At 41.6% G+C, this 115,343-nt stretch carries 96 protein-coding genes and 3 pseudogenes (2 of these 99 only partly in view); 56 read left to right on the top strand and 43 right to left on the bottom strand.

The window, feature by feature from the left end:
• The 4 genes from NLP_RS09840 to scyA all read right to left on the bottom strand — a co-directional run.
• Positions 1 to 486 carry the 5' end (the start) of a ScyD/ScyE family protein gene (locus NLP_RS09840; protein ID WP_104906247.1) on the bottom strand. It extends 795 nt beyond the left edge of the window, so 486 of the gene's 1,281 nt are visible here — the first part of the coding sequence; its start codon is at positions 484 to 486; its stop codon lies off the left edge, out of view.
• A gap of 88 nt (positions 487 to 574) precedes the next feature.
• Positions 575 to 1,543, bottom strand: a complete 969-nt coding sequence (gene scyC / locus NLP_RS09835) for a scytonemin biosynthesis cyclase/decarboxylase ScyC (protein WP_104906246.1) — start codon at positions 1,541 to 1,543, stop codon at positions 575 to 577.
• A 25-nt stretch (positions 1,544 to 1,568) separates the two neighbouring features.
• Complete coding sequence (gene scyB / locus NLP_RS09830) at positions 1,569 to 2,630, bottom strand: tryptophan dehydrogenase ScyB (RefSeq protein ID WP_104906245.1); 1,062 nt, start codon at positions 2,628 to 2,630, stop codon at positions 1,569 to 1,571.
• Between the two features lie 303 nt (positions 2,631 to 2,933).
• On the bottom strand, positions 2,934 to 4,811 hold the full coding sequence (gene scyA, locus NLP_RS09825; protein ID WP_104906244.1) for a scytonemin biosynthesis protein ScyA: 1,878 nt from the start codon (positions 4,809 to 4,811) through the stop codon (positions 2,934 to 2,936).
• A 1,603-nt stretch (positions 4,812 to 6,414) separates the two neighbouring features.
• On the opposite strand from scyA, the gene NLP_RS09820 reads away from it, so the two are divergent.
• The gene (locus NLP_RS09820) at positions 6,415 to 8,394 is read left to right on the top strand and encodes a scytonemin biosynthesis sensor histidine kinase (RefSeq protein ID WP_104906243.1); all 1,980 of its coding nucleotides are present in this window, start codon (positions 6,415 to 6,417) and stop codon (positions 8,392 to 8,394) included.
• Between the two features lie 140 nt (positions 8,395 to 8,534).
• On the top strand, positions 8,535 to 9,473 hold the full coding sequence (locus NLP_RS09815; RefSeq protein WP_104906242.1) for a response regulator transcription factor: 939 nt from the start codon (positions 8,535 to 8,537) through the stop codon (positions 9,471 to 9,473).
• A 69-nt stretch (positions 9,474 to 9,542) separates the two neighbouring features.
• On the opposite strand, the gene NLP_RS09810 is transcribed toward NLP_RS09815, so the two are convergent.
• Positions 9,543 to 10,745, bottom strand: coding sequence for an AAA family ATPase (locus tag NLP_RS09810; RefSeq protein ID WP_104906241.1), 1,203 nt, complete (start codon positions 10,743 to 10,745; stop codon positions 9,543 to 9,545).
• Between the two features lie 649 nt (positions 10,746 to 11,394).
• Between NLP_RS09810 and NLP_RS09800 the strand changes: the two genes are divergently transcribed.
• From NLP_RS09800 to NLP_RS09775, 6 genes are all read left to right on the top strand, one after another.
• Entirely contained in the window at positions 11,395 to 12,141 is a 747-nt protein-coding gene (locus NLP_RS09800; protein ID WP_199784791.1) for a GDSL-type esterase/lipase family protein, read from the top strand.
• Positions 12,142 to 12,351: 210 nt separating this feature from the next.
• Positions 12,352 to 12,786: a hypothetical protein gene (locus tag NLP_RS09795; RefSeq protein ID WP_104906238.1), complete on the top strand. Its 435-nt coding sequence runs from the start codon at positions 12,352 to 12,354 to the stop codon at positions 12,784 to 12,786.
• A gap of 404 nt (positions 12,787 to 13,190) precedes the next feature.
• Positions 13,191 to 14,480 (top strand): cation:proton antiporter, encoded by a 1,290-nt coding sequence (locus NLP_RS09790; protein WP_104906237.1) that lies wholly within the window; start codon positions 13,191 to 13,193, stop codon positions 14,478 to 14,480.
• Positions 14,481 to 14,919: 439 nt separating this feature from the next.
• Complete coding sequence (locus NLP_RS09785) at positions 14,920 to 17,109, top strand: cation:proton antiporter (protein ID WP_104906236.1); 2,190 nt, start codon at positions 14,920 to 14,922, stop codon at positions 17,107 to 17,109.
• 4 nt (positions 17,110 to 17,113) lie between these two features.
• A complete protein-coding gene (locus tag NLP_RS09780; RefSeq protein ID WP_104906235.1) occupies positions 17,114 to 17,596 on the top strand; it encodes a hypothetical protein in 483 nt (160 codons plus the stop codon).
• 151 nt (positions 17,597 to 17,747) lie between these two features.
• Positions 17,748 to 18,593 (top strand): AMIN domain-containing protein, encoded by an 846-nt coding sequence (locus NLP_RS09775; RefSeq protein ID WP_104906234.1) that lies wholly within the window; start codon positions 17,748 to 17,750, stop codon positions 18,591 to 18,593.
• Positions 18,594 to 18,671: 78 nt separating this feature from the next.
• Here the strand turns inward: NLP_RS09775 and NLP_RS09770 are convergent, their stop codons facing one another.
• Entirely contained in the window at positions 18,672 to 20,591 is a 1,920-nt protein-coding gene (locus NLP_RS09770; protein ID WP_104906233.1) for a transketolase C-terminal domain-containing protein, read from the bottom strand.
• Positions 20,592 to 20,601: 10 nt separating this feature from the next.
• Here NLP_RS09770 and NLP_RS32970 point away from each other — a divergent pair, with 10 nt between their 5' ends.
• Together NLP_RS32970 and NLP_RS09765 are read left to right on the top strand one after the other, a co-directional pair.
• Complete coding sequence (locus NLP_RS32970; protein WP_158680326.1) at positions 20,602 to 20,769, top strand: hypothetical protein; 168 nt, start codon at positions 20,602 to 20,604, stop codon at positions 20,767 to 20,769.
• A 117-nt stretch (positions 20,770 to 20,886) separates the two neighbouring features.
• Complete coding sequence (locus NLP_RS09765; protein WP_104906232.1) at positions 20,887 to 21,651, top strand: DeoR/GlpR family DNA-binding transcription regulator; 765 nt, start codon at positions 20,887 to 20,889, stop codon at positions 21,649 to 21,651.
• Between the two features lie 123 nt (positions 21,652 to 21,774).
• Here NLP_RS09765 and NLP_RS09760 read toward each other — a convergent pair whose 3' ends face one another.
• Positions 21,775 to 22,314, bottom strand: coding sequence for a DUF3172 domain-containing protein (locus NLP_RS09760; RefSeq protein ID WP_104906231.1), 540 nt, complete (start codon positions 22,312 to 22,314; stop codon positions 21,775 to 21,777).
• An 822-nt stretch (positions 22,315 to 23,136) separates the two neighbouring features.
• On the opposite strand from NLP_RS09760, the gene NLP_RS09755 reads away from it, so the two are divergent.
• Positions 23,137 to 23,964 (top strand): ABC transporter permease, encoded by an 828-nt coding sequence (locus NLP_RS09755; protein WP_104906230.1) that lies wholly within the window; start codon positions 23,137 to 23,139, stop codon positions 23,962 to 23,964.
• An 8-nt stretch (positions 23,965 to 23,972) separates the two neighbouring features.
• Here NLP_RS09755 and NLP_RS09750 read toward each other — a convergent pair whose 3' ends face one another.
• Positions 23,973 to 24,569 carry a hypothetical protein gene (locus NLP_RS09750; RefSeq protein ID WP_104906229.1) on the bottom strand — a complete coding sequence of 199 codons (597 nt, stop codon included), beginning with the start codon at positions 24,567 to 24,569 and terminating at the stop codon, positions 23,973 to 23,975.
• 385 nt (positions 24,570 to 24,954) lie between these two features.
• Here NLP_RS09750 and NLP_RS09745 point away from each other — a divergent pair, with 385 nt between their 5' ends.
• Entirely contained in the window at positions 24,955 to 25,611 is a 657-nt protein-coding gene (locus NLP_RS09745; protein WP_104906228.1) for a hypothetical protein, read from the top strand.
• Between the two features lie 157 nt (positions 25,612 to 25,768).
• Here NLP_RS09745 and NLP_RS09740 read toward each other — a convergent pair whose 3' ends face one another.
• Entirely contained in the window at positions 25,769 to 26,827 is a 1,059-nt protein-coding gene (locus tag NLP_RS09740) for a glycosyltransferase family 4 protein (RefSeq protein ID WP_104906227.1), read from the bottom strand.
• 365 nt (positions 26,828 to 27,192) lie between these two features.
• Between NLP_RS09740 and NLP_RS09735 the strand changes: the two genes are divergently transcribed.
• Positions 27,193 to 27,876 (top strand): ATP-dependent Zn protease, encoded by a 684-nt coding sequence (locus NLP_RS09735; protein ID WP_104906226.1) that lies wholly within the window; start codon positions 27,193 to 27,195, stop codon positions 27,874 to 27,876.
• A gap of 111 nt (positions 27,877 to 27,987) precedes the next feature.
• Here NLP_RS09735 and NLP_RS09730 read toward each other — a convergent pair whose 3' ends face one another.
• Positions 27,988 to 29,211, bottom strand: a complete 1,224-nt coding sequence (locus NLP_RS09730) for a glycoside hydrolase family 10 protein (RefSeq protein ID WP_104906225.1) — start codon at positions 29,209 to 29,211, stop codon at positions 27,988 to 27,990.
• Between the two features lie 404 nt (positions 29,212 to 29,615).
• On the opposite strand from NLP_RS09730, the gene bchI reads away from it, so the two are divergent.
• Both bchI and NLP_RS09720 read left to right on the top strand, forming a co-directional pair.
• Positions 29,616 to 30,740, top strand: coding sequence for a magnesium chelatase ATPase subunit I (gene bchI, locus NLP_RS09725; protein ID WP_104906224.1), 1,125 nt, complete (start codon positions 29,616 to 29,618; stop codon positions 30,738 to 30,740).
• A 175-nt stretch (positions 30,741 to 30,915) separates the two neighbouring features.
• Positions 30,916 to 31,215: a hypothetical protein gene (locus NLP_RS09720; RefSeq protein ID WP_104906223.1), complete on the top strand. Its 300-nt coding sequence runs from the start codon at positions 30,916 to 30,918 to the stop codon at positions 31,213 to 31,215.
• A 61-nt stretch (positions 31,216 to 31,276) separates the two neighbouring features.
• On the opposite strand, the gene NLP_RS09715 is transcribed toward NLP_RS09720, so the two are convergent.
• On the bottom strand, positions 31,277 to 32,371 hold the full coding sequence (locus NLP_RS09715) for a nucleotidyltransferase domain-containing protein (RefSeq protein ID WP_104906222.1): 1,095 nt from the start codon (positions 32,369 to 32,371) through the stop codon (positions 31,277 to 31,279).
• Positions 32,372 to 32,612: 241 nt separating this feature from the next.
• Positions 32,613 to 32,846 (bottom strand): Nif11-like leader peptide family natural product precursor, encoded by a 234-nt coding sequence (locus NLP_RS09710; RefSeq protein ID WP_104906221.1) that lies wholly within the window; start codon positions 32,844 to 32,846, stop codon positions 32,613 to 32,615.
• Positions 32,847 to 33,415: 569 nt separating this feature from the next.
• On the opposite strand from NLP_RS09710, the gene rplU reads away from it, so the two are divergent.
• Both rplU and rpmA read left to right on the top strand, forming a co-directional pair.
• Positions 33,416 to 33,823 (top strand): 50S ribosomal protein L21, encoded by a 408-nt coding sequence (gene rplU / locus NLP_RS09705; protein ID WP_104906220.1) that lies wholly within the window; start codon positions 33,416 to 33,418, stop codon positions 33,821 to 33,823.
• Between the two features lie 29 nt (positions 33,824 to 33,852).
• Positions 33,853 to 34,149 (top strand): 50S ribosomal protein L27, encoded by a 297-nt coding sequence (rpmA, locus tag NLP_RS09700; protein ID WP_104906219.1) that lies wholly within the window; start codon positions 33,853 to 33,855, stop codon positions 34,147 to 34,149.
• 107 nt (positions 34,150 to 34,256) lie between these two features.
• Here the strand turns inward: rpmA and NLP_RS09695 are convergent, their stop codons facing one another.
• Complete coding sequence (locus NLP_RS09695) at positions 34,257 to 35,249, bottom strand: NAD-dependent epimerase/dehydratase family protein (protein ID WP_104906218.1); 993 nt, start codon at positions 35,247 to 35,249, stop codon at positions 34,257 to 34,259.
• 516 nt (positions 35,250 to 35,765) lie between these two features.
• Between NLP_RS09695 and NLP_RS09690 the strand changes: the two genes are divergently transcribed.
• From NLP_RS09690 to NLP_RS09665, 6 genes are all read left to right on the top strand, one after another.
• Positions 35,766 to 36,227, top strand: a complete 462-nt coding sequence (locus NLP_RS09690; RefSeq protein ID WP_234017265.1) for a hypothetical protein — start codon at positions 35,766 to 35,768, stop codon at positions 36,225 to 36,227.
• A gap of 118 nt (positions 36,228 to 36,345) precedes the next feature.
• Positions 36,346 to 36,954, top strand: a complete 609-nt coding sequence (locus NLP_RS09685; RefSeq protein WP_104906217.1) for a thioredoxin family protein — start codon at positions 36,346 to 36,348, stop codon at positions 36,952 to 36,954.
• Between the two features lie 5 nt (positions 36,955 to 36,959).
• Positions 36,960 to 37,682 (top strand): cytochrome c biogenesis CcdA family protein, encoded by a 723-nt coding sequence (locus NLP_RS09680; protein ID WP_234017264.1) that lies wholly within the window; start codon positions 36,960 to 36,962, stop codon positions 37,680 to 37,682.
• A gap of 117 nt (positions 37,683 to 37,799) precedes the next feature.
• Positions 37,800 to 38,396: a cytochrome b/b6 domain-containing protein gene (locus tag NLP_RS09675; protein WP_104906216.1), complete on the top strand. Its 597-nt coding sequence runs from the start codon at positions 37,800 to 37,802 to the stop codon at positions 38,394 to 38,396.
• 7 nt (positions 38,397 to 38,403) lie between these two features.
• The gene (locus tag NLP_RS09670) at positions 38,404 to 39,120 is read left to right on the top strand and encodes a molybdopterin-dependent oxidoreductase (RefSeq protein WP_104906215.1); all 717 of its coding nucleotides are present in this window, start codon (positions 38,404 to 38,406) and stop codon (positions 39,118 to 39,120) included.
• Positions 39,121 to 39,367: 247 nt separating this feature from the next.
• On the top strand, positions 39,368 to 40,561 hold the full coding sequence (locus tag NLP_RS09665) for an NADH:flavin oxidoreductase/NADH oxidase (RefSeq protein ID WP_104906214.1): 1,194 nt from the start codon (positions 39,368 to 39,370) through the stop codon (positions 40,559 to 40,561).
• A 421-nt stretch (positions 40,562 to 40,982) separates the two neighbouring features.
• Here NLP_RS09665 and NLP_RS09660 read toward each other — a convergent pair whose 3' ends face one another.
• The 5 genes from NLP_RS09660 to NLP_RS09640 form a co-directional block, all read right to left on the bottom strand.
• Positions 40,983 to 41,627 carry a hypothetical protein gene (locus tag NLP_RS09660; RefSeq protein ID WP_104906213.1) on the bottom strand — a complete coding sequence of 215 codons (645 nt, stop codon included), beginning with the start codon at positions 41,625 to 41,627 and terminating at the stop codon, positions 40,983 to 40,985.
• Between the two features lie 839 nt (positions 41,628 to 42,466).
• Positions 42,467 to 42,868, bottom strand: coding sequence for a fasciclin domain-containing protein (locus NLP_RS09655; RefSeq protein WP_104906212.1), 402 nt, complete (start codon positions 42,866 to 42,868; stop codon positions 42,467 to 42,469).
• 69 nt (positions 42,869 to 42,937) lie between these two features.
• Positions 42,938 to 44,473, bottom strand: a complete 1,536-nt coding sequence (zwf, locus tag NLP_RS09650; RefSeq protein WP_104906211.1) for a glucose-6-phosphate dehydrogenase — start codon at positions 44,471 to 44,473, stop codon at positions 42,938 to 42,940.
• Between the two features lie 131 nt (positions 44,474 to 44,604).
• Positions 44,605 to 44,856 carry a hypothetical protein gene (locus tag NLP_RS09645; protein WP_199784790.1) on the bottom strand — a complete coding sequence of 84 codons (252 nt, stop codon included), beginning with the start codon at positions 44,854 to 44,856 and terminating at the stop codon, positions 44,605 to 44,607.
• A 20-nt stretch (positions 44,857 to 44,876) separates the two neighbouring features.
• On the bottom strand, positions 44,877 to 45,653 hold the full coding sequence (locus tag NLP_RS09640; RefSeq protein ID WP_234017263.1) for a protein rep: 777 nt from the start codon (positions 45,651 to 45,653) through the stop codon (positions 44,877 to 44,879).
• Positions 45,654 to 45,804: 151 nt separating this feature from the next.
• Here NLP_RS09640 and NLP_RS09635 point away from each other — a divergent pair.
• The 5 genes and pseudogenes from NLP_RS09635 to NLP_RS09615 all read left to right on the top strand — a co-directional run.
• A pseudogene (locus tag NLP_RS09635) lies at positions 45,805 to 46,095 on the top strand (nucleoside phosphorylase); the annotation flags it as partial.
• Between the two features lie 393 nt (positions 46,096 to 46,488).
• Positions 46,489 to 47,052 (top strand): retropepsin-like aspartic protease family protein, encoded by a 564-nt coding sequence (locus NLP_RS09630; RefSeq protein WP_104906209.1) that lies wholly within the window; start codon positions 46,489 to 46,491, stop codon positions 47,050 to 47,052.
• A gap of 125 nt (positions 47,053 to 47,177) precedes the next feature.
• Complete coding sequence (locus NLP_RS09625; RefSeq protein ID WP_104906208.1) at positions 47,178 to 48,017, top strand: GH25 family lysozyme; 840 nt, start codon at positions 47,178 to 47,180, stop codon at positions 48,015 to 48,017.
• 575 nt (positions 48,018 to 48,592) lie between these two features.
• Entirely contained in the window at positions 48,593 to 49,957 is a 1,365-nt protein-coding gene (miaB, locus tag NLP_RS09620) for a tRNA (N6-isopentenyl adenosine(37)-C2)-methylthiotransferase MiaB (RefSeq protein ID WP_104906207.1), read from the top strand.
• A 29-nt stretch (positions 49,958 to 49,986) separates the two neighbouring features.
• Entirely contained in the window at positions 49,987 to 50,607 is a 621-nt protein-coding gene (locus tag NLP_RS09615) for a hypothetical protein (RefSeq protein ID WP_234017262.1), read from the top strand.
• A 354-nt stretch (positions 50,608 to 50,961) separates the two neighbouring features.
• On the opposite strand, the gene NLP_RS09610 is transcribed toward NLP_RS09615, so the two are convergent.
• From NLP_RS09610 to mnmG, 3 genes are all read right to left on the bottom strand, one after another.
• A complete protein-coding gene (locus NLP_RS09610; RefSeq protein ID WP_104906205.1) occupies positions 50,962 to 51,939 on the bottom strand; it encodes a bestrophin family protein in 978 nt (325 codons plus the stop codon).
• 665 nt (positions 51,940 to 52,604) lie between these two features.
• A complete protein-coding gene (locus NLP_RS09600) occupies positions 52,605 to 53,966 on the bottom strand; it encodes a hypothetical protein (protein ID WP_104906203.1) in 1,362 nt (453 codons plus the stop codon).
• Between the two features lie 436 nt (positions 53,967 to 54,402).
• Positions 54,403 to 56,325: a tRNA uridine-5-carboxymethylaminomethyl(34) synthesis enzyme MnmG gene (gene mnmG / locus NLP_RS09595; protein WP_104909824.1), complete on the bottom strand. Its 1,923-nt coding sequence runs from the start codon at positions 56,323 to 56,325 to the stop codon at positions 54,403 to 54,405.
• A gap of 305 nt (positions 56,326 to 56,630) precedes the next feature.
• Here mnmG and NLP_RS09590 point away from each other — a divergent pair, with 305 nt between their 5' ends.
• Positions 56,631 to 57,473: a D-alanyl-D-alanine carboxypeptidase family protein gene (locus NLP_RS09590; RefSeq protein ID WP_442946661.1), complete on the top strand. Its 843-nt coding sequence runs from the start codon at positions 56,631 to 56,633 to the stop codon at positions 57,471 to 57,473.
• 63 nt (positions 57,474 to 57,536) lie between these two features.
• A complete protein-coding gene (locus tag NLP_RS09585) occupies positions 57,537 to 59,054 on the top strand; it encodes an NYN domain-containing protein (RefSeq protein ID WP_104906201.1) in 1,518 nt (505 codons plus the stop codon).
• Positions 59,055 to 59,416: 362 nt separating this feature from the next.
• Here NLP_RS09585 and NLP_RS09580 read toward each other — a convergent pair whose 3' ends face one another.
• Together NLP_RS09580 and NLP_RS09575 are read right to left on the bottom strand one after the other, a co-directional pair.
• Positions 59,417 to 60,397, bottom strand: a complete 981-nt coding sequence (locus NLP_RS09580; protein WP_104906200.1) for a water stress protein WSP1 — start codon at positions 60,395 to 60,397, stop codon at positions 59,417 to 59,419.
• Positions 60,398 to 61,508: 1,111 nt separating this feature from the next.
• Positions 61,509 to 61,871 (bottom strand): hypothetical protein, encoded by a 363-nt coding sequence (locus NLP_RS09575; protein WP_104906199.1) that lies wholly within the window; start codon positions 61,869 to 61,871, stop codon positions 61,509 to 61,511.
• Positions 61,872 to 62,127: 256 nt separating this feature from the next.
• On the opposite strand from NLP_RS09575, the gene NLP_RS09570 reads away from it, so the two are divergent.
• Entirely contained in the window at positions 62,128 to 63,174 is a 1,047-nt protein-coding gene (locus NLP_RS09570; RefSeq protein WP_104906198.1) for a DMT family transporter, read from the top strand.
• A gap of 188 nt (positions 63,175 to 63,362) precedes the next feature.
• The gene (locus NLP_RS09565; protein WP_104906197.1) at positions 63,363 to 64,133 is read left to right on the top strand and encodes a DUF2996 domain-containing protein; all 771 of its coding nucleotides are present in this window, start codon (positions 63,363 to 63,365) and stop codon (positions 64,131 to 64,133) included.
• 80 nt (positions 64,134 to 64,213) lie between these two features.
• Here NLP_RS09565 and NLP_RS09560 read toward each other — a convergent pair whose 3' ends face one another.
• Positions 64,214 to 64,711, bottom strand: a complete 498-nt coding sequence (locus tag NLP_RS09560; RefSeq protein WP_104906196.1) for a TM2 domain-containing protein — start codon at positions 64,709 to 64,711, stop codon at positions 64,214 to 64,216.
• A 526-nt stretch (positions 64,712 to 65,237) separates the two neighbouring features.
• Positions 65,238 to 65,408: a hypothetical protein gene (locus NLP_RS32965; protein ID WP_158680325.1), complete on the bottom strand. Its 171-nt coding sequence runs from the start codon at positions 65,406 to 65,408 to the stop codon at positions 65,238 to 65,240.
• A 46-nt stretch (positions 65,409 to 65,454) separates the two neighbouring features.
• Between NLP_RS32965 and acsF the strand changes: the two genes are divergently transcribed.
• Positions 65,455 to 66,531, top strand: coding sequence for a magnesium-protoporphyrin IX monomethyl ester (oxidative) cyclase (acsF, locus tag NLP_RS09555; protein ID WP_104906195.1), 1,077 nt, complete (start codon positions 65,455 to 65,457; stop codon positions 66,529 to 66,531).
• Positions 66,532 to 66,712: 181 nt separating this feature from the next.
• Here the strand turns inward: acsF and NLP_RS09550 are convergent, their stop codons facing one another.
• The gene (locus tag NLP_RS09550) at positions 66,713 to 67,927 is read right to left on the bottom strand and encodes a type I restriction endonuclease (RefSeq protein WP_104906194.1); all 1,215 of its coding nucleotides are present in this window, start codon (positions 67,925 to 67,927) and stop codon (positions 66,713 to 66,715) included.
• 898 nt (positions 67,928 to 68,825) lie between these two features.
• Between NLP_RS09550 and NLP_RS09545 the strand changes: the two genes are divergently transcribed.
• Entirely contained in the window at positions 68,826 to 69,338 is a 513-nt protein-coding gene (locus NLP_RS09545; protein WP_104906193.1) for a hypothetical protein, read from the top strand.
• Between the two features lie 109 nt (positions 69,339 to 69,447).
• Here the strand turns inward: NLP_RS09545 and NLP_RS09540 are convergent, their stop codons facing one another.
• Entirely contained in the window at positions 69,448 to 70,029 is a 582-nt protein-coding gene (locus NLP_RS09540) for a thioredoxin family protein (protein ID WP_104906192.1), read from the bottom strand.
• Between the two features lie 145 nt (positions 70,030 to 70,174).
• Positions 70,175 to 70,390 (bottom strand): chlorophyll a/b-binding protein, encoded by a 216-nt coding sequence (locus NLP_RS09535; RefSeq protein WP_104906191.1) that lies wholly within the window; start codon positions 70,388 to 70,390, stop codon positions 70,175 to 70,177.
• A 192-nt stretch (positions 70,391 to 70,582) separates the two neighbouring features.
• Here NLP_RS09535 and NLP_RS09530 point away from each other — a divergent pair, with 192 nt between their 5' ends.
• The 4 genes from NLP_RS09530 to NLP_RS09515 all read left to right on the top strand — a co-directional run bounded on the left by NLP_RS09530 (position 70,583) and on the right by NLP_RS09515 (position 74,337).
• Positions 70,583 to 72,076, top strand: coding sequence for a thymidylate synthase (locus tag NLP_RS09530; RefSeq protein ID WP_104906190.1), 1,494 nt, complete (start codon positions 70,583 to 70,585; stop codon positions 72,074 to 72,076).
• 243 nt (positions 72,077 to 72,319) lie between these two features.
• The gene (locus NLP_RS09525; RefSeq protein WP_104906189.1) at positions 72,320 to 73,159 is read left to right on the top strand and encodes a hypothetical protein; all 840 of its coding nucleotides are present in this window, start codon (positions 72,320 to 72,322) and stop codon (positions 73,157 to 73,159) included.
• A 137-nt stretch (positions 73,160 to 73,296) separates the two neighbouring features.
• Positions 73,297 to 73,716, top strand: coding sequence for a nucleoside 2-deoxyribosyltransferase (locus tag NLP_RS09520; RefSeq protein ID WP_234017261.1), 420 nt, complete (start codon positions 73,297 to 73,299; stop codon positions 73,714 to 73,716).
• Positions 73,717 to 73,764: 48 nt separating this feature from the next.
• Positions 73,765 to 74,337 carry a deoxycytidylate deaminase gene (locus NLP_RS09515; RefSeq protein ID WP_104906187.1) on the top strand — a complete coding sequence of 191 codons (573 nt, stop codon included), beginning with the start codon at positions 73,765 to 73,767 and terminating at the stop codon, positions 74,335 to 74,337.
• 53 nt (positions 74,338 to 74,390) lie between these two features.
• Here NLP_RS09515 and NLP_RS09510 read toward each other — a convergent pair whose 3' ends face one another.
• Positions 74,391 to 74,927, bottom strand: a complete 537-nt coding sequence (locus tag NLP_RS09510; RefSeq protein WP_104906186.1) for a P-loop NTPase family protein — start codon at positions 74,925 to 74,927, stop codon at positions 74,391 to 74,393.
• A 283-nt stretch (positions 74,928 to 75,210) separates the two neighbouring features.
• On the opposite strand from NLP_RS09510, the gene NLP_RS09505 reads away from it, so the two are divergent.
• The 8 genes from NLP_RS09505 (at position 75,211) to rnhA (ending at position 81,290) form a co-directional block, all read left to right on the top strand.
• Positions 75,211 to 75,834, top strand: a complete 624-nt coding sequence (locus tag NLP_RS09505) for an adenylate kinase family protein (protein WP_104906185.1) — start codon at positions 75,211 to 75,213, stop codon at positions 75,832 to 75,834.
• A 128-nt stretch (positions 75,835 to 75,962) separates the two neighbouring features.
• On the top strand, positions 75,963 to 76,706 hold the full coding sequence (rph, locus tag NLP_RS09500) for a ribonuclease PH (RefSeq protein WP_104906184.1): 744 nt from the start codon (positions 75,963 to 75,965) through the stop codon (positions 76,704 to 76,706).
• 271 nt (positions 76,707 to 76,977) lie between these two features.
• Complete coding sequence (pgl, locus tag NLP_RS09490) at positions 76,978 to 77,700, top strand: 6-phosphogluconolactonase (RefSeq protein WP_104906182.1); 723 nt, start codon at positions 76,978 to 76,980, stop codon at positions 77,698 to 77,700.
• 246 nt (positions 77,701 to 77,946) lie between these two features.
• On the top strand, positions 77,947 to 78,828 hold the full coding sequence (locus tag NLP_RS09485; RefSeq protein WP_104906181.1) for an FHA domain-containing protein: 882 nt from the start codon (positions 77,947 to 77,949) through the stop codon (positions 78,826 to 78,828).
• A 77-nt stretch (positions 78,829 to 78,905) separates the two neighbouring features.
• Positions 78,906 to 79,058, top strand: a complete 153-nt coding sequence (locus NLP_RS32960) for a hypothetical protein (protein WP_158680324.1) — start codon at positions 78,906 to 78,908, stop codon at positions 79,056 to 79,058.
• 7 nt (positions 79,059 to 79,065) lie between these two features.
• Complete coding sequence (locus NLP_RS09480) at positions 79,066 to 79,809, top strand: M50 family metallopeptidase (protein ID WP_104906180.1); 744 nt, start codon at positions 79,066 to 79,068, stop codon at positions 79,807 to 79,809.
• A gap of 188 nt (positions 79,810 to 79,997) precedes the next feature.
• A complete protein-coding gene (locus NLP_RS09470) occupies positions 79,998 to 80,252 on the top strand; it encodes a hypothetical protein (protein WP_104906179.1) in 255 nt (84 codons plus the stop codon).
• A gap of 129 nt (positions 80,253 to 80,381) precedes the next feature.
• Entirely contained in the window at positions 80,382 to 81,290 is a 909-nt protein-coding gene (rnhA, locus tag NLP_RS09465) for a ribonuclease HI (RefSeq protein ID WP_104906178.1), read from the top strand.
• Positions 81,291 to 81,410: 120 nt separating this feature from the next.
• Here rnhA and cruG read toward each other — a convergent pair whose 3' ends face one another.
• Together cruG and cruF are read right to left on the bottom strand one after the other, a co-directional pair.
• The gene (gene cruG / locus NLP_RS09460; RefSeq protein WP_104906177.1) at positions 81,411 to 82,616 is read right to left on the bottom strand and encodes a 2'-O-glycosyltransferase CruG; all 1,206 of its coding nucleotides are present in this window, start codon (positions 82,614 to 82,616) and stop codon (positions 81,411 to 81,413) included.
• An 84-nt stretch (positions 82,617 to 82,700) separates the two neighbouring features.
• Positions 82,701 to 83,609, bottom strand: coding sequence for a gamma-carotene 1'-hydroxylase CruF (gene cruF, locus NLP_RS09455; RefSeq protein ID WP_104906176.1), 909 nt, complete (start codon positions 83,607 to 83,609; stop codon positions 82,701 to 82,703).
• A 385-nt stretch (positions 83,610 to 83,994) separates the two neighbouring features.
• On the opposite strand from cruF, the gene NLP_RS09450 reads away from it, so the two are divergent.
• Positions 83,995 to 84,441 (top strand): hypothetical protein, encoded by a 447-nt coding sequence (locus tag NLP_RS09450; protein ID WP_104906175.1) that lies wholly within the window; start codon positions 83,995 to 83,997, stop codon positions 84,439 to 84,441.
• A 144-nt stretch (positions 84,442 to 84,585) separates the two neighbouring features.
• Here NLP_RS09450 and NLP_RS09445 read toward each other — a convergent pair whose 3' ends face one another.
• Positions 84,586 to 85,359: an MlaE family lipid ABC transporter permease subunit gene (locus NLP_RS09445; RefSeq protein ID WP_104906174.1), complete on the bottom strand. Its 774-nt coding sequence runs from the start codon at positions 85,357 to 85,359 to the stop codon at positions 84,586 to 84,588.
• Between the two features lie 646 nt (positions 85,360 to 86,005).
• Here NLP_RS09445 and NLP_RS09440 point away from each other — a divergent pair.
• The 3 genes and pseudogenes from NLP_RS09440 (at position 86,006) to NLP_RS09430 (ending at position 90,256) form a co-directional block, all read left to right on the top strand.
• On the top strand, positions 86,006 to 86,329 hold the full coding sequence (locus NLP_RS09440) for a hypothetical protein (protein ID WP_104909823.1): 324 nt from the start codon (positions 86,006 to 86,008) through the stop codon (positions 86,327 to 86,329).
• A 940-nt stretch (positions 86,330 to 87,269) separates the two neighbouring features.
• Positions 87,270 to 88,404, top strand: a pseudogene (locus NLP_RS09435) (ISAs1 family transposase).
• A gap of 424 nt (positions 88,405 to 88,828) precedes the next feature.
• A complete protein-coding gene (locus tag NLP_RS09430; RefSeq protein WP_104906173.1) occupies positions 88,829 to 90,256 on the top strand; it encodes a hypothetical protein in 1,428 nt (475 codons plus the stop codon).
• A 998-nt stretch (positions 90,257 to 91,254) separates the two neighbouring features.
• Here NLP_RS09430 and NLP_RS09425 read toward each other — a convergent pair.
• Positions 91,255 to 92,403 carry an alanine--glyoxylate aminotransferase family protein gene (locus tag NLP_RS09425; RefSeq protein WP_104906172.1) on the bottom strand — a complete coding sequence of 383 codons (1,149 nt, stop codon included), beginning with the start codon at positions 92,401 to 92,403 and terminating at the stop codon, positions 91,255 to 91,257.
• A gap of 189 nt (positions 92,404 to 92,592) precedes the next feature.
• On the opposite strand from NLP_RS09425, the gene NLP_RS09420 reads away from it, so the two are divergent.
• The 3 genes and pseudogenes from NLP_RS09420 to NLP_RS36020 form a co-directional block, all read left to right on the top strand.
• A complete protein-coding gene (locus NLP_RS09420; RefSeq protein ID WP_104906171.1) occupies positions 92,593 to 92,982 on the top strand; it encodes a DUF1499 domain-containing protein in 390 nt (129 codons plus the stop codon).
• A gap of 301 nt (positions 92,983 to 93,283) precedes the next feature.
• On the top strand, positions 93,284 to 93,952 hold the full coding sequence (locus tag NLP_RS09415; protein ID WP_199784789.1) for a DUF1345 domain-containing protein: 669 nt from the start codon (positions 93,284 to 93,286) through the stop codon (positions 93,950 to 93,952).
• Positions 93,951 to 94,022 (top strand): annotated as a pseudogene (locus NLP_RS36020) (GNAT family N-acetyltransferase); the annotation flags it as partial. The gene NLP_RS09415 and the pseudogene NLP_RS36020, both read left to right, overlap by 2 nt.
• Before the next feature lie 722 nt (positions 94,023 to 94,744).
• Here the strand turns inward: NLP_RS36020 and NLP_RS09405 are convergent.
• From NLP_RS09405 to NLP_RS09385, 5 genes are all read right to left on the bottom strand, one after another.
• Entirely contained in the window at positions 94,745 to 99,775 is a 5,031-nt protein-coding gene (locus NLP_RS09405; RefSeq protein WP_104906169.1) for a PAS domain S-box protein, read from the bottom strand.
• 551 nt (positions 99,776 to 100,326) lie between these two features.
• Positions 100,327 to 100,578 (bottom strand): hypothetical protein, encoded by a 252-nt coding sequence (locus NLP_RS09400; protein WP_104906168.1) that lies wholly within the window; start codon positions 100,576 to 100,578, stop codon positions 100,327 to 100,329.
• Positions 100,579 to 100,743: 165 nt separating this feature from the next.
• Positions 100,744 to 101,904: an 8-amino-7-oxononanoate synthase gene (bioF, locus tag NLP_RS09395; RefSeq protein ID WP_104909822.1), complete on the bottom strand. Its 1,161-nt coding sequence runs from the start codon at positions 101,902 to 101,904 to the stop codon at positions 100,744 to 100,746.
• Between the two features lie 87 nt (positions 101,905 to 101,991).
• Entirely contained in the window at positions 101,992 to 102,624 is a 633-nt protein-coding gene (gene ruvA / locus NLP_RS09390) for a Holliday junction branch migration protein RuvA (protein WP_099101282.1), read from the bottom strand.
• Entirely contained in the window at positions 102,624 to 103,382 is a 759-nt protein-coding gene (locus NLP_RS09385; RefSeq protein ID WP_104906167.1) for a sucrose-phosphate phosphatase, read from the bottom strand. Before NLP_RS09385 ends, ruvA begins: the two co-directional genes overlap by 1 nt.
• A 1,017-nt stretch (positions 103,383 to 104,399) precedes the next feature.
• On the opposite strand from NLP_RS09385, the gene NLP_RS09380 reads away from it, so the two are divergent.
• Positions 104,400 to 105,410, top strand: coding sequence for a chemotaxis protein CheB (locus NLP_RS09380; RefSeq protein WP_104906166.1), 1,011 nt, complete (start codon positions 104,400 to 104,402; stop codon positions 105,408 to 105,410).
• 9 nt (positions 105,411 to 105,419) lie between these two features.
• Here NLP_RS09380 and NLP_RS09375 read toward each other — a convergent pair whose 3' ends face one another.
• The 5 genes from NLP_RS09375 to xseA all read right to left on the bottom strand — a co-directional run bounded on the left by NLP_RS09375 (position 105,420) and on the right by xseA (position 114,457).
• Complete coding sequence (locus NLP_RS09375; RefSeq protein ID WP_104906165.1) at positions 105,420 to 108,779, bottom strand: response regulator; 3,360 nt, start codon at positions 108,777 to 108,779, stop codon at positions 105,420 to 105,422.
• A 1,004-nt stretch (positions 108,780 to 109,783) separates the two neighbouring features.
• The gene (locus tag NLP_RS09370; RefSeq protein WP_104906164.1) at positions 109,784 to 110,257 is read right to left on the bottom strand and encodes a response regulator; all 474 of its coding nucleotides are present in this window, start codon (positions 110,255 to 110,257) and stop codon (positions 109,784 to 109,786) included.
• Positions 110,254 to 112,509 carry an ATP-binding protein gene (locus tag NLP_RS09365; protein ID WP_104906163.1) on the bottom strand — a complete coding sequence of 752 codons (2,256 nt, stop codon included), beginning with the start codon at positions 112,507 to 112,509 and terminating at the stop codon, positions 110,254 to 110,256. Before NLP_RS09365 ends, NLP_RS09370 begins: the two co-directional genes overlap by 4 nt.
• A gap of 459 nt (positions 112,510 to 112,968) precedes the next feature.
• Entirely contained in the window at positions 112,969 to 113,196 is a 228-nt protein-coding gene (gene xseB, locus NLP_RS09360) for an exodeoxyribonuclease VII small subunit (protein WP_104906162.1), read from the bottom strand.
• Positions 113,189 to 114,457, bottom strand: a complete 1,269-nt coding sequence (gene xseA / locus NLP_RS09355) for an exodeoxyribonuclease VII large subunit (RefSeq protein ID WP_104909821.1) — start codon at positions 114,455 to 114,457, stop codon at positions 113,189 to 113,191. The genes xseB and xseA overlap by 8 nt, the downstream gene beginning before the upstream one ends.
• A 154-nt stretch (positions 114,458 to 114,611) precedes the next feature.
• On the opposite strand from xseA, the gene NLP_RS09350 reads away from it, so the two are divergent.
• On the top strand, positions 114,612 to 114,854 hold the full coding sequence (locus tag NLP_RS09350; protein ID WP_104906161.1) for a helix-turn-helix domain-containing protein: 243 nt from the start codon (positions 114,612 to 114,614) through the stop codon (positions 114,852 to 114,854).
• Positions 114,855 to 114,904: 50 nt separating this feature from the next.
• Positions 114,905 to 115,343, top strand: partial view of a DNA-methyltransferase gene (locus NLP_RS09345; RefSeq protein ID WP_104906160.1) — the start only. It continues 548 nt past the right edge of the window; the window shows 439 of its 987 coding nt (coding positions 1–439); its start codon is at positions 114,905 to 114,907; its stop codon lies off the right edge, out of view.

Raw genomic sequence — 115,343 nt, 5'->3', positions numbered from 1 at the left:
ATCAGCAACACTTGTCCAGGAATTGGTCTTAAAGTCGGGAGCAATGATTTTACCGAGGTCAGTGTTACCCAAATTGCGATCGCGAAACGCTGGATTAGCCCCATACCCAATCAGAACATAAGGTTTACCTTTAGCATCAAATTGGATGTCACGAGCGCCTGTGCCTCCAGTACCATCTGGTAATGCTATAGAAGGAAGTCCTGTAAGTATCCGCTCGGTTTTACCATTCTCAATTTTGGTAACTGCCCCACTTGTGCCGTAGCATAAAGAATCGCCTTGACCGCTTGGTGGTGGAACACAAGCGCCACTTCCCCCGATTCCTGCTTCTGTAACATAGAGATCGCCATCAGGGCCAAAGCTCAGACCACCCGCATTATATAGACCGTCGGCGATTACTGAAAAGGATGCGGCTGACGCAGCTTTCATTCCCGAAAAAGCGGCAACACAAAAAGTGAGGATAGTAATAGTAAGTGGCTTGAGTTTCATGTGTTGCAATACAGGTAATCGTGGGGAATTGAGGGGTGAATTTTAAACGCAGAGAACGCTGAGGGAAGCGCAGAGTAACGCCGAGATTTTAGTTGGTAACTAGTGATTCTGGAGTTTTTGGTAGATAGCTCATTCCTCGGTCAAATGATTTGAGGTTGCCAGCTTTGGCTTCGAGTAAACGTTTAATGTTCATGCTCTCAGCACCAAAGTCTTCAATTTGAAGTTTGCCGTGGCTAACAGTTCCATCTGTTTTCCAGAATGTAATTCGATGCAGGATAAAACCAGAGGCTTCTGGGTCAGCGAAAGCATAAGCGGTTGGAATAAGTAAAGCTACAGAACGCTGATAATATTCGTAGTCTGGATAAAAGTGTTCTTGTTCAAGTAAGTAGTATTTACTCAGACTATGAACTCGCACAGACACTTTTACTTTTTGATCATATTCATCTTTGAATTCACCGGAATCAGAGGTAATCTCACCATTTGGTCGTAGTAAATGCGCCCACTCGTCTACGTTTTTTAAGTCTTTCAAGTATTCAATGCCGATTTCAATTGGGGCATCAACATAGATGGTGTCTGTATCGATAAAGTGGCTTCCTTTTGCTGCTGCGGTTAGACCAGCTTTGCGTTCCAAATTACCTTTGAGAGAACGACACTCGGAAGTGTGTACTGTGTGAATTCCCTGCATAATCATCTGAGTCTGCCGTTTGGGATCGACAAAGCTCAACCAGTGAAAATATACACCTTTTTCATCTGTTCCTGGCTCGATGTAGTCGGTGGGAAACAGCAAAACAGGGTAAACTTGAAAATATTTCTGATACTCTAATCCACAGTGCCACTCAATACCGTAGAAAAGTGGATTTTCTAGTTTTTTAACGTGATAGTAAAGATTTTTATGATAACCTGATGCAGTTCCCAGCCAGGTATCTTCGTCAATTTGCTCTTTCATCCGGCTGTAAAGCGTCCATTCATCTAAATTCTTTAAACTACAAAGGTAGTCAAAGGCGCTCTCTGGTGAAGTTGCAATATAAGCTGATGTAGCAAAGGTATTTTTTTCCACTGTTCACTCCTGAAGATAATAAAAATTAGGCTGCGATCGCTTTAGTCTTGGTTCGCTTACTATTGTTGATTCGGTCTTCTGCTAATCGTCTGGCAGCATCGTTGGTACTAACTCCCTGCTGTTTAGCAATATCAAAAATTGCTAATAGGGTGTCATAAATGTTATGCACTTGCTTGAAAGCTTTTTCTTCGTCATAACCAATCATTTCGTTGTAAACATTGATTAGCCCTCCGGCATTAATTACATAATCAGGGCTGTAAAGAATCCCTTTTTTGGCAAGCATCTGACTATGTAATTGCTCATTGTCCAATTGATTATTAGCTGCACCAGCAATAATTTTTGCTTGCAGGAAAGGAATTGTATGACTATTAAGAATTCCTCCTAACGCGCAAGGAGCAAAGATATCTACATCAAGTGAGTAAATTTCGGTTGGTTCTACAACAGTTGCGCCAAAAAGCCGTTTTACCTCTTCCGCTTTTGCTGGATCTACATCGCTAACAAAAAGCTGGACATCATGCTCATGTAGATGCCGACAGAGATTTTTACCTACATTTCCTAAGCCTTGAACTGCAACTTTCATGCCATCAAGTCTTTTACTCTGCCAGCGAGATTCTACAGCAGCTTTAATTCCCAGAAAGACGCCTAGTGATGTTATCGGAGCAGGTCCACCGGACTTTTCTGATACTCCAACAACATATTTTGTTTCTTGACTAATTGTCCGCACATCGTCAGGAGTAATATTGACATCTTGTCCGGTAATAAAACGTCCATTCAAGCTATTAACAAAACGTCCGTAGGCTCTCAACAGATCGTCTGTTTTATTTTCAGGATTAGCAATAATGACTGCTTTTCCCCCACCAGCCGGAATGTTCGCACAGGCTGCTTTATATGTCATTCCACGACTCAGACGCAGTGCATCTTTTAAAGCAGCTTCTTCGTTGACATAAGGCATAAGTCTTGTAGCTCCCATCGCTGGGCCCAAGGTCGTGTCATGGATAGCAATAATTGCCTTAATTTCGGGATTTTTACCATGACAGAAGAGAACTTGTTCGTGACCCATTTCTCTAACAGTTTCAAATAGCAGCATTTTCACCTCTCGATATTGGTTGGAATTGTTTAGAGAAAGTAATGATCATTACAAAATGTCAAGATATAGACACAAAAACACTCTTGAATATTAAGATAAGATGAAGTTAGAAAAGAGTAATCTTCAAAAATAAAACATTCCAGCTCTGTGGGCGTAGTTGTTGCCTGGAATAAAGTTTTTGCCGCTTCTAAATTCATCCTTTATGTTTTGCTGAATGGACTCATCCAAACTGCGTTGTAAATTCCGCCTTCTTGGAGTGTCTTAGTGTCTATAAGAATTGAATGAGATTGCAAGCTTTTTAAATCAAATCATTGGAAATGAAACTTGCTTAACTGCATTTTTCGCGGGAGTTGATTTAATTCCTTGGGCTGCCAAACTTTTATTACGTCCACCAGAAGGTGCTGGTCGATCGGCGTCAATCACTACATCAATCAGAAAGGGAACAGTTGATGCGATCGCTTGTTCTAATGCGGCTTCAATATCTGACTCTCTAACGACTACGATCGCTTCTGCTCCCATCCCACGAGCAATCATCGCAAAGTTTGTTGGTGGAAGTGTTGCGTCTGCACCCTTTAATCCCAAGATTTTCATCCCTTGATGGCACATGTTGTAACGCGCATCGTTAAGTACAATCCAAATCGCGGGAATTTTGTATTTCACGGCTGTGCTGATTTCGTTATTCATCAGCATTGCCCCATCGCCGACAATCGCTACAGCCTTGCCATTGTTCGCCACTGCTGCACCCAACACTCCAGTGACGGCGTGACCCATTGCGCCGACTCCGGTGCTGACTCGGTAACGATTGGCTTGGGAAAATTGCAGTAGATGTGTTGACCAAGTAAACGAGTTACCACACTCCGCCATGACTACCGCATCGCTACCCTCGACAATTATCTTTTGAATTGCTGCCATCAATACTTCTGGCCGCACTGGATAATCTACGTCTGGAGCAGGTTCAATTTCTTTGTGTTCTGGGCGAGGTAGGGAAATTGTGGAACGAGAAGCATCTGGTAACTGCTGCAACAACTCTTGCACAAAAGCTTTGATGTCAGACCGAACCCCGAAAGTTTCCACGTGTGGATAGGCTACACCTGGCACTTCTGGGTCAATATCGACATGGACAAAGCCTGCTTTTGGAACCAGCGCCGAACTCCAGAAGGAAGTCGGTTCACCAAGGCGGGTTCCTAATACAAGTGTGCGTAATGGAGGTTGTTCTTCCATATATGTCAATACGGAAGCATGACCACCTAAACCTGTAACACCCACAAATTGGGGATGATCTTCGGGGAAGATACCTTTACCACGGGGTGAACACATGACGGCTGCTCCGGTTTTCTCTGCGAGTTCAAGGATTTCCTCTGCTGCGTCACGCGCACCGAAACCAACCCAGATGGCAAAGGGGCCAGATGATAATAACTCTACAGATTTAGCGATCGCTTGTTTTGAAGCAGTCATCCCAAACGGAGAAACATCTAATTGAGGTAAAGCTATATCCTCAACTAAACTTGTCTGCACTGCCGTGGGAATACTCAAATGGGCAACGAATCCGCCTGGTTGCGCCAAAGCTAAAGCAAGTTTGCGGAAAATCTGTGGTAGTTGAGATGCAGATTCAATAGTGATTGCATAGTTGAATAGCGCTCCTGAGGTAAAAATTCCCCCACTGGGCAAGGTATAAGTGCTGGTTTCTTGAATAGCCCAACGTCCACGCTGCGGTGCTGAGGTGCAAGCTGACAGCAAAATTACCTTTGCACCTTCACCACGAGCCGCAAATAACCCGGTCAGGGCGTTAGTGATCCCCGGTCCTGCTGTGGTAAAAACTACAGTAGGGCGATTATTGGCAAAGTATGCTTCGGTGGCGGCAAATGCTGCTCCGGCTTCATGGCGGAAGTTCAACACTTCTATGCTGCTATTTGATAGCGCACCCCAAAGGCTGGCCATTGCACCACCGGCGACACCAAAAGCGTAACCCACTCCCAAATTTTCCAACATCTGAGCGATCGCATCAGCAACTGAGAGCGTTGGGGCTGTTTCATCATTTAAAAAAGCCTGAATTCCCCCATTCTTTTCCGATTCATCAAGCTGACGGGAGTCAGACATAGATTCTACATAGCTGTTTGCTGGAAGTTCCTTGTATGGCTCAGTGGTGATGAGAGGATTTGAACCAGTATAGTTTTGACTCATTGGTTTCACGTAATTACAGAAAGTTACACAAAGGTTTTTTAGTTTACAATCGTAGCGGTGGCAATATCTAACACAAACAACTCTGTTGCTTTTACAGCTATGACCAAGCTTGGTCGGTAGTAGAAACGGTTAATCGCTGCTGATTCATGGTTGTGAGCACACTACCAAAAACTTTTGAAAAGCATACAGCAATCTAGGATGCACTTCTTAATCATCAGAATAAAGGAGATAAAGACCGTTGGGCAATCAAAAATCTTTTGATGGGGGTGTCAAATTTTTCGCTTCTACTGTGATGATTGCAGTGCTTAAGTAGGTTGGCGGGAATAAACCAAATCATCTAAAGGTATGTAAACGAGCAACTAAGCTTGACTCAAGCACTTCTCATAATCTTTACAAAGGTTTACATAGTTACCTTTAATTGCACCCATTTACTTATTTAACCGCCTGGGGAAATTCTTAGCTTAATGATAATTACTATGATAAAAATCTATTTGCAATGAAAAATCTTTTGATGAGGGTGTCAATTCTTTCGCTTTGAGCGTGATTATGACATTTCCAACTTAGTCATTCTGAAAGATTGATATTCTGCGATCGCAGAATCGGCACATTACCAAATTTACAATAGAAAATCTTTTGATCTGGTTGTCAATTATTTTGCTTTAGGACTTACACAACTAACTTTTCATCCGAATTAAAGCATCAGCCAATTTAGCGGTATTTATATTGCTACCAAAAACTCTTTGAGTCAATTATTTGTAACGATAAAGACATTATTTTTTAACTTTTTATATTTCTTTTGAGAGATGACTAAGCATTCAATACGTAATTATTTTATAAAATATGTTTTATATGACATAAAATCCAGCAATATATGCTTAGTATAAGATCCAGTGTTTGTTTTGTTATAAACAAACACAATGCTATACGTAAACTCATACGTGTTTTTGCGATACATTTGTACTTCCCACGACAGATGACTAAGCATGTTTTTCTATAGTTAGATATATGAAAGAGTAAGTTAAGATAAATTAAGTAAATAAGTTGATCGGTGAAATTTGTTCATTTAAGCCAGGACTAGCACTGCACATCGCCTTTATGTTGAAAATCAAACGAATCTACACTAGTACAGCACGGCGTAAATCTAACTACTATCTCAATTAACCAGACAAATAGGGGCAATTCATGAATTGCCTCTACTCAAGCAACTGGTTAATTTTAGGTTGATGAACTATTTAGTTAGTTCTGGTGCAGGACTAATTCAAATTTAAAATATTTTTTCTACTTATAGATTAAGAGTTTTTAACTCTTATCTAATAAGGTTTATTGACTAATCTGGATTTGATTTGTCTAAATTTTGTGTAGCCGTAAAAAGCTGTTTAAGTCAATAGTAAAGTTTTTTAAAAATTTAGTTTTTTTATAAAAATTTGGTTCAATAATTCACATTTTACTGGTATGATAATTTTTGTTAAGATAAATGTTAATTTTTTAACATACTAAGGAATTTTTTTAACAGCCGAAGAGTGCACCAAAGATTTTAGTAAGTTATGATTTTTAACTCATTAATGGCTATGGTGCTGATTGATTACCAGCAGGAAGTAGGAATATGAATTCTGGCGAATATACACTAGCTAGATCAAGCAATCAATGGGCACTACAACCAGAAATAGAGATGAAGTTTGCTCACTTGCTGATAAATCAAGCTGTAGATGCGGCCTTCTGTTTAGGAGTAAACGCACAGTTTCTTTACGTCAACGATGCCACTTGCCTGATGACTGAGTATTCCCGTGAGGAATTACTTTCTATGAGGCTGCATGATATAGATGTAGACTTTTCTCTACATAATTGGTCAGATATTAGCTCACAAGGTTCCCTTACCTTTAAATCTCGCTACCAGACAAAAGGAGGTCGGATATTTTTGGTAGAAATATCCATGAGCTATGTCAAACACCAAGATATGGAATTTGGCTGTGTTTTTGCTCGTGATAAAACTGGTGAAATAGTAGAACTGAGCCTGCAAAAGTGGACTGGTGAATTAAGGAATGCTAAAGACAATTTGCAGCAGGAATTTTCTCAACTCAAGGCAAGAGAAGTAGAACTAGAAACATCCATATCTTTACTTCGTTCTACTCTCGAATCTACTGCCATTGGTGTTGTTGCAGTTAACTTTGAGGGAGATATTCTGAGCTTTAATCAGAAATTTGTGGAGATGTGGCAGATCCCGGAGTCCCTAATATTATCCAAGAAATGTCCTCGATGCAAAGCCTTTTTTGAGAACCAACTTAAAGACCCACAAACCTTTAGTCGGATGATTTGGGAAGTGTCTAGCCAATCTGATTTTGAGAGCTACGACATTCTGGAGTTGAAAGATGGAAGAGTTTTTGCACATTACTCAAAACCTCAGTGGCTTGAGGGCAAAATTATTGGGAGAGTGTGGAGTATTTGGGAAATTACTGAATCGAAACGGACTGAAGAAGCATTACGGCTGAACGCAGCTAGATTTCGGACTTTAGCAGAAACCACAGATGCCAGCACTTTTCTGATTCAAGGCACGCGACTTTGCTACATAAATCCAGCAGTGGAGAAACTCACTGGCTACACAAAAGAGGAACTGCTAACAGACTTTGGACTGCACCGACTGATTAAAAGCAAAAAACGTAGGCAGGTAGGCAACCAGGGTGAAGCAGGTGACTTTGAATATCAGGAGATGAATATTCTGACAAAAAACGGCACGGAGCGCTGGCTAGCTTGTGCGGTTGCCATGCTAGATGGAGTGCTGGATTTTGGGGGAAAACCAGTCGAATTGATTGCAGGTATCGATATTACCGATTACAAATATGCGGAATTAGGTCTTAACCAAGCTTTAGAACAAGCAAAACAACTTAGCGAACTTAGAGCGCGTTTTCTTTCTATGGTCTGCCATCAATTCCGGACTCCGCTGAATATTATTTCATTTTCTAATAGCTTACTAAAGGAAGAAGTAGACAAACACACACAGAAAAAAATACAACCATTACTCGATCACATTCAGAAAGCCACCGAACAACTCAGCCAGATGTTGGATGATATTTTGTTCTTTTCTAAGGCAGAATCAGCAAAAATAAATTTTGAGCCAAAACCGCTTGAGTTAGTTCAGTTTTGTAATGATTTAGTTGCACAAATGCAGATGTGTGTTAGCCCAATTCAGATTAATTTTGTAAGTCAAGATAAGTCCCTAACAGCCTGCATAGATGAAAAACTGTTAGAGCCGATTTTGAATAATTTGCTCGATAATGCAATCAAGTATTCTCCCTCAGAAATTGCAATTGAGTTGAAATTATATTGCCAAAATGAGAAAGTAATTTTCCAGGTTCAAGATATGGGTATCGGTATTCCATTAGCAGATCAACAACGTATATTTGAGCCATTTTACCGTGGTAGTAATATCGATCATATACCTGGTACTGGACTAGGACTATCGATTCTTAAAACCCTTGTAGATTTACATCACGGTCAAGTCTCTGTAGAAAGTCAACTTGATGTGGGCACTACATTTACTGTGATGTTGCCATTAATCAAATCAGAGTTGACCAGTTCCGAGTTATGAGTGTTGAAATGAAATAGTTGTTAATTAACAAATTAACAATCATAACTCTCGGAACGAAGTAATTAATCTCATGCCTATTTACATACTCACTAAAGAGTCTAGTAAGCAGCTTCTGCAAAAACTTATGCTAATAGAAAATTATGTCTGAATCGTCAAAGAAAATTCTCGTCATTGAAGATGATAACGTTACCCGCAATCTTTATTTAAAGGGTCTTGAGGCTAAAGGTTTTGATACGATAGGTGCAGCCAACGGTCTTGCTGGTATCCAACAAGCACAAGAGCATATACCCGACTTAGTGATTTGCGATATCACAATGCCTGATATGGATGGTTATAGCGTTTTAGCTACGCTACGCCAAGCTCCTGTTACAGCAATTATTCCTTTCATTTTTCTGACTGGCAGTAGTACCAGAGCAGATGTTCGCAAAGCTATGGAATTGGGAGCAGACGACCATCTTAGCAAACCCTCTACAATAGACGAATTGCTCAGAGCGATCGCTATTCGCTTGCAAAAGCAAGCTACTCTCCAATACTGGTGCACTATTCAATTCCAGAAAGCTGCAAAATCACTATTTGCAGATAATACTACAGCGATCGCTGGACGTGTTGCCGTTGGTGTTGGCGTTGGCGTTGGTGATAGGGAAGGGGTAGCGACGTTAGGAGCGTCAGCCTCTGGTAGAGAAGCCTCTGGTAGAGAAGCGATGATCCCTCATTTGTCAATCTTTCCCTGCATTCCTCAATTAAAAGAAGTTTTCGACTTTATCGAAGCTCATTACGATCAAGGAATTACTTTGTGTGATGTGGCTGTTGCTGTTGGTTACTCACCTGCTTATTTAACTAACCGAGTAGCAAAGCAGACGGGAGAGACTGTAAACTGCTGGATTGTCAAACGCCGGATGGCGGGAGCTCGTTTTTTACTCCAAAATAACGATCAGACAGTCGAGAAGATAGCAAAAGCATTGGGCTATCAGGATGTGTCTCATTTCTCGCGCCAGTTTCGCCAACATCACGGTTTACCTCCCCAAGCTTGGCGCAAAGAGCATCAGCTTGTATCGCAAAAACAGGCCACACTCTGGTAAAAGTGCTGAAGCAGAAATACAGCATTGCCCATTCTCCCTTATCCTCAAAAGACTACCGAGTTACCCAATTCAAATAAATAGTTGCGTAAACTCATATATTAAATCCACCCTGCCCTTACGTAACATGGCTGGATCTAATCTTTCGGTAGTGTTGCAAGTCATCAAGACAACTAACCGTTGCTGCATCTGAATACCAGAGTCATCAATTACACTCTGATACAAAGTGCCATCTAGCAAACTCAGAATGTGTTCGGTTTTGTTATTGTATTGCGCTACCTCAGAAGCACGATTTTGCGCTAGATTATCAGCTTCGTTAATAACGATACAAATACGCTCTATGTAAGTCGGTGGGACAAAATTAGCGATCGCATCATGATCTAAAATAAAAATTACATACCCTAAAGGTACAAGAATTTCTTTTGCTACTGCCTGTGTCCAGACTGTTTTACCAGTACCCGGTTCCCCATGTACAACAACCGCTAACTGGTTTTGATTCAGAATTGCTTGCTGTACAGAATCAGTAAAGTTTTGGATATCTGCGGGAAATGTCCGAATGTTAAATTGACTATGAACTTTGCCTACACGACTTTGATATCCACTCAGCATCACTGCTAAGTCGTAAGTTGCTTTGTTAATTAGTGGCGCGAGATTTTTCGCCATTAAACTATATTGTCGTCGCCCGCGATCATAGGGATCAATTTGCAACCAAATGTCATACTGAGACCAGTAAGCGTAAACAGTATTAATAACGTCTAAGCGTTCCCAGCTAACAAATCTATCTATGGGAAAATAAAAATCTCTTTCTGAGTAATACTGGGTAATAATATCGGGATTACCCAACACACCTAAAACTCGCAGTACAGTAATTTCTTGTAGTCGATTCAGAACATAATCAATAGGAATACTACTACGACTGACAAATTGAACGATGGGCGTTTCCGTACTCAAAACATCTTTGTAGCGATGATCTGGTGATTGAGGATCTGGTGTAATGTAATTCCAAAATTTTTCAACTTCGTAGCGGGTATTATCAGATACAACACTTAATAAATTCGCCCACCAAGCATAATTATTCCGTCCTAAAACATCAGCAACATTACTCGCTAAATTAAAACTTTTTTGAGTTAATTCGCGGGAGTCACTATACAACAGTTGCCACAAAAACCCCCAGTCTAATTCCCGGTTAAAGGGTCGCCAGCCACAAGCAAGTAAACTTTGCCGAGTATTATTTGTAGGAGTGCCTTCATTGCTTCTAAAATAGTCAAAATCCATATTTATAAGTTATGCAGCGTTAGTTAAGTTATTTTGTATTAAGTAGGAAGTTTTGAAAATTTTTCTCGTAATATCAACTAATTGCGTGCAAATGGTAATTTTATTTCCACTGTACTAGCAAGGAAGTCTTTTTAATTTAACTCGTTATTCTTGTAATATATCATATTACAGTATAACTACTTGTGTCAACTTTTTTGATAAACTAATTGGTAAGTGAGTGTTTACTTTTAGCGATTGATTTATCTACACTACTTATGCGTCTGTAGATGAGGACTTACAGCAGATTTCAAGTTGATGAAGTACACAAGCTAGTCTGAACGTACAAAGCTTGTTTTACTTCTGTTAGTGCAGGGGGCATAGCCCATTCTGACCCTTGAATTCTGCTGTATATCATGTCCGTGGAATTGCCCAGCAGAATTCTTGACATCCCAAAAATAAAATTTTCGCCCATTGCCTCTGCGATTCGATTTTCATGCTGATTGTTAAAGTGCATAGGCATAGCCCATCATACAAAGGCTCAACTGCGGCAATATTAACCTTACAACTGATATCAACAAGTAAAACTCTATAGATGCTTGAACACTAAAGATAGCCATCTATGGTATAGAAATGTATAGAATCTTGTAAAGATATAAAATATAGTCGTTAAATGCACACATTTCTCGCTTCTTCCTCAATGCAGCGGTCTTTACCACCAAATTACTTTCAGCCTATGAAGATTGTCGCACTGGGGGACAGCTTAATTTATGGATTCGGCGACCCGGAAAAAGGAGGCTGGATTGAGCAACTACGGCGATGGTGGATGTTGCCGGATAGTGCCGGTCATATTCTTTATAATTTAGGGGTAAGAGGCGATCGCACGCAACAAGTAGCCCAAAGACTGGAAGTTGAATTTCGCCACCGGGGTGAACTGCGAAATCGTGTTCCCGATTTGATTATTTTATCAGTAGGGGTGAATGACTCAGCACGGTTAGCGCGTCCCGATGGTCGAAGTTACACAGATTTTACCTTATTTGAAAAGGAAATTGCCTCTCTGCTAGATTTAGCACAGCAACTCTGTCCTGTGTTATTTGTGGGCATGGTGCCAGTAGATGAAACCAAAATGCCATTTTTAGATTGTTTTTACTATAATCATGCCGACCAGTACCGCTACAAAGAAGCAACTCGAATTGCTTGCACCAAACGGCAGATTCCCTATTTGGATATTTTTGAGCAATGGATGAAACGCGGTGAAAGTTGGCGGCTAAAACGCTTGAGTGAAGATGGACTTCATCCCAATACACTAGGTTATCAAGCTTTGTTAGAAGATGTAATTAATTGGGATGCCATACCTTCAATGGACTTTGCCAATGCAGCTTACCATTCTAAATTTGATTATCACCTTAAACCATCCTAATAATATAGATGTGTTGGTGCTTTGAGGCTAGCTAATATCATCGTATTTGCAACCCTCGGAAAAAGCACCACAATCTTCCTAAATTTTTAATTAAGCGAGTCAAAATCTATCTATAAAAACTCTAATTTCTCTATATTATTCATTACTCCTAACTCCTGTACAGACGCGATTAATCGCGTCTCTACTCCTAACTCTTAACTCAGCACTCCTATGACACCAACTTTATTTGGTCGCTGGCAAACTCGATTATTATTACTGGCAACTGTCGGCGTACTCGTATCTTTGCCTTTTGCGATAGGTTGGATTGGCCCTGGTGCTAACTCAGTTTATTTTTGGATACTTGCTTATGTCGCCATCTTTGGCATAGGCTGGGATGTACTTTATGACTATTTGCAAAAATCCCGTTGGGATAGGGATTGGCCCGCAGTTTATCAACTCTTGGCTGGTATATGGGAATTGGTGTTTGTTTTCTGTGGAGTCAAACTGTTTGGCTTTTTACCAATACCTTTAGCGAAGGAAGAACTTTCGCCAGGAGCTTTTTTATTGCACTATAGCATCGTTTGGCTAGCAGTTTTTATTAGTTCCCAAAGCCTGATGCGAATTATCTTCCTTCGTTGGCGTTTTCGGGGTGGGGAGTGGTTGTAAAATATCAAATTATCGACACTAATTTAATTAAAAACTACAGTAATTTTCAGATAATTAAACCGTAGGAATGCACAGATATAAGTCCCTACAGTCGATTGTGGTTTAAATAGATAAAAAAGGTTATAAATCGCAAATTAACAAATCATAAAAAATCATGTATGGCGGTTTTAGTTTGGATGCAATATGTTGGATTGACGTACAGTTATGTACGTTCCTAAGAACAAGATGACTTTGGAAACCAAAGCAACGCATTGCCTGTTATATCTCATCAAATTAAGAAAAACTATCTTATGTTTACAAAATTGGCATTTGTGCTGATGTAGTAGTCATATATGAGTAAAACAGGACAAACTTTAGAGTCTAGGGAGATTCTTCAATGCAGAGACGCAAATTAAGGAAGTGCAATGTCAAATTTTGATCTGGTTATTCAGCTATTTCTGCAACTTACAGTTATTTTAACCACTTGTCGCATTGTCACGATTTTAGGACGCCGTTATCTTGGTCAAACCGATGTTGTTTGCGAAATGATTGCAGGTGTATTGTTAGGGCCATCTCTTTTAGGATTGATTGCACCAGATTTTCAGCAATGGCTATTTCCTAAGCTTCCTATTATTACTGCTGTAGGACTGAAGATACCCAACCCATCGATGTCGATTTTATATGCTATCAGCCAGATTGGGTTAGTAATTTATATGTTTTTGATTGGTTTAGAGTTCAATACCAAACTCTTAAAACATCATATCAAAAGTGCAAGTTTGCTATCTGCGGCTGGGATTATCACTCCCTTTATTTTAGGAGCGATCGCGTCTTTTTGGTTTTATCACAATGGCGATTTCTTTCAACCAAAGGTCATGCCTTGGTCAGCCGCTTTGTATCTAGGTGCGTCAATGACAATTACGGCTTTTCCGATGTTAGCTCGTATTCTTTACGAACGCGGTCTTGCACAAACTCGCTTCGGTACTTTGGCTTTAGGTGCAGCATCGGTAGATGATGGAGTTGCTTGGTGTTTGCTGGCGATTGTACTTGCTAGCGTGAAAAATTCTTTGAGTATTGCCATATTAGCAATTGGTGGTGGCATTTGCTATGTGCTATTTGCAATTTTTCTCGGACAACCTCTACTCAAACTATTCACACGCATGACAAAACGCGATGCAGGTGTGAACAGACAAACCCTAACTTTAATGTTGATAATTTTGATGTTTTGTGCATGGTTTACCGATGTTACAGGCATCTATGCAATATTCGGTGCTTTTGTGTTGGGAGCAGTAACACCACGCGGAGAATTCACCCAACAAATTCGCCAATATACGGAGTTTTTAACTACTTCTTTTTTGTTACCAATATTTTTTGTCTTCTCTGGACTAAACACTCAAATTGGCTTGGTAAACACACCTACTTTATGGGGAGTGACGCTGTTAATTATTGCGATCGCAATTCTCGGTAAAGGTGTTGCTTGTATGTTAGCTGCAAAATTAGCTGGGGAAAATTGGCGCGAATCTGCAACTATCGGCGCTTTGATGAATGCTCGTGGTTTGATGGAGTTAATCATCCTCAACATTGGTCTAGAACAAGGTATAATTACCCCAACTTTATTCACTATCATGGTTATTATGGCTGTCATTACTACCCTGATGGCATCACCACTGATTGCCTTTTTCTTGCACGGTACAAGCTATGAAAAATCTCCTAATTAAGTAAATTTAAATATAAAATTAATTACTTAGTAATTGGTTAAAAATCTCTGCTTTAACTCCGGTTATAGCAATTCCAAATAATTTATGAATAAAAATATCCCTGACTTCTTAAAAAAATCGGGGATCTAAGCCACTTAGTGGAAAGCAAATTAAATAGGATTGCCATATAACCGCTAATTTGTTTGTAGTGGTGTTTAAGCACTACTACAAACTGACTACCGATTAACTAGTTTTCTTGCTATTGTTAATTCGGAAGTCATTCGAGATGTAGATCCTAAAATCATCAGAATTGATGTTTCACGGTTGCAGCTGCATCTTAACAATAATTCATATAACAACGAAGCACAAATTACTCTTGGTTATATTTAACAAGCTTGACATTTCCCACTCTTTTAAAGAATTATCTTAGGAAAACCAGATAGTTAATTTTGAGGAAACCATGCACATAGTTATTCTCGTTCTGGTTGAGGTGCTGATTGTTATTGGGCTTTCACGGCTAGTAGGGCTAGCATTCCGTTCCATTAAGCAACCTCTGGTAATTGGTGAGATTGTCGCCGGGATTATGCTCGGCCCATCTTTATTTGGTTTAGTTGCTCCCCATATAGCAGTTACCTTGTTTCCACCAGAAACTTTTCCTTTTCTGAATGTTTTGTCTCAGGTGGGACTAATATTTTTCATGTTTCTGATTGGGCTAGAACTAAATCCCAAATACCTCGGCGGCCAATTAGAAGTAGCAGTTTTAACTTCTCATGTCAGCATTTTGGTGCCGTTTTCTCTAGGAACATTGCTAGCGGTGCTACTTTATCCCCTAGTTTCCAATGCAAGTGTATCATTCACCGCCTTTGCTTTATTTTTAGGGGCGGCGATGTCGATTACTGCCTTTCCAGTGTTGGCGCGAATCATTACTGAAAACAATTTACAAGGAACGCGTTTAGGAACTTTGGCGTTAACTTGTGCAGCAGTGGATGATGTTACAGCTTGGTGTCTCTTGGCTGTAGCGATCGCAGTTGCTCGGACTGGCGACTTTGCTGGTGCTATACCCACAATTATCGCCAGTATCGTCTACATCGGCTTGATATTGACAGCAGGTCGTTGGTTCCTGCAACGCCTTGCCAAACATTACCTGCGGGCGGGACGACTCAGCCAATTACTGCTAGCTGGGATTTATATGGGTGTGGTTGCGTCGGCACTAATCACCGAACTAATTGGGATTCACTTAATTTTTGGAGCATTTTTGCTGGGAGCAGCCATGCCCAAAAATGAAGATTTAGTGCGGGAATTGGCAGTAAAAACGGAAGATTTTGTCCTAATTTTCTTGCTACCCATATTTTTTGCCTACAGTGGCTTAAAAACGCAGATAGGCTTGCTCAACCGTCCAGAATTGTGGCTTTTGTGTGCATTGGTTTTAGGAGTAGCGATCGCAGGTAAATATGTTGGTACTTATGTAGCGGCCCGTGTGAGTGGCATTAGTAAACGGGAAGCCTCGGCACTCGGTTGGTTAATGAATACTCGCGGTTTAACCGAACTGATAGTCCTAAATATTGGTCTAGAGTTAGGGGTAATTTCCCCCTTAATATTTACCATGTTGGTAATTATGGCATTGGTAACTACCTTCATGACCTCGCCACTACTGGAATGGACATATCCGAAAAAGCTGATCAGGTTAGATGTGGTGGAACCTGAGTTAGAAGCACAAACAGCTACAAACGCTACTGATGCCGAAACTTACATTCGTCCCTACCGAATTTTGGTGCCAGTGGCGAATCCGAGTACCCAAAAAGGCTTGTTACAGTTGGCAGCAAGCATCGCTCTCAACTCCCGACATCCCGCCGTTGTTAACCCTCTGAGCTTGATTGAATTTGAAGAAGATTATGCCTTTGAAAGTACGCCAGTTGAAGCAGACCGATTAATTGCCCAGCGTCGGCAGCAGCTAGAAGAATTGATTAATACTCTCGAGCCAGTAGAAATACGCACTCACGTGCGTCCGATCGTTCGCATATCTAGTAATGTGGCACGGGAAACCGCACAGATTGCCGCACTCAAACAAGTTGATTTAATTCTTGTAGGATGGCATCGCCCAGCTTTTAGTAGCAACCGCTTAGGTGGAAGAGTTGGTCAAATGCTCACTACTGCGCCAGTTGATGTTGCAGTGTTTGTGGACAAGGGAAGCGAGCAATTAGAAAGCTTGTTAGTGCCTTATTCGGCAAATATTCATGATGATTTAGCGCTAATAATAGCTCTGAGACTGCTAATTAACCGTGAGACTTGTCTATTACAGGTTTTGCAGGTTGTACCCGAAAATCAGCTCAAGGATGAATTGAGTTACGAATTAAATACGATGATGGAGCAATTACCGAGTAGTGTACGCGATCGCATCGAAATCAAAATGGTCCAAACTCCAGAGGCAATCCAAACTGTAGTCGAAGCCTCAAAAAATGTAGACTTGACAATTGCTGGCACTAGCCGCACTTGGGGTATCGAGCGTCAAACCTTGGGAAGATATACAGATCAACTAGCCATTCAATGTTCTTCCTCCTTGCTGATTACCCGTCGCTACAGCCAAGTCAGCGCTCATCTGGCTTCCGTACTTACTGAGGTTAGTAGTCAAGAGCCAACATTGAGGAGTTAAGAACATGAATCATTTCAACTTCAAATCTTTAGCTTTTTACGGAGTAGCAATAATTTCAGTACTACTGTTGTTTAAAACTGTCAGTGCTTACGGAGAAAACAATCTCAAAGCTCCTCCTCCGATTAGCGGTCGCTATCGTCTAACCCTAGCGGAGAATTTGCCTAATTGTGAAAAATCAGATACTCTGACGTTAAACATTGAGCAGTCAGGTATTTACTTAAATGCCTCTGTATTACCGGCAAACGCTAAAGCCGACACTGATGAAAAGCACTCTCTGGCAGGCATTTTCAGAAATCAACAATTAAATTTATCTGGGAAAGTAGGCAGATCAATCCTTTGTAATATTCCTCGCCCCCAAAACGATCCTCTGAACTCAGTCACAATTCAAATGCAACTTGTGGATAAAGCTAATATGACAGGTCAATTAACCGTAAATGGTATTCCACAAACTCTGAAATTTACGGCTGTGCCCCAAAAAGCTAATTGAATGGGGAGTGGGTAGAGACGCGACGCCAGTCGCTACAACGGGGGAAACCCCCGCAACGCGCTGGCTCATTAATCGCGTCTACGGGATTGTCAGCGCGAAGTAAACAGCAATGTCAGCGCATTGTATGAGTTTTATGGAGCAAATAAACAGAATGGATCGGGGACTAAAGACTAAGCAATTTTATCAATGGGGCAAGCAGTTATTTAGCATCAGTATATTAGGCTTTTATGCAGCGATCGCCCTCGAAAGCACTACTGCTGCTACACCAGGGGCAAAGCTAAATAATTGGCGTTTTTCTCCCAAGACACAGCAACTCGAAATCACTCTCTCAGCAGGCACAACCCCTCATTATTTCTACTTGGCACAACCCTCTCGTCTAGTTGTAGATTTACCGAATACTAAGTTGGGCAAAATTACCACGCAACAAAATTATTCTGGAGCAATCAAAAGCATTCGCATTTCTCAACTGAACGCAAAGGATACACGCATTGTCCTAGATTTAGCAGCAGGGACTGTTTTTAATCCTAAACAGGTACAACTGCAACCCGTTTCCCGAAAAAACTCCACTCGCTGGGTGTTACGTCCGGTTATTTCTGGTAAAACTACTGCCGTTAAAACTACTGCCGTAAAACCAGCAAAGTCCGCACCTTCAGCCAAGAAACAACCTCAAACACTCCAAAAGCCGCCTAGTAACCTACCCGTAACTACTAATCCACAATCGCCCTTACTCACAGCTCCGCCTCCATCCAATGAACTGCCTTCAACTACTACTAACTCAGGGCAGCCTTTTGTCACCGTACCTCCTTTAAATCCAAATACATCCTCTCCCTCTCAACAACCTGCTTCGATTCTTCCCCCTCCTTCTTTCCCAAATCAACTTGATAATTTAAATAACATTCCTCCTTTGGGAATATCGGAATTTCCAGTTCCAACAATCCCCAATGCTCCCGAACCCCAAATCATTGAGTTTGGTCAACCTTTACCCAAAACTAAATAAAAATAGGAAATGGGGCATGGGGCATGGGAAATCGAACCAATGCCCCATTCGCTATGCGCTATGCCCTAATACAATGAATTATTTTTTTCCAACTAACTCCTTTACCTTGTTGATGATGCCGACTGGATCGATACCTTGATATGGGTACTGTTCCCACAAACCGCCGCAACCTTCTTTATAAGTTCCAAGATGGGCATATTTGGGAGTCAACCCCCGCTCTAGCAGCCAAGAGCCGAAACGACTACCTAAGCCAGTGCGACGGTTGAAAGGTTCTACTACAAGCACAAAAGGAGCGTTACCAACTTTGGTCATCATTTCTTCATCAATGGTGTTTAAAGTTGTTTTGTTAATCAAACCAACGTCTAACCCTTCTTGCTTCAGACGCTCTACAGCATCAACGGCACGATAGAGAGCATCGCCAAAACTGATAATGTAGCCTTGCGTCCCTTCTCGTATAACCTCATCTTTACCAGGAACAAATTTGTAGCCACTTCCAAAGAAGTCATTGCCGTTACTGTCCTGAATATTGGGCACTTTGGAACGGGTGGAGAAAATAAACCGCAGTCCCGGCTCAAAGAACACAGCTTCTACACAAGCTGTCATTTGATTAGTATCTGCCGGAAAGTACAACTGTGTTGGGTAGCCATCATCCAAGCCATTGTCGGCAAACATATTGTTCAAACCAAAGTGGCAGCTGTTATCTGCCATGTCATCTATACCCGCATGGGAAAAATGACACAGAACATTGGAATAGTTCAGCCGTGCCATCGTGATTTCTGAGATACACATTTCTAAGAAGGCGCTGAAGGTCGCAAAAATACCTTGCTTGCCCTTGTCCATCCCGAATCCGGCCATAGCAGAGAAGTTGCTCCGTTCCATAATGCCGGAGGAAATAAATATTTCTGGGTATGTTTCATGAATTATCTTCAAACCGCAGGAGCCTTCTAGGTCGCTATCAATGACCTTGACTTTTTCTTTACGCTCCGCTTCACTCATGCGACTGAGGACACCCACCACGGCTTCACCAAACACACTACGGTTAGCGCCCCATTTGTCACTGGAACCCAGAAACGTATATGTTTGTTTGGGTTTCTCAATACTTTTAAGGTATTCGACAGCCGCAGTTTGTCCGCGAGATTCTAGATACTTAACTGCTAAATCTAGAGGAATTACATCATGGCCATGAATGGAACCTTCTAAACCTTCAATACCAGGACACATCGGGCGTTTATTGATCAGAGCGATCGCTCCGGGAGTATTCACAGCTTCGCAAATACGACGGTATAAATCGTCTAAGTCTTCCCCGTCTCCCTGAAGTACTTTCAACCCATGCCCTTCTAAGGTTTTGGCGACACTAAAACCAGGTAAATATTTAGAAGGATGTCCAGCGATCGTTACATCATTGTCATCAATAAGCAGCTTGACGTTGAGATGTTGAGCAACGGCCAAGCGAGCAGCTTCAGCATCATTGCCTTCTTGCTGCGATCCATCAGAACCGAGACAGAAAACAGCCTTGCCTGGATTCGCCATTGCCACACCATTGATGTAAGGCCAAATATGTCCCAAGCGTCCAGAACTAAATTTTACACCAGGAGTTAGTTTTAGTTCGGGGTGTCCCGGTAAATTGGAATGTGCCTGCCGATAACGTAAAAGTTGCTCGGCAGGTAAATCACCATGCAATGTTGCCATCAGATATTGGGTGGCGACTCGATGTCCTGCTTCATCAAAGAAAATCGGCACAAATTGCTCCGATGCTCCCCGGAAAAAGGCATCGAGGATCATTACCTCTGGGACTGTATCGTATGGGCCGCCAGTATGACCGCCGACTCCGCTAGCAGCGCCAGTCGCTGTAAAAAAGACGATCGCATCTCGGCAAAGTTGAATATTCGCTTTGAGAGTATCTCGTTGTTCAGCAGTAAGGCTGGAATTTGCGGGATTGAGCGCTAAAGGTTTGTAAGCACCGAGATCAATTGGAAATTGGGAATTCATAATAGTCATGGTTTCTTGATTGAATAAAAAGCAATTTGAACAGACGGAACGCGCGATCGCACTACAAAAAAAATTGTTAAAACCCCGATGGGCAACAATTATCCAAGCTCAAGTTAACCACTCAGAACCATTGTGGAACCGTGTGATTTCATCAAATGCCAAAATCAATACATTCAATTGTGCATGAATGTGCTTGAATTTAATTGAAGTTACGGATTACCGTACAAAAACTTGCTTATAAATAAGTATAAACTCACAAACGTGCAATTTCAAGCTCAAAAACGCAATTTCAGGAAAATTAATTATGCTAACTGCTGAACGACGACAATTCATCTTAGAAATTCTGCGTCGTGATAAAAAGGTACTTTCAACAGAACTTAGTGCTGTTCTCAAGGTTTCTGAGGATACGATTCGGCGGGACTTGCGAGAACTGGCAGAAACTGGACTATTGCAACGCGTTCATGGGGGAGCGCTCCTTAAATCTCCAGCCACCGCTAGTTATGCCGATCGCCAAAAGCAAGCGCCAAAAGAAAAGGAAGCGATCGCTCGGACAGCAGCAAAATTAGTTTGTACAGGACAGGTGGTGATTTTAGATGGAGGTACAACAACTCTCCAAGTAACCCGTCATTTACCTCTAGATTTGCACGCAACAGTGATCACAAATAGTCCGCCAATCGCTGTTGCCTTAGCAGAACATCCGCATATAGAGGTTGTGATGTTAGGTGGACAACTCTACAAAAAAGCCTTGGTGAACGTCGGTACTGTTACAATTGAGACATTACGGATGATTCGTGCAGATTTGTGCATGTTGGGGGTTTGCAGTTTGCATCCAGAAGTTGGGATTAGTGTACCTAACCTAGACGAAGCGCACGTCAAACGAGCGATGATTGCTGGATCGGCTGAGGTAGTTGGATTAGTGACAGCAGAAAAATTAGATACAGCTGCTCCTTATTTAGTGGAGTCTATTCATGCCCTGACTTATCTAGTAACCGCACCGACAGTATCTAATAATATGCTGAGTGCCTACAAAGCTTTAGGTTTGACCATTATCCGTGATGAGTACGAATGAGCTGATAAAGGCAGATGCGATCGTGGGGGACTGTGGACTGGAGACTGGGATTGGGTATTGGGGATTAAGTAGACAAGGAAAGAATTTCTCCAATGCCCCATGCCCAAATCTAAAATCTAAAATCTAAAATCTATCCGTTTCCTGAGGTGTTCCAACTGCTCCCGGTTGAGCGGTGAAGAAGTTTTGAGCAGCTTCATTCTGATATATACACCTAATATCAGGTTTATCACTGTCCAAATTACCTGTAAAGCCAAAGGTGTTCAGGCGATTTTTGCACTCATTTACCTGCTCAGATGTCACCAGCTTACGTTGCTCTAAAAGCGCCCAGTTATTTTGTCGAATCACACATCCAGGACGCATACTTGGCTGGGCAACATAGACATTAAAGGGGTTGAGAGTGACAAACAGCCTAGCGTCCATCACCATCGCGCTGGCTCCGTACTGCACACAAATTTCAGGGTTTGGTGCTTTGGTGTCAATGAATTCACGAGAAGCCACATTTGATGGGGCTAACGTGGTTGTAGAACTAAAAGCAATGCCAATCCCAATTCCCAAAATCAACACCCCTCCCATAATTGCGATGGTGGTGAAGTTAAATAGAGGGGATTGGAAAATAGAGGGTTTAGAAGTAGTAGCCGATCTACCAGTAGATTTACGTTTCATTGTTGCTTAATCACCTTCACGCCGATTTGGGAGGGAGTGGTCTAAAGTTTTCTCCCTCTTTCAGTATGCCTATTCTTGACTGTAATTGCCTGTGATTTTCTCTGGGATATTCTTGTTAAATGAGAAAAATACTAGTTTATCTAGATATCGGGACAAAAATTTAATATTATATACTGTGGCGAAAGTTTGCCTACATTAGACAAGTTGTCCCAGAACTTGTGCGGCTAATTAAAATAATAGCTGAATTTATGTCAAGCCATACTAATCGCTTATTTTTTCCATTTTGAATAATTAGTGAGTATATTGATTTGAAGATTAATTAATTGTTATTAGTTATAACCTTGGGGTTTTTCTGTGTTGCTTGATTTTATCAATCAATTTAAGTAGGTAGGCACAATTAAACCAAACCACGTAAACTTATGTAAAGTACCATAAACGCTTTGAATATAAGCTTTTAAGGAATTTACATTTCTTAATCTATTTGTATTTTTTAACGCCCACCTAATTATGAATTCAGTTTAATAATTATACCATATTTTTAATTGTTATCATATATAAATTCTTTTTTTTCTCCTTAATCTCCTTCTTCGCGTCCTTTGCGCCTTTGCGGTTCGTTAAAAAAAGTATTTTTCACAACTTAGATAGGATTGCTATAACTAATTTATCTTTCACAATTAATCTAGTTCAGAATGCTTAAACTATCTAACTTTTGTTGTTAATTTTAAATTTTTAGCATGAGATATTTTTGTTACCCCTAGCAATTGATCTGTAAAACAATGTAAATTAACACTTAATGAAATTTTAACAAGTATTTGAAAGCACGTGACATCTCAAAGAGCGCTACTTTCGGGCAAGAGGTTCAAAACTTCGCAACTTCAAATCTTCCTAGCTGATAGTCTGACTATTTTTTGGGGAGATTGGTTAGATTTACGCGTGAGAATCCTACCAGTTGCTGCATCAGGCTTAATATCGCCACTGATATATATTTTAGCTTTTGGCTTGGGTTTGGGTAGTTCCATCAAACCCGGTTCAGGAATTAGTGGTAACTATGACAACTATTTGGAATTTATATTACCGGGAATGGTGGCGCTATCGTCGATGACGGTTAGCTTTGCTGGAACGACATTTTCAATTTGTGGAGACAGACTATTTACCAAAACCTTTGAGGAACTATTGTTAACTCCTATACATCCCTTAGCGTTGTACATCGGTAAAATGCTGGCGGGAGTCGTGCGGGGTTTGATGACTTCTGGTTCTGTAATTTTGGTAGCGCTGCTGTTGACTGGAAACTGGAATTTTCTCAACCCACTGTTTTTACTGTTAGTGGCGCTGAATTGTGCGGTATTTGCTGGATTAGGGGTGATTGTAGGGTTGAGTGTGCGATCGCTCGAATCAGTCGGACTCTACAATAATTTTATCATTATCCCCATGTCGTTCTTAGGAGCGACTTTCTTTGACCCTGCTACATTACCAGCGGCTCTCAAAGTTCTAGTTTACCTGTTGCCACTAACCTACGCCAGCATTGGATTGCGTGCAGTTGCCCATCTACCCTTGTCTCAGTTTCCTTGGTACAGCATACCGATTTTGCTGGTAGTTGCGATCGCTCTTTCTTTATGGGGTGGTTATAAATTTGCTCATCAACAAGATTAAAGCGTTGATTATAATCTGTGCTTTAACTGTTGAATTTTCTGTAAAACTTTTTCCCGATGCTGCGTCAGCTTGATCCATCGCGGTAGGCGAGTGGCAAGGCTGCCATTGTGCCAGCCTAATGATTCGTCTGGCAAGCGTTCTCGCAACCTTGATTGAACATAGCTTTCCAGGAAGTTCAAATGAGCTTCATTATATGCCCATAGCACCTGACCGCAACAAGAGATTTGTAGCCACAGGGGCAAGCCAAAAAAATGGTCTAATATTCCATAGCGAGAATTTCTTTTATTTCTGTAATTGTTCTGCCACAATAACAATGCGGCTTTTCGATTGCCATCCTTTGACTGTTGTTTTGTATAGCTACAGTGCTGACAGGTAATTCTTTTGATGGAATTGAGACTTGATTCCTCAGAGTTTACAGTCAATACCTTGGCAATGCGTAGGCGCAGCCCGCCGTAGGCATCGCATTGGGGACAACGTACTAAAATTTCTTGCTCAAAATCAGCAAGCCGTTTGCCATATAGCGGTTCCCATTCAGATGCGGTACAAGAATTATATCGTGGGGTGTAGGGGCACGGCAGTGCCGTGCCCCTACGGGTGTACCTCACGCAAACAAGAAGCGCTATAGTCTCTAAATCTTATAACCATTTCATTTCAAGCCTGCTATGTAGCGTCCCGTTAAGACAGAAATAAACCACAGTTCTTTAGGAGTCAGGATAATTACTTATGATTCATATATTGTCTAATCTGTCAATGTAGAAGTTCTAATTTGGATTTTTGATAAAGATTGCGTGAAATTACTATTTATTGTGATAAAGCATTACAAGAATTGCTTTATAAATCAACCTATGAGTAAATATCAACTCAGTGAGCAAGCACACATTAACCACTATTTATCTAGCAGGTAGATAGCAGTTGAAAAGCGAGTTTTTGCTGTTTGATTTAAATCATCTGGTATAGCATTCTGTTAATCAATATCCAAAGGACACAAATATGACTAGAATTGCCACAAAAATAGCCTTGTCTGTTCTCGGAGCAGCAGGAATTAGTTTTTTGTCTTGGACACCAGCAAAAGCCGTCATTTTTGTAGAACCCATTGTGACGACTAAAAACCAAGATATACTCGATGCAAAAAAACCAAGAACCCTTACAGATTACCTACCAGGGCAAGTAATAGAATATGGTGTTCCAGATGTAGCTAATAACTTTTTAAATGCCACTGGTCACGATATAAACAGCTTGGTCTTTGATTTAAAAACGCTGTCTTATAGTAATCCGAATTCTACTCCACCATTTGATAATGAACCAGTGCAATGGGGAGATGTTAATGGAGATGGGAAAATTGGTAACTCTACTAACTCCGATTTAAAGGATATTTTTACAGACATTAACATTGCTGGTAGTACTATCACTTTTAGTGGCGGCGTCATCCCAAATGGAACCCTGTTTTACAATCCATTCGCTAGCCTGCCTAATCTAGCGCCAGGTGCTGGAATCATTCCACCAATTCCAGCAGAGCAAACAGATAAAGATGGGCCGATCAGGGTGGCTGCTTATTATACTGCCGTTCCTGAATCAACTAACATTTTGGGTGTACTAGTCTTTGGCGCTTTAGGCGTAGCTTTCAAAGTAAAGCGATCGCTCTGTTAAGGGGACTGGGGACTAGTAAAACATAACTGACAATCACCAATGCCCAATGCCTTTCAGGATTGCTGTTAGCGGTAGCAGGACATTGAGCCTGTGCTGAGTTGCGAATCTCACTTATTGACTCAGCACTCGGAACTCGGAACTGTTTTGCCCCATCCCCTCATTCTGTAATTAACTCCCGATACACTGTCATTGTTTCCTGATGAACGCGGGCAACACTTAGCCTCTGTAGGTTTTTCTTTGCCCGCTGTTTCCACTCGTCCAGCATCTCGGCATTACTCAGTAATTGCACTAAAACCCCAGCTAAAGCATGACTATCTTTTGCTGGCACCAAAAGACCTGCTCGCCCGTTGTCTAAAGCTTCAGGAATCCCGTCTACTTGAGTACCGACGATCGCAGTTCCAGTTTCTCTAGCTTCCGAAAGTACCAAAGGGCAAGGATCGCGGTGGGAAGCTAGTACAAAGATGTCACAAGATATCAGATAGCGTTGAGGTTCCGGTTGGAAGCCTTCAAAATGAATGCGTTCTTTTACAGAAGTTGCTTGTGCCTGTGCCTCAAATAGCTGTTTATCAGGGCCATTTCCTACCAAATAAAGATGGGCTTGAGGAAAATCTGAGGCGATTTGTTCAAAGGCAGCAATTAACTCAGCAATTCCCTTGCGTTGATACATCCCGGCTACAGTAGCGATCGCTGGATGCTGTAATGCTAAAGGTTGATAATCTTGTATCTGTCGGGTGCGGGGACTGCCTAAAGTTCCGTTACACACCACCCGCAACTTGTTTTCTGGAATACCACGCCTAATCATAGAATCACATACAGCCTGACTGACAGCAATTACCCTGTCAGCTAAACCCATCAGCAGGCTGGCACGCTGAAATTCGTTGTGGACTGTAGAAACTAAAGCATATTTGTTTCCTTTAAAAATACGTGCTAGTATTACTCCCGTCATCATGTGGGCATGAACAATATCCGGTTGAAATTCAGCTGCGATCGTTCGATAACGCATAGCCGCTTTGATCGTATTTATCGGTTTTCTGCTTTGGTCTAATTGGTAATGTTTGACACCACAAATATCTAGTAAAGCCTCGTATTCCCCACCAGCAGAAATAACCGCGACTTCATAACCAGATTTTGCCTGTAGACAAGCCAGATCCACAGCCACATTCACAATACCGTTACCTATTTCTTGAACGTCGTTCAAAATATGTATGATTCGCATAAGCTTTAAGATGTGTATAAAAAATAAAGATAAGTAACTGAATAGAAATCAACATAATTATTGGGGTCTTCAGCGACAAATAAAAAGTAGTCAGTAGTGGGTAAAATTTACCACTTTCTACTGATTAATAGCACTTATAACCAGTTACTTAGCTTAAAGACTTATTCAGTAACGGCTCGATAAATCGGGGTAAAACTTCAAAATTCTGAAGACTGATGTTAAGCCAGTAATTTAATTAGGTGTGAGATGAAAAAATTAGGCGATCGCTACAACTAGCTTGATACAAAAGCTGTGCTGCATCTACGCCCGTTGTAAACATTGCCTCATAATAAATAAAGATTAAGCAGATACTCAGAAAACTCTCAATGAGCCAAACTAGCCTCAATTTAGTTGCAATATCTATCTTTCTGATGACCCTATCGGTACTGGTGGGGCCATTCTTAAACTTATCACCGGCAGTCCCAGCAGTTGCTACCTTCACCATATTAGGCATAGCGACATTAGATAGCTTCAGCCTGCAAGGCAAGGGTGGTACTATCTTTTTAGATTGGATTGCTGGTTTTTCAAAAGAACACCGCGATCGCATCGTCCACCACGAAGCAGGGCATTTCTTGGTTGCTTACCTGTTGGGTATTCCCGTTACCGGCTACACACTCAGCGCTTGGGAAGCCTGGAAACAGGGGCAATCAGGGCAAGGCGGCGTTAGCTTTGATGATAACGAATTAGCATCTCAACTAGAAGTAGGTAAAATCAGCGCCCAAATGCTAGACCGCTACTGCACTGTTTGGATGGCGGGTATTGCTGCTGAAACCCTGGTTTTTAATAATGCTGAGGGTGGAACTGATGATAAAAGCAAGCTGATAGGAGTCTTGACAATTTTAGGCTTTTCTGAATCAGTTTATCAGCAAAAACTGCGTTTTCATATCCTCCAGGCAAAAACTCTACTAGAAGAAAATTGGTCTAGCTACGAGGCTTTAGTTAATGCCATGCGACAACGCACTTCGGTAGAAGATTGCCATGCTGAGTTAGGAGTAGGAAGTGGGAAATAGGAAATTATATCAAGCTAGTAATGAAGAGTTTTTAGTAAGCATTTTAGTACTTAGAAAATAATGACTAAAATGCTTACTACGAACTCATTAACATCATCTTAAACAAAAAGCTCATTCAACTCTGGCGCGGAGTGCAGGAGATGGAAAAAGATTTTCAAATCCAGCTTGTCGCTCATTTAAAGATTCTAGAGCATCGTTCCAAAGACTTTCATAATAAAAGAAGGTTACGCCTAGACCTCGTTCTTGGGCGGCCCGCACCTGAGACTTGATTTGCTGCATAGGAACTGGGTTATTTCGTAACCCTGTCATAATGCCAACTCCAGTTGGAATTTTTTGTTGTGCTTCTTGAATTTCTGCGCGGGAAATATTTGCCACAAAACTTTTTAGATCGGGACGATAAATTTGCACAATTAATTCGTCCACAATATTTTGTCGCATCCAACCTAGCCAATCTTGCAAGTGAAACTTGTAAGCCAAATCATAGTAATTAGGAGAAACAGAGAAAATCGCCTGGGGTTTTCTCTGTTTCACAGCTTGATTAAGTTCTATCATGAACGCGGTAATTTTATCTGCCCGCCACTTTACCCATACCGCATCTTGGGGATTTTTTGGGGGAGGATTATTTGTTTCTTTGGTGTACAAAGCAACTGTATATTGGTCGTAGCCAAACTCGTGAGGCAAACTCATGTGATCGTCAAACTGAATACCATCGGCATCATATTGAGTAACAGTTTCCAGCACTAGATTGGTGATAAACTCTTGCACTTGTGGAAGGAACGGATTGAGCCACATCACCTCACCAGCCGCACTGTTTGAAGTTTGGCTACCATCCCGCTTTTGTGTAAACCAATTCGGGTAATTTAGTGCTAATTCTGAGGTTGGGGGAGCCATAAAACCAAACTCAAACCAGGGAATCACTAGCAATCCTTGATGATGGGCTTGGTTAATCAGGTCTGCAAGAATATCATGTCCATCTGAACCTTTGTAGACAAAAGGTTGAATACCTGCACTTTGTGCTAGGGCACTGGGATACATCACATAGCCAGAATTCCACACCACAGGATAGATTGTATTGAAGTTCATCCGCCGCAGTTGACTCACTGCATCCTGTACTTTGTCTCGATTCTTGAGGGTGTCAAAATCATTAGTGGTCATCCAAACCCCGCGAATTTCCTGACGGGGTATCTGTGCGATGGCAGGGGTGAAACTGTCTACCAGTAATACTGTAATAAAGGATATTAAAATGAGAATCGGAAAAAGATACTTGAGCGATGTCTGACGACAAGCTGCTGTGCATCTACGCCGCCAACTTTGAACAATAAAAAGTGATTTCATGGATTTGAATGATGCATTAGCTACCCACACACGCCATTGCTAGTTTTTAAAATTGAATCTACTAACCATATAGTTTACAAGTATTTATGCTTACTACAGGATTGATTAGTTGGTAGTTGTTTGTTCCTTACTTATGGAACTTTTGCACCAAGAAACTAAAACAGACAAATTAAGATAGTTATAGTTGACGCAGCTAGTAGGCATTTGTGCCCAATAGGTATTTGGTATGGGAAATGGGGCATTGGACACAAGAGGCAGAGGTGCAAAGGTGCGCAGGGGTAAAACTTACTGCAACTCCTCCCCTGCTTCCCTGCTCCCCTGCCCCCCGATCTTCACATTCCCCCACACCCCACCTGTGTCACAATAAAGAACTGTAATAAGAAAAATATTGTTAAGGTAATTTAGTGAGTCCAACTGCTCAATCCACGGCAAGTGCGCGTCGCATAGTATTTCCTTTTACGGCAATTGTCGGCCAGGAAGAAATGAAACTGGCGCTGCTATTGAACGTGATTGACCCCAAAATTGGGGGTGTAATGATTATGGGCGATCGCGGCACCGGGAAATCCACAACTATCCGGGCGCTGGCGGATCTGCTACCAGAAATTTCTGTGGTTGCTAATGACCCCTTCAGTAGCGATCCTAGCGACCCCGACTTGATGAGCGATGAAGTCCGCCAACTTTTAGAACAAGGGGCGGAAATTCCCGTAGCTCACAAAAAAGTCCAAATGGTAGACCTGCCGCTAGGAGCTACAGAAGACCGAGTTTGTGGCACAATCGACATCGAGAAAGCTTTATCTGAAGGTGTCAAAGCTTTTGAACCGGGACTGCTAGCAAAGGCTAACCGAGGCATTCTCTATGTGGATGAAGTCAACTTACTAGATGACCACCTTGTAGATGTGTTACTCGACTCTGCTGCCAGTGGATGGAACACTGTAGAACGAGAAGGTATTTCTATCCGTCACCCTGCACGTTTTGTGCTTGTCGGTTCTGGGAACCCCGAAGAAGGCGAACTACGCCCCCAATTACTCGATCGCTTTGGGATGCACGCAGAAATTCACACAGTCAAAGAACCAGCTTTGCGGGTGCAAATAGTGGAACAACGGGCGGATTTTGACCAAAATCCGCCAGTATTTCTCGAAAACTACAAACCCCAGCAAGAAGCATTACAACAGCAAATTGTCAATGCTCAAGAGCTTTTGCCAGAAGTGAAAATTGACTACGATCTGCGGGTGAAAATTTCTGAAGTCTGTTCAGAATTGGATGTGGATGGTTTGCGGGGTGACATTGTTAGTAACCGCGCCGCCAAAGCCTTAACAGCTTATGAAGGACGGGCTGAAGTTACAGTTGATGATATCCATCGTGTAATTACGCTATGCTTGCGTCACAGACTGCGGAAAGACCCTTTAGAATCGATTGATTCTGGCTACAAAGTCGCCAAAGTTTTTAGCCGTGTCTTTGGCGTCGAACTACCAGAAAGTGATACTGCACAAAAAAACGGCACAGGTCAAAAGTTAGGGGCTAGGGGTTAAAAGTTAAGAGCGGAGCCGGAAACGCTCCGCCTCTGGTGAAGAGTTAAGAGTTAAGAGTTTTGAATGAAAAGCTGCTTTATAACTGACAACTTTAATTTCTCACTCAGCACTTAGCACTAAGTATATAACTCACAACTAACAACTTTAATTCCTCACTCAAAATTCAACACTAACTATGAGAATTTGGTCTTTTTGGTTTAACAGCTTTGTTTTATCTAGCCAATACAACCCGCCCAGGTTTGTAGAATTATTGATGCTCTTATTAGCGATCGCTATGTTGGCAATAGCCAGTATTTTACCTGACGACAGACCCTATTTAATCTTAGGCTTGAGCTTAGTTGTTGGGGCATCTATTTCTATCTTAGTGCGGGAAGCGATCGCCCCCTCACCCCAGAGACGAATTACTCAACTAACAGCATCCCTATTACTCATCATCAGCCTCTATGGCTTTGCTGACTTAATGTACACTCTTTAAAATTGGTCATTTTTGATTTGTCCTTTGTCATTTGTCCTTTGTTAGTTGTAAGCACCAATGACTAATGATTCCATTTTTGCATTTCCACCAGTTCCATACACAACTCATTAATTTGTTCCAAATCAGGTTTATGAGGTAGGGCAGATTGTTCGCAAACAATTTCCATTTCGGCGACTAAATCTTCTGCCATTTTCATCACCTGTTCATAAGAATACTCACCCCTTAAAATAGCTTTTAAATCTTCAACATCACCAGCTATTCTCCTATCTACAATCACTTCACCTTGCCGCAATATTTCTACTCCACTGCGTAACAATCTAATGCAGTGCATTCCATGTTTAAGGTCAAAACCCGACTTTCTTTCCATTTCTGCTCTAGCTGGATTTCTATTCTCCTGCCAAGATAAGTAAGCCTTCCATTCTCTTAAAGCTATTTGATAGCTTTGGCTTTTCTGAAGCAGACGGATAAAGTCTTTACGGCTATTGGTTAACTTTTGGGTATATTTCAAAGTTTCATCGGGTAAAGTATATTGTTTTAAGACTCCTTTAAAATCAATATCTGCTGTCAGCAATTGATATAATTGTTCCGCTTCTTCCAAAAATTCAATCCGTCCTCTGATTAAGTTATAAAGATATTCTAGAAAAGCATTTAACTCATCTTTGCTCAGAGGCGCTTCGTCTTCTATGGCGAAGTCAGATGGTATCGGTTTTTTTTGCGGTGGCTTTAACAACCACTTACGATGAGTTTCCATCTTTTTGATTTGGGCAAAGGCATAACCAGTGTAAGTATGTTTTACCTTTTTGCTCAAAAATAACTGTTTACGATCGATTAAATGCTGTCCGACTGCGCTTAAAAAAGGATAGTTATTCAACCAAAGCAATTCTAAAACATTGGGATTTGCGCCAGCTAATAACTGGAGGATTTTTCTTAATTCATATATAACTGTGTCTTTGTTACCATCAATGAATGGAAATATTCCTGGTTCATCCCAACCACTATCTTTTTGTTCTATCCGATCAAATCCCAAATAGTACCTTTTGGGTGCAATAAATACTCCCCGATAATCAAAGTCGGAATCAGGACGATTTAAACCATAGCCGTGGCTACCAGCCAAACCAATTAAAATAGTTCTTTGCTCAACTTCTATTCTTTTCATATCACCTGATTAAAATATAGTCATCCTAACTCATCAGTCAAGTAGGTGGCGAGACGGAGAATAGAGAAAGGAATCATTTGCGAACAATAAAAATAAAATCCCCGACTTCTCAAAGAAATCAGGGATCTGAGCCTTGGTCTAACAGGAATGCCCTTAAAGGATATGATGCAACGGTATCCCCTTGAGTAGCAAAACTTGTCAATTCAGTTGTTCCTATACTTTCGGTTTCCTAGAACAGGAATTATCTAGGATAAATGTGGCGTCTATTCCCCCATCCTGGATTAACAATTGCGGCTAAATCTTCTTCAGATAATTTGCTGATTTCACTGTCCAGTTCTTCGGCGTTGAAATCATAGCCACGCTCTTGAGCAATTTTGATGAAGGCTTCTGGATCGGCTGTTGCTTTGAGTCTTTGCTGTAAAGCTTGATCTTGTTTTACCGCTTGAAAAAGTCGGGCAGCATTTTGCTGTGTCATGACAATCAATCTCCTGTTTGAAATATCAGGTTTGAACGTGATAGTTTAACTTTTGAGGATTCACTAACTTTTGTAAAGAATTTCTAGATGAGACACCTTATATTTGATATTAAAACAAAGAAGAAAAATGTGTTGATTTTGATAACAAAATATAACTTTTAAGCTAATACTAACTAATGTTAATTTTTAGTAGATTCAGCCCTAAGATAGTAGCAATTTTTATCTAAAAAGTATTTGTTCTGACTTCTTGTAAATACAATTTACATTCGTGTGAGTGGGCGATGTCTATGCTCGCTCATGACGACAGTTGCCTAATTCCTCCCCACTCTGGGAAAATGAGCGATCGCACAGAATAATTAGCTGATTTTTCATTTTCAGGCTGACCAGACAGCAATGCCAAACCCAAAAATCCTCTTAGAGCTTGACTTGACGTATGTTAATAAAATATTATGTTAGATTGTCTGTCTAATTCCTGCTCGGATCAGGTAGACATATTACAAAGGCTGGCAAAAGCATCTCTATAGGAGATAAAAACCAGCTACCTGTACGGCAACCTCAAGGACAATTCCATGACCTACGCGATTATTGAAACTGGCGGCAAACAAATACGAGTAGAGCCAGGGCGGTTTTATGATATTGAACTGCTTGCGATCGAACCCGATGAAAAAGTTACGATAGATTCCGTATTACTCGTGCAGCACGATGGCGAAGTCACTATTGGACAGCCACTAGTAACAGGTGCGACTGTAGAAGGGACTGTAATGCGACATTACAGAGGTCGTAAAGTTCTGGTATACAAAATGAAGCCGAAAAAGAAAACCCGCAAAAAGCGGGGGCATCGTCAGGAAATTACCAGACTTATGATTGACTCCATTACCCTTAACGGTGCAGTGTTTGCTGTTCAAGGAGAAGCGGAGAAGGAAACCCCCGTTGTAGATGACACTGCTGCTGAAGAAGTTGAAACCGCTGCTGAATAATAAAAGAAGTAGATACACAAGAGGAAATTATGGCTCATAAGAAAGGAACAGGTAGCACACGCAACGGTCGTGATTCTAATGCCCAACGTCTGGGTGTCAAGCGTTATGGCGGTCAAGTTGTACGTGCAGGAAACATTCTCGTGCGTCAGCGTGGTACTAAATTCCACCCTGGTAACAATGTCGGTATTGGTAGCGATGACACATTGTTTGCCTTAATCGACGGTGTTGTGACGTTTGAGAGAAAGGGCAAAACTCGTAAAAAAGTTAGTGTTTATTCACCTGTAGCCGCTGCTGAGGCAGCCCCTGCTGAGGCAGTAGCAAGTTAGAGTGTGAGGGTGGGTAATCAGTGCCCACCCGAATTGCTAGTTAGCGCTGATGTGATAATCAGATTTGCACAAATATTCACAGCAGTTACTTAACTTTTAACCCTTATTTACTCTAAAAAATAAGTTCCTAACTCTTTTATTCTCTCTACCCAACCTTTCACTTCATCAGCCACTTTATACTTCCATTGAAGTTGAAGTAGTTCTTTAGTATGAGAATCATCAAATATAACTTTGTCTTTGTTTTCAAAGACTGGTGCCAGAAATTCTACCTGAGCAGCCTGGGCAAACATTTTTGACACCTGGCTAATACTAAAATTTTCAGGCGCAGCAAGGTAATATCCTCCTTTGGAGCCAAATCGCGTTACAGCAATGTAGCAATCTGCTAAATCTTCAACATGAATCCACGCCGTCATAAAATCTTGTGGAAATGGCTGATAGCCTTGGTGTGGTTTCCCTGTAATGAACTGCTGAATTGCAAAATCCCAGAAACTGCCACGAGTTGGTGCTGAACCATACACTGATGAAGGATAGACAATCGAGGCGTTACCTCCATTGCTAATATATTCTTCTATTAGCCCATCTTTCAATACATTTACACCTACTAGTAAGTCAAGACATACTAAATATTCAGGCCGTGTATAACCTTTTGGCGGAGGTATTTCTGTTATTTGTCCTCCATTGGCGGTAATCAAAGAGAAATTCCCACTGGTTGTAATTACATGAATATCTGGTGAAACTGCCTTAGCACCGTGTAAAGCGGCTTCTAATGCTATACGGTCTTTGGCAAATTGAGCTTCTTTGGTTGATTCTGGAGGCATGTGCCACGCTACATTAATTACCGTTGTAATATCATGATTGCGAATTGCTTGTGCAACATCATTACTGGAAATTTCTACCTCTTGAGAGCGGATTATTTCCTTGCAGAAAGGCTTGATACCCTCAATATCACTACTCGAACGCACAAGTGCTAATACGGCAAAATCTTGTGTCTGAGAAAACTTACGGCACAGCGCTCCGCCAATATAGCCGGTTGCACCTATAATCAAGACATTTTTAACGGAAGAGCTTTTTTCGGATGAAAATTCTTTGTTGTTTGACATCTTTGAAAGTTGTAGCTAATCAAGCTTTTTTATATTTTTAAAATAGCGGTTAAGACAAATTCAATACCCGTAGTCCACATAAATTAAGTAAAAAATAGTACTAAGATAAAAGAAATACGTGGGAATTTTTATGTATGTAACTAACTTACAATCTTTAGGTTCACGATCGCAAGGCAGATAAATGCGAAATATCAAGTTTTACCTTTGTTTTAATCGTTGAATTAGTCAAACATTTAACTTGCAGCATTAATGAGGTTTAGCTAAGAAAATGCTTAACTTAGGCCGTGGCTTTGATTACCATAAATACCTGAGAAAAAGCTGAGAATTAACTAAATTTTCTCAAGGGATAAATTTATGAAAATTATGGCTTCGTTTCAGATAGGCTTCAGTCCTAACAGAGATACTTTGGATGTTCGGGATAACTCAAACATCAGTAGTGTTAGAACCGAAGGTTTTATTTGATTTCAATGTAGATGCGATGCCTACGGCGGCAAGCTACGCAGTAGCAAGAATCTGATGAGTTCTCTACAAGATAAGCATCTTCTTTACCCCAATAGCCTTTATGAATCTGCTTGTAGCTTAGTTTCCTCCGATCAATCAATACAAAAAGAACTATCCAAAGGACAAAAAAAGACTATGAACTGGAAAACACTTTCTTTAATTGCTGGTTTGATTTTAACTACCAGTCTCACTGCTTGCTCTAGCAGTCCTGCAAGCAAGAATCAAATTGCTCCTGAAGCCTCTCCTGCTATGAGCAAAGACAAAGCTGGTGATGCAATGGGCAAAGATGCGATGGGTAAAGACAAAGCTGGTGATGCAATGGGCAAAGATGCGATGGGTAAAGATAAAGCTGGTGATGCAATGGGCAAAGATGCGATGGGTAAAGATAAAGCTGGCGCTGCAATGGGCAAAGATGCAATGGGTAAAGATAAAGCTGGTGATGCAATGAAGCAATCGCCTGCTTCCACCAAGCCTTAGCCACAACTAGCTTTGCATCTCACTTTTCTTCTACTGGGTACTAGGGACTGGTAAACCAAGAAAATCCTAATTCCAATCCCTATACTTTGGTGCTTTGACATCAACAGGAGAAATTCTGATGAATCACAATCTGCTCCATCGGCGTCAGTTACTTTTTTATCTTGGGTTAGGGGTTGTTGGAATCGGTGCAGCCACAACATTTTCCAACTTCAGAAAAGTGAATGCCCCTTCTATCTCTCCTGCAAAAAGTAATAATACGCAAAACTTGGAAGCTATTGCCGTGAAAACTCCCGCAGGCAAGAGTTTGCCAGAGTTTCAAGGGATAAGTCAGTGGCTTAATTCTACACCTTTGTCAATAGCTGACCTCAAAGGTAGTGTTGTGCTGATACAGTTTTGGACTTTTGCTTGTATTAACTGCCAGCGTACACTGCCCTACATCACTAGATGGCATCGACAGTATGAGTCGCAGGGACTCAAGGTGATTGGCATCCACACACCAGAGTTTGCTTTTGAGCGAGATACGAACAACATTAAAAAGGCCTTACAACAACACCAAATTACCTATCCGGTTCCAGTTGATAACGAATATAAAACTTGGAATGCTTACGAAAATCAGTATTGGCCCCATCTGTTTTTAGCTGACCGTCAGGGTTTGTTGCAATATGACCATATTGGTGAAGGGGCATACGAAAAAATAGAGCAAACTATTCGTCAGCTATTGGGGTAGAAGGAATGATCGCGACTTCTACTTTATCAATCAGTCTGGCTTTATTGGGGGGAGTTTTGAATGTGCTTTCGCCCTGTGTTTTACCAATTTTACCTGTGCTATTGGGGCGATCGCTAACGACAAGTCGCTCTGCGTCTACACTCCGATCGCATACTTACGGTCCAGTAGCACTGATAGCAGGATTAATCGCTGGTTTTGCACTAGCAGGTAGTTTGCTAGGTGTAACAGCAAACTGGTTTACAGGCGTGATTAATTTATTACGCAACGGAGCGATCGCACTGCTTTTATTTTTGGGATTACTGGCAATTTTCCCCACCTGTAGTTACCGAATATTTAGTTATATTCCAGTTGGCAAGTGGGCTAAAAAACCTACACGAATCGGACTCATGGGAGAGTTTTGGTTAGGGACTCAATTGGGGCTTTTGTGGACTCCCTGTGCTGGGCCGATTTTGGGAGGAATTTTAGTACTAGCAGCAGTTAATCATCAAGTCACAAGTGCATTTTGGCTACTGGTTGCTTATGGAATCGGAGCAGGTTTGCCTCTGTTGGCGATCGCCTACGGTGGGCGATTACTCAGCCAACGAATCCTCAATATCCGCTTCCATAGTGCAGCTTTGCAACGGATTGGTGGCGTGGCGATCGTGGCTACAGCAATAGCGATTCTTCTGGGTTGGGATGTCAAGATACAACTTTGGCTGGCTCCGTTCTTTCCCACTCAACCTCTGTGAGACGTGCCAATTTTAGATTTTGGATTAGAAGACCCAATCCAAAAGTCTACCTGGGAATAATATAAAAATCTCAAATCCAAAAGTCTGACTGGGAACAATCTAAAATCCAAAATTGGTATGACCTCATCTAAACGTAAAATCCGCTCAACACCAAATCAGACTTTCTTATCAAAAACCTTTCACTGGATTAATATCATCAGTCTCATCTTGATGATCGGTAGCGGACTGGAAATCTATAATGCTAATCCGGTATTTGGAGGGCGTGAAGGTTGGCATTTTCCTGACTTTCTGTTGCTAGGAGGCTGGCTAGCAGGTGGCAGAAACTGGCATTTTGCTGCTATGTGGCTGTTTTCGCTAAACTTACTTTGGTATGGACTTTATATCTTTATAACTCGTCGTTGGCAACGTCGGTTTGCCGATCGCGGTGACTTAAAAGCATTGCAAGTCAGCCAGAACCCAAAGCGCAAAAACTACGCATGGCATCGGCTAGTTTATACTGCTATCATTCCAGTGCTACTGCTGGCAATTTTGAGCGGTCTGGCGATGTACAAACCTGCCCAACTGCATTGGATTTCCGGGCTGTTTGGTAGTTGGCAAACTCTACGCACTGTTCACTTTATCACTGTTCCCACTGTCATACTGTTTACAATTGCTCATTCCTTACTTGCTCTGAAGGTAGGAAGCATCCGTTTAGTGAAATCTATGTTTCTGTAGAGGTTTTATGAGTCTGATTCTTCCCAAACGTACCTTATCCCGTCGTCGGTTACTGCAACTATCTGGACTTTCAGGGGTAAGCTTCCTTTTAGGTGGCTGTGGGACAAATTTGTTCTCAGATAATCTGCGGCAAATATCTGAGCCACTGAATGAACGTCTTGAAGCACTCCTGCTAAGTCAAAAACCTGTACCGGAATTTCCTGTCAATGCCATAGAAGCAGGTAAATTGTTGATTAATACCTTTGACTTCACCCCGCAAATTGATCCGGCGCAATTTCGCCTGAAGATTGATGGTGAGGTCAATAATGCGATGCAATTGAGCATGGCAGATATTCAAAAACTTCCCTTAACTTCAATGGTAATTCGCCATGTCTGTGTTGAAGGCTGGGCTGCGATCGTTCAATGGGGAGGCGTGCGATTGCGAGACTTAGTAGCGCTGGTACAGCCGAAATCAAACGTCCGCTATGTCTACTTCAAATCTGCTGATGGCTACTATGAAAGCTGGGATATTGCCTCTGCTGTGCATCCGCAAACTCTCATGGCTTATGAAAAGAATGGACAACCTTTATCGGCTGATAATGGTGCGCCCATGCGTCTAGCATCCCCAATTAAACTGGGCTATAAGCAAAGCAAGTGGGTAACTCAAATTACCTTTGTCAGTAATTTGTTACCTATTAAAGGCTATTGGGAAGATCAAGGCTATGAGTGGTTTGCAGGGTTATAAGGGAGGCAAGGAAGGGAGGCAGGGGAGAAAATTTTACCTTGTTCCTCTGCAATAGTATGTTTTTTTATTTGGAAGTTCCTTATATCCCCACCCTATAGAGGGATGGGGAATTATGGCGATTAGTTAAAAATCGTTTGGTAAGCGACAAAACATCAGACACCCAATATCTGAAACTTATCCAGAATCGATTTCGACGAGCTAACTCGGACACTGGGTGTTAGTCCACAAACCACGGAAAAGTAACAGCATGACTACAGAGAACTTAACTACCTTGCCATCATCCCCAGCCCAGACAGAATTAAAATTCATAGATTCCCCTGGCTGTCAATCAACGAGTTTGCACGACTCGGATGTACCAGAAGTGGACTTGTTTAGTCCACTGAAAATTCGAGATATCACCCTGCCCGATCGCATAGCGATGTCACCAATGTGTCAATATTCAGCAGAGAATGGAGTCGCAAATGATTGGCACTTTGTCCATTTGGGGAGTCGGGCTGTTGGAGGTACTGGGCTGATTGTAGTGGAAGCGACAGCCGTAACATCCCAAGGACGAATCACCCCCGGCGATCTCGGTCTTTGGGACGATATGCAAATCGAGCCACTAGCTCGGATTGTGCGCTTCCTTCACCAACAAGGAGCGATCGCAGGGATTCAATTAGCTCATGCTGGCCGGAAGGCGAGTTGCAATGTTCCGTGGCTGGGTGGTACACCGTTAACACCTGAACAAGGGGCTTGGCCGGTAATCGCGGCAAGCCCAATTCCGTTTCAAGAGGGCGGCCCCGTTCCCATACCCCTCGATGAGGCTGGGATTGAAGAGGTGATTCAAGCCTTTGTTGCCACAGCCGGGCGTGCCCTTGAAGCGGGCTTTCAGATTATCGAAATCCACTCGGCTCATGGATACTTACTGCATTCTTTTCTTTCGCCACTAAGTAATCAACGAACAGATCGTTATGGAGGTTCGTTGGAGAACCGAATGCGTTTATTACTGGAGGTGACAAGACGAATCCGAGAGATTCTGCCAAGCAGGATGCCGCTTTTTGTCCGCCTCTCTGCTACCGACTGGGTAGAGGGAGGTTGGGATATCGAGCAGTCAGTTATATTATCCCGTGAACTAAAGGAATTAGGCGTTGATTTGATCGATGTTTCCACAGGAGGCTTAGTCCCTCATGCCAGGATTCCCGTACAGACAGGTTATCAAGTGCCTTTTGCTGCCAAAATCCGAGAAGAGGCTGGGATTAGGACAGGGGCTGTAGGGATGATAAAGGAGGCTGAGTATGCCAACCAAGTAATTACTCGTGGATGTGCAGATTTGGTTCTCGTCGGTCGAGAAATGCTCCGCGATCCATATTGGTCGATTCGTGCCCGTTGCAGCTTGGATGAGGAACCGAACTGGTCTTTGCCCTACGGCTATGCAGTTAAACAGAAGAGACGGGAGAAATAAATCTCAACGGCAGGCATTGCTGAATCAAATCCAGCAAATTACTTGTTACTAACAAAATATTACACAAAGAAATTGGATTGCGTAGCTTGCTGCTGCCAGCTACGCCTATAAAGTCTACTCTATCAATTAGTCCGGCTTTATGAAGGGTGTTCTGAATGTGCTTTCACCCTGAATTTTACCAATTATGCCTGTGCTATTGGAGCGATCGCTGAATTCCTCTTTTTCTGTCTAGTTCCGCAATTAAGGCTAAACCTGGATCTTATATTACTGGCTCACTAATGAAATTAACTATGAATTTCACTGAATTTACTTGTTCAAATTTGAACTGTTCCGTATACAATCTGATGCTATCGGGGTCATGCTTTAAACTGCTGGAACATTTGCGCAATATACATTTTTGCAGTTTTTGACCCCGATTTTTTTAGGCTTTCTGAGAAATCCGGGATCGATGCACAAAAAAACCAATTCCAGCTAAACTTATACCAACCAGTGGCGTCATAGTTGTTGGTTCTGGGACTTCCTGGCCCACCTCGATAGAACCCTTTACTGAAGCCAGACCATTTAAGGTAATAATTGATCCCAGATTAACTGTGTCCTCTTCGGAGAACAATAGTGTGCTTGTAGCGTTTTTGAATATGCCTTCACCGCCAGTGATATTCACAATGCCAGAACCTTTTGCTGTCATATTATCAAAATTAACTTCAGCACTGGCATCACTAGTTCCAAACAACTTGTTAGTACCACTACCAAAAACGATGTAGCCTAATGGAAAACCTTGGACACCAAACACTTGTGGATTGTTATTAAAAGTAAGATTTCCCTTGGCATCAATCACTGAGTATGTCAAACCCTTGTATAGTCCTAAATCATACGGAGCGTCATCACTCACACCTATCTCAGATACCTGTGAAATATTGCCTGAGATGGGCTGAATGTTAACAGTAGTGTGATAGTTGCCATTAAATGGATATATGGTCTGTGCTGTTGCTATCGCTGTATCTAGGCAAATATTAATTGAAGTGAAAACTAGTGGAACCAACCATATGTTGAATGAACGGAATACCATTGAAAACCTCCACCTTCAAAAATTATTTATTTTTACAAAAGCCTAATATTCAATTTTCTTAAATATACTATTCTTCCATAAGTCTCTTAATTGGTGTGAATTTTATAAGTTATTTTATATAAGAGACGATTCAAATATTGTGGAACTAAAAACTTAACGGGAATATTTCCTACGGTTTTAAAATTTACAGGATGTAAACTGGGATTGCAATGAATAATCCTTTGATGAACTTGTCAATTTTTTATTATTACGGGATAATTTACCTCTTTACACTAGTACGTATTTACTGTTTAAAAGATTGAGAGAGTTAATTGGTTGAGCGATCGCACTCCTCACAACATTTATCTAGATTATATTTCGGAGGTTTTTGACCAACCAGGAATTTTGACAGAGTGTTGAGCGCCTTATTCTACCGTTAATTTAGGTTTCAGAAACTTTTGGAAAATCCTGGTGAGAAATCCGGGTTTGAGTATTTGCTCCCAACAGTTCAGCAAAAGGGGCGGTGAATACTGATACCAATTTGCATCCAAAAGTGTAATTTATAAATTTATCTTCCCTACTCCCCACTGCCTACTCCCCACTGCCTACTCCCCCACAGTGAAAGTTATGACTTAGAAAGCAAATTGGTATGAGTGATATAAATATGTTGGTATATCTATTGACGATTCAGTGGAAATATTTCACTATTTAAATCCAATTATCAGCAACAGATATACAACATTAACTACTCAATCTGAATAAGCATTTTAGGTGGTTTTGATTACCAACAAAGGCAAGAAATTAAATACTTGCTTTGATTGGAATTACAAATTTCAATCAAAGCAAGTATTTGAACAAAGTTAATCAGGGAATAACACATTATCAATAACATGGATAACACCATTGTCAGCTTCCACATCCAAAGTCACAATGTAAGCATCATTCACCTTAACATTATTCCCATTACTAACATTGATATCTTTTCCCTGGGTTGTTGTTAGCTTTTGCGACTGATTTAGTTCACTTGCATTAATCTTGCCAGAAACCACATGGTACTCTAAAACCTCTCTTAACTTAATGACATCCTCTAGGAGTTCTTCTACGGCTCCTGATGGGAGCTTGGAAAAGGCTTCGTCTGTTGGGGCAAAGACAGTAAATGGCCCATCTCCTTTAAGTGCAGTATCAAGACCAGCGGTAGTAATAGCTGTTACTAAGGTGTTGAAAGAACCTGCATTAATTGCAGTATCTATAATATCTGGCATCTGATGTCACCTCAATTGTGTGAAAACTTGATGTTAAGAGATTTAGCACATAAGTGTATGTTTAGACTATCAGTCAATCCTGTGCCACTGCCGACCATCGCGCACCAACAAATCATCTGCTGCCAATGGCCCCCACGAGCCTGCTGCATAGTTGGGAAAGTTTTCAGGTGGCGTGGTTGCCCAAGCCTCCAGAATGGGGGTAACGACGCTCCAGCCGAGTTCTACGTTGTCCGATCGCTGAAACAAAGTCGCATCACCGATCATGCAGTCGTATAGCAAGGTTTCATAGCCAGTACTCTGGATCTTGCCAAAGTAGTCAGTGTAGCAAAAGTCCATTTCCACCGCATCCATTGCCATCGCGGGGCCAGGCACCTTTGCACCAAATTGGAGGTGAATTCCTTCCTCTGGTTGAATGCGGATAGTCAAGAAATTAGGCGTGAGACGCTCAATCGAGGTTTGGCGAAATAATAGTGAAGGTACTTGCTTAAACTGAATTGCAATTTCAGTCACACGTTTAGCCAAATGCTTGCCCGTTCGTAGATAAAACGGCACCCCTGCCCAGCGCCAGTTGTCGATGTTCAGCTTTAAGGCAGCATAAGTTTCAGTGGTAGAGTCTGATGCAACTCGTGGCTCTGAGCGATAAGCAGCCACTTGGGTATCCTTCACCGTTGCCGCACCATATTGTCCGCGTACAGTATGAGTTTGCACAGTTTCAGCAGTGAGCGGAACTATGGACTTCAATAGTTTTGACTTTTCATCACGCACCTCATCGGCTGAAAACGAGACTGGCGGTTCCATCGCCGTCATTGCCAGCAGTTGAAACAGATGGTTTTGCACCATGTCCCGCACTGCGCCTGTACCTTCATAGAAGTTGCCTCTGCCTTCGACTCCAACCGTTTCGGCTACGGTAATCTGGACGTGATCGATATGTTCGCGATTCCAAATCGGTTCAAACAAGCCATTACCAAACCGAAACACCAAAATGTTTTGTACAGTCTCTTTGCCCAGGTAGTGATCGATGCGGTAAATCTGTTTTTCCTGAAGGACAGCACCAATGGATTTATTCAGGGCACGAGCCGAGTCCAAGTCATGCCCAAAGGGTTTCTCGATGATAACTCGCCGCCAGCGATCGCTCTCTTCGCGGACTAATCCTGCCGCACCAAGCTGCGTAATGATGTCGCAAAAGAAGTTAGAGCCAGTTGCCAGGTAGAACAAATAGTTTCCCTGAGTGCCACAGTCTCGATCGATTTGAGTGAGTAAGTCTTGCAACTGATGGTAAGTGTCAGCCTCTTGAAACTCACCAGCAAGATAGTAGAGTTGCTGCTCAAGCGGTTGCCAGAGCTTCTCGTCTACGGGAACCGTTGCGAATTCATGAATGTCTTGGGCGAGTTTGCTACGAAAATCGTCCTGACTCATTGAAGTGTGTGCAATTCCAACGATCGCAAATTCTTGCGGTAGTAAATTGCTTTGTTTGAGGTTGTAGAGGGCGGGAAGTAGCAGACGCTTGGTTAAATCTCCTGCTGCTCCAAAGATAACGAGCACACAGGGTTCTGCCGGACGGATTGAGGCTTCAACAGGAACCTGGGACGTGGTGGCAGCCGTCATGATAAAATCTCCGCATGTTCTTCAAGATGTCCACCAAACTATAGCGCATTGCAGACAGCAGTTTATCTGGAAACGTCGCGGTGACTTATGCTAAATAGTTATTATCCATCGCGGCAGGTCGGTTTGATACATCATAAAGCAGTCCTGATGATCAAACTCTCAGTTCTATTATAATTTAATTGTTTTTGATTAACTAAACACCTTGCAGAACGGGGCAGCATAAATTTTTCGCCCTCTGCTGCAAATTTACCGCGAACCATCAGCACAGTTTCATCAAAAGTATGGGTGAATACTTGCACATCTTTGACATCCAGAAGTTCTGGACTAAAGTAAATCACTACTTCTTCAATGGGTTGAGGTATCTTACTAAGAATATTCTTCAAAGGGCATATCTGCGTTGTAACTAAATCGAAAAGATGACAGTAAACACTTCTAGATAAATCTTAAATCTTTGTAACTTGCGCTCCCATCGGAAAAACAAACTTTCCCCATTCACCTCATCTGTCTCTTCACTTTCATTAATGAGGTCTTGGTTTTTTTCCTCTAATTCGCGCATATATTGCCTGAGTATACCCCCAACAGCGATCGCTCTACTTTTATGTAGCTGACGGGTTAACTCTAAAAACCATTCTCTATCACTTACCAAATCTGACACTTTCACCTGATACTTGAGAATTTCTGGGATAAGTAATGACGGGTTATGATGCTTTGCAATCGCGCTAGTATGAATAATTGGCTGGTAATCAATTCGTAAGCACTGCTGCCACAACGCTACCCATTTGGCATGAGAAAGATAGCCATGACTGAAATACGAAGGCGGCACCATTGCCAAAATATGTAAATGCGGATGTGCTGAGACTCCATCTCTACCTTTAGTAACTTCTGTGGACTTCACCCAACCTTTCGCAGGCCATATTTTCAATTCAGTGAATCGCTTAAAAGCTTTATTCATCGAATCCAAGTTTTCTCTAAGTTCCTCAATCTGGCAATTCCTTACAGTCAAAGTAACAAATAGCCAACGGTACTTGGGGTAATCAGTGACAACCTGTGGGAGAATTTTATAAGCTCTTGCTTTCCACATGAGCGATCGCCGCCACTGACAAACCGGACAGTGACGAACCCTACAGAATCGGGCATCTGATAACTTTAACTTGAGAATACCTTCCGATTCGTCTGGCACTAATTGAAACTTCAGCAACTCGGAACATATTCTCACTCGACAAGCATATAGCTGAAAGCAATGTTCATCTGCTTTAGCGTAATAATGGAAAATTTTATCAGTATTAGCTCTGTGCGTGTCCCAGATTTTACCTATAGGCGAAACTTCGGATAAGCTAGGAATTAGGCAAATTATTCGCATTGGAACTTGTGGAGCGATTCAATCTTATATACCAGTCGGTAGTGTTGTTATTAGCAGTGCAGCATTATGTCGCCAAGGTGCAGCTTATGACATTGCACCTGTGGAGTATCCAGCCGCAGCCAATCCTTTTCTGACAGTCGCTTTAGTTAAAGCTGCACGAGAATTAAAAGTTGAACATTACATTGGAATTACGGCATCAGTTGATACTTTTTACGAGGGACAAGAACGCATTGATTCAGCCAATCCAAATTTAATGCGATCGCAACTGCTGTAAATGCAGCAGCAAGCTTTGAGTAAGCTAACAAATCTCTCTTATCAACTTCTTAGTATGTTGGATTGAATTTGCTCTAAGTATTTTTATCGTGTCTTTACCTAATCTTTAATTTATCAATAAGTAATTATCGGTAAGATGTATTGAGTAAAATGCAATTTCATCTTGATTGAGACATATTACATAAAAAAAATTATTAGCTAATTTAAAATTACAATAATTGGTTAAAAGTATCTCGTTTTCAACAGAGAGAATTTGAATGTTTATTTGTTAATTAAGAAAAACTGAGTTTTTATATTAGAAAACTGTGCTTTTAATGTTTTACAGCCGCCATGATGAGTTTAGCTATTAAGAGTAATCACAAAAATTGGAGAGCAGTATAACATGAAGAATGCTTGGAGGCGTTGGATTACGACCGTTAAACTAGCTGCGATTACACTAATGCCGACGCTGATATTTTTAGCATTCTCTCATCAAGCAACAGCAGACGATCCAGGAGCGTGTTACATGATAACTTCCTCTGGTAAAACCGTTGAATTGGGAGGAATTTGTGGCAATATCATAGCCGTACCTTCAGACAACAGAGTTTTTCGAGTCTCAATCAAACGTCGTTTTGGTGGAACTCCTGTGATTGATGTCACCTTCAACGACAAAAAAACTTTTGAAATGATTGTAGATACAGGTGCTAGTGGAACCATTATCACTCAAGATATGGCGAATACACTTAAACTCCAGGCTACAGGTACAATGCAAGCCCAAATTGCTGATGGTAGTGAAGTAGAATTCCCAACCAGTAAGGTAAAATCTATTGCAGTAGGTGGAGTTACAGCCAATAATCTTCAAGTAGCGATCGCACCAAAAGCCAGCATCGGCTTATTAGGGCATGATTTCTTTGGTAACTATGATATTAAGATTCTGGAAACCGAAGTTGAATTTCATCACCGCTAAGTTGTAATACCATTCAGATATTTGCGACTTATAAAGATTTTACTTGCGGCATAGAAGATTTCCGAAAACAGCCGATATGACATTGTAGTTAGCCAAGTACTTTTACATACAAGGACAGACAACCTATGTCAGTTGAAGGTATTGACGTTGCTGAATTCAGTGGGAATATTGATTGGGAAAAAGTGAAAAGTCAAGGTATTTACTTTGCTTTTGCTAGAGTCAACGATGGTATCGCCCATCCAGACAAACTATTTACTAATTACTGGCCTGCGATTAAGAAAGCTGGGATTATCCGAGGTGCATATTTCTTCTTTCGTCCCACCAAAGATATCAATCAACAGGTTAGATTTTTTGCCCAAGGCTTAGAAATAGAACCAGGCGATCTCCCTCCAGTTATAGACATTGAACCAGCTTCCAGTTGGGATGAATTGAATCTGACACAGAGGCTTGACCATGTTGCAGAGTCCTTAAATGCAGTGGAAACTGCAACAGGTTACAAGCCGATCATCTACACAGCACCTAACTTTTGGCAAGAGAAGTTGGGAAACACCAAGCGGTTTGCTGACTACGATCTGTGGATTGCACATTTTGATACAGATACTCCTACTATTCCAGGTGGTTGGGAACTTCACACCTTTCACCAATACCGAGAAAACCAAACTGGTTTTCCAGGTATATCGGGTGATGTAGATCGGAATAGATTCAACGGTGCTTTGGATCGTCTCCAGGCTTTAAGCGTTCCCGCGGTTCCACTTTTGGAAGGTCGCATCGGCCCGAAGGTGAAGAAGTTGCAGCAGGCTTTAAAAAAAGTTGCCCAAGACTCAAGTCACCCAGAATTCGATCCAGGATCGCCAGATGGTATTTTTGGCCAGGGTACCAAAAAGGCTGTTATAGCTTATCAGCAAGCCAACAGTCTCACAGCTAATGGCATTGTTGCCCCTGAAGATAAATTAGCGATCGCTTAAGTTAAGCTTGATTGTCAAAAAAATGTTGATGGCTTGCACTAACGCGATTAATCATGTATCTAAATTACGTTTAATGTGAATTAAGCTTTGAAACCCTTGTAATTTCTTAGGTAATCCCAAAACTATGATTTTGAGCGAATCTAGAAACCTTTATAGAATAAGCGGCGTTTCTAATTCACATCAGACGTAAGTTATACGAACCCAAAAAAAGCATTTTTGACAACTAAATACTACTATTAAGTAACTGTCAATTAAATTATGGAAGTGGTTTGTGGTTGCATTTCTACAAACCCTCCCCCAAATCAATATTGACAGTCTACCATTCTCAGTTCACATACCCTAATTATCAGCAAGAGATTTCTTTGGCAACGATGACATCAAGATTCTGGAGAAAGAGGGCGAATTTGATCGCCGCCAATGCTTGTAGTTTGTCAATTTTTTAGGTTTGTATATTGAAATTATTTCAGCCTGCCCGTTTCTCTCAAGAGTTACTCGGCATTTCGGAAGCAGCTTAAGAGCGTTATAGAATAGAAATAAACCTTACATAACATTACGCTGATTCAGCAGAATTGCCCATGACCACTTCTAAACGCCACTATCACATCACTACTTTCGGTTGTCAGATGAATAAAGCTGACTCAGAGCGCATGGCTGGCGTTTTGGAAGACATGGGCTTTGAGTGGTGTGAAGACCCGAATCATGCAGATGTGATTCTCTACAATACCTGTACAATTCGGGATAATGCTGAACAAAAGGTATATTCCTATCTTGGCAGACAAGCGAAGCGTAAACACGAGCAGCCTGATTTAACCCTCATTGTTGCTGGTTGTGTTGCCCAGCAAGAAGGAGAAGCGCTGTTGCGGCGAGTCCCAGAATTAGATTTGGTAATGGGGCCACAACATGCCAACCGTCTGAAAGATTTGCTGGAGTCAGTATTTGAGGGTAATCAAGTCGTAGCAACCGAAGCAGTTCACATTATTGAAGATATCACCCAGCCGCGACGGGATAGTACAGTGACAGCTTGGGTGAATGTAATTTACGGCTGTAACGAACGCTGCACCTATTGCGTGGTTCCCAATGTGCGCGGTGTCGAACAATCTCGCACGCCGTCAGCTATCCGGGCTGAAATGGAAGAATTAGGACGACAAGGTTACAAAGAAATTACTCTACTCGGTCAAAATATTGATGCTTACGGCAGAGATTTACCTGGAGTCACACCAGAAGGTCGGCATCTGCACAACTTTACAGATTTGCTTTATTACGTGCATGATGTATCGGGGATTGAAAGGCTAAGATTTGCTACTAGTCACCCCCGTTATTTTACTGAGAGATTAATTCAAGCTTGTGCTGAGTTGCCCAAGGTGTGCGAACACTTCCACATTCCCTTTCAATCTGGGGATAATGAACTTTTAAAGGCGATGGCGCGGGGTTATACTCATGAGAAATATCGCCGGATTATCGATACCATTCGGCGGTATATGCCAGATGCCTCGATTAGTGCCGATGTAATTGTCGGTTTTCCTGGGGAGACAGAAGCACAATTTGAAAATACCCTGAAACTGGTGGAAGATATTGGCTTTGATATGTTGAATACAGCAGCATATTCGCCGCGTCCAGGGACACCAGCCGCTTTGTGGGACAATCAACTGAGTGAAGAAATTAAAAGCGATCGCCTGCAACGGCTCAATCATCTGGGAAACTTGAAAGTAGCAGAGCGATCGCAACGTTACTTTGGACGCATTGAAGAAGTTTTAGTAGAAGACCAAAATCCTAAAGATTCAACCCAGGTAATGGGACGCACTGGTGGTAATCGTTTGACCTTTTTTAACGGTAACATCAAAGAACTCAAAGGGCAGTTAGTGAAGGTAAAAATTACCGAAGTTCGCCCTTTTAGTTTGACGGGTGAACCAGTTGAAGTAAGGCAAACCATTTTGCAGTAAGAACCATTTGAAGATTATACCCCTGACTTATGATGAAGTTACCGCAAACGATTCCAGTTTTTGTTTTTGGGGCTAGCTTGGCTGTAATTTCCCCTCAAATTTGTGCTGCTTTCAGCGTTCAAGAGGTAGCTATTGTTGCCCAAGCATCAAGCGATTTGCCAATGGTCAAATCAGCTGGACTGTCCCCCGATATGGATGTGCCTTGGTCGAAAGCTGTAAGAATTGTTGACCCCTTTGAAGGGGAGTTTGTTGGAGTTTTCGACCGCAATTCTTTAGGTGGCCACTTGTACCGTGAGGGTTCAAAGCAAGTTATTAGTTTGTGGACTCCTTCGAGCATTCGAGTACTCGTAACAGTAAATTCGGATCAAGCAAAGTCTTCTTTCGACATAGCAGGTCGTGTGTATCCCAGGCCTGACTATTTTAGATTTGCCACGACAAAAAAAGTCGATAAGCTTTTGCTCAAGGTCAGGGAAAAAGTTTTTCAATTAGACGGTTCAACTGGCACATTTGCTGTCAGTAAAGAATTAGCCACTGCTTTGAAAAATGCTCCAAATGAGAACTTAGATATCAGACTAGTCTTGGAAGGAGGTCAAACTGTTGATAGCGAAATTGGCAAAGAGACGGTAAAAGCTTGGCGAACTATTTATTAAGCGATCGCATTTTTCCGCCAAGTATTTTCTATATTTAATAAAGGAAAAATCTCTCCGTTCTCATCAGAAATTTATTTGGTACAACTTGTTTATAGATCAATACACTTGGGTTAAGCATAACCGAAGGTTGGGTTGAACGAAGTCAAACCCAACAAATCAGCGAAAATGTTGGTTTACCCTTCTCCTTTGGAGACGCTACGCGAACGGGAAGCAAGCTACGTGACTCAAACGCCACTTGCTAAGAAAGCAAGAACGCTAAAAGCGAACAAGTCGGTAAACCCAAGGGCGCAGTGGCTCCCCAACCTACGCAGTTTAAAGTTTTTGGCGCTAACCCAAGCGTATTGGTTTATAGATTTAATAATAACGAACATTGTTAGAAGCAAGACTGATTAATTCTTCTACATTGTTTGAGATTGTATTGCAAATAGTATTTAAAGGTAAGTCATTAGGATCAAACCCAAAAGGTTCTTCAATTTCTGATCCAATTTGTTCAATACTTAATAATGTAAAACTTACAAAAGCCATTACTATACCAGTCCACCAACTTAAAAAACTCACAATTTCTAAAGGTAATATAAGACAAAACATTAATAAAAGTTGTCTGAGTTTAATAGTATATATCAAAGGCAGCGGCGTTTTTAAAATGCGTTCGCAACCGCCTAAAATATCTACTAAATCATCTACACAATTATGTAAAGTAGTCAGTTGATAGACATTTAGACAATTTCGGTCATGCTGATATTGCAAGTAATCTCCTATCCAATAAGCAATTTGTAGTGGAGGATGATTAGTCTCTTGGAGTTGTAAATATTGTTTTTCAGACATTAATGATGCCAACTGAGTGTCTAAAGGCACCGATCTTAGATGTAACTTCATTGCAACTGCAAAAGCAGTTACTAACCGAAGCATTGCTTCTTTTTCTAATTTATCTTGTGGTGTTTTCTCTTTAACTATTATCGAAATTCCCCGAGTTAAATTACGCGATGTATTTACTAAAGCTCCCCATAGTTGACGACCTTCCCAAAATCTATCATGGGCTGTATTCGTCCGAAAGACTAATAGTAATGTAAAACCAATATTAAAACTTAAAACAGCATTGGTAAGAATATTGCTGGAATCTGAAAATGCTATTGGTAATCCTAAATGATCTAAAAATGATATAAAAGTACTATATAGAGTACAAAAAATTACCCAAGGAAGAATAATAGAGATAATTGACCTTTCAAGCCGAAGAGTTACTTGAAGCCAGTTCAGCTTTTCACCTTTGTAAAGATGATACTTTTCTCTTAAAGAGTTTTTAGAATTATTTTGAAAATAGTTAGGTTTTTTCATGTTGTTAATACCAATTCTGTATAAAGATGCACCAAATTATATAAAAATTGAACTGCATAGACGCAAAGCGACTACTCTTACGAGAACGCTAAGAGCGAACCCGCAGGGTAGGGCGTATTTGCGTAGCGTCTCGTCAGAGAAGGACACAAAGGAAGGAAAAGAGAAAATTTGGCGCAGCCTCACAAAGAAATGGTATAAGGTTTGAGGATTACATCAATTAGCAAACTAACTTTTTTAGCTAAATATATCTTGCTTAAGCCAGATATATGAAAGATGTAAGTTTCCACATAGTCACTGTAGTGGAACTATAATAAACACAAGTTATAGTTTTAACATTGAAATTTATTTATGTAAACTATCTTTAGCTAGGGAAATCCAATACTGTCTTCCAATTATTCACTACAAACCTGATTTTCTGCTTTTATTGATAAAAGATTGTGGTATTTCAGGTAAAAGCGATCTTACTGCCAATAAGGCTGATGGTGTTAAAACTAGGCGTGATCGCATGAGCTAGGCTAGGCAATCTTAACAGTGAAGACACAGACAGAGAACTATTTGACGCGATCAAATTATTTCAATCAATTATTGCTGGTCGCAGTAATGTTAATGGTGATAAATAAGTTTAATCTTTAAACTCTCCTCAACCAGGCAGTGGGTGAAAAAATTTATAGTTTCTGTCCTGCATAAATCGATCGCACTTCGCCATTACGTCGGACGACTGCTTCGCCATTACTGACATCTACTAGTGTCCAACCGCTGGAGCCGATACCTTCACCCATATTTATCCGGCGAGTCACGCCATCAATTTTAAACAGAGCGGCAGATTTGTTGCCCAACTCTAGCAATCCCTCTAAGGTATTACTCGGAGCTTCTGCGATCGCAGTTGGCGGATATACTTGTTCCTGGGTAATAGTTGGTTCTGACTCTGGTGCGAGTGCAGCACGCAATGGAACTATTGGTAATGCAGGCAGAGGCTTGGGTGTTTGGCGCACGGTAATGGGTGCTGTTTTGGCTGCCACAGGTTTGAGTTCGGCTCGGACAGCCGCAGCTAACATATTGACAGTTACAGGCTTGGCAGCTTGTCGCACTGTATTCAGAGCAGTTTTCACAACATTAGGTTGAGATATCCGTAATGCACTGGCAACTTGTGGTAAAAGTGTGGGAGTCCCTGGAATGGCTGGAAGGGCATAGCGCATTGGTGACGGCGCTTGATAAACGGGGACGTAGATGCGCTCAACAACACTTCCAGAACGGTTGGGGGCTGGTGGTGTATTGTTAGCTAGAAGTGGAAGTGCTGGTAGATTAGCAGTTGCTTGCTCGCGGCCAAGGGATATTTGGTTAGTATTTACTTGACTGGAGAATCCTGGACTGAAAGATTTTTGATTGCTTTTTGCTCCTTGCTTATCTATAACAGCCAGCGCTTGGAGCATATAGTCAACTAACTCTGCCTCAATTTCTGTTTTTACGGGCAATCGTGACTGCGATTGCGGCAATAGAAGCGCTGATTCGGGCAATTTGGTATTTAAAAGATATACGACTCCAGACTGCACCAGGTAGATCATACTAGCGATCGCCACGCCTAAAGTTGTTCCTACAATCAGCAGTTTGCCTAAAACCGGACTAGTTTTCTGACGCTTTCTACTAACTGGTTTAACAGTAGCGGGATCAAATATAACAGTACTCAATTGCTTGTGGCTATCTTGAGCAACTGAATGTACTGCTTGGTTCAGTGTGTTCGGTAAGATAATCTGTGGTATCGTAACTGTTTGCAGAGGCACGTCTTCTGGAGGTGATTGGCGTTGAGCTTGGGCGGAAACTCCAGCAACAGAGTGGTTTGATTTGTTTTGACTACTGTGCCTAACAGTTTGAGAAGGTAAATTACCACTAGCATCCAGAATGTAGTCGATATCGGCAAAGAGTTCATCCATTAGACCATCAGCATAGTTTTCTATCGACCAAGGCTCGTTGGTGATTAAGTCCTCTGATGGTTCTGGTACTATGAGACGGGTGCTGGCTTCTTGTAACATAGACGTTCTGGGTTGTTGCTTGGACGAGTAAACGCCATCCTTACTGCCTGGAATTAGGATTATAGAGGAGGTAGCAGGTAGAGGGCAGTTCTTACTGAAATAAACCAGTATGAATAAAAACTTCTAGCTTGGGTAATTACCCGGTTTAAAAAGAAGAATTGTATTGAAACGTGTTGAGCGATATACAAAGCTTGGAGACGCTTTGTCTCCGGTCTTGCTCCACTCCTATGCAGTTGTGCGTGGGTTACTCCTGCCTTTTGCCTCCTGAATAATGAAACATCTAATCCCCCATCTTAATTGAGATAAGTTGATTGAGTATTGGTATTAAACTCAACTTTCATTTAGGGATTGTTGATGATGTCAGTACTAATACTTATGTCATCTATCATACCAATTTCTCTCCCTACTACTATACTCAGTCTTTATCAAGCTTGTGTTAAGCTAACGCTGGAAACTCTGACTGGCTCTTGGTTCTACGCAATTCTAGATATAATAATAAAGCGTTAATATCCGCTGGATTTACACCACCTATACGTGCAGCTTGACCAAGAGTGAGTGGTTTTATGTGAGTCAGCTTTTCTCGTGCCTCTTTAGAAAGAGTATCAATTGTTGTGTAGTCTAAATCCCCAGGTAACTGGCGGTGAGCTTGGCGGGCAATTTGGTCAATCTGATTTTGTTGCCTAGCGAGATAGCCAGAATACTTGATGTCAATTTCTGCACCTTCTTTTTCGGCCCGGTTGAGGTTAGGGTTTCCCAGTCCGAACCTGTCGAGGTCAACGTAATGCAATCCCGGACGGCGTAACAAGTCATTGAGGGTAATTGAACCTTTAATTGCTTGTTGGGTATCAGATGCGATCGCTATTCCAATTTCATCATGTTCTTTAACTCGTGTGCCTTGCAATCTTTGTTTTTCTGTGGTAATATTACCCTGTTTTTTGGTAAACATATCCCAGCGGCGATCGTCAATTAAACCAATTTCTCGTCCCAAGGGTGTCAGGCGTTGGTCGGCATTGTCAGAACGCAATAGCAATCGGTACTCTGACCTACTGGTGAGCATCCGGTAAGGTTCCCGCAGGTCTTTTGTACACAGGTCATCAACTAGCGTCCCAATGTAACTTTGCTCGCGGGCAAACACAATCATTTCTTGAGAGCGAACAAATCGAGCTGCGTTAATTCCCGCCACCAGCCCTTGGGCTGCGGCTTCTTCATAACCTGTGGTGCCGTTAATCTGCCCAGCACAAAACAACCCCGCAATTTTCTTAGTCATTAGTGTGGGGTAACACTGAGTTGCTGGTAAATAGTCATATTCCACTGCATAGGCGGGACGCAGCATCACACATTTTTCCAAACCGGGGAGAGTCCGCAACATTTGCAACTGCAAATTTTCTGGCAACCCTGTAGAAAACCCTTGAATATAAAGTTCGGGTATATCCCTTCCTTCCGGTTCAATAAAGATTTGATGGCTTTCTTTATCGGCAAAGCGGACAATCTTATCTTCAATACTGGGACAATAACGCGGCCCTTTGGCTTCCACCCAACCGCCATAAACTGGCGACAGGTGTAAATTTTCCTGAATCAGGCGATGTGTTTCGGCGGTTGTGCGGGTGATGTAGCAAGGCATCTGTTCCCGTTCTATCCACACATCTGGGTCAAAGCTAAACCAGCGCACATCTTCATCCCCTGGCTGGATGAGCATTTTACTATAATCTACCGATCGCTTATCTACCCGCGCTGGAGTTCCAGTTTTAAGTCTACCGATTTCAAATCCCAGGCGATTTAGGGTTTGTGTCAATCCTTCAGCTGCAAATTCTCCAGCACGTCCGGCTGGCATTGATTTGTTACCAACCCAAATTTTTCCTCCCAGAAAGGTGCCAGTTGTTAAGATGACTGCTTTACATTGGAACCCTACACCAAAATAAGTTTCAACGCCGATGACTTCACCGTTAGCGCCCAGCACCAAATCTGTTGCCATACTTTCGCGGATTGTCAAGTTTTCTTGATTCTCGACAATATTTTTCATCACTGCTGCATATTCGCGCTTATCAGTCTGGGCGCGTAATGCCCAAACAGCAGGCCCCCGTGAAGAGTTGAGGATACGTTTTTGCAGGTAGGTGCGGTCTGCTACTTTACCAATTTCTCCGCCGAGTGCATCTACCTCATGAGTCAACTGAGATTTAGCCGGGCCACCTACTGCTGGGTTACAAGGTTGCCAAGCGATTTTATCCAAGTTGAGCGTCAATAGCAGGGTACGACAACCGAGGCGTGCAGAGGCGAGAGCTGCTTCGCAACCGGAGTGACCTGCACCGACGACTATGACATCAAAAGCGTCTTGGAATTCAACGGAATTGTGCATGGTCATACTTACAGGATCGGCAAGCTTAGAGTTCTTTTCAATTTTAACTGTTCCAGTGATTTCATGGATGTAACTTTCTAATAAAAAAGTTATCAAACTTACTAGTACTCAATTAAAGGCAAGGTTCTATTTTTTAACTTTAGTAGTAATTAAAAAATCTCATCTTTTTTAAAATTTGTGACAACGTTCCGGTTTGTCAATAGCAGCTATTGTTCATATCGTTAGCCATTAGCAGAAATTGATTTATTAGTAGGGCATATTAAATATTTTATATAACTTGTATGAAACTAACTCTCAGAAATCAAAAAAATATTACTAGGTTTATTAGAAAAACAAGTTTTATCAGTATCGTTATCTTGATGATTTTTGTATTAGTAGCTAGCAATGAGATTACCCACCACAAAGTTGCTATAACTGCTCAACCATTACAAGAATGCTTAAGTAATAATTCATTACCTTGTACAGATACCTCTAAAAAGACAACATCAGAACCATTTATTCCAGATCCCAAATTAAATGACCAACAGCGTTTTTTATCTGCGATCGCTAGAAAATTACCCACAATTCCCCAGCCTGGTACTTATGAATATACTTTGCTGCGAAGCTATGGTGCAGTATTTGTAAATCCAGATATTGGGATTAAATTGCCGCAAAAAGATATCTTTGCTAATGAACAAGAAACCCAAGAGTTTCAAGCTACTTTAACAATGGGTCATGTTGATGGCACTAATGACTGTTATTTACAGAAATCGGCGGCTGATGCTTTAAATAAAGCGCGAGTTCAACAACAAATTCCGCTAAAATCTGGTTATGGTTCTGGTGATTGTACTCGTACTTTCAACACTAATTTAAGATTTTGGCACAAATATGCTAACAATCAAGTTTTAGCAAAAGTTAAACAAGGTAAAGAAACAAAAATTCTCGGTTTAGTTGCACCTCCCGGAACTTCACAACATCTTTGGGGATTAGCAATTGATTTACGCGTAGGCAGTAAAGAACAGAGAAAAGCTCTTAATCAAAATGGTTGGTTTCAAACTGTAGAAAACGATGTTCCACATTGGACTTATGTGGGTTTATCTGAAGAGAATTTACCTTTATTTGGTTTTAAAAAACAAGCTATTCGAGGTACTAGCTATTGGATGACGCCACTTTAATTGTTAGATAGCATAAAAACTTGGGAATACTAACCTAAAAGATGTATTGTCAGGGATTTAGCTATGCCAAACGAAGTTGCTAACCAAGAGCAAGACTTCCTAATTGATTTATTAAGAGCGACTTATCAAAATCAGGAAGTATATCCAATTCTGCAACGTAACTTAAGTAAACTCAACGATGATTTAGCTTTAAAGTTGCGAAAAAGGGTAAGCGATCGCTTTGCTAAAGAACCTGCCATTGCTATTAATTTAGCTAGAGTCATTATCAAACTGAGTACCATTATTCAAGAGTTTGAACAAGGGAACATTGCTAGTAATTTGGAAATTGCCATCGCAGGTTATGAAACAGTTTTGCAAGTGTGTACCCGTGAGGCTTTCCCCCAAGAATGGGATGTCGTCCAGCAAGCTTTGGTAATAGCTTACCAGCAACGCCAGCAAATTCTTTCTAGAACTATTGGGGAACTTCGGGAGCCGACTATCCAAACCCAGACTCAAATCAATACATTAACTGAGCAATTACAAGAAGAGTTACAACAAGCAAAGCTGCAAGTCAATGACTTAAAAACAACAATTACAGAGTTAAAACAGAAAGAAGGTAATTCCGAATCCAGGATAGAGATAACATCTTTAATAGCTGAGTTTAAAGAGTTAAAGGAACGTCAGATTCGTGTAGAACAGTTTCCTCCTACAGTTAAGATTTTACCTAAGACTGAACAATTCAACACAGCTATTTTTTATGATATTGAAAACTTAACAATGGGTAGAAACAATCCTAACTTAAAATTTTCTCTAAAAGAAATTCAAACAAATTTGGAAAATACTACTATAGTTAATAAAATTGCTATCCAATGCGCTTATGCTGACTGGAGTGATTCTCGATTAAGACCACTCAATAATGAGATTCAAGAACTTGGCATCGAAGCAATTCAAATTTTTGATTATAGTCACAAACGGAATGCAGCAGATATGCAACTAGCCATTGATATCATGGAATTAGCCCAAAGTCGTCCGACACTGCAAGTTTTTGTTATTGTATCAGGTGATGGTGCATTTGCCGCTTTAGCTAAAAAGCTTCATGAATATGGAAAGACTGTAATTGGATGTGCTTATGAAGTACAAATTAATCGTATTCTCAAGTCTGTTTGTGATTGTTTTATATCTATACCCGCTCCCCACGTAAAAATAGAGGATATTCCAATTAATAAAGTAACTAACGAGAGTCTATTCAATGATGATATTTTAGTAGTAACTAATCAAGTATTGCAGGATTTAAAAAAGGATTTTGAGCAATTAAGTCAGCTTAAAGAAGATGGTATTCATCTGCCTAAAATTCACACAATATTGAAAGATAATATTCTAAATTTTGACCAAAAAAGAAAACAACATGGTTACAATTTGGCAAAGTTTTTAAAGAAAGTCATTGAAGGAACAGATATTTGTCTATCGAGTGATAACAATAAATTAATTTTGAGAGAAACGTTAACTTTAGGTTCTAATGGCTCATCAAATAGAACTTTAAATGGTAGTAGCCCTTGTTTAGTGACTAGAGTGCTTACTACAAACTCCGTCACCCAATTCTGAATTCTGGCGACTGACGTATGTATTCTGTTTTGATAAATTTCAAAATAAAAATCCAGTTAGTGGGACTTAGGCAAAAAACACCGATAAAATAGCCTCAAACGTATATCCCAATGGGTTTTGACATAGTTTTGCTTGGGTTTTTGATATATCTGGGTTTCAGGCGTTTTCGGGCATTTGGTGTATTCTCCTTACCCTGCAAGGGTTTGAGGCTTATTTATTCCTCAAAAATGTTTAAGTCCCGTTAGTCTCTACAAAAAGCACAGGTAGTTTGGCAAATAAAACTTTTTTACTTTTAGCTCCGTTCTTCAACTCTTGTAAAAGTAGTTTTTACAAGAGTTGAACAAAGAGTATCTTAACGACTGTTATTCATTAACAATCGTAAAGCCTTCATACTGAACAGGTGCTGTTGCCAAAGCATTTGGTAAAGTAACGTTACCAAGTAAGGTGGCGGTTGCAAAGCCAGCGCCATTAGTACCTGTGGCACTACCTAAACCTAGACCTGATGCAGCAAGTTCATCTTGGTAGCCTGTGATCTCATAGACAGCACCAGTTTCCAGCCAACCGATCAATCTTTGAGAACCGAGGTTAGTAAATGACAAATCAGAATCTGCGTTGACATTCAAAGGTTGCCCTGAAGAATTTTTCAGAGCAATCGGCGCAGATAGCTGACCAGTGAGTAGATCGACTTTATAAAGATTGTTCCCATTTCCATCAGAGGTATGAAAATCGCTAGCAAAAGCGCGAGTTTTACCAGGATTGAGATTGTCGATAGCTAATCCATCGGCAAATTTTCCAGGGTTAGTGGGTTGAGTTCCTTGTATTTGTGCAGCAGTAGTAGGTGCGCCAAAAGCGTCTACAAGGCTAATAGTTCCAGGATTACCTGTAGTAATTTTATAAAGTGAGCTTCCTACTGGTTCTCCACCAAGATTAGCAGTTTTATTTCCTGAAATGTTGTACAGAGCATTTTGTTGTTTACTAAAGTCAGCACCTGACTCAAATCCAAAACGATGTAGGTTAGATGGTGTACGAGTTGGTGAAACCGTGGCTGGAGCAAAAGGCTGATCTACATTATTAACGACAATAACAGCTGGATCAATTGGATTTGGAGGATTAGTGGCCCGTGCTTCGTTAACTGCAATTACCCTTCCGGTAGTAGGGTTAGTTGCCAAACCTTCTAGATCTGCGTTAGTAACAGTACCTGCAATATTGACTGTACCTACTTTTGTAGGGGTAATAGAACCTTTAGGACCAGAAGGGATTAAAAAGCGGTAAACATCAAGTTGCTTGCCATTACTAGCGTTTGAGTCACGATCTTCTCCAATGGTATAGCCGTAAAGAGCCATGAGAATTTTCTCCTTATTGAAACCTGTTAAACTTTTGGGAACACTCCAAATATGCAAACTGCTATCTGACTAAAAGCTTGTACGACACAAACAAAGCTAACCTTCCCAGGTTGAGATTTAAGATTAGTCTGCGTTATCTTACTTTGCTTATATAGCAGAGAAATTTGCAAAACTGAAATACTGCTAAACTTTTGACTGTAAACAAGCTAAGACAACTTAACTCCAGATTGTTGTAATTACTATTTATTTGCTCAATTTCTGAAAGTAGGATATGTGAGAACTTGATGTCAGAGGTATAAATCTCAAAGCTACATTAAGTTACACTTTCAGATATTTTTTAGGAACCCATTATTTCCAAACTAGATTACAATGAGCCGAGAGTTAAGCATCTTTAATTTACCCATTAAAAGTCAAAATTTAAGGTTGTAAACATGTATTTGGAGTTATCTTACACAAGACTATATTTGACTAATGTTAAGGTTTAATAACATCTTGGTTAAGGTTTAGTAGTTGCTGAATGTTTTCACTCGCTGATATACTTATTCCGTTGTTTCAACAAAAAAAGCACATCGGGGCAAAGTAATATAGAAGTACGCTTTCTGCTTGTGAAACCGCTACCGATTACCTCTGAGGTTGCATAGAGCAATTTACTCAATCTTTTTGTCTTGCCAAGTCTGATTTTGTAGAGTTTCACAAAGAAAGAGAATTTTACTAGATAAAATACCACAGTTAATTAATACATTTGGCAAAGGTATTAGTACAGGCAGAAGTTGACTGATTTAATAGCTATTAAACAATTTATCTTTGCAGGCGATCGCTCTTATCCTGCTTACTTAAAAATTCCTTTATCGAAAAGAATTAAATAAGATTTAAAGGACAAAGTTAAAAAGAAGACTCATCTTTCTCATTTTCACCTTTAACCTGATTCTGCCAGAAAGTTAACGACTTTTTGTGAAGGACGAAATCAGACTTTTTCTATGGCATAAAAGCACAGCACAAAACCGGAGACATTTCTATTGCTCCGGGCTTTTGTTCATATATTGCAACCTAGATACTAATCGAATTGCTCCTCTAGTTTCAGCAAAATATTAATTAGAAAGTGGATTTATTATTACTTCACTTCACTGGGTTCAAATTTAGTTACCTTACCTTTTTTAATCGCTACAATCACATCGTAATGCGAACAGTAAGCGAAAGTAACATCATTAGCTTTGTTATAAAGGTTAACTACATGACCTGCACCACCTACCTGGATACCGATTGGTTCTAAGTCACCAAAGAAGAAACGACGTAGTTGATCGCCACTACCAATTTGACCCTTACTCTTAGTAAGCAAGTCTAATTTTTGTGCTACAGACATTTCTTCGGCTGCTGATGCCTGCACTAATGACGGATTTATCGCCTTTAATGGTACGTCCCAAACTGTGAAAAAACCAACCAAGGCTACACTTGTAAGCAAGGGTGCGAGTTTCATTTATTACTTCTCTTTTTTGTTTTATCCTGAACATCCCAAGCATCTCAGGTGGCAGTGAGAGCTGATTGAAACTAAGCCACTATTTTCATGAATTTATCCCTTGAGAAAATTTAGTGAATTCTCAGCATTTTCTCAGGTAATCATGGCTGCTCAAAGTCACAGGATAATTTAAGTATTTTCTCAACAAAACCTCATTTTGAAGTGCGTGAGGATAACTTAATATGATGAGCAATGCTTTCATTGCAGTGATGTTATTGTGACTAGACCCAAAAAACCACATCGCCAAATCCATAGAATTTCAGGACAAACATATCTTTGGCTAGCAATGCTAATTTTTGGAGCATCTAGCGCCGTGACTCGGAAACTAACAGAAATTGGTGCTCAACATTTTATCGGCGATCGCAATCCGATTTCTTTGTGTAATGTTTTATTCGTGGGAAACCTTTGCGCTTTGATACTTTTGATCCTAATCTATGGGCGACAGTGGAACAAAGCTACTTTGAAGCAACTTTCAAGAAAGGATTGGGTCAGTCTAACAGCAGTAGCTATTTTATTAGGAGCGTTAGCCCCTGGCTTAATTTTCCAGGCACTGGCACTTACAGGGGTGAACAATGTCATCTTGGTGGGACGCTTGGAACCGCCTCTAACTCTGGCTTTATCAGTCTGGTTATTGAGAGAACGGGTAAATATTTGGGAATTTCTTGGTGCGATCGCAGCTTTTGTTGGTGTTATCCTAACTATTATCCTTCAGCCTCCAACAGAAACCATGATGAACATGGGAAGTTTCGGTTTAGGCATAGGGGAACTTTTGGCCGCAGCTGCATCTGTGGCTATAGCGGCTTCTACGATTATTAGCAAGAAACACCTTTCGCAGATTCCTTTGGGAATCTATAGCATTTTTCGGACTGCACTAGGAACTGTAATCTTTTTCTTTATTGCTTTAGTCTTCTATGGCAGGGATCATTTCGCTGGTGTCCTCTCACCATTCTTGTGGGAGTGGATGTTTCTTTATGGCGGGTTGATTGTGGTGCTAGGCCAGTCTTTTTGGATTAAAGGCTTGAAAACTTCTACTGCTTCTATGGCTTCTTTGGTTAGCTCATTTGGCCCAATTGTGGGAATTATAGCAGCCTATTTAATTTTGGGTGAAGCCCCTACCCGACCTCAATATATTGGCGGTAGCTTGATTTTAGTAGGCATATTCTTGAGCCAAGTTGGTACCAGGCGTCAGACTTCTAGCAGCAAGGTAAATTCTACTCCAGCACAGCAACAAGTAGAAACTGGTATGGGATTCAAAGGGATTTGAAAGAAGCGGAGGGTAAAAAAGCTTATATCCTAAGCCTTTGCGTTATTTATAACTATACGAGCATCCGCAGGAGCGTTATTACGAATTAGAAATTCCGCCTTGCAGTACTAGTATGTCAAAATAAAAATACCCGATACATTAAGGTGAGCGATCGCTCCCAAAGCTAGATTAAAGGATTGACCTGAGCAATGGCAGACCCAACCAATCACAATCAAGCGGGAGAAGTAGCTCCCAGCACTGTTGACAAGCAAGCTCCTAGTGTGGCTGAAGAACACGCTCCTAGTACAGACTCACCCGAAGCTACAGATATTCCTACTGCCAACGCGCCAGATCCGAAAGCCGCAAATCCCGAAGATAACCCCAATGCTGCTAAACCAGCTGCTGTACCACCCAAGCGAGAAAAACCCGCCGTCGCAGCTAAAGCCGCCAAAGGAGAAAAACCCCCAGCCGACGACGACGCAACAGAAGAAAAACCCGCCGCCGCAGCTAAAGCCCCTAAAAAGGAAAAACCCCCAGCCGACGACGACGCAACAGAAGAAAAACCCGCCGCCGCAGCTAAAGCCCCTAAAAAGGAAAAAGCCCCAGCTGTTGAAAATAAGCCATTTGTAGAGTTCATTGAGCAAGACTACTTGCCAGCTTTACAAAAAGCGATCGCTCAAAAAGGCGTACAAGATTTACAGGTGTCTTTTGCCAAGCAAAAAGTGCCAATTACTGGCTTTGAATCCGCCGAAGAATGCTGGCAAATTATCGGCAGTTGGTCAGAAATTGGTAAGCGTCAGTTTAACCTGTATTTCCCCGATGAAGATATTCAAGGAAAAAAGGGATTTTCTTGTAATGAAGGCAAAAAACCCAGCACTTTTGAGTCATTCTTAATCGATGAACGCAAAATTACCCTCGATTTATTAGTATATGGCTTAGTTCAGCGCTTGGACGGTCAAAAGTGGTTAGGTAGAAATTAGTCATTAGTCATTAGTCATTGGTCATTGGTCATTGGTTTTTAACAAAGGACAAATGACCAAGAACAAATGACAAATAACAATTAAAGTTCGTGGAAATGGTAGGTAACGGCTCCAGTATTGGGGTCGTTATCAATTTTTACATAACCTGATTTGTACATCTCTTTAAGAGTAGCTTCCACTTCAGCAAAGCTGGCTCCCGTGAACTTCACCCCTTGAGTTACAGTTAAAATACCATCCTTGCTTTCCGCCGCTTCAATCAGTTTCACCATGAGTTGGTTGCCTGTTGGTCGGTGGACTTGAGAAGCAACCACTGCTTGATTCAACGGCACACCAAAGGGAGATACACCCGCTTTTAATCTCAGGTTATGTTGGTATTCGTCAACTATGTTGGGGATAAAGAACAAATCCACAAACTGCCCTATACCAAACACACCACCAGTCAACAGCCAAAACAAACCAGTTACGATCCTGCCATTGTAGAAACGGTGCAATCCTCCCACCCCGATAAATCCGACTGCACACAAGATATAAGAGACAAGAAGTCGGTCTTTTTGCTGCTGATTGTTTTCAAGATTCATCTTGTTTTCAACCCTTTGGATTTACTTTTGTTGTTTAAAATAGGTTTTTCGGACTGTTTTTTATACCAAGTGTTAATAGCTAGACTTACATCTTGCATCAGTTGCTTTCTAGCAATTTTCGTAATAGACACTCCTATTCTGATTTGAAGTTATGGGCATTGTCTAATCTCAAGTTATTCATCAGAGTGCAAAATATAACTAAATTACTTAGGATGTTCAGTAATTATGCTATTCATGGATTGTTAATTTTCAGCCGCTCAACGTATTAATAGAACCCCATGAATTTATTTTAGTAACAACCACAGAAAATTACTGAGATAGTAGTGCTTTGAGAATCAAGAGGTAAGTGCTTCTCCACTCGATCAAAATAATGCTGCTCACTCAACTACATTTATTTGACTACCAATCCGCGATTTTTGATTCCGTAAATATTGAATGATTGTTGCAACTCTTAATGTTTTGCTTACAAATTTCTCACCCGCACCTTGGTAGACTGAACTTTATACAATTGGATTATTGTGGGCTGTTACGGTTTGCCAGAGCATTTCTGGTGAGGCAGTCCGGTCTTCTCCCAAAGGGAGAGGCTAGCGCCAACGGGTTTCCACGCCAGTTGCTTCAAGTCGGCACAGCCGCCCAACGCACTGGCTCCCCATGAGGAACTGCCGTTACCGTGGCGGTAGAGACGTAGGAACGTCACCCGAAAGGTCTACTTAAGATAATAAAGACGAAAGAGAAATCAAGACATGGTAGATTCCCTCAAAAAACCAGGCTTTGAAGAAATCCGGCCAGGGATTAAAGTCCCGGCAAAAGAAACCCTGTTAACACCTCGGTTTTATACTACCGATTTTGATGAAATGGCACGGATGGATATCTCCGTCAATGAAGATGAGTTAAGAGCCATTCTTGAAGAGTTTCGCACTGACTACAACCGCCACCACTTTGTTCGGGATGCCGAGTTTGAACAATCCTGGGATCATATTGACGGGGAAACTCGCAAGTTGTTCGTTGAATTTCTAGAACGTTCTTGTACGGCAGAGTTTTCCGGCTTTTTGCTGTATAAAGAACTTGGTCGTCGCTTGAAAGGCAAAAGCCCCGTCTTGGCAGAGTGTTTTAACCTGATGTCACGGGATGAAGCGCGTCACGCTGGCTTTTTGAATAAAGCTTTGTCGGACTTTAATATGTCCCTAGATTTAGGGTTTTTGACTAAGAGTCGCAGTTATACCTTCTTTAAACCGAAATTCATCTTTTACGCTACTTATCTTTCTGAGAAGATCGGTTATTGGCGCTATATCACCATTTATCGCCATTTAGAAGCACATCCCGAAGACCGGGTTTATCCAATCTTCCGGTTCTTTGAGAACTGGTGTCAAGATGAAAACCGTCACGGCGATTTCTTTGATGCGATCATGAAATCTCAGCCGCAAATATTGAATGATTGGAAAGCAAAGCTATGGAGTCGTTTCTTCCTGTTGTCGGTGTTTGCGACCATGTATCTTAATGACATCCAACGCAAGGACTTTTATGCCACCCTTGGATTGGATGCGCGAGAATACGACATCCATGTTATTCAGAAGACTAACGAGAATGCGGGTAGGGTATTCCCACTGATGCTGGATGTAGAAAATCCAGAGTTTTATCAGCGATTGGATACTTGTATCAGCAATAATGAGAAGTTGGGTGCGATCGCTAACTCCAACACTCCCAAATTCCTGCAATTTTTCCAAAAACTGCCGCATTACATCTCCACTGGCTGGCAGTTATTGCGGCTGTACCTGATGAAACCGATTGATACTGTTTCTGCTCAAGGGGCAGTTCGTTAACTCATAACAGATTTGCGAAAGCTTTGGTGGTTCTGCTGATTGCAGAGCCACTTTTTTTTGTCCTTTTTCCAAGCCAATGATTACCGATATGTCAACCAATTAGTAGTGCGATCGCTAATTTGTTCGTAGGCAAAAATCGCAGATAGTTGGTTAGGTGTAGTTTGGTAGTAGATACCTTGAGTTAAGCTGATTTTTCCATTCTGATTACATCTGGAGTCAATGTTTGATGCTTTGCTGCTTCTGCCTCGTAACATCTGAGAATCAGTGATGTCAGCTTATCTAAATCACTGACAGAGGAAATAATTACTTTTGATGCGACATCCCCCAGAGAAGCTGTTACTTCCTGCACTTCAAAGTTTGAAGCTAGCGACTTTACTTCATCTACACTTAGTCGAGTAACAAAACTTTTTTTCTGCGAAGATAGATAGAGCCGCAGAAACCACCAAGTACTTTTGCCAACAAGATTGATACCAAAGTATGAAACAGTATCTTTGTATTGGAGTTGATAATTGTAACTCGTTGAGGTTTGCGTAATTGCTTTAATTTTTTCAAAAGCTTCGATTTCTTCAGCAGTTGTTACTACTTTTGATTCTTGAGGATCTGGTTGTATGTCCCCTCCTTCAATATCTACGTCTATTGGAGGTTCAACAGGCTGATCTATTACTGGAGTAAGTGAGCGAGTCATTAACTCTACTAAACTTCCCTGAATAGACTTTTTAACAATTGGTTTAAATTTATCAATAATTTTACCAGTAATTCGACCTTTAATTTCATAACTAGGAGCAACTGTACCAAGTTCAGTCACTAAAAAGCGAACAAATTCTTCAGAAGGAGAACGTAAAAGATTTCCTAGAAGTTGAGTCATGCCTTTTACATAAACCATTTCCTCAGCATGGTTGGTAATAGCTGTAACCTCAAAATTATCACGGTGAAAGAATTTGAGGTTATCAATATCTTTGGTATCATATTCCAGGATGTTAAAAGTAAAAAATGGCTCCTTGTCCATGACATTTTTATCACGCAAGTCTGTAAAGAAACGGTACTCAACCCCATTAGTGACGATAGCTACTTTTGTTGTCAAAAGTCCATTAAAATAGCGACTCAGTTGCCCATCATGTGCTTCAGCTTTTTGACCACGGGCTTTTGCCTCTACGAGCATAACTATATTATTGTTAATAGCTAAGGCGTAATCTACCTTTTCAAACTGCCCTGCTTTTTTAATAGCAAAATCTGCCACGTATTCCGGCATTACTTCACTAGGGTCATAGACATCGTAGCCAATAGCACTCAAAAAAGGAACAATCAGTGCCATCTTAGTAGCTTCTTCGCCAACAACTTGGTCAGCCCGCTTACGGACTTGTTCAGACAGCTTGGTAATATCTTCAATGAATCCCATCTTGTTTGCTCCTGGTAGATTAGTGAGTATTAATACAATATTTTTTGTAAAATAGGAGTGATTGTAAGGTGATAAAGTAGATTTAAATTGAAAGTGTTAGCGCGATCGCCTTTTTTATCACTCCTATAAAAGTATTCCCAAATAAGTACCAGCCTGTAACACTCATGACTTGTTCACAGATGCAATGGCATCGGTAATGAATAAAAATAAATCAGAATGATTTTTTACAAAGCTTCAGGCTATAGCGATTCTCAAAAAAATGCTCAAGCTATAAAGCCCACGAATTCATCCGTGGGCTTTTTAATACAAGCTAACTTGCCGTTGCTGCTTTGAAATGGAAATCTTTACTCTTTCTTCTCTGCGAGACGCGCAATCGGCAGACCAAAATATTGCTGAGTGAATGAATTTTACTTTTTACTCAGCAATATTTTGGTGAGAAAGGTTTTCGTGAGTTTCTACAGTTACAACAGAAGCCGACATTAGGATACACTGGCATTTGAATACACCGGAAGTTCATCAGCGACTTAGTTTGTCGCTTCTGGTGACTTCCTTCCTAGTATCCTATCGCTTTTGGCTGTATGAAACTTACTCCAATCTACGGTAAGTCTGCCTGAAGAAGGTTTTTTAGCATCTAAAACGACTGCCACTCTTTTGAGGCTATAGCCTTAGAATATTTACAAGCTTTACTTACGAATTAGCTTTCTCTAGATAAAAGTACCGTTTTTACTGTGTAAGCTGACATCATACCTGTTTCATCCAGATTTGTGTAGCTTATTAACAAATCAACGGATTCATTAATATTAAGCCTGTTTTACTATTTAGTTTCTTACCCCGACCTATTAGACAGCTAGAGTGTTCATTTCATTTTGTTCAATAGCTTTTAGCCCTTATCGCTCCCATGCTGACTCATCACCGCAAGCCCGTGTGCTTATCACTTATCTCCACTGACCTACCGATCTGGTCTGTTGTCGAAACTGCCGCGACATTGTATCAAAAAGATACCGATCGATTCCATTTACTGATGACTGCACCACCCTTAATTAGCTGCGAAGTAGAGAGTGTCATAAGTCCAGAAGACACACTTCCCCAAAGTAAGAGCAAAGCTTACGCCCCTAACAGTCCCAGAATCTTGTGGCTGGAGATTTCCCCTTACCGAGTCATCATGACTATGCAAGGTAACGCTCAAGTGAGTTACCGTCACTTTTGGGAACAGGGCGTTTATGGCATTAGTCGCTATTGGTTGCCAACTGAGTCATTGCAACCTAACGATCCCATTCGTTTACGAAATTTTACTCGTAGCCTAACTCTCAACGGACATCCTTTGCCAGAGCATTTGCGGCTGGAATATGAATTGTGGGCAGAAAAAGTCCAATTAGGATGCTACGTACTGAATTTGGAAATTAAACATTGATAGGTGTGGGGAGTGAAGAAGAGAACAGGGTACAGGTTACAGGGTATAGATTATTTTCTATCGACCTGTCACCTGTCACCTCTCCCCTAATCTCAATTCCCAATCCCTCTTAACCAAAATAACTGGGTTGGTTTCCTGGTTTCCATTTAATATTGCAACCAACACTCGGCTTTTGCTCACTGGTAACAGGTTTACCCGCTAGCACTGCTTCAATGGCTGCGCGTAAATCTGCACCTGTTACGGGTTTACCGTTACTAGGGCGGCTATCATCTAGTTGTCCTCGATAAACAAGTTGGCGATCGCCATCAAATACAAAAAAATCTGGTGTGCAAGCTGCGGTGTAAGCCTTAGCCGTTTCCTGGCTCTCGTCGTAGCATAAGGTAAAATTTAACCCTTGTTCCGTGGAAAATGCTTGTAACGACTCTGGCGCATCATCGGGGTAATTCTTTGCATCGTTAGCACTGATGGCAACGATCGCTAAATCACCTGTAAAATAATCTCTTCCTAACTGCACTAATTCGTTTTGGACGTGTTTTACAAACGGGCAATGCCGACAAATAAACATTACCAATAGTGCTTTTTTTTCTGCAAAGGTAGAAAGTGAAGTTGCCTTTCCAGATACTACTTCCGGTAGATTAAAATCTGGCGCTTTAGTGCCTAGTGGCAACATAGTTGAAGTAGTTAAAGCCATAGTTCATCCAATATTTTTATGCTGCTAACTAACGGCTTTTGCTATCAGTATATTTTCACTCTAGCACTAAGTTTTCCATAAATTAAGAGACGGTAAATTTACCGTCTCTTACATTTTTTGAGATTTGTTTTAAATAAATTAGTTTTTACAGACTTGCCAAAACACCAACAATACCGTGTCCTGTGAATACTTCTAATGCTATCAGAGAGACAAAACCAATCATTGCTAACCGACCGTTAAGCATTTCTGCATAGGGAGTGAAACCAGTGCGATCGCCTTGATCATCTATATAAACTTTTGGCTCGATCGCAAAGTTGTTCAGTTTGCCTTGGTCGTCAATTGTAGCAGTGTTGGTACGCATGGATTTTTCCCTGTCTTCTCTTTATGTAAATAACTGTAACAAAATAATTAATTTTTGTAAAGCAAACTTGTTGATTTATAAGGTATTGGCTGAGTGTTAGGTAAACTTCCAAAGCCTAGCTTCTAAAAAACTAGTACCAATTTATATTTAGTGATACAATAAAAGATTGTTAATTTTTATTTTTAGCCAATCATGACAGCAACGGGTAAGGCAACCCAATTCGAGTACAAAGCACTGTACAAGCCTAACCAGCTTATTTATGGTCTAGGTCAGACGGCAGTGATCACAGGATGGACGGTAAAGCAGGCGATCGCTAAACACCTGCAACCCGAAGATTATGCTGTAATTGGGCAACTATATTCGCCCACAAGGGGGATAAATTTACTAATTCGCAATTTGCTGTTGAATCCCCACGTCCGCTATTTAGTTGTTCTCAACGCTACGAAGGAAGACTTGAACGCTGGTGCTGGAGAGTGCTTGCTAGATTTTTTCCATAATGGTGTTGAAGAGAGTCTAAGCGATACTGGGCGCAGATCGTGGGTAATTCGCTCTGCTATTCCTGGTTATATTGATATTGAAATTGATATCAATACATTAGAAAAACTACGTCATTCTGTAGAGTGCAAAGAAGTGAAATCAATAGAGTCGGCAGTTAGGCAAGTTTTGTCTTATGCAGAGTTGGAACCACTTTATCCTTGGGGAAGCAAGAGAGAATTTCCCATGTCTATCGTTGAACCAACTGTTTTGCCAGGGCCACGCTACGGACATCGAATAGAAGGTAAAACTATAGCCGAAACTTGGGTAAAAATTATTCATCGGATTAAGACGACAGGAACAATTAGACCAACTGGCTATGATGGGCAATGGCAAGAATTAATTGATTTAATGGCAATTGTTACTGATGAACCTCCTAATTTCTACTTTCCTGAGCCTAATTATTTGCCAGTTGACCCTCCCTTTCTTGAAGAATATACTTCACAGATTTTAGATGATGCACCCTATCGAGAAGGGTTGAAATATACGTATGGTCAACGTTTGCGTTCCTGGTTTAAGGATGATCAAATTGACCAGGTAATTAAGAAGTTAATTGGAGAAATTGATGCCGCTAGTGCAGTTATGAATTTATGGGATGTAAAAGACCATGAAAAAGGTGGTAGTCCTTGTCTAAATCATATTTGGTTGAGAGTAGTTGATAATGAATTATCACTAACTGCAACTTTTAGAAGTAATGATATGTTTGCTGCATGGCCTGCAAATGCAATGGGATTGAGGGCTTTGCAACAACATATTAGGGATGAAATTGCTCAACGTTCTGAGTATGGCTTGAAAATGGGGCCACTCATAACTATTAGTCAGTCTGCTCATATATATGATGATACCTGGGACAATGCAGAAAGGCTAATTGCAAATCGATACGCTGCAATTTTTAATCAGCGTAACTATTATGACCCCTCTGGCAATTTCCTAATTGAGGTTGATGGCAAAGAGATAGTCATTACTCACACAACCCCTGGTAGTGGTGAGGTGATTAAGTCTTATCGTGGGAAAAATCCCCTTAGCCTACTAAGAGAGATTTGTGCTATCTCTCCAGCAATTCAGCCTGAACATACTGGTTATTTAGGTATCGAACTGCAAAAGGCCAGTAACTGTATTAAAAGTGGCAAGGCTTATATTCAGGATCAGTAAATTAAAAAACTGTAATTCATATAAATAACTAGCAATGCTAGTGTGGATATCGCCGTGCTAAATGTATAAATTAATTTGCAACACGCCAGAATATAACTTAAAACACGTGTGATAAAAGTAGTCTTTTCATCAAGACAGTCAGAGCGTCCTATTTAGCTACTGACACGATGTGCTTGACTCTATAACTACATCGTATGCCTTTGTGCAAAATTCTGGTGGTTTTTGGAATTAGGGGGTATTGAGATGTCAGTCTTGAGTTATCAGGATATTATTAGGGAACTTGGTAGAGGTATACTATTTCATCCTCTTAAGCCAGATAGTGTAAAAGCTTGTGATTTATGTCTAACTGCTAGTGAGTATGCTTATGCCATTGGACAGCAGAAACGTTTAACTATTGAAACGGAATCTAACCAAGACCAGCCGGGTAAGGAAAAGAAGTTTTTCTACATACCACCAAGAGATACAGCCCTAGTGTGGACTGATGAATCAGTTTGGCTCAGTAATCGATTTCGAGGGCCACTTTATTCTGTAGTCGAACTAGTATCAGAGGGTTTAGGACACATTGGAACCAGAGTCAATCCTTGTTGGACAGGTGTTCTCTGTATAGCACTTCATAATGTTTCAGATAAAGCAATACGAATTAATGTAAGAGATGTTAAGCGACCAATTGCTTATTTAGCTATTGAAAAATTAAGTTCCAAGTATTCAAGTAATCGCAACTCTGATATCTCTGCAAGACTTGATCTTCTTCGTGGACGACCTAATAGTCAAGAAATAACCGACTACTTTAATCAAAAAGAAAATACTTGGATGAAGGGTGATATAGAAATACTCAAAAAACTGATGCTCGATTCAGATGAGTATAAAGAAGTTAGTAGAAAAGATTTTAAAGACGCATTACTAGGTTTTTTCGGTTCAAGTGAAGATACTAGGTGGAATAGAGGAAGTATAATAGGAGCTATATTAATCGGGGGATTATCAGCTTTATTTAGTGGACTTACTTATTTCAATTCTTCCCATCAGGCTCCTGCTGCTAATGAAACTCCAACAAATACAATAGTAACTCCAAGCTCAACCAAATAGTGTCTCTTACTTTTCTTGCTAAAAATAATTGTATTTAAATCTTATTTTTTTGTGAAAAAATTAACTTTCGGTGATTTAAAAGCGATAAAAATACAAGTTATAATGCAATTTTATTAGTAAAAATGTACAAAGTATATGTGTCTGGTGCTTTAACTGATATAAAAAATCCAGCAGAAAGTAAAGCACTTTATGAAAAAATAGGCTTACTTTGCGAAGAAATTGGTCTTCAAGCCTATGTTCCACACAAACAAACTGATCCGGTAAATAATCCCGATATTAGTCCTCGTGAAGTTTTTAACCAAGATAAGTATCAAGTAAGCAATTCAGACTTAGTTATTGCTTACCTTGGCTCACTATCCTTTGGAGTTGGAATGGAGTTAGCTTTTGCAGAGACAAACAACATTCCTATTATTCTTCTATACGAAACAGGTAAAAAAATATCAAGATTTCCACGCGGCATTCCCACTGTGATTGCTGAAATACAGTTTCACGATCATGAAGATGCTTTGAATCAGCTTAAAAATATTTTGGACAAATGGAACCCAGAACATCCATAGTTTCCGTTCTCAGCAAGGCAGTAGAATAAAGTTTTAAATTGATAGATTATGCAAGATATTTCCCTAAACGATGAACCTCATCAAAGACCAACATGGGATGAATACTTTCTCATGTTGGCTAAACTTACAGCAACTCGCTCAACATGTTTAGCCTTTCCAGTGGGTGCCGTGATTGTGAAAAACAAGCAGGTGGTGGCAACAGGTTACAATGGCTCACCATCGGGTTCGGCCCATTGTACAGCTCAAGGATACTGTTATCCGGGATTAAGTAGCTGTGATGCTAGTAAAACTTTACCATCAAGGGCTGTACACGCAGAAGCAAATGCGATCGCACAAGCTGCAAAGCATGGGACTTCTACAGATGGTGCAAGTATTTACGTCACTTTAGAACCTTGTCTGTCTTGTTTGAAATTAATTATCTCCGCAGGAATTAAGGAAGTGTTTTATGAAACTTCTTTCAATAGCAGCGATAAAGCATTAGTGAGAGATTCTTTTGTGAATGAAGGTCTAGTCACCCTTAAACAGATTCAGTTATCTCAAGTAACGGCACAACAATCTGCTCAATTTCTCCTCAATCCGACATCTGTCGTTAGAACAGTAAGGTGTGTTAACAAACTTTAACACACCCTCTTATTGAAGATTATTAAATCCAAAATCTCAAATCCTGAGATTCGTTAAGGTCGATAACTCCGGCGGATCTCTGTAATTTGATCTGCCACATCCAAAAGAGATTTCGGCATCTCTGTCCCTGTAAGAATGATATCAACATGGGGAGGGCGTTTTGCTAGAAACGCTAAAACTTCCATTTCAGGAATTAAACCAAAGTTAATCGCTAAACTTAACTCATCTAAGACTGCGAGAGAATACTTGCTCTCACACACTACCTGCTGTGTATATTGCCACAGCTTTTGTAATGCTTGATTTTCTCTATCGTCTAAATGTGGTGTATCAATACAACGAGGCAAATCACAGCGAATCCAATCTAAATTTTGTCCTAATTGTATGGGTCGATCATGTCCTTGACGAATGCCCCCTTTAAGAAACTGCACGATTAATACTGGCGTTCCTTGTCCAGCTATTCTCAGTGATTGAGCCATAACCGTCGTAAAAAAGTTGCGATGGGAGCTAGTGAAAACTTGCACTAGCCCTTCAACTGGATATGGTAAGGTAATGGGTGAATTTATACTTGGAGTTTCTAGCTGGGCAACCATAGGTAAAGTTCAAAAAATTACAATAAAATAAAGGTTTGTGCTGGCGGTACTTATTACAAATCTGCCTGTATAATCTATCTGTTTTTCACAGGTGTGGTGAATTTGGCAAATTGCATTCTTAGTCAAACACTACTTTTGTATTGAAGTCAAGAGTTATTTTGATTTAAATTTTCGTCTTTTCTCTGAAATGAGTTGTAAAAATGAAAGCATAAAATTTCTAGTTTCAATTGGGCAAAGCAGACTTAGCAAGTAGGGAATTTGACAGGATGAGGAGTAAATTGTTGTGAGATTGGTGATTCTGGGAGGTTCAGGATCGGGGAAAAGCACTCAAGCACAAAGGCTTTGCAGATACTTTGATATTCCTCTGATTTCTACAGGTGAGATTTTACGGTCAGCAATATCTGGCAATCAGCCCCTGCCGGAATTTCGATGCTTGGAAGCCGATCCCCGGACTTCTCTTTCGGTTTACGCTAGCTTGAGTGAACTAGGCTACCACGTACGGTCCTACATGCAAAAAGGAGAGTTAGTTCCAGACGAAATGATTATTGAATTGATCCGAATACGCCTCAGACAAGCAGACATTAACTGCGATTGGGTGTTAGAAGGCTATCCCCGTACTGCGTTCCAAGCTGAAGAATTAGATTTTTTATTGGATGATTTAGGGCAAAAGCTAGATTGGGCAATTTATCTCCAAGTCCCGGAAGCTGTGATGGTTAGTCGATCCTTGGGGCGATCGCTACCAGATGACCAACCAGAAATCGTGCAGCGCCGTGTAGAATTATTCTACGATCGCACCATTCCCATCCTAGAATATTACGACCGTCGTCGCTGCTTGTTGACAATCAACGGCGACCAATCACCAGAGATGGTACAGCTAAATATTTTAACTCTGCTTTCAGTTCCTTAGAAGCAGGCAGGGGAGCAGGGGGTAGGGGGAGACGAGGAAGACAAGGGGACAAGAAGAATAACCATGCCCAATGCCCAATAACACCAAGGTAATCTTAAGGCAGTATTATAAAACTTGAGGCAACTTCAATGACTTGGCAGCGTCCTGACGGTCGGATTCCCTACGAACTACGTCCGATTAGCTTTCACCCCAATTTCACCCGCTTTGCCCCCGGTTCTGTTCTCGCAAGATGCGGTGATACTCAAGTACTTTGTACTGTTAGTGTTAATAAGGGAGTTCCAAAGTTTCTCGAAGGAACTGGTAAAGGCTGGCTAACTGCTGAGTACCGAATGTTACCATCTGCTACTCAAAAACGCCAAGAAAGAGAACTATTGAAATTATCTGGACGGACGCAAGAAATTCAACGTCTAATTGGACGCAGCTTACGCGCAGCAATAGATTTTGAGGCACTGGGAGAACGCACGCTGACTGTGGATGCTGATGTGTTGCAAGCAGATGCTGGAACTCGGACAACAGCCATTACAGGCTCGTTTGTGGCGTTGGCTCATGCAATTTCTAAATTGTTGCAAGAGGGCGTGTTGGAGCGATCGCCTTTGTGTGGACAGGTAGCAGCAGTTTCCGTAGGATTACTGGAGGAAGAGCCATTTTTGGATTTAAATTATACTGAAGATGTGGCTGCAACAGTAGATTTTAATGTGGTGATGAATCAACACCTGGGAATCATTGAAGTCCAAGGAACAGCCGAAGAAGGCAGCTTTAGCCGCACCCAGTTAGATCAACTGCTAGATGTCGCCCAAAAAGGAATTCAAGAATTGTTAATTGCCCAACGTGAAGCGATCGCAGACTGGGAGGCGTTGTTTGCGATTAATTAGTTTTATTAATTTTTAATAAGAATTAATAAACGTATCCTTTGTGGCCTGATCAACAAAGTATCAAGTAACTGGATGTAAATAAAAATAATCATTACAGTGGTTAGTAGTTAGTATGACTCACTACTGACAACTTCCCGTTAAAGGTGATAAGGAGGGTCTACGTTTTTCAGCTTACTTAATCCACGATGTTAAATGTTTCAAAAGTTAAAAAGGGAGATTGTAATAAATTCGGTATTGTATTGCCAGAAGCCAGCAATATGATGATGAAGCTATGAACAAAACCGTTGAAGTTTTACCGGATCAGCCAGCGCTGGTTGCACGAGCGCTAAAATTAATTCTGTCCAAGTTAGAAACTGCCATTGAGCAGCGGGGGCGGTTTACCATCGCCTTGTCTGGCGGCAGTACACCTAAACCGTTATACGAAGCGATTGCTACTCAAAAACTGCCTTGGGATAAAATTCATATATTCTGGGGGGATGAGCGTTACGTACCACCAGATCACCCCGATAGCAATGAACTGATGACGCGTCGTGCGTGGCTAGATCGCGTTGATATCCCAGCGGCTAACATTCACCCCGTACCAACTTTAGAAGCCAATCCAGAACTGGCTGCTGCCAAGTACGAACAACAGCTCAAAGAATTTTTCAATTCTTCTGGGGTCGAGTTTCCCGCCTTGGATGTAGTATTACTAGGAATGGGTGATGATGCACATACCGCATCTTTGTTTCCCCACACAGAGGCTCTTAAAGTACGCGATCGCCTCGTCACTGTAGGTAACAAAGACGGAAACCCCAGGATAAGTTTTACATATCCCTTGATCAACTCTGCTCGTAGCGTGATTTTTCTGGTTGCTGGTGCAAATAAACGACCAGCTTTAGCGCAAGTCTTTGCACCTGTAGCCGATGACTTCACTTACCCATCCCGCTTAATTCAGCCCCAAGGAGAGCTTTGGTGGCTGCTGGATGCAGCAGCAGGTTTGGAACTTCAATATTGAAGAATGGGGCATTGGGCATGGGGCATGGAGAAGAGACAAGGTAGACGAACAAGAGGGGGGAGACAAGGGAGAGACTTGTCCCCTTGTCTCCCCCTGCCCCCCTGCCACTCTGCTCCCCTTCCGTGCGTAAGAGTATCCAATTCATCGTTCCATTAGCAGTAATTGCTAGAATCTAAATCTACGGCCGCCCTCTGCTTGCCAGTCCTAACTATATTTATGATGATCTTGAACAAAGGCTAAATATCGATGCTCGTCTGCCCTAATTGCAATCATCCCAACCCTGACGGCGCTGTCCAATGTGAAGCTTGTTATACACCGTTACCTGCGACTACTAATTGTCCCAGTTGTGGAGCAACTGTGCAGGCAGATGCTGCATTCTGCGGTCAGTGTGGCTATAACCTTCACTCCGCAGGTGTTCCACACGTTCATACCGCAGTAGCTGCAACAGTAACTCCCGATATTCCCGTGGAAGTGCCAGCGTTAGCTCCACCCGATCCACTGTTAGAACTTTTACAACCAGATGCCTTGGGAATAAGCGGTTCTACTAACTCCCATCCTCCCGAATCATCTTTACCACCAACAGAGGTGGCAGTTCCCCCAGAACCAGCGCCACAGGTACCTGTTACAGTAAGCAGCCCCCCAGAGCCACCGCCAACCGTTGTAGCTCAACCCGTAGTCTCTGGACAGAGTAGTATTCCAACTCCACCACCTGTGGAACCAGCACCAGCCTCTGAAATCGAAGCAAAAGAGCCAGCAGCACCAGCATCAACTGCAACTGCTGCCAGAACGCAATTGCAGCAGGTTACAGCACGGTTAATCCACGTTCAAAGTGATCGCTTAATTGAATTGCCGCAAAATTTCTCTGTGATTCATATCGGCAAGCCCAATGACCGGATTCCTCCAGATATAGATGTTTCAGGATTTCCCAATTCCGAAATTGTCTCGCGGATTCATGCAGATATTCGCGTCGAGGGAGATGCTCATTATGTAGAGGATGTGGGAAGTTCTAATGGCACTTACATCAATAATTTGCCACTTTTACCAGGGAACCGTCATCGCTTGCGACCAGGCGATCGCATCAGCTTGGGTAAAGGAGACTTGATGACATTTCTGTTTCAACTTGCTTAACTGATTTTCGATCGATTGTGACATCAGTTTAAGTATTTTCTGCCCATCCTCCGGCATTTATTTTGGAGGAAAAACAAATGAACTGCATTAGAAAAGCGACGGATAACTATGTTGTTCTTGATAGCGCCATAGTTAACAGCCGTCGCTTCCAGGTGCAAATTGTTGCACTGTTGAGCAACTCCATTACTTTAATAATTACACTAGGATGGATGGAAATACACTGCCAATGAGTGACCTATGAGGGAACCAAGTAAAAATTTTGAACCCTTGCTCGCTAAAGAAGCCCCGCTAGTTGTTGAACGTATGGGGCTAACCTGGCTAGTTGCAGCAGCGATCGCAACTGCTTTATTGTGGCAAGTACCAAAAGGAGATTATATCTTATACCCATTTACAATTCTGGCAACTTGGTTTCATGAAATGGGTCACGGTTTAATGGCACTGCTATTAGGGGGACAGTTTCAGAAGTTGCAGATTTTTAGCAATGGTTCTGGTGTCGCAACTTATGGCATTCGTTCGTCATTGGGGCCAATTGTCCCAGCAATAATCGCCGCAGCCGGGCCAATGGGGCCGCCTCTTGCCGGTGCAGCTTTGATTCTGGCTTCCCGCAGTTTTACAGCAGCAACCCTCTGTTTGAAAATTTTAGGAAGTTTTTTGCTGTTGTCCACATTAATTTGGGTGCGTTCCTGGTTTGGATTGGTGGCAATTCCCTTACTAGGTTTAATAATCTTAGGTATTGCCTTAAGAGCACCTCGCTGGGTGCAAGGGTTTGTCATTCAATTTTTGGGTGTACAAGCTTGTGTAAGTACGTACCATCAACTTGATTATCTATTTAGTAGTTCTGCTGGGCCCCTTGGAATTTCTGATACAGCGCAAATGCAGCGATATTTGCTTTTACCTTACTGGTTTTGGGGCGGGTTAATGGCGATCGCATCTCTGGTGATTTTAATCCAAAGTCTCCGTGTTGCTTATCGTTCAGAGTGATGGGGAAAAAGCACCATCAAAAGGTGATTGAATCTTTAGCTCAAAGAATTACTGAACATTAAGAAAAGATTAGACTGGAATCAGAAAAGAGTTTTGCTGACGAAGGTCTAATTAAGCATTGGGGAAAAAGAGATTCGTGCTTTTGATCAGGCAATCCAACAAGCGCGTAAAAGATTGGGACAATAAATATGCAGATTAGCGATCGCCCTCTTGCAATAACCAATTTAACCCTCAGTACCTTGATTGCTGAATTAGGTATAGAATGCCTGAAAGTACAAGCATTAGTTAACCAGTTACAGTTAACTAGTTTAACTGCGAACCAACAAGCTGAAATTCTAGCAGAACTCCTAGCTGGTGTAGTTCATCTGCATAATCATTGTGACGAAGATTTTCAGACGCTAATTACTGAGGAAATGGAAAAGTTGCCAGATAATCAGGATTAGAGAAGAATTCAGGAGTCAGAATCAAGAGATTTTATCAGTATAATAGCCTGGATATTTGTTAAAAAAATTCGCCGCTAATAACTCTTTCCTTAGAATCCTTAGCGTCCTTCGCGGTTCGATACTCTAACCATGTCCACCCAACCCACAATTCAAAGCATATACACTGATGGTGCTTGCACCGGTAATCCTGGCCCTGGCGGTTGGGGTGTTGTCGTCTACTTCAGCGACGGCTCAATCCACGAAATGGGCGATGCATCCCCTCATACCACTAATAATAAAATGGAGATGCAAGCTGCGATCGCTGCCCTTCAATTTCTGCAAACATCTCAACAAGCCCAACCCATCACCCTTCATACCGATAGCGAATACCTGATTAACTGCGTTACTAAATGGGTGAAAGGCTGGAAAAATAAAGGCTGGAAAAAGTCAGATGGTAAACCTGTCCAAAACCAAGACCTTTTAGAAATATTAGATGAACTCAATACCCAACAAGTAAAATGGCAATACGTCCGGGGACATTCTGGTAACATAGGTAACGAACGTTGTGATGCGATCGCTCGCGCTTATGCAAGTGGCAAAATCCCTTCGATACAACAATTATACTCCACAGATTTTTTTAAATCTTTACCTTCCCAAAATGAAGTAAATGTAGCAAAAGTAGCTGATTATGAAAAAAACTCTCGAATAACTAACCAAAGTCCGCAAGAAATCAGTACTTCTGCACCAGAAATAACCGTTATGGAACCATCAATTGGGCCAACTGCGGCCGTAACCGATGAAAAACCGCCAGAAATGAGGGTTTCGCAACTCCGCAGCTTGGTCGAAACTCTGCGTATAGCTGACGAAATTTCTGAAAAAGGCTACTTAATTACCAGTTCTGAGTTAGCAGACTTGATGGATGTCCACGCCAGCGCTGTCACCAGTCGTGGGGATCAATGGCGCTGGCGAAATTGGATAGTGTCACGGGTACGCCGTGAAGGAAATCAAATTCTTTGGGAATTGGAACGCGGGGATCGAGTAGGAGGTGAAGAGGAGTAAGGAGTGCTGAGTGCTGAGTTTTGAATTTTTAACTCCTCACTCTAAACTCTTCACTGCTCACTCCCTACTCCCTACTCTCTACTCAGCACGGGCTAAACGCCCCGCTACCGCTAACACAACTCACAACTCAGCACTATACTTGCGTCCTCGCCACTCGCGCGGGGTGCGGAATGCAGATAAGAAGATTCGTAGCACAGCGAAGGGGTCGGCCAAAGGGGAAAGCCAGAATAACCAGCTGCCTTTAGCGTTTGTGCGATCATAAGAAGGTGCGATCGCTATTAGCATCGCAAAGCGAATCACCAACAGGAATAAATTCAGTCCCAGCAGTAGGAGTGGGGGAGTTGGCAAATATGAGAGTGTGGGAGAAATCAACAAAAAAGTCAGGACAATTAAAAACGGTAGACCTTGAACAGATGTGAGTAGCCATAAATCTCCCCACAACTGAGAGCGAGAAGTTGCATCTTTAAGGTCGAGACTCCGCCCCCACTCCTTCCATGTCTCCATCGCCCCTTCATACATGCGTACTTTTAATACCTTTGCACCGTCTAAAAAGCCGACTTTATACCCTTGGATAGCAATATTGCGTGCTAAGGTGACATCATCACAAAAAGAACTCCTCGCACTGCTATAACCACCCACAGCAGCTAAAACGGAGCGACGACACAAAAAACACTGCCCATTTGCCATTACCCGTTCTGGTTGCTCTGTATTGATCCCGGCTGGGTCAAATCGGTAAAGCAGAGTCATCAATAAAGCCGGTTGTAGCCAGCACTCTCCAGGGTATTTGAGGATGAACTGGGGTGAAAGAGAAACCAAATCGTAGCCTTGTGCTTCGGCCGTCTTTACCAAACCAGCAACTAAACCAGGATGTGGTTGGATATCAGCATCCAACCCCAAGAACCACTGACTAGCCTCTGAGCTATATAGAAAACCGTTATGCAACGCCCAAGGACGCCCCACCCAACCAGAGGGTAAGGGATCATCTGTCATCAGGCGAAAGCGCGGATCTTTTTGCTGTGAAGCTTTTACCAAATCGGGGGTGCGATCGCTGGACTTGCTGTCTACAACCATAATTTCCCGAACTTCATAGCTTTGCTGACTTAAACCAGTCAACAGAGGGCTAATGCGAAGCGCTTCGTTCAGTGTAGGAACAACGATGCTAACCTTACCTAAAAGCTCAGGTATCGGTTGTTGGGGTTCTATTGGAGGATGGCGTCTTGGCCCCTTTAACAAACGTGAAAACAGAATCGCCGTTGCTGGTACTTGGATAAGTAGCAATAAAAGAGAAATGGCGCTTTCTACTATCAAAGTGTTGTCATTAGTCATTAGTCATTGATCATTAGTCATTAGTCATTAGTCATGGGGCATGGGTTATTCTCCTTGTCTCTGAGTCCCCATTCCCCAAAACGCTTATTTCAAGGCAACTTCAACCTTTGCTACTGATACTTCTTTGGTTATTGGTTCAACAGTAACTTGAGCAGGTGTGGTTGAACTCCTTGACCACAGCGCCACAGCCGGAATCACACCTAGCAATAAGCCGAGTAACACAGGGATAGAGAATCCAGCGGCCAAGCTGAGTCCAGCGGCGAAGACAAAGTTAGTTAAATAAACGACTAAGGGCAGATTGAGTTGCGATCGCTCTAATTTAATCGAGGTATTTCTCCACAATAATCCTGCCACACTCATAAACAGGGCGCTAGTACCAAACCAACCCATATAGTTCTGGTAAGGTGTTCCAAAGAAAGCTCCTGGTTGTTCCCAATACCAAAAGGGCAGAGAAGTTTGACTCATAGCCGGTTCAAGGGCAAAGTCCCAGCAAGTGAAGAGCAAAGCACCAACGGCTATCGCAGCAATATGGCGTCCCCAACTGGGTTTTTGAGGCACTTTCAAACCAGTTCTCGCAATTAAGTAACACGACAGCCCAACATAAAACCAAGATAAAGGAATTGTGAAAGGAACTAGCCCCCCAATTTTATAACCCAAGCCACTCAAGTAGCTATAATCACCAAATGGAAACCCTGTACTCGTTCCCAGTAGTTCACTCCCCAAAGAGATAAACATAGCCGGTAGCATAAATGCCAGCCAAGTTCCTAATCCCAACGTCCGGTAGGCATAAATAGAGACAGCTACTGTCCCTAAGATGATATCAACTACACCACCGCCAGCCATACTTAACTGTACGGCAGTTTCTCCTACCTGCGATAAGTTGAAAATTCTTTCGGCATTAGGTACTACCAGTAGCATCCCTACCAGTCCAAAGGCTTTTGACGCGATATGACCAATGAGGCATACGCGTTCAGCAATAATAAGTTGTCTCATGATAATTCCTTAACAAGATGTGACACGCGGCTACTCGGCTGCTAACAGTTTACAAATCTTTAACTACTTTGTACCGCAATTTTCGACAAACTTGTTTGGCTTTCTTGGGAACAGCATAAAAGTCTATTGATTGAAGCTATAAAAATATGATGCTAAACTTACTAGTTTAAACCATATATTCAAAATCTAAATAATTTTATCTGTAACAACTTCTGGTTTCTTGTCTCACTGATACCCGTATCATAAAAAACTCCTTTGATACTGGGATATCCTTAAGGAAGGACAATCATCATAAACTGAGCAAATCCTCAAGCAAAATAAAGTCTTGAGTTACTACACTTATTTATGCGATAAGACCTTAACCCTGTACTAGAAATATAAACCCATGTCAATTTTGAAAAGAGTTCCTTGGGTGTCCCTGGCGCTAGTACTGCTGAGTTACAGTACTTTGGGCTGGGTAATATCTGAAACACGTGCTTCTATGTTTGTGTGGGTGGTAACTGTAGTTGCTATCTTAATTTTAATCGTAACTTTGACCGCTCCTTGGCCGAAGATGACATATTACTACAGTATTTTTCTTCAATCAAATACCAGGTCTTTCGGCATTGCCGTCTTAGCAGCTTTCTTGTTTTTTATCATGATTGCCTGGTTTGGGGTATTTCTTGATACTTTGTTGATCCTTTCAGCGACTATATTAGTCAGGATAGACTTTCAAAGAGCTGGTCTTAAGGGAGGCGTAGCTTTTTTAACTGCCTCTATCTTTTCATTGGGAGGTTTAGCTTTGGGTGCGTTAATATACAAGTTCATATATTCCCAAATTCCGCTAACGTGATCAAGTATATCCCAAAAAGTGAGAGATGCCTGGGTTGGGTTGCGCCAATGCTTCAGAAGCAGTATTATTTCCCCACAACTTTATTTGTACTCAAATTTCCAACTTCTTAAAAAATCGGGAATATTGTTTACTACTTACTTGGGTTCAAAATGCAGGCTGTTCAAACAGCAGTAGAGAGAGGAAAAAATCCATAATAAAAATAGATACCCAACTAGTAACAACTGCTTTTGTTGCCGATTCTCCTACTTCCTTTGCTCCCCCTCTAGTAGTTAAACCCCAACTACAGCCAATGACAGCAACCAGCACTCCAAAAATAAACCCTTTTAGCAAAATAATAAATAAATCTGACGGTTCTAAAAAATTTCTGACTGATTCTAAAAATGTTTCAGGAATAATTTGGTAAAACTTTGATGCAGCAAAAACTCCGCCGATAATGCCCGTAACTAAAGCCAAAATCGTCATCAAAGGCACCATCAAACAACAAGCAATTACTCTAGGAAGTACTAGATAATCAATTGGATCGGTTTTGAGCATATAAAGTGCATCAATTTGCTCTGTGACTCGCATTGCACCTATTTCTGCTGCAAAAGCAGAACCTACTTGTCCCGCCATAATACTAGCGGTCAAAATTGGAGCCAATTCTCTACAAAAAGCTAAGGCAAAAGCACCTCCCACAGCATTGACAGCCCCAAATCGGGCTAATTCCCTCGTTATCTGAATAGTAAAAATCATTCCTGCAAAACCGCTGACAAGGAGAACTGGAGAAATAGAACCTGGTCCAGCGGTAACAAGATGTTGCAAAATCTTGCGATAGTACGTTTTCCCTTGGAGTAAATGTAGCCACACTTGACCAAAGAGCAGTATTGCTGCAAAACAGCGTGTAATCCCAGATTGCTCAAAATTTGTTTTTGGTTGCAATTTTATCGTCCTTACGACTGACCTTTTTTTGCACATTTGTTGTTATGTCAATTCTTAAAAATAAGACTACAGATACAATTGGTGGAAACCCAGCCAAATGTAATCTGACTTTCTTAATTAAATAGACGCACTAAGTGCGGTTTCTTGCAGGATCTTACGAATTGGTATTAGGGTATGGTACATGAACAGATGCACCAGTACCGCAAGGCAGAATTCAAAATTCAAAATTCAAAATTCAAAATTAATACAGTGTAAGCGTTTCATTGATTTGGAATGGTGAGGCAGTCCGGTCTTGGGGGTTCCCCGATGAGGAACTGCCGTTAGCGCAGCGTTAGCGAGCCGGCGAGCGTCACCCGTTAGCGCAGCGTTAGCGAGTCATCGAGCGTCAGGGGTGGTTTATTTCAACCGTGTTGTACTAGATGTTTACCCTCAAAGTAGAGAAGGTGTTTGGGCATGGTTCAATTTAGCTTAGTAAACTTTAGCGGAAAATAGCACATAAAGCATTGTGAGCTTTTTTGCTACTGCTCTCATGCTTTGCGTGCTTTGGAGTTGCAATCTCTAGTCTGTCAAACTAGGAAAAGTAATTGAATCAACTCAAAGGTTGAAAAATTTAATCATATTTCCAAATAATGTTAAACAATTTTTTATGAGCAGGATTAAATACATAATATTTCTGTTGCTATTAATACTACCTTTCTCCGTGGTACATCCGGCTTTTGCATCTGTATGCCGCAATTACGCTGTCTACGACGGTCTACGCCATCAGATTTGCATTCTCAGTATCAGCCGAAGTGCTAAAAATTATTGGGAATACAAAGCAATTATTAGCGTAGATGGCATAAAAAGACCTACAGAGGTTTACAATTGTCGCGAAAGAGTCAAGGTTCAACAAGCTGGAACTGTTTTGCCCTTTGAGCAAAAAGACCCTGGTGAGATGATATGCAGCTTTTTTAATTCTTCTCGACGGTAAACACGCGCCAGATAATGAACACGGGTTTAACTCTTAACAAGATAGGAAAATGCGCCAGGTGCGATCGCACCCATATTTAGCATGATGCAATTGCTCTGAGGGATGAACGAGGCAAGCATAGCACAAGCCCTTGGCAGATTAATGTAGGTTGGTGTATTTTAGGAGATCAAAAAAGACTAGTCAAAAATTCTTAGCTAATTTTCCGGAATGGGTAACAATGGCGTGGTAGTAAATATCAGAGCATCGATATTATACTGAACCTCTATAACTAACCTTCGGGGAATATATCCCCATTGTTTTCTCTCAAAAACCCGGTCATTAAGACCGGGTTTTTGGTGTTTATACCAGGGCAAACGCATCTAAATATTGACGAGCCTGAATCATGGTGAAATACACCAAGACTCAAACTACATAGGGCTTTCAGGATATTAAACCTCACTTTAGATGAAAATAATAATCATTATTAGGGGAGAGTTAGAGGCAGCCGACGGACGGCTGCCTGAATTTTCACGGTCAGTTCTCAAGTCACTAAATAGCGTAAGTTTTCTCACAGTCTGATTCTCAATAGTTTTAGATTAATGACTAGGAATCACGAGAAGATCAGCGAAAAGAAAAACTCAATTTATGCGATAGCTAACTGACCAAGGGAGCAATGCGATTTTGTCAGATTCGGTAAACGAGGTGCGATCGCTAAAAATCAAATCTGAGTACTAAGTAATTTCATTTACAATTTACTACTTAATATGTATAAATATATTTTTATTACTGATGAAAGGATTTAGCGATCGCACCTTTTTTCCCAGACCTCACCAAATCGCGTTGCTCCCCTGACCAAAGTGACTTTTACAGATGTTGTGAAAAGTCAGGACAGCTGCCCTTCATTGAACGTGGTATTCTCACATTGATCACAAAGAAGAATTACGTTCTTATTCTCCTCTCTATGAAGCTCAAACCCAAAATTACGATTGCTGACCATTTTGCGGTGATACAAGATCCACGAATAGATCGCACCAAACGACATAAATTAATCGATATCATGACCATTGCCGTATGTGCTGTGATTTGTGGTGCGGATGGTTGGGTAGCCGTAGAGACTTATGGTTGTGCAAAGTATGAATGGTTAAAAACATTTTTAGAATTACCAAATGGGATTCCGTCCCACGATACATTTGCAAGAGTATTTGCACAAATAAATCCTCAACAGTTCCAGGAATGTTTTCTGAGCTGGATGAAATCAATACAGAAGATAACTGATGGTGAAGTTGTCGCACTTGATGGGAAAACTTTACGTGGTTCTTATGATACAAGTAGTGACCAAAGCGCAATTATAATGGTAAGCGCCTGGGCAACTACAAATAAATTAGTGCTGGGACAAGTAAAAGTAGATGAAAAATCAAATGAAATTACAGCAATTCCAGAATTATTAAAGGTATTAGAACTGTCAGGATGTATTGTGACCATTGATGCAATTGGCTGCCAGAAGGAGATTGTGAAGCTAATCACTCTAGCATTATGCAGATTATGTAATTGCGTTAAAGAAGAATCAAGGAAATCTTTATGATGAAGTCGAAAAACTATTCTCTTCAGGGATAGCCACAGGTTTTGATGGGATTAAACATAGCACATATAAAACAGAAGGAACAGGGCATGGCCGTCATGAAATTCGCAATTACGTAATGTTCTCTCAAATTGAATCTCGGCTTAACCCAGATTCGATTTGGTCAAATTTTAATAGTGTTGGCATGGTAGAATCTGTCCGTTCATTCAATGGTGAAACAACGGTTGAAACTCGGTATTTTATCAGTAGCCTTGAGTCAGATGCTAAACAGTTTGGTAATTCTATTCGCAGCCATTGGGGAATTGAAAATTCATTGCATTGGCTATTGGATGTTGCCTTAAGAGAAGATGACTGTCGAATTAGAAAAGATAATGCTCCACAGAATTTTGCAATTCTCAGACATATTGCAGTCAATCTTTTAACTCAAGAGAAGCGTGTCAAACGTGGAATCAAAAATAAACAGTTTCTTGCAGCGATGGATAACAAATATTTACTAAGTATTTTAGCGTTAGCTTAAAATAGTACATCAAAACTTGAGTTGAATGTTTTACATAAAAGTTTTATTTATCCTCTAAGTAAATATATTCTTATGTAGCTCATAATTGAATTATTTTAGTATTGACGATTAGTCATTGAGTTGAAGTAAGCTAATTCACATTTTGAAAAAATATTTGATTTGTTTTATTTATCATTTCACCAATTTTTACAATTATCTATGTCATTTTGGAATCTCCCTTAGTTTTTATTAGTAAATAAGATGCGTTTGCCCTGGTGTTTATACCAAGTTACAGTCGAGCAAATCAGGGACAGAGCGATACCTATAGCTGGCTACGCCAACGCAATACTTCTTTAAACTGTCTACGTATCAAATAAAACTATTGTCCAGAAACTTTTAAGAGATTTTATTGGTCTGGTTCTCCAAATTCTGCAAAAATCAACCAATGTCATCTTCTGCTCAAGGTATTCCCGGATTACCCGATTTGACGCATCCAATTGAGCTTGTTCAATTTGGAACCCAGGCGCTCAAAGCTTCACTGTTATTAGTATTTTTGGTCGTAGGTTTGGGAGTTGCGATCGCACTGATAAGTTTTTCTCTCCGTCGCAGCCAGCCGGAACAATTTATATTCATTGGCGAATGGGCTGTTGGTTATTCCCAACTATTGCGGGGATTACAGCATTTAACTCTAATATTAATTCTGTTAGTACCAGGATTTTTTCTTTGTTCAACTTTGAGCAATCGTTATCACCACTGGGAACAAACAAGGGTAGCTCAAGTGGCCCAAAGTGTCGCAGGTGAAAAGCTCGAACAATCTGCCCCGCAAGTGCGCTACACTACCCAAGAGCCATACTCATATACTACGCAAGCCAATGGCAAAATAGTCAAAGTCAATGATACGCGAGAGATTAACCGCTTCTTAACGCTGGGTGGTTCACAAATTCAAGTCAAGCTAGACCAAAGCGTAGATGTTCCAGGTCGTAGTTCAATTTATCGCGTAGAATACACTGCTGATTATAAAGTAGTTAACCAACTCAAGGATATTAATAATTTCTTTTTTGAAGCATCGCCACCTAACGGCTACACACTGCTTGCTGGCTACAAAGTAGAGCGTAACGGTACTAGGTTACAACAAACCAATCTGGGAGACTATGGCTTTCCCTTTCAGCTGCAACCAGGAGAAGAAACTACCTTTCGAGTCACCTATCAGGCTCAAGGCGGGCCTCGCTGGGTTTATAGCGCCGCCGGACAGTTGCTTTCTAATTTTCGCCTCACAGCAATTGCCAACTTTGCTCCGGCTGATTTTGCCAGTGGTGTTGTACCGAATGAGATTAAAGTTAATGGACGTAGTACTCAGTTTACTTGGAAATTTGACGATAATGTTTCAGTCAAAAATCCCTTTGGAGTGTTTACGAACACCGACCCCATTCGTCATACTGGTATCATTCCCCGGCTTTTGTTATTAGCACCGGCAATATTTTTGTGGTGGATATTGTTGTTATATTTGTCACTGCCAATGAGTTTCAGAAATATTGCGATCGCTAGTAGTATTTTCTTTGCTTGTCTGTTGACTTTGACCTATCTAGCTCGCATTATTAATGCTCAGTTGGCTTGGACTTTAATTTCGATCATTTTACTAATTTTAACATGGGGATTGGGAGCTAGCCGCAGTGCTTCCCTAGCTGCGATCGTTGCTACTATTGCTGGAGCAGTGCTACCGATTTTTGGATTATTAGTACCGTTTAGCGGACTAACTCTTAGTTTAGCGGGTTTGCTTTCAGCAGTTTGGCTTGCAGTTCGTCACTGGTATGGCTGGTACAGTTTGCACCCAGAAGATCAAAGATTACAGACTCAAAAAGATGCTAAAGATTAGATGATTCCGTTATGATTAGCGAAGTTTTAGCGTGGGGCATTTATGGATAACGATTTACTCGCTTTCTTTGCAGCTGCTGGGTTACTCATTCTCTATCTTATCTTCTCAGCTTTAACTGAAATGGGGACTAAATTGCCTTGGAAGAAATAAGCTGATCGGCTAAAAAGTTTACACTTTTAAACCTCATTGGGCTTGGAAAAAAAAGTAACCATCATTTAGGCTTAGGTAATATATTTATTGTTCGAGAGAGTGCCAAATGCGCGATCCAGAGAAGAACCATATTAAAATCGATCCGGCAACCCTCGTTTTGATTGTATCTGTCTTAATACTCTTGCCTTTGCTGGTTGTTGGTTTTTTCTCGCAGTGAGGCTAGTACCGCAAGGCGGAAGTCAAAAGTCAAAAGCCAAAAGTCAAAAGAATTATATTCCAAGCTCTTGCGCCATTTGAAATGGTATGTTTATTTGCGCCATGTTGTACTAGTGAGGAATACTCAACAGATATTAATCAACCCTAAGAACGCCACCCCCGCCAAAGCTACGCTTTCTCTCCCCTCTTCTTGCTAAGGGGAAGGAATTAAGGGATGGGGTGGAATAGCTATGGAAATCTATAACTATTATCCAAAAACAATACTACATTCGTTAATGCAACGGCTGACAATGCGATTGTTTCGACTAACAATGCGATTGTATTGACCTGCAAAAATTAATCTGCTCTTTCTTTAATAGGACTTACGCAGAATAGATCCCCCAACCCCCTTAAAAAGGGGGCTTTTCAGATCCCCCCCTTTTTAAGGGGGGTTAGGGGGGATCGAGGTTTCAGGTTTTCACTGCGTAAGTCCTATTTAATTGTTGGGATTGGTAAAAAGAGTAAGTAAGTGTAAAGTATCAGCTTTCCTTCCATTCTCAAACAATGTTAATACGATACCTATGGCGGGCTACGCCTACGCCTTTTGTATTAGGTGCGTTACACTACTGTTAACGCACCTGATTGCGTAAAAGCTACTTAGGCAAAACCTGCCGTAGTGCTGCTAAAAGTTGGTCAACACTTTCCTTTCGACTATTAAAGCCCATCAATCCCACGCGCCAAACAAGACCCGCGAGTTCGCCAAGACCACCGCCAATTTCAATATTATGTTCGTTGAGTAACTGCCGAGCGATCGCTTTACCATCTACCCCGGCTGGAATGCGGACAGTGGTAAGCGTTGGCAGTCTATACTCTTGCTCAACGTGCATACTCAGTCCTAAATTCTCTAAACCTTCCCAGAGATATTCTACGTTCTTTTGATGCCGCTGCCAGGAATTTGCTAATCCCTCTTCTGCAAGCAAACGCAGTGCTTCCCGCAATGCATAATATAAATTAATCGGTGCGGTGTGGTGATAGGTGCGTTCAGCACCCCAATACTTGCCTAGCAACAACATATCTAAATACCAGTTTGCAACTTTCGTTTGGCGCTGTTGCAATTTTTCAACTGCACGCGCACTCATCGTAAAGGGAGAAGCACCAGGCGGGCAACCTAACCCTTTTTGGCTACAACTATAGGCTAAGTCAACTCCCCAAGCATCCAAAAACAACGGGACGCCGCCCAAACTTGTCACCGTATCCACTAATAACAAAGTGCCAAATTCACGACACAAATCAGCGACCCCTTCCAAGGGTTGACGTGCGCCGGTGGAGGTTTCGGCATGAACTAGAGCTAAGATAGTTGGACGATGAGTTTTTAAGGCAGTTTGGAGTTCATCCAAGTTGAAGACTTGTCCCCAAGGTTTGGTAATGCTTCGGACATCAGCGCCATAACGTCCAGCCATATCTACGAGGCGATTACCAAAGTAACCAGCTACACCAATCAAAACCACATCACCGGGTTCTACAGCATTGGCGATGGTTGCTTCCATTGCAGCTGTTCCCGTACCACTGACTGCAATGGTAAGTGAGTTTTCTGTTTGCCATACGTAGCGTAGCAACGACTGAATTTCATCCATGAGTGCGAGAAAAGCTGGGTCAAGATGCCCAACGGGTGAAGTATTCATCGCTTGCAGAACTGTAGGATGGGCATTGGAGGGCCCAGGCCCTAACAGTAGACGGGATGGAATTTCTAGCGGTGTGAGTTGCAAGCGCCCAGAGTCGTTAATTGAAATTGTTTGCCTCATAAATCTGTCTTTGCTTAGATGATACTTACCGGATCATAGAGCGATGGCTTCGCCAACGCCAGAGGCGAACGCATCACCAATGTTTTAGTGAATCTGTCATTTGCCAGAAGATGCGATTACGGCAAAGTATTACAGTGATTCAAACAAATGTGTGAGAGTATATTTATTCACTTACCTGGAGACATAATTATGGTTTTTGCTGGCAAACGACCAAATAATTTAGGTATTAGCAACGGTAATTTAGCATCTTGCCCTAATTCCCCCAATTGCGTTTCTAGTCAGAGTACAGATGCATCTCACCAAATTGCACCACTGACTTTTACATCTACTCCAGAAGAAGCGATCGCTAATCTTAAACAGATTATTGAGTCTTTACCAAGAACCAAAATCATTACCGAAAATAAAGATTATTTATATGCAGAATTTAAAAGTGCTTTATTAAGATTTGTGGATGATGTAGAATTCTATCTAGACCGGAATGCCAATATTATCCACGTGCGTTCAGCTTCACGTTTAGGTCAGAGCGATTTGGGTGTTAATCGTCAACGAATAGAGACGATTAGAGCTAAGTTCAAGTAATTTGCAATTGAACTAAAAACTGGAGATTAAAGACTGGGAAGATAAAGAAGTAGTTGGACAAAATTAATTACACAATGTCATGACGAGTGAGACATTCGTGTAGCCTATCATAGAAAAGAGAGACAATCTCAGAGTATTGGATTGCTTAACTTGGTTTGCAATCGTTGTAAATATTTTTGTCCATCTACTTATGTGGATTCAGACCCCAGTAAAATCTGGAATGACGATTGGGTAAAGTGCTGTGGTGTTTCACCGAAAACTATGAATTACGAATTAGTTAAACTCTGCGATCGCAATATTTGTGAGACTTAATTTATTTAAAAACTTTGACTCCCGACCCCGACTGATGATTGCTGGCGGACTTGCTGTATTAGTTTTAGTAATCCTGCCGCATTCTCTGCACTTACCTACTCGCCTTCTCTGCGCTTGGAACTCTGGTATTGACTTTTTCTTAGCGATAACGTGGTGGAAAATGATTAAGGCTAACCCAGAAAAAATCCGCCGTTATGCTGAGAATGAATATGAAGGACATTTGGCTATATTTATACTGGTGATTGCTGCGGCTTGTGCCAGTGTTTTAGCCATTGGGTTTTTATTAACTGATAAAAAAGGGTTGTCAACAATTCTGCTTACCCTACATGTCATACTTTCGATTATGACCATTGTCGGTTCCTGGCTACTAGTGCATACGATGTTTGCAGTGCAATATGCACACAGCTATTACAAATATATTAATCGTAATCATAGTGAAGAGATCACCGGAGGTTTAGATTTTCCTCATAACGACTATCCAGATTACTGGGAATTTTTATATTATTCATTTGTAGTCGGCATGACCAGTCAAGTTTCAGATGTGCAGACAACATCACCCGGTATGAGACGCTTGACTCTGTTACATGGCATATTATCCTTCTTTTTCAATACCACCATTTTAGCTATGAGTATTAATATCATTGCATCGCTGATTTAAAAGCTATGAGAAATGTGGTTTTGTGAAGGTAAAGCTATTGCCCGCAAATGAACTCTATGAAGGAGAATAGTCAGATTGTTGGCTCATGGCAATAGAGCCAAAGTAAATCATCACCCCTCTAATTTACATGGTTCCTCAGTTAATTTCTGACCAGATACCGCGAGTAGTATATCAGCCTATATCATAGCTAGAGTCGGTTACTAAATTAACTTGCGTGTTCCCAGTCACTAAGTAACTCATGTTGTTGGACTATTTTATGGCATTTACGGAATGGTACTTTAGGATTACCAATACTTCTACCAGGAAAAGACTGTTTTTTCGTCTTGGTAGGTCTATTTTCTAGGATTGTTGAACTGAACTGTTGGGTTTTCATTGGTAAATAAATCTCTGATTAAAACCTGAGCACTAATTTATAACATCAATTTGCAAACGGCAAATTTCTGAAGAAAAAAAAAGACATATAGCAATCCTAAATCATTCGTGAGATAGAAAATAGCTGTAATGCTTATATATACGTACTTTTTGTCTCTGTATTTTCTCGCATTTCAATTCTGATTGCTATATTTACAGTGAGGTACACCCGTAGGGGCACGGCACTGCCGTGCCCCTACACCCCACGATATAATGTTGTAGCGCATCTGAATGGGAACCGCTATAGTTTTCAGGTAAATAGACCACGCGGTAGGGGCGCAAGGCCTTGCGCCCCTATAACAGAAGTGGTTCAAATACATGAATTCTGCTGTAATTTCTAAAGGAAAGAAGAGAAATTAAAAAGTTTATTTACTCTGAAGGTTAAGTGTGCCCAATAAGACTAACGATCGCTGCGGCTAAATCCACTGGATCGACGGGTTTAGGTAGGTGTTTTTGAAATCCTGCTGCCATTGCTTGGTTGTAGTTAAGTTCTCCAGCGTAAGCAGTCAAGGCGATCGCCGGAATTTGTCCGCCTTGCTCTGGCGGTAATTTTCTCACCTCGCCCAGCAACATATACCCATCCATCAAGGGCATTCCAATATCGCTTAAGAGGATATCTGGCTTTGATTGCACTAATGTTTGCAGCGCTTCATCTGCTGATTCAACTGCCGTTACCGTCGCGCCATATTGTTCCAGCGCAAAGCTAAAAAACTCTCGCACATCAGCTTGATCGTCCACAAGCAGGATTTGTACTCCAGCAAGTAATGTGTCGTCATTACTGACTTCTGGTTGAGGAGCTTTACCACTGCTAACTCGCAACTCAGAATTTTTGAGCAAAGGTAGTTTGACTGTGAAGGTAGCCCCTTGTCCTTCTCCCAAACTCTCTGCTTGAACTGTGCCACCGTGAAGTTCTACTAGATGACGCACAATTGCTAGTCCCAATCCCAGTCCGCCAAATACTCTGGTTGTCTTAGCATCTGCTTGCCGAAAGTAATCAAAGACGTAGGGCAAAAATTCTGGGTTTATTCCTTTGCCTGTATCAATTACCTGGATTTGGGCATCTAAACCAACTTGCTCTAGACGCACTTCTACAAGTCCTTCTGTGGGTGTGAATTTAACGGCATTGGAGAGGAGATTCCACATCACTTGTTGCAAGCGATCGCCATCGCCGAGAACTTTGCCGATATCATTATTTAACACCGTTTGAATTTGAATTGATTTGGCTTCTGCTGCTAAACGCACTGTTTCTAATGCAGATGCGATCGCTATTTTCAAATCCACTGCATGGAGATTTAACCTGACTTTACCTTGCAAAATCCGCGAAACATCAAGTAAATCTCCAATCAATTGGGTTTGTAACTTTGCATTCCGCTCGATTGTTTCTAGTGCCTGGATTCTAGTGGCTTCGTTGAACTTGCGGGTTCTGAGTAACTTTGCCCACCCTAAAATTGGATTTAAAGGAGTTCGGAGTTCGTGGGAAAGGACAGCAAGAAATTCATCTTTAATGCGGTTGGCTGTCTCGGCTTCTGCCCTGGCAATCTTTTCGGCTTCGTAAAGTTGAGCGCGGGCGATCGCTTGCGCACACTGCTGTCCCAGTGTCAACATAAATCCCCGGTCTTCTTCATTAAATATTTGTCCGGTAGTAAAGCTTAATCCCAAAGCCCCAATTACTTTACCTTCTACTATCAAGGGAATGGAAGCCCAGGCATTATTCGCTATAACAGTCACAACATCTGCTAAGTCGGGATATCTAGCAATCATGGCTGCTAAATTTTCTAAAAAAATCGGCTGCCCAGTTCTGACGGTTTCTGCTATTTGGTTAGGTGCTGCGATCGGAAAACTTGTCCAAGTATTTATGAGCGTTTGCGGATAGCCAATTGCTTGCACAACTTTTAGGGTAGTATTTCCTTCAGTAAGTAAGACAACGGAACCACCAGTAGCTTCCAAGGCGGCAATGCCTTGGTTCACCACTACATCAGCCACCTGTTGGGGAGTTAAGGCTTCGGAGAAGGCAGCAGTTATTTTTTGTAAAAGTACTGTGCGATTGACAGACCGTTGAGTTTCCTGGTAAAGTCTGGCGTTGTCGATGGCTGTAGCTGCCCGCCGAGCAATATCTTCTGCTAAAGCCAAGTCTGTTTGTTGATAGTACCGACCAGATTCGGCGGTAAAAAAAGAGATTGCTCCAAATAATTGCCCGCGAGAACGAACTGGAATCACCATTAGAGAACGAATACCCAGACTTTGCAGCAATTGCCGATGTTCGTTGTCTTCCGACATCTGTAGAAGATGTGAGTCAGATAATTCGGGATAAAAGACAGATATTCCTAGCCTTAGCTGCTGTACAAGCTGTTTGGCTCTGGTTTGGGGTCGATAACGCCGTCGGATTTCGTCTAAAATATTTAGTTTTGTGGGATCGGCAATTGCGATCGCAATTTGTTTACTTGACCAATCTTCCTGGAAGACATCTACAATACACAAATCGGCTAAAGTTGGAACTGCTAAATTTGCTACATTTTCTAAGGTGATTTCATAATCCAATGAGGCAGCTAGTAAGGTGCTGGCTTCGACTAAAAAGTTTTGTGTGGCTTCAACTCGTTTGCGATGGCTAATATCCTCAATAATGCCTAATGCATACTTTGGTTGTCCGTTAGCATCCCAAACTGCTGATGAAGTTAGGTTTGCCCAAACTATAGAACCATCTTTGCGAATGTAGCGCTTCTCTAGAGAATAACCACTAATTTCTTTTGCTAAAACTCGCTGGGCATTTTCCCAATCAACTTCTAAGTCGTCAGGGTGGGTAATTTCCTGAAAGTTCATTTGAATTAACTCTTCATAGGTATACCCAGTAATTTCGCATAGGGCAGGATTAACTTGCAGAAATCGCCCATCCAACCCTACTAGAGTAATACCAACAGCTGCTTGATTGAACATTGCCCGAAACCTTTCTTCGCTTTCTCGCAAAGCAACTTCTGTTTGCTTTGCTATTGTCACATCTGCCAAAATAATGCCAATTCCTACCGTTTCACCTATTGCGTTATTAACTGGGTAATAGTTGCCCAGCCAGTAACCGTAACGTCTTAGTTGTCCCCTTGTCTCACCACTGATTTCCATATTCAGCAGGGGTTCTCCAGTCTCTAACACGCGCTGTAACTGTGGCTCTAACTCAGCCGCCATCGCTGGCAACACTTCCCTAAATTTGCGTCCTAGATGTTCTTCTATAGCTAAACCGTTAATGTCAGCGAAAACTTGATTAATTCGGATATATCGCAGTTCCCGATCGAAAAAGCATACGGCAACAGGAGCCGCTCCTAGCAACGCATCTAGAAGAGATAGCGATTCGGCATAATGGAGTAAAGCCTGGTGGATGTCTCGATAAAGTTGGGCATTTTCCACTGCTAAGGCAGCACGATGAGTAATATCTGTTGCTAAAGTTAGGTCAGTGCGATCGTAGCGACGGTCTGATAGGGTGTTGATAAAGGTAATACAGCCGAGTATGCGCCCTTTTGCGATTAACGGCACAATCATTACAGACTTCATCCCCAATTGCCGAACAAGTTCTAAGTGTTCCTGATTCTGAGTAGTTGCTATTAATAGCGAGTCAGATACCTCTGAGATCAATTCACTTTGGCCAGTTTGTAGTACTCTAGTAATTGCACTTGCACCCTTATAATCTGTCACATACTCTTGAAGTTTACGCGCCAACTCCGCTTTCGATGGGTCTGCATGAGCAATAGGTAGGCGGCGAATGGAGCCATCCTCATTTAAAATATCGACGCTGCACCAATCGGCAAGCTGGGGAACTGAAATTTTGGCTATCTGTTGTAAGGTTTGTTCATAATCTAACGAAGTAGAGAGTAAACTACTAATTTGGGCGATATAGCGGAGTCTTTCCTCAGCCTGTTTGCGCTCTGTAATATCGAGAACAAAAAAAGCTCCTCGATCTATAGTCCCTTCAAAATGGCTACCACCTGCCAAAACAGGCAAGCGTGAGCCGTCTTTACGGATATATTCTTTTTGATATGGTGTGCAAAATAAACTGTCTTGAAATTGAGTTAGTGCTTGCTTATCAAGTGGTAAGTATTCTGTAGGAGTTAGGTCTTGCCAGCGAAGTGTATTGGCAAGTAATTCTTCACGGGTATAACCGACCATATTCAGCAAGGCATCGTTAGCGTCTGTAATCCTGCCGTCTCTATCCCAGAAGCCGATACCAATCATGTTTGACTCAACCACACTACGAAACTTAGCTTCACTTTCCCGTAATGCTTGTTCAGTTTGTTTCAGTTGAGTAATATCAATTGAACTAATGCCCACTCCCAACAACTGCCCATTCGGCAAACACACCGGATAATAGCTGACAAGACCATAACGATATACTCCAGGCGGATAGGTTTCACCGCTCACTTCCTGGTTAAGTAAGGGCTGCCTCGTTTCCATCACTTGCTCAAAAACAGGCTCAATTTGCGCTGCCCATTCTGGTAGTACTTCCCTAAAGGTGCGACCAATATGTTGAGTTTGCGGTACACCGTTAATGGCAGCTAGCGTTTCATTTGCATGAATATAGCGCAGTTCCGGATCGAGAAAAGCCAGCGCCACTGGTGAACTAGTAAGCCAAGCATTGATTAACGCCAGAGATTCGTCTTTTTGCTGAATAGCTTGCTGAAGTTCCTGGTGCAACCTGGCTTTTTCTAGTTCTGCCTGCCTACGCTCAGTAATATTCACACCTGCACAGGTGATACCTAAAATGCTATTGTCTGCATCCTTTAGCGGTTCAACTAGCAAATCGTAGTAACGATTTTCTCCACCAATTGTCAGATAAACTTCTTGGCGGGTTGCAACATCAGTCTCTATTACTTTTAGCTTAATTGCCTTCAATTGCTCTGCGACTAGAGCTGGAAATAATTCGTCATCAGACTTACCTAATATTTCCTCAGTAGTGTCTAGACCTTGAGGATTATGAATCCACTGATATCGCAAATCGCGATCCTGCTGAAAAACCACGATATCTGAACTACTTAAAGCTAATCGAAATCTTTCTTCACTAACTCTCAGCTTTTGGAGATTTCCATCCGCCCGTCTTTTAGCAGTTTTCAATCCCTCACATAAGAAACTAAAGAGCAATCCTTGTAATGCAAATAATCCAATTCGCACAAAATTAGATAAGTCAAGACTCAGCTCATAAGCTGGGGGGAGAAAGAAGTAAGCGCTCAGTAACGCAGACAAGGAAGTTGCTAATAGCCCTGATTTCAAACCACCATACCAAGCACTCAACATTACAGTGCTAAAAAATAGCAGAAAAGGAGTTTCACTCATGCTTAACCAGGGGTCTAGCACCAACATTAGCACTAATGCTAGTGCGACAATTAATACAACAATGCCATAACGCAGTAACTGAGAGTAATGAATATGGGGCATGAAAAGTTCTTGGAACAACCAATACTCATTGCAGAGGCTGTATATACCCTAAGTTAGTTTGCAAATTTTAGTAACTTATCTCCAGATAGATTTTTGCTTAGTTATAAAAATATCTTTTGTCAGAGGTTAAGTTTTTATTTATCTGATATACAAAGGGAAAATTTAGCTTGTTCCCTCAAAATAAATGACACTGTTTTACAAATGTAAAATACTAAATACAAACACGAAACTAATTAATTTATAACAAAAATTATAGAATAATATCTGGATAAGGATAAAGATAAACAAAAAATCTTAGCTGTAGTTGTGAAATAATCTATTTGTCATCCAAATTGGTGAAAATTAGGAGTTAATTGTTTAGTTTCCTTGCTTGCAGGTAAAATTTTTCCTGAATCGGTCAGCCCCTTTGGGGAAGTCAAAAGTCAAAAGTCAAAAGTCAAAGAGGAGATTAACTCGGAAGACATTTGAGCTAACTTATGTTGAACCCGCTGGCTCAATTGTGATAAATTCGAGAAATTCTCCCCTTTTAACTGAAGTTTAATAAACTGCCATCATCTTTCAAGCGGGTTGAGTTGAGGACTATGAGATGGTTGAAAAATCGCGATGATATTTTCAGGCCAACACAACGCCAGAGCTTGGTGTGCAGATGCCCGATCGATTTGAATCAAAGCCATATCATCACCAAGTTCAATAGAGACAACATTTAAGAATTTTTGAAATGTTTCATTATTGATACCAATTCTTGATGAAGATGTATAGAAAAAACCACCGCTTCCGGCACCAACCTGTTGAATCGGTAGCAATCAAGATATCCTATAGGACTCCGATTTTATTTTTCAAAACATACTGAGGCTGAAAAGCTTGTTTTATAAGGGTTTTATCTGAAATTTTGTTCAAAAATCAGATAGGATTCCTATACATAGTCAGTATCTTACTTAAATTGCTCCATGTCCTATCCCCTACTGTCGTCAGCTAACATCCTTTAGTACTGCTAGCAATTTTTCAATATGTGCTACTTGATGAGTTGCCATCACTGATATTCTGATTCGACTTGTGGGCACTGTGGGGGGACGAATTGCTGGGGCAAAAATGCCAGCATCTCTTAGCTGTTTTCCAGCTTTGAGGGCATCTGTGGCATTAGGCAATTGAAAACATAATATGGGTGATTCAGAAGGCAGCAATTGCAGGTTAGGTAACTGTTGCAGCAAAGTTTTCAAGTAATGTATATTCTCCCACAATTGGGCACGATGTTGCGGTTCTTGTTGCACAATCTTGATTGCTGCTAAGGCCGCGGCTGTATCAGCAGGTGAAAGCCCAGTGGTATAAATCCAACTGGGTGCGCGGTTTTGCAAAAAGTCAATTAGGGCACTACTTCCTGCTACATACCCGCCTAAACTACCTAAAGCTTTACTTAGGGTGCCAATTTGAATTAATTGCTTTCCTGTACACCCAAAATGTTCGACACATCCAGCGCCAGTTTTTCCTAGTACCCCAGTGGCATGAGCTTCATCGACTAGCAGCATACAGCTAAATTTATCAGCGAGATCCAACAGTGCAGGTAACGGACATAAATCGCCATCCATGCTGAAGACGGTATCAGTAAGAATCAAACAGCGTCGGTAATTTTGCCGCTGCTGGTTCAACTGAGTTTTTAATACTGCCATATCACAGTGTGGGTATTCCACAACTACTGCACCGCTGAGAATCGCTCCATTTTTCAGACTGGAATGATTGTATTGGTCAGAAAAAATTAAATCACGCTTGCCAACAAGGGCGGTAATTGCACCCAAATTTGCTAGATACCCGGAACTAAATACCAAGGCTTTTTCTGTTTGTTTAGTAAATGCGATCGCCTCCTCTAACTCCCTGTGTAATTCTCGATGCCCACTGAGTAATCTCGAACCAGTACTACCAGTCCCAAATTCGGCGATCGCAGCAGTTGCAGCTGCCATCAAACGCTCATCCCCAGCCAATCCCAAATAGTCATTGCTGGCAAAATTAATTACCTCTTGCCCAGCTAAAACCACCGTTGCACCCGGACGACCATTGATAGGTTGTACCGAACGATACCAGTCTGCCCGATGAATTGTTGCTAAGGACTGTTCTAGCCAAGCATAAGGGTCAGTCATTGGGAATAGGGCATGGGGCATGGGGCATTGAGAGGCAGGAGGCAGGAGGCAGGAGGAGAATAACAAATGACTAATGACTAATGACAATTAAACTTGTTCACTGCTGAGATGAGCGATCGCTTGTTTAATCCAATCTTCGACATAAGCATCTTTTGGTAGTCCAATGTCTTCGCTGACCACATGCAGGGCGTGACTGACCTCATGGGCAGTATATCCCAAGGCGAAGAGGGTCATTTGCACTTCTTCGAGAATCCCCGGTGCTGGGCCGCCTGTGGCAACGAAGAACCCGGCTGATTTGCGCCACTCGACTAATTTGCTTTTCAGTTCCAAACAGATGCGTTCGGCGATTTTCTTACCGACACCGGGAGCCTGAATTAAGATTTGTGTATTGCCAGCGATAATTGCTTGGACTAAATCTGGTAGTTCCAGAGTGTCCAAGAGTGCGATCGCTAAGGCTGCACCAATACCTGTGACAGTCAGCAAGTGGCGAAATAAATCGCGTTCGGCTGGGGAAGCAAAGCCATATAGAAAGGGCACTTCTTCGCGAATTTGCAAATGGGTAAAAATTTGCGTTACTCCTCCCGACTCTGGTAACTGGTTTGCTAACCGTTGGGGAACTTGCAAATCATACCCCAAGCCATTCACTTCCAGAGTCAGAATCACGCGATTAGCGCCAATTGTTTGGATACCAGCGACTATACCTTTTAAATAACTAATCATTACAAGAGACCAAAATAATTTAAGCCTTCGATAATTCCACCTGCACAAAAACATGAAGCCAGGTAGCGATAGTCTGCGGGATACTCATTGTGCCATTGGAGTAACTCTTTGCGGGCATTCCCCACAATGATTCCGCGTTCGTTGCCTACAGCAAATAAAGCAATATCATTACCCGAATCACCACAGACAACTGTTTGTTCTGCTGCAAATTTCCACTTCTGGCGTAAAAACTGCATTGCCTGACCTTTATCGCTGCTATGGGGTACAATGTCAAGGTCAATACCGCTACTGTAGATTAACTTTACATTTAATTTTGATTTCTGCAACTCTGCTTCAAGTTGTGGTAGAACATTCGCAGATACTTCTTGTTCTAGGAAACAACTCACTTTGAAGGGACGCTGTTCTGAATCTGGTTGCCGAACTAACTCAGAATATTTTTTCGTAATAGATAATACAGTTTCCCGTTCCCATCCCGGAGAGAGGATTTCTGACCAATCTGAGTCGGGAGTATCAGTACCATCGAGGTAAATTTCTGTACCCACAGACAGGACGAGGGCATCCGGTTGCAAAAGATTTTTTTGAGCTTGGAGTTCTTTGTAAAGTACAGGCGATCGCCCAGTAGAATAAACGATTTTAGTACCGTATTCTTGGCGATGTCTCTCCAGCAGTTGATTTAGTTCTGGTAAAGCGCTGTCATCGCCCACAGTGCGATACACGAGGGTGTCATCTAAATCGGTTACAAAAAGAAATGGTTTCATGATTAAGACCTCTTGCAAAATTTCGTTATTCTATCGCGTGAAGAGACTTTTGCAAGAGATTTGTTTGTTAAAAACAAAATATGTCAGACATTCAATTCGAGATTAAGGATAGTTGTGATGATTGTCAGTAAATGCCCTAAATGAATCAACAAATCTTTTCCCACAGCTAAACTCAGTTGCAGAAAGAGCGATCGCTAATCTACAGTTTTTCGTACAAGCGATACATGCAAACAGTCCGCCTCCAGTCAAGCCTTATCAAACCAGGTTTTTAGGACTTGTGTGTACACCGTAGCTTCTTAGGATATCTGTTATATTTCAGGTAAAAAATAGATTTATAAGTTCATTACAATGATTGCTGCAAATGCTTAAAGGTTTCTTATACATGGAAGATAATTTGTTGCAAAGTATTAAGCCTTTCCAACAAATAATTATACATTAGCTGCAAATGCTTAAGGGTTTCTTATATATGGAAGAACATTTGTTGCAAAGTATTAAGCCTTTCCAACAAATAATTATACATTAGCTGCAAATGCTTAAGCGTTTCTTATATATGGAAGAACATTAGCTGCAAATGCTCAAATTTTGACAACTAATGTTTAAATTTGAGCGATGTCTACAGAGCGTAGCACCGAAAAACAATGTAGAGACGTAGCACTGCTACGACCCTTAGAATATACAGCGTTTTTCAGGTAAATGAGGTACACAGGTAGGGGCACAACAATGTTGTGCCCTTACGATAATCTGTACCTCACCAAGTTGCAATCTGCTGTATTTCTGTGGAAATGGTTTTCCGCAGTTTATATTTTTTCAATCGCGGAAAATAATTTTGCGTGATTTTAAAACCCTTTTAGAGACGCGAAATTGCATTTCGTGCTATTCGTCTAAAGTCCTATTCCTTAAGGAAGAATAATCCTCTCAAAGCTAGGTAAGCAAATTTTTTGGCTGCGTTAATCTCTAGACTGGCAGTAAATCTGCTTTTGCTGCCCACTTTGCCATGTTAGTGAAATCATTACATTAATGCTTAAATACAATATTATTGTCATTGGAACATCAGCAGGTGGAGTTGAGGCGCTGACTTATCTAGTCAAGCATTTGCCGCCCGATCTCAATGCTGCTGTGATCATAGTTCTTCATGTATCCAGTCATGGCACAAGTGTTCTGCCAAGAATATTAAGTCGCGCTGGCAACTTACCAGTGTCTCATGCTCAGGACGGCGAAGCTATTGTTCATGGTAGGATTTATGTCGCTCCGCCTGACTACCATTTACTGGTAGAACAAGGATATTTGCGTTTGGCGCGGGGAGCAAAAGAAAATCATTGTCGTCCCGCTATCGATCCATTGTTTCGCAGTGCAGCGCGAACCTATGGGCAGCGAGTGATTGCTGTGCTACTAACAGGTTTGCTTGACGACGGCACGTCGGGACTAATAGCTGTAAAAATGCGGCGCGGTGTGGCAATTGTCCAAAATCCTGACGATGCATTGTATCCTGATATGCCACGTAATGCGATCGAGAACGTAGAGGATATTGACCAGATTTTGCCACTTTCCGATATTCCTTCTACTTTAGTAGCTCTAGTTAATACGCCAATGGAAGTACAACCAGAAAACCCCGTACCTAGCAAGATGGAGTTTGAAACTGAAATAGCGCAATTGAATTTAGAAGCAGTAGAAAACGAAGGCAATCGACCTGGTAAACCATCAACCTTTGGCTGTCCTGACTGCGGCGGTATCCTCTGGGAAATTGAAGAGGGAAATTTATTGCGCTTCCGGTGCCGCACGGGTCATGCTTTTTCAGCAAAAACTTTGCTGGCCACGCAGTCTGATAAGCTGGAAGATGCACTATGGATCGCTTTGAGGGCATTGGAAGAGAAAGCTTCTTTATCACGTCGTATGGCTTCAAGGATGGAGGCTCGCAATCAAACCTTGGCGGCACAAAGATTCAAAGAGGAGATAGACTCAGCCAGGGAGTGCTCCGCTATTATTCGAGAAGCACTTTTGAAGGTCAATCCAAACACAGGTGTGAATTGAAGGTTAAATCTAATCATTTTGAGGAATGGGATGGTTTAGTTTACCGCGTGCAAGTGCCACCACAGCTTGAACTAACTCTTCTGGATCGAGGGGCTTGGTAACGTGCCGTTGATAGCCACTGCTGATCGCTCGCTGGGAATCCTCAACTCTGGCATAAGCAGTCAAAGCGATCGCGGGAATCTTTCCCCCTTTTTCGGGCGTTAAAGTGCGGATCTGTTTGATCAGGGAATAGCCATCGACTTCGTGCATCCCAATATCACTGACTAAAACATCGGGTTGAAAAGACTCCAAGTTTGCCAATACTTCTGTCGCAGAGGCAACAGTCAGCACTTTTGCTCCGTATTCCGCAAGTAATACTGTTAATAGCTCACGAGCATCGGGATCGTCATCGACTGTGAGAACTCGAATCCCCGTGAGTTCGAGTGCTTGTTGTGGCAACTCATCTGTCTGCTTGATTTCCGGTTCCACATTCAGTAGTGGCAACTGGACTGTAAAGGTGGCTCCCAAGCCTTCACCAGGACTATCAGCCTTGATGGTGCCGCCGTGCGCCTCAACTAACTGCCGGACGATCGCCAACCCCAATCCTAACCCCCCATACTTGCGAGTAATTGAGACATCTTCCTGGCGAAATGACTCAAAAATATACGGGAGAAAGTCAGAGTTAATGCCTTTGCCAGTGTCACTGACGATAATCTGTGCCCGATCGTCAATTCGCTCTAGTCTGGTTTCTACTCGTCCTCCCTTGGGGGTAAACTTGATCGCATTGGAAAGTAAATTCCAAACGATCTGTTGAAGGCGGTTGGAATCTCCAGAGACTTGCCCAATATTCGGCAGTACTGAATGCAACACAATTGATTTGGAAAGGGCTGCTGTATTTACCGTGTCGATCGCAGATTCAATCACAAATGCCAGATTTACAGGAGCCGCATCTATGCTGAGTTTGCCGCGCAGAATCTTGGCTACATCGAGCAAGTCATCAATCAGTTGAGTTTGCAGTTTCGCGTTGCGTTCAATGGTGGCTAAAGCTTCAGCTGTTTTGGCTTCACTAAATTTGCGGGTTTGTAGCAGTTTTGTCCAGCCGAGAATGGGGTTGAGAGGCGATCGCAATTCATGGGAGAGAATCGCCAGAAACTCATCTTTGATGCGATTGGCGCGTTCGGCTTCAACTCTGGCTGCTTGCTCCAATTTCAACAAGCGATCGCGTTCGATTTCAGCTTGTTTGCGAGCGGTGATATCCTGCACGTTGCCTACCATCCGTACTGCATTGCCCGCAGCATCATAGAAAACCTGACCTCTAGCCGCTAACCAGCGAATGCCATCAGGATGTACAATACGGTAATCATCTTCATAGTACTCTTGCTGTTGCTGGATCGTGTGACTGACTATTTCATTGGCTGAGGTGCGATCGTCTGGGTGCAGGTGGCTTAACCACAGTTCATAGCTGATTTCCTCTGTGGTTGGGTCAAGCCCGAACAGATTGTAGTACTCTTCAGATACATGTATACTTTTGCGGGTAATGTCCCAGTCCCATAGTCCCAATCCCGTAGCTTTGTACGCCAATTTCAACCGGGCTTCGCTCTCCTGCAAGAGGAGTTCTATCTTTTTGCGATCGGTGATGTCTCGCGAAATCAATAAGATTCGTTCTAACTGCCCGGAGGCATCCAGAATCGGGCTAACGACCACTTCCCACCATTTTGCAGTACCTTTTGCAGTTGGGCAGTATCCGCGAAAAATGTTGACTTCGCCTGCTTTAGCGGCAGCGAGTGCTTGCTCTGCCTGTTGCCGATAGCTGCCTTCCCAGAAACAGAGCCATTCAGTATTGAGATAGGAATTTAAGTCGTCAATTTCCATCAAATACAGTCCACCTGTATTTATGTAGAGCAGCTGCCCATCGAGGCTTAATACCTTGATGCAGTCAGAACTGCTATCTAAAATACGGTTTTTAAATTCTTCACTCTGGCGCAGGGCTTCAGCTGACCGTTTGCGTTCGGTGATATCTAAATCGATACCAGCCATCTGAATCGGTTGTCCGTGTTGGTCGTAAAATACCTTGCCCTGGCTCAGTGCCCACCGAATCTTACCGTTGGGATATACCACTCGAAATTCAATGTCATAGTCTTCTCCGTTGGCGACAGCACGATTGACGGCTGCCACGACGCGATCGCGATCGTCAGGGTGCAACCGCGCCGCAAACATCTCGAATGAGCCGTCAAATTCTCCTGCTTCCAGTCCAAATAAGGCTTCCAGGTTATTTGACCAGGAAATTGTTCCCGTCTGGATGTTCCAGTTCCATGTTCCCATCCGAGAAGCTGATAGTGCCACTTGCAGCTTTTCGTCACTCTGCCGTAATTCTGCTTCTACCCGTCTGCGATCGGTCAGTTCATTGTGTGCCTGCTGATAGAGTTGCGCCTGTCGAATTGCAATGCCAACTTGAATCGCCAGTTCTTTAAGCAAGTCAATCTCTAAGGGTTGCCATCTTTTTGGCGTAGCACAGTTGTGAGCAATTAGCAATCCCCAAAAGTGGTTATCGTAAATAATCGGCACGACCAGATTAGCTTTTACTTGATACTGAGCCAACAATTCAACGTGGCATGGGTCAATGCTGCTATCTTGAATATCAAATATTGCTGTTACGTAACCCTGACGATAGCGTTGGATATAATTTTCGACAAAGGCGGGATCGTTGCTGACAATTTCTTGTAGATTCGATGCAAGGTATTTCTTAGCGAGGCAGGGATCGTACATAGTGGAGTAAAGGAGCGATCGCCACTCTGTCCCAACCGATTCTGCTACTACTGTGCCATCTCCGTCAGGTTTTAACTGAAAAACCAAGACGCGATCGGTGTGCAGAAATTCTCGCACTTCGGTTACGGTTGTCTGAAGAATTTCATCCAGATTTAGCGATTGATGAATTTTCTGGGTAATATGTGAAACTACGCGCTCTCGTTCAACACGCTGTTGTAGTTGGGTGTGTAGCCGCACTGTTTCAATTGCTCCATTAACCGCTGTTTGCAGCTTTTCTGGGGTAATTTGCTCTTTGACAAGATAATCTTGTGCGCCCGCTTTGATCGCCTTAACTGCGATCGCCTCGTTGCCCTGCCCCGTGACAACAATTACAGGTAGGCAAGGCTGTTGCATTGAGGGTTGCAATTGTGCTAGAAATTCCAGTCCGTCTAGGTCAGGTAGCCGATAATCAACCAACACAGCATCGGGCTGGTGTTGCTGCCAAAGTTCTAGTCCTTGCTGCCCCAGCGTTGCTTCTAAAAATGTATAGGAATATTCGCGATCGCGCAGCAAATATCGCCGATAGAGTTCTCGATCTTCTGGCGAATCATCGACAATTAAGAGAGTGCGCTGTTGCTGAGACATCGTGAATTAATTAATTGAGTATGAGTTAACCTACATTTTGCAGGTTGGCAGAGAAAAATTGGGATTTTTCAACAAATGCTAAAACCCTTCAGATGCCAGGATTTTAACATACTTGATAGAGTTTCTTTGGTTGCTCTTTACATCAACTTTACATTAATTCGTTTGCTCGTTTATGATGTATATTTTGCTTTTAACCTACTTATAAGACTTATATCACTTTTGTCAGAGAGCAGTTTATAAATATTCATTCACTAATACAAATTATTTATGAAGAACGGATTTTCTTTATTATTTATTAATATAGAAGTTTATGTAAACATCTTAAAAACCTTTTTTTCTCTGCTTCTTGAACCTTGCAATCTAAATGATAAGTTTTTCCCAACATGATATTAGCTCCACCTTATCCATTTGTACCTTAGGCAAACATATAAGCTGAAATTACTGTGGTCAGCTAGTTTTAATTTTTGAACTTCATTAATAATCTGTGACATGGAAAAAGTATTTGCCAAAAAGTCAGGGTTTTTGCTGGATATAGAAAACCGAGTTCTTAATTTGGATAAAGTTGAGATTAGACCAATGGCAGATTCCAAGCTTTTAGTGCGTTATGCTATTGCTAACAGACCCTACGAAGATTTCAAAAATAAAATATTAGTCCTATAGCAATAGTGCTTAGTTAAGGCTAGAAAATAAAAATGTCTAGGTTGGTTTTCGTTCCTTAACCCACCTATGAATATTATTAACCGAGCAAAATTGAGTTCTATAGAACTAATAAACACGATAGATAACATGATTTTTAGGATTTTTGCTATCAATACAGAAAACTCTGAAAAAGAAATAAATACTCAATACGTTGTTAGATATAGTTAAAAAATATTAGCTTTTTTTTACATATCTACAAAAGTGGTCAATCCACTGAGTTCAGCGAATTTCCTTGTTGACAAAAAATCGATTTTCAATATCTAACTGAAAAACGATCAGGCAATTGCGCGATCTCTGACTCATGACTAATCCTTTGGATAATCAGGTAGCGTCGTCACTTCAAACCAATATTCTACGAGCATCTGAATATCTCGTTTCAGTTTAACGAAATTGATTGGCTTAACGATGTAGCTGTTGACCCCATAGCGATAACATACTTCGATATCTTTGGGATTATTAGAGGTAGTAAACACTACGACTGGAATCATGTTCAAGTTGTCATCCTGTTTAATCCGGCGCAATACTTCTCGTCCATCGGTTCCGGGCAGGTTCAAGTCAAGCATAATCAAGCCGGGGCGGGGCGCAGTTTCGCGATCAACATAGTTGCCAGTCCGATAAAGGAACGCCAACGCTTGTTCCCCATTTATACACCGTTGAATGGGAACCGCAATACTAGAACGCTTTAGAAATCGTTGCAGTACCTCAAAATCTTCGTTGCTATCCTCCACAATTAAAAGCAATGGCGTTTGCCTGACAGGAGAAGCTGAAAAGCTAGTCATGTGTTTGCCTCCGCTGACAGGGTGAAGTAAAACGTACTGCCTTGAGTGAGAGTAGATTCCACCCAAATTTTACCACCATGCCGTTCCACAATTTTGCGGGCAATGGTTAACCCTACCCCAGTCCCACCGCCAAAGTCGTCCCGTCCATGTAAGCGACGGAATATCTGAAAGATTTTGTCGAGATGCTCTTGAAGAATGCCAATGCCGTTATCACGAACGTAGAAAGTCACAGAAGTAGCAGCTGCTTTTGTTTCCCCATTTCCTTCGATGAAACCAATCTCGACCCACTTCTCAGGTTTATCATTGTACTTAATAGCGTTGCTAATCAGATTGGTGAAAAGTTCAATGATCTGAGCGCGATCGCATTGAATGCTGTGAAAAGCTTGAGGAATGCGAAACTCAACTTTACTCTGCGGTCGGGCAATGGTCAATGTGGTGATTACCTGCGGGACTAACTCATTCAGATTCACTGGTTGCCGGATCAGTTCGGCGCGTCCTAACCGAGAGAAATGGAGGAGGGAATTGATCAAGTCTTCCATTCTTTGGGTCAGCCGCACCAAGGTTTGGAGTTTGGCAATTCCATCATTATCCAGTACCTCTGCATAGTCCTCCATTAAGAAGTTAGCGTAGTTATGAATCCCCCGGAGTGGTTCTTTCAAGTCATGGGAGGCAACGTAGGCGAAAGAATCGAGTTCTTCGTTACTGCGTTGTAATTCAAAATTCATTGATGCCAGTTTGTCCGCTTGCCGCAACACCACGCCCACAATCAGGCTTCGCAGTTCAATGACCGTTTCAACTTCACAGGGTTTCCAGGGTAAGGCAGACCCTTGCACCGTTTCTTGCCATAATTTAAAGGATTTGCGAGGAGACATTCTTAAACTGCCATCTGACAAAACTTCCACAGGCTTGTTGGGGTTGCCGCCCCAATTCACCGTTTGAATTATCTCTGGACGAAACCAGAGAAGGTAATTGTGATGAACTCTAGAAATTTCTAGGGCTAAAACGCCACTGGCGATCGCTTTATATGACTCGGCAGCAGGGTAATCTTTAGTGAGCGATCGCGTCTCAAACAAGTTATGAGACAGGTGAGGTTTAATCCAATCAAGTAAGGCGTAAACCTCCTTTTCTGATGGCGTTTTACCCAGTAGAATACACTGGTTGCCACTGTATATCACCGCTCCCGTGGCGCTGGTCAGATTGAGTAATTGAGATTTCAGTTGTACCATCCCATCCAGGAAATACTCAGCCTGAGACAACCCTTCCACAAATTGAGTTTGCAGTGATTTCAATTGCCTTTTATAATCAATGTCTTCACTCGCTTCTTTATTTGCCAGTTCCACAGACATCACCTGTCCAATAAACTCGCAGATAGTGCGGATATTGTAAGAAACATATTTAGGCGAGGAATGATGACAGGCAATTAATCCCCAAAGCTTTTGATCCTGGATCAGGGAAATAGACATGGAGGCAGTCACGTCCATATTTTTCAGATATTCTAGATGTAACGGAGAAACACTCCGTAACACCGATAAACTCAAATCGAGCGGTTGATTTGTCAAGGGATTGTTCGCTGGAATTAAGGTAACAGGATGGTAGCTGGCATCTGGAATCAGCCGCAGCCAATTGAGGGTGTATAGGTGTCTGGCTCGCTTGGGAATATCTGAGGACGGATAGTGTAAATCCAAATAGGGTGTTTCTTGATTAGTGTCTTCAGCGATTACCTTACCTGCTCCTTCTTGATCAAATCGATAGACCATGACGCGTTCAAAACCAGTGATTCGCCGGACTTCTGTAACCACAATCTGGCACATTTCCAGCAGTGTGGGTGCTTTCTGAATGCGGGTAATGGTTCCTCTTACCTGTTGAGAAAAGTCAAAAAAGTTTGTTTTCCCCTTCGCTTTTTTCGGTTCTAATTCCAGAATAATATTATTTAAACGATGTATAATGCCATCAAAGTAAATTGATTTATTCAGATATTTAATGGACAAGTTGAGGGGATTAACGCTTTCAAAATCCTCTGCTAGACATTGTTGAATCAGCTTAATCTGCTTGGCGTCGAGTAAATCTGACAACGACTTGCCCAACAACTCTTCAGGTTGACGACCAACAACTTCCTGGGTGTTGCTGCTCACCTGAAGGATTTCTAGAGTGGGATCTTGCAAAACCAGTAAAACCCCGTGAGGCTGGATCAGATTGGGAATGTGGATTGGTTCGCGATCGCAGTTTGTCAAATCAATGATCTCATCAGTCATTCTCAGTTTCTCAAACTCCTCATTAGAACTTTGGCAGAAATCAGAAATATTGAATATGTAGTGAAAACGGAGATTTCCTAAGTCAAATTATTTCTTTTTAGCTGTTTAGCTTGTTAATTATATTGAACTGACTACTATAACTTTCTCTAAAATATACAGATTTTAAATAGATGCCTTAACTATAGCAATCCTAAATCAATTCGTGAGCAACAAGCCCCTGACTTTTCCAATAATTCGGGGATCTGCGGGTTAAAATTTAACTGTTTCAGCCTTAATGGCAGGCTCTAGTACAACACGGCGTAAATAAACCACCCCTTCGGGTTCGGCAGTTCCTCATGGGGGGAACCCCCAAGACCGGACTGCCTCACCATTCCAAATCAATAAAACGCTTACGCTTATGCTGTATTCATTTTGACTTTTGACTTTTGACTTTTGACTTCCGCCTTGCGGCTCTAGCTTCTATTCTTGATTTAATGTTTCAATCAACAAATCTACCTGCTGTTGTCGCTGCTGCAAAAAACCTTCGCACTGACGCAAATACTCCACAGCAGTTGCAAATTGGTCAAACACAGCTTCCAATTCCAACTCACCCGCCTCAATGCGAGTAATAATTCCCTCTATCTCAACAACCTTCGCCTCATAATTCCAACCCTCCTCAGAACTAGAAGCACCCTTACGTTTAACCATTCAACTCTCCATGTTCTCTGCGCCTCTGCGGTTCATTCACTTCCATAACCTTCACTTTAACCTCACCCTGCCCCAACTGAATCACTAAATCTTGCCCCACAGCCAACTTTGCCGCCGAACGAGCGATCGCCCCGTCTTCTGTTCTCACCACCGCATAACCACGCTGGAACACTGCTTTCGGGTCAAGACTAGCCAACTTTTGCCGCAATAATTCTAAATGCTGCGTTGCTTGCTGCGATCGCCCCGTCGTAATTTGTACCAAATGCTGACGCTTCCAAGCTAGCTTTTCCACCTCCTGCTGCACTTGCCGATCTAACCGCAAACGTCGCAAACTGTTTCGCAATACTTGCAATTGATCCTCAGCATTTTCCTTAAAGTCATGCACCGCCTCATGTAAAGCGACAACTCGCTGCCGATGTTCAGTATACAACTCCGAAAGTGCTGGCACAACCATTTCTGCTGCCGCAGTGGGTGTATGCACACAAGCATCTGCAACTAAATCTGCTAAAGATTCATCTCGTTGATGGCCGATACCAGTAATTACAGGAATAGAACAACTAGCAAGCGATCGCACCACTCGTTCATCATTAAAGCAAGCCAACTCTTCTATTGCGCCACCACCCCGCGATAAAATTAGGACTTCGGCGCGTCCATCTCTTTCCACCCGCTCAATTGCTTTGACGATAGATTCCGGCGCTTGCTCACCTTGTACTGTAGCCGGAGAAAATAAAACGTGTAAACCTGGATACCTTTGCTTCAGGGTTTTTTGAATATCACCCCAAGCAGCAGCCGTTGGTGAAGTGACAACAGCGATCGTTTGGGGGTGGGTGGGGAGCGATCGCTTTCTTTGCGCGTCGAACAACCCCTCAGCCAGCAAGCGATTTTTTAGTTGTTGATAGCGTAGCGCCTGTAAACCAACACCAGCAGGTAAAGTCTGCCAAACTGATAACTGATACTCTCCCCGTTGCGGATACAGGCGAATGCTGCCCAAAATAATTATCTGCTCACCTGGAACAGGTATCTGGGCGAGTTTTGGCAATTGGCTATTCCATACTACACACTTAATTCCGGCAGTGCGATCGGTATCTTGCAGCGTGAAAAATAAACCACTGCGATGGTGGTTAGCACTGGAAACTTCGCCAGTTACCCAAACTTGCCGCAATTGTTCATCTTGCTCTAACAGCAAGCGGATATAGTCAGTTAATCCAGATACTGAAAGCGCTGTATCGAGAATGAGAGAGTCGGGAAGGTCGAAACTCATCAAAGATGCCTGAAAGCATTTGTGCTGGAGCGATTCTAGCATTTTAATGGAAACAGAAGTTTATTGCTAGTAAACGCTTTAATCTTTTGTAGACATCATCATTGCGCTTACCGACTAAAATCACTTCTAGTAAATCTTGATCAAGAAAATACGTATGACAGACTCTGCTTCTAACAACAGTTCTGAATTAGTCTCTGTAGCTCAAACTGCCAAGTTACTTGGTATAACCCGTCAGCGAGTACACGACTTAATTAAGAATGGTCAGATTATAGCTTGCAAACTTGGGCGTTATTACTATATGGAAGTTGCTGAAGTAGAGAGATATAAGAATCAGCCTACTGGAAAACCTTATCAACCCCGTAGTACAACCTCTGAACAAAATTCTATTGACAATTGACAATAGAATTCGTAAACTCAAGCTACAATAAAGTACTAAAGGTTAAATTAATGCTCCCTTTTCAACTGATTGCGACTGATGTTGCAACTCAACAAGGATTGCAACAAGTTTATAAGAGTGAGTATGGAATTCTCTATCAGGGAGATTGTGTTAAACTCCTCTCAACATTGCCTAATGAGTCTGTGGATCTGGTATTTGCTGACCCACCTTTTAACCTTGGTAAAGAATATGGTGAAGGTGTAAGCGATCAGATGGAGGGTGATAAATACTTAATATGGTCGCAACAGTGGCTTAGTGAGAGCATTCGAGTGCTTAAACCCGGTGGAAGTCTATTTGTATTCAACTTGCCCAAATGGTGCATAGAGTATGGTGCATACCTCAATAGGCAAGGAATGTGGTTCCGGCATTGGATTGCTTGCAGAATGCCAAAATCTTTTCCAAGAGGTAAGAAAATGTCTCCTGCTCACTACGGACTAATCTACTACACCA

The organism is Nostoc sp. 'Lobaria pulmonaria (5183) cyanobiont', assembly GCF_002949795.1.
In the GTDB taxonomy this organism is placed as follows: Bacteria; Cyanobacteriota; Cyanobacteriia; order Cyanobacteriales; family Nostocaceae; genus Nostoc.
The sequence above is the reverse complement of the archived record's forward strand: the minus strand, read 5'-3'. Positions and strand labels throughout refer to the sequence as shown.

Coding starts and splice junctions, on each gene's coding strand:
- NLP_RS09600 (WP_104906203.1), bottom strand. CDS start 53,966: ATGTTACAAGAAGCCAGCACCCGTCTCATAGTACCAGAACCATCAGAG.
- NLP_RS09810 (WP_104906241.1), bottom strand. CDS start 10,745: ATGGATTTTGACTATTTTAGAAGCAATGAAGGCACTCCTACAAATAAT.
- NLP_RS09740 (WP_104906227.1), bottom strand. CDS start 26,827: ATGCGAATCATACATATTTTGAACGACGTTCAAGAAATAGGTAACGGT.
- NLP_RS09385 (WP_104906167.1), bottom strand. CDS start 103,382: ATGAAACCATTTCTTTTTGTAACCGATTTAGATGACACCCTCGTGTAT.
- NLP_RS09745 (WP_104906228.1), top strand. CDS start 24,955: ATGACTAGAATTGCCACAAAAATAGCCTTGTCTGTTCTCGGAGCAGCA.
- NLP_RS09795 (WP_104906238.1), top strand. CDS start 12,352: ATGACACCAACTTTATTTGGTCGCTGGCAAACTCGATTATTATTACTG.
- NLP_RS09710 (WP_104906221.1), bottom strand. CDS start 32,846: ATGACACAGCAAAATGCTGCCCGACTTTTTCAAGCGGTAAAACAAGAT.
- scyB (WP_104906245.1), bottom strand. CDS start 2,630: ATGCTGCTATTTGAAACTGTTAGAGAAATGGGTCACGAACAAGTTCTC.
- NLP_RS09365 (WP_104906163.1), bottom strand. CDS start 112,509: ATGACTGATGAGATCATTGATTTGACAAACTGCGATCGCGAACCAATC.
- NLP_RS09420 (WP_104906171.1), top strand. CDS start 92,593: ATGGTTTTTGCTGGCAAACGACCAAATAATTTAGGTATTAGCAACGGT.
- miaB (WP_104906207.1), top strand. CDS start 48,593: ATGACCACTTCTAAACGCCACTATCACATCACTACTTTCGGTTGTCAG.
- NLP_RS09430 (WP_104906173.1), top strand. CDS start 88,829: ATGTCATCTTCTGCTCAAGGTATTCCCGGATTACCCGATTTGACGCAT.
- NLP_RS09785 (WP_104906236.1), top strand. CDS start 14,920: ATGCACATAGTTATTCTCGTTCTGGTTGAGGTGCTGATTGTTATTGGG.
- NLP_RS32960 (WP_158680324.1), top strand. CDS start 78,906: ATGAACTGCATTAGAAAAGCGACGGATAACTATGTTGTTCTTGATAGC.
- NLP_RS09480 (WP_104906180.1), top strand. CDS start 79,066: ATGAGGGAACCAAGTAAAAATTTTGAACCCTTGCTCGCTAAAGAAGCC.
- mnmG (WP_104909824.1), bottom strand. CDS start 56,325: ATGACCATGCACAATTCCGTTGAATTCCAAGACGCTTTTGATGTCATA.
- scyA (WP_104906244.1), bottom strand. CDS start 4,811: ATGAGTCAAAACTATACTGGTTCAAATCCTCTCATCACCACTGAGCCA.
- NLP_RS09405 (WP_104906169.1), bottom strand. CDS start 99,775: ATGCCCCATATTCATTACTCTCAGTTACTGCGTTATGGCATTGTTGTA.
- NLP_RS09670 (WP_104906215.1), top strand. CDS start 38,404: ATGAGTCTGATTCTTCCCAAACGTACCTTATCCCGTCGTCGGTTACTG.
- NLP_RS09550 (WP_104906194.1), bottom strand. CDS start 67,927: ATGGGATTCATTGAAGATATTACCAAGCTGTCTGAACAAGTCCGTAAG.
- rpmA (WP_104906219.1), top strand. CDS start 33,853: ATGGCTCATAAGAAAGGAACAGGTAGCACACGCAACGGTCGTGATTCT.
- zwf (WP_104906211.1), bottom strand. CDS start 44,473: ATGACGGCTGCCACCACGTCCCAGGTTCCTGTTGAAGCCTCAATCCGT.
- NLP_RS09530 (WP_104906190.1), top strand. CDS start 70,583: ATGACAGCAACGGGTAAGGCAACCCAATTCGAGTACAAAGCACTGTAC.
- NLP_RS09735 (WP_104906226.1), top strand. CDS start 27,193: ATGAGCCAAACTAGCCTCAATTTAGTTGCAATATCTATCTTTCTGATG.
- NLP_RS09380 (WP_104906166.1), top strand. CDS start 104,400: ATGCTTAAATACAATATTATTGTCATTGGAACATCAGCAGGTGGAGTT.
- NLP_RS09660 (WP_104906213.1), bottom strand. CDS start 41,627: ATGGTATTCCGTTCATTCAACATATGGTTGGTTCCACTAGTTTTCACT.
- cruG (WP_104906177.1), bottom strand. CDS start 82,616: ATGACTAATGACAACACTTTGATAGTAGAAAGCGCCATTTCTCTTTTA.
- NLP_RS09800 (WP_199784791.1), top strand. CDS start 11,395: ATGCACACATTTCTCGCTTCTTCCTCAATGCAGCGGTCTTTACCACCA.
- rplU (WP_104906220.1), top strand. CDS start 33,416: ATGACCTACGCGATTATTGAAACTGGCGGCAAACAAATACGAGTAGAG.
- xseA (WP_104909821.1), bottom strand. CDS start 114,457: ATGAGTTTCGACCTTCCCGACTCTCTCATTCTCGATACAGCGCTTTCA.
- NLP_RS09610 (WP_104906205.1), bottom strand. CDS start 51,939: ATGAAAAAACCTAACTATTTTCAAAATAATTCTAAAAACTCTTTAAGA.
- NLP_RS09525 (WP_104906189.1), top strand. CDS start 72,320: ATGTCAGTCTTGAGTTATCAGGATATTATTAGGGAACTTGGTAGAGGT.
- ruvA (WP_099101282.1), bottom strand. CDS start 102,624: ATGATTAGTTATTTAAAAGGTATAGTCGCTGGTATCCAAACAATTGGC.
- rph (WP_104906184.1), top strand. CDS start 75,963: ATGACTTGGCAGCGTCCTGACGGTCGGATTCCCTACGAACTACGTCCG.
- NLP_RS09370 (WP_104906164.1), bottom strand. CDS start 110,257: ATGACTAGCTTTTCAGCTTCTCCTGTCAGGCAAACGCCATTGCTTTTA.
- NLP_RS09680 (WP_234017264.1), top strand. CDS start 36,960: ATGATCGCGACTTCTACTTTATCAATCAGTCTGGCTTTATTGGGGGGA.
- NLP_RS09470 (WP_104906179.1), top strand. CDS start 79,998: ATGCAGATTAGCGATCGCCCTCTTGCAATAACCAATTTAACCCTCAGT.
- NLP_RS09690 (WP_234017265.1), top strand. CDS start 35,766: ATGAGTTCTCTACAAGATAAGCATCTTCTTTACCCCAATAGCCTTTAT.
- NLP_RS09535 (WP_104906191.1), bottom strand. CDS start 70,390: ATGCGTACCAACACTGCTACAATTGACGACCAAGGCAAACTGAACAAC.
- pgl (WP_104906182.1), top strand. CDS start 76,978: ATGAACAAAACCGTTGAAGTTTTACCGGATCAGCCAGCGCTGGTTGCA.
- NLP_RS09485 (WP_104906181.1), top strand. CDS start 77,947: ATGCTCGTCTGCCCTAATTGCAATCATCCCAACCCTGACGGCGCTGTC.
- NLP_RS09765 (WP_104906232.1), top strand. CDS start 20,887: ATGCTAACTGCTGAACGACGACAATTCATCTTAGAAATTCTGCGTCGT.
- NLP_RS09575 (WP_104906199.1), bottom strand. CDS start 61,871: ATGAAACTCGCACCCTTGCTTACAAGTGTAGCCTTGGTTGGTTTTTTC.
- NLP_RS09540 (WP_104906192.1), bottom strand. CDS start 70,029: ATGGCTTTAACTACTTCAACTATGTTGCCACTAGGCACTAAAGCGCCA.
- NLP_RS09820 (WP_104906243.1), top strand. CDS start 6,415: ATGAATTCTGGCGAATATACACTAGCTAGATCAAGCAATCAATGGGCA.
- NLP_RS09580 (WP_104906200.1), bottom strand. CDS start 60,397: ATGGCTCTTTACGGCTATACCATTGGAGAAGATCGTGACTCAAACGCT.
- NLP_RS09545 (WP_104906193.1), top strand. CDS start 68,826: ATGCTGACTCATCACCGCAAGCCCGTGTGCTTATCACTTATCTCCACT.
- NLP_RS09760 (WP_104906231.1), bottom strand. CDS start 22,314: ATGAAACGTAAATCTACTGGTAGATCGGCTACTACTTCTAAACCCTCT.
- NLP_RS09685 (WP_104906217.1), top strand. CDS start 36,346: ATGAATCACAATCTGCTCCATCGGCGTCAGTTACTTTTTTATCTTGGG.
- NLP_RS09815 (WP_104906242.1), top strand. CDS start 8,535: ATGTCTGAATCGTCAAAGAAAATTCTCGTCATTGAAGATGATAACGTT.
- NLP_RS09510 (WP_104906186.1), bottom strand. CDS start 74,927: ATGGTTGCCCAGCTAGAAACTCCAAGTATAAATTCACCCATTACCTTA.
- NLP_RS09585 (WP_104906201.1), top strand. CDS start 57,537: ATGCCAAACGAAGTTGCTAACCAAGAGCAAGACTTCCTAATTGATTTA.
- NLP_RS09615 (WP_234017262.1), top strand. CDS start 49,987: ATGATGAAGTTACCGCAAACGATTCCAGTTTTTGTTTTTGGGGCTAGC.
- NLP_RS09790 (WP_104906237.1), top strand. CDS start 13,191: ATGTCAAATTTTGATCTGGTTATTCAGCTATTTCTGCAACTTACAGTT.
- NLP_RS09655 (WP_104906212.1), bottom strand. CDS start 42,868: ATGCCAGATATTATAGATACTGCAATTAATGCAGGTTCTTTCAACACC.
- NLP_RS09565 (WP_104906197.1), top strand. CDS start 63,363: ATGGCAGACCCAACCAATCACAATCAAGCGGGAGAAGTAGCTCCCAGC.
- NLP_RS09695 (WP_104906218.1), bottom strand. CDS start 35,249: ATGTCAAACAACAAAGAATTTTCATCCGAAAAAAGCTCTTCCGTTAAA.
- NLP_RS09450 (WP_104906175.1), top strand. CDS start 83,995: ATGTCAATTTTGAAAAGAGTTCCTTGGGTGTCCCTGGCGCTAGTACTG.
- NLP_RS09440 (WP_104909823.1), top strand. CDS start 86,006: ATGAGCAGGATTAAATACATAATATTTCTGTTGCTATTAATACTACCT.
- NLP_RS09730 (WP_104906225.1), bottom strand. CDS start 29,211: ATGAAATCACTTTTTATTGTTCAAAGTTGGCGGCGTAGATGCACAGCA.
- NLP_RS09425 (WP_104906172.1), bottom strand. CDS start 92,403: ATGAGGCAAACAATTTCAATTAACGACTCTGGGCGCTTGCAACTCACA.
- NLP_RS09630 (WP_104906209.1), top strand. CDS start 46,489: ATGAAGAATGCTTGGAGGCGTTGGATTACGACCGTTAAACTAGCTGCG.
- xseB (WP_104906162.1), bottom strand. CDS start 113,196: ATGGTTAAACGTAAGGGTGCTTCTAGTTCTGAGGAGGGTTGGAATTAT.
- NLP_RS09625 (WP_104906208.1), top strand. CDS start 47,178: ATGTCAGTTGAAGGTATTGACGTTGCTGAATTCAGTGGGAATATTGAT.
- NLP_RS09665 (WP_104906214.1), top strand. CDS start 39,368: ATGACTACAGAGAACTTAACTACCTTGCCATCATCCCCAGCCCAGACA.
- NLP_RS09675 (WP_104906216.1), top strand. CDS start 37,800: ATGACCTCATCTAAACGTAAAATCCGCTCAACACCAAATCAGACTTTC.
- NLP_RS09375 (WP_104906165.1), bottom strand. CDS start 108,779: ATGTCTCAGCAACAGCGCACTCTCTTAATTGTCGATGATTCGCCAGAA.
- bioF (WP_104909822.1), bottom strand. CDS start 101,904: ATGACTGACCCTTATGCTTGGCTAGAACAGTCCTTAGCAACAATTCAT.
- NLP_RS09780 (WP_104906235.1), top strand. CDS start 17,114: ATGAATCATTTCAACTTCAAATCTTTAGCTTTTTACGGAGTAGCAATA.
- NLP_RS09350 (WP_104906161.1), top strand. CDS start 114,612: ATGACAGACTCTGCTTCTAACAACAGTTCTGAATTAGTCTCTGTAGCT.
- NLP_RS09720 (WP_104906223.1), top strand. CDS start 30,916: ATGAGAATTTGGTCTTTTTGGTTTAACAGCTTTGTTTTATCTAGCCAA.
- NLP_RS09715 (WP_104906222.1), bottom strand. CDS start 32,371: ATGAAAAGAATAGAAGTTGAGCAAAGAACTATTTTAATTGGTTTGGCT.
- NLP_RS09770 (WP_104906233.1), bottom strand. CDS start 20,591: ATGACTATTATGAATTCCCAATTTCCAATTGATCTCGGTGCTTACAAA.
- acsF (WP_104906195.1), top strand. CDS start 65,455: ATGGTAGATTCCCTCAAAAAACCAGGCTTTGAAGAAATCCGGCCAGGG.
- rnhA (WP_104906178.1), top strand. CDS start 80,382: ATGTCCACCCAACCCACAATTCAAAGCATATACACTGATGGTGCTTGC.
- NLP_RS09560 (WP_104906196.1), bottom strand. CDS start 64,711: ATGAATCTTGAAAACAATCAGCAGCAAAAAGACCGACTTCTTGTCTCT.
- NLP_RS09775 (WP_104906234.1), top strand. CDS start 17,748: ATGGATCGGGGACTAAAGACTAAGCAATTTTATCAATGGGGCAAGCAG.
- NLP_RS09515 (WP_104906187.1), top strand. CDS start 73,765: ATGCAAGATATTTCCCTAAACGATGAACCTCATCAAAGACCAACATGG.
- cruF (WP_104906176.1), bottom strand. CDS start 83,609: ATGAGACAACTTATTATTGCTGAACGCGTATGCCTCATTGGTCATATC.